Genomic DNA, 115,343 nt, shown 5'->3' on the forward strand with positions numbered 1-115,343 from the left:
CACGAGAGTTGCGCTGGAACTTTTTAAAAAATTGTACACGCGCCGAATGAGATTAAGATTAATCGGTGTAAAATTTACCGGATTAGTTCATGGAAATCATCAGATGAACCTTTTTGAAGACACAGAAGAACTCATGAATCTGTACCAAACGATGGATAAAATTAAAGATAGATTTGGCGAAAATGCGGTCGGAAAAGCCTTGGGTTTTAAATATAATATTTCCGTTTAACATTTTTAAATATTTTTTTGGGCGCCTGTTTCCGTCTTCCGTTCCCGCTCTTTTGTTCGGCGTTCCGCCGTACAAAAGGAGCTTCACTCAAGCCGGGGCGCAGTGATTGCCAGTAATTAAGTTTTAAATAATTTAGAAAATAATTTTAAGAATGAAAAAAATGAAAAATAAACAGCGCTAAAATTCATTTTATTAAACCGCTTCAAAAATGACCTTGGAAAAGGAGCCGTTAAGAAAATTAAATTTTTGACCGTTCAAAAATTTTCGGTGTTTGAGTGGCGGTAAAAAATATACAACTCAGAAACTAATAAAACTTTCCGCCTGAGTTTGGAAATTTTAGGTCAAAAGTTTAATTTTTAGGTGAGTTTCCAGTCTTGATTTTTTGATTCTTTTTTATCATGAAAAAAGAATAATAATGAAATAGTAATATTTTTCTTTTAAATAGCCAACAAAAAAGTGTTTGCTTTTAATAATTTTTTCCAGAATAGAACCATGTACCTCAATTGTCACACGTTTCACAGTCTCAGATATGGCACTATTTCTATTGAAAATTTGGTGCAGCAAGCTGTAGAAAATAATATTAAAACTTTAGCATTAACGGATATCAATACAATCACGGGAATTTATGATTTTACCAAACTTTGTCATCAAAATGAAATAAAACCAGTTGTTGGCGTAGAAATTCGATCAGAAAATGAATTGTATTACATCACTTTAGCGAAAAATGCAAAAGGAATTGCGGAAATCAACAGAATGCTGACGGCGCATAATTGTAAGGGTAAAATTTTACCTAAAACCAATCCGGATTTTAAAGAAGTTTTCGTTGTTTATCCTTTAGAAAATATCCCCGAAACACTTTTAGATAATGAATTTATCGGCGTAAAAGCCGAACAGCTAAATCTGATTTTTAATTCGATGTTAAAAAGACTGGTGCATAAAATGGTTATTTTGCAACCGGTTACTTTTAAAACCAAACAGGAATTTAATCTGCACAAAATTTTGCGTGCTATAGATTTAAACACGTTGATCAGTAAATTAAATAAAGAAGATTATTGTAAAGAAACCGAGATTTTAAAACCTGAAAATGAAATTTTAGCCGCTTTTAAAAACTATCCGCAGATCATAAAAAATACTAAGAATCTTTTAGAAAACTGCAATTTTGACTATGAATTTGGCATAGCCAGAAATAAAAAACATTTTACAGAATCTAAAGATGAAGATGAAAAACTTCTGCGAAAACTAGCTTATGAAGGTTTTAAAATAAAATATCCCGCGCAGGAAGAAAATGCACTTTTAAGAATAGAAAAGGAACTGAAAGTAATTGACCAACTCAATTTTAGCGGCTATTTCTTGATCACTTGGGATATTGTAAGATACAGTAATAGTCAAGGTTTTATGCATGTTGGGAGAGGAAGCGGCGCAAACAGTATTGTGAGTTTTTGTCTTGGGATCACAGATATTTGTCCCATAGAACTAGATCTTTATTTTGAGCGTTTTTTAAATTTAAATAGAAAAAGTCCGCCAGATTTTGATATTGACTGGAGTTGGCAAAACCGCGATGCTATTTTAGACTATATTTTTAAAAAATATGGCAAAGACCATGTGGCTTTTTGTGGTACAAATGTCGAGTTTAAATACCGTTCTATTTTTCGGGAATTGGGGAAAGTTTTTGGTTTGCCAAAAGAAGAATTGGATGCTTTGGCAACTAAACCGCAAAATGAACACGAGGAAAATTCGGTCGTAAAGCTTGTTCATAAATACGGTAAATTATTAGAAAAATTTCCGAACCAAAGAAGTATGCATTCCTGTGGAATTATTATTTCTGAAGAACCAATCACCAATTACACTGCTTTAGAAATGCCGCCAAAAGGTTTCCCAATCGTGCAGTTTGATATGCATGTAGCGGAATATATTGGTTTTGAAAAGTTTGATATTCTTTCCCAGCGCGGTTTGGGAAGTATAAAAGATGCACAGGATTTAATTAAAAAGAATCGGAATATTTCCGTAGATATTAAAGACACTTCGATTTCAAAAGATGAAAAGATCTGTAATGAATTTTTAGCAAAAGGAAAAACCATCGGCTGTTTTTATATTGAAAGTCCCGCGATGAGAGGATTGTTACGACGATTAAGTTGCGATAACTTTAAAGTTTTAGTAGCCGCATCTTCAATTATTCGTCCCGGCGTGGCAAAAAGCGGAATGATGCGCGAGTACATTTTCCGGCACAATAATCCCGATAAATTTGAATATTTTCATCCTGTTTTTGAAAAACATTTAGGCGAAACTTACGGTATTATGGTTTATCAGGAAGACGTGATAAAAATTGCACTTCATTTTGGTGGACTTTCCGCAGCGAATGGCGATGTTTTGCGCCGTGCAATGAGTGGAAAAGGTCGTTCTTTAGACGCTTTACAAAAAGTAAAAAGTGATTTTTTTGAATCCTGTAAAAAACTAGGTCATTCCGAACAGTTGTCGCAGGAAGTGTATCGGCAGATAGAATCTTTCGCGGGATATTCTTTCTGCAAAGCCCATTCCGCGTCTTATGCGGTGGAAAGTTACCAGAGTTTATATCTAAAAGTTTATTACCCGATTGAGTTTATGGTTGCTGTAATTAATAATCAAGGTGGTTTTTACAGAACTGAAGTTTATGTGCACGAAGCCAAAATGTCGGGTGGAAAAATCAATAATCCGTGTGTGAATAAAAGTGAATTTAAGACGACAGTTTATGACGACGATGTTTTTTTAGGTTTAATGCACATTGAAAAGATTGAAGGCAGAATCGCGCAGTTTATTCCTGAAGAAAGAGAAAATAACGGCGATTACTTATCATTAGAGAATTTTATAAAACGCGTTCCTTTAGGAATTGAAAGTTTACAGATCTTAATTTTTATTGGGGCTTTCAGATTTACTAGAAAACAGAAAAATGAACTTTTAATCGAAGCACGTTTCATAATGTCGACTTATAAACCGGATTGCAAAATGCTTTCTCTTTTAGAAGAACCTGCGCAGGAATATCAACTTCCACAATTAAAAAGAAATTTTCTTGAAGATGCTTTTGATGAAATTGAGATTTTAGGATTCACCGTTTCCTGCAGTCCGTTTGATTTATTACAAACCAAATTTCGAGGTAAAGTGATGGCGAAAGATTTACTTAAATTTCATAAAAAAGAGGTGAAAATGATGGCTTATCTTATTTCCAGAAAGCACGTTCCAACCAAAAAAGGCACTATGTTTTTCGGCACCTGGATAGATTTTGAAGGCAACTTTTTTGATACGGCACATTTTCCTGATAATTTGCATCAATATCCGTTTCAAGGTGGCGGCTGTTATTTGCTTTTAGGTTTGGTAGAAGTTGATTTTCACTTTCCGACGATCACGGTTTTAAAAATGGCAAAAATGCCGTTCATTTCAGATCCGCGGTATTCCAGTGGTGATAAAAAATCTTTTGAAACCCAAAATAAATTAAAAGAAGATGTAAGTATGACCTCACGAAAACCTTATCCGCAGGAACATGAGATTGGTTTGCCTAGACAGAAAATGAGTTGATTAAATTAAAAAACTACTTTGATTTTTTTATTAATAAAACGAAGCGAAACGAAAATTAAATTCATAAAACATTTTTATGTAAACAATTGTGTTTCATTAGAAAGCATTTTAAATTCTAAAGGATTTCCGCTAAAGTCAAAAACGAACATGGTGGTTTGTTCGCCAACTTTTCCTGCGTATCTGATCTTTGGTTTAATTAAAAAATCAACACCAGTATTTTCTAATTTTTCCTGAATATCTTTAAAAGTGATCTCATCTAAAACGCAGCCGAAATGCGGAATTGGAACTAATATTCCATCAACTTTTCCGCAGAAATCTAAAGCGGGGAATTCGCTGCTAATATGCGCAGAAAGTTGATGACTAAAGAAATTAAAATCTACCCAGGTTTCTGTAGAACGGCCTTCTTCACAGCCCAAAATTTCGATGTAAAATTTACGGGTGGATTCTAAATCTTTTACTTTGAAAGCGAAATGGAAGGGAAATTTCATGATAATCGTTGTTAAAATAAACTTTCTTCAATTTAGGAAATATTAATTAAAAAAAGCACAACCAAAAAGTTATGCTTTAATATTTTAAATCGAAATATTTTTAATTAGAATACCTATAATCCAAATTGCACCGCAAATAAATCGGGATAAACGCCTAAACCGATAATTGCTGCGATGATGAAAATCGCCACGATATTATAAGTTAAACTTACTTTTTCTGTGGTATTGAACGTGCTTTCTTCGTAGAAAAACATGGCAATAATTAATCTTAAATAATAGGCAATTGATAAGGCTGAACCAATTACCGCAATAATTACTAAAATTGGTGCGGCTTGCATCGCCTGAGCAAATAAACTAAACTTCCCGACGAAACCTGCTGTTAAGGGAATTCCTGCCATTGAAAGTAATGATATTGAAGCAGTAACTGCTAAAATTGGTTCAGTCTTTCCCAAACCATTAAAGGCTTTAAATGAAGATTCTCTTTTTATTTTTTCAACATATATTAAACACATCATCACGCCAACTGACGCCAAAGAATAAGCGAAAAGGTAAAATGCTAAATTATAAGTGGAGAGATTGTTAATTCCGAAAAATATTAGAGCAATATATCCGGCGTGGGAAACGGAAGAGTAAGCCAACATTCTTTTCGCGTTGTTTTGAGCTAAACCCATAAAGTTAGCAAGAAGCAAAGTGATAATTACAAGAACGGCTAAAATATTAATCCATTCGCCGAAAACGCCGTAGAAACCAATTGTCATTAATCTGAAAAGTGCGACAAAACCAGAAATTTTTACAACCGTCATCATAAACGTCGTAATTAGCGAAGGCGATCCCTGGTAAACGTCTGGACTCCACATATGGAAAGGTGCGAGTGACACTTTAAATGCTAAAGCAGTCAACATTAAAACGCAACCCATTATGAACATTAAGTTTTTTGGGTGTTCAATTCCGAACGCATGAATGGCGTAGAGATCAAAACTTCCGGAACTTCCATAAATTAAAGCAACTCCAAAAAGTAAAAATCCTGTAGCAAAAGCGCCCATTAAGAAGTATTTTATAGAGGCTTCCGTAGATTTCAAATCGGTCTTTCTTGCGCCTGCCATTACATAAAGGGGGATAGATAAAATTTCAATCCCTAAAAATAAGGTGACTAAATTTTGAAAAGAAAATAAGATGATACCACCGATTAAGGAAAATAAAATCAAAGTATAAAGCTCTGACTGGTGGCTTCTGTGATTGCTGAGAGCGAAACCTCCCAGAAAAAATAAAAGCAACGTAATTACGATTGAAATTTTTGTGAAAAGCGCTTCATTATGACCAAATACAAACATGGAATTGTATTGTGCAAAGAAGTGATTTTCAGGTAAAAATGAAACGTAAAAAGCCACTACTAAACCAGCAATTCCAATATATCTCGCCCATTTCCCTTGCTCAAAAACGCCAGAAAATAAGGCTATCACTGCGGTAAGGAAAATAATAATTATAACACTCATACTTAATATTTGAAAATTTTATGCGCAGGTTTAAAAAAAATGCCTGACTTTTTTATCAATTTTATTTTAGAAAACTAAAGATCCGTAAATTAGTTTTAAAGAACTATTTGCCATATCTAATAGCGGCTGTGGAAAAATGCCTAGTAAAATTACAAATACTGCTAAACTGGCTAAAACTGTAAATTCTACACCAGAAATATCTTTTACAGAAGACAAAATCACTTTATCTCCCTCACCAAACATGGTTTTTCCATAAAATCTTAAAAGATAACCCGCAGCTAAAATCATGGTCAATCCTGACAAAATCCCGAGAATACTGTTGTAATCATACACTGATTTTATTAAAATAAATTCTCCAATAAAACCATTAGTTAAAGGCACACCAAGAGAACCAAATAAAATTACCATAAATAATACCGCAAATTTTGGCGCAACACTTGCCAGACCGCCCATTTGTCTAATATCTCTAGTTTTAAATTTTTTAAATAAAATATCGGCGCAATAAAATAAACCAACGACATTAATACCGTGCGCAAAAGCCTGAATAACTGCACCTTCGCCACCTTCAATAGTAAAGTTTCCTTTTAAAGTTAATAGAGCCGAAGCGAAAATACCAGCGGCAATTAAACCAATATGTGAAAGAGAAGAATAGGCGATAATTCGTTTTGAATCGTTTTGAATAAGCGCTACCAAACCACCAAAAACTACGGTAAAAACACATAACATCAAAACAATTCCACCAGAAGTTCCGGCGATAGCGTGTGGTGTAATTGGTAATAAATATCTTAATAAACCGAAAACGGCCATTTTTGCCATGATCCCGGACAGTAACATTGAGCCTTGTGTTGGCGAATAAGTATAAGTGTCTGCTTGCCAATTGTGGAAAGGAAATATTGGAAATTTCACTGCAAATGCTGCAAAAATGAACCAGAATACAAAAACTTCTTCTGTACCACTAAGACTTGCGTTATATAAATCTACTAAAGCAAAAGAGTTAGAATGAACATAAACAAAGATTAATCCGGCCAACATAAAGAGTGAACCAACAAAAGTGAAGATGAAAAATTTAGTGGTGAATTTTAATTTTTGATCTTCCTGACCCCAAAGGCCGCAAATGAACCAGATCGGAATTAAAGTGATTTCCCAGAAACCGTAAAAAACCAAACCGTCTAATGAAGTAAAAACTCCTAGTAAACCGAACTGCATTAATAAGATTAAGCCGTAAAATTTGTTACTGTAGCAGCGTTTTTCATTAAATGAAGACAAAATAATCAACGGTACTAAAATATTGGTCAAAATAACCATGATCATACTCAATCCGTCGATACCGAAATGCAATCTACTGTCTATTATTTGCGAAAAAGGAAAGTTAATTTCATATTGCATCGGCAGATCAATCCGTGCATCAAAATTGAAATAAGCCAATGCATAAAATGCCAATAACATTGAGATGATGGAAAAACCGAGTGCAACATCATTGCTAAACTTGTTATTCTTCCAGAAAAAAGTAAAAATTGAACCTATTAAAGGTAATAGCAATAACGCTAATAAAACTACAGACATTTATTGTAATATAAAGTTAACAATTAAAATTATTCCTATCGCTAAAGACATTATTAGCACATAATTTTCTACATTTCCATTTTGGAAACGCTTCATTGCGCGACCAGAATCTTCCGCACCAATACCAATAAAATCAGTAAATGGACCTAAGATTTCACGGTCAAACATTTTACCTGCTTTGCCTAAACCTTCGATTGGTTTTATAACGGTTGCTTGGTAAATTTCATCGATAAATAATTTTTTATTAGAAAGCCTTTCCCAACCAACATATTCTTTTTCTGGCAGGGCTTGTTTTCCTTTATTGACATACCTATTATAAACAATATACATGATTATTAGAACCATTGCAATGGTAATTCCCATTAAAGAAAGTTCTTTCCATAATGGCATTTCTGCGGCTAGAACGTCAAATAAATAAATGTTGTGTAGCCATTTATCTAATTTCTGAGAATAATCATGTCCTACAAAATGGGGTAAATTTAAAAATCCACCAACTAAAGATAGAACTGCTAAAACGACCAAAGGAATCGTCATTGTCGCCGGACTTTCATGAATGTGTTTTTCCTGTTCTTTGGTTCCTCTAAACTCGCCGTAAAAGGTCAAGAATAAAAGTCTGAACATATAAACAGCCGTTAATGCAGCACTGAATAAAGTTAAAAACCAAATGATTGGGCTTTTATTCCAAGTTGCGGCAAGAATTTCGTCTTTTGAAATCATCCCGGAAAAGAAAGGAATTCCTGAAATTGCTAAAGTTCCTATCAAAAATGTGATAAAAGTGAGTGGAATTTTTTTCCGTAAACCACCCATTTTGCGCATATCCTGTTCGTCGCTCATCGCGTGAATTACTGAACCTGCACCTAAAAATAATAATGCTTTGAAAAATGCGTGTGTCATTAAATGAAACATTGCAACGGTATAAGCGCCTGCGCCTAATGCAATAAACATAAATCCTAATTGAGAAACAGTAGAATACGCTAACACTTTTTTAATATCATTTTGACGTAAACCAATGAATGCGGCAACTAAAGAGGTTGCTAAACCAATAAATAAAATGATATCTAAAGTTGTAGGTGCTAGAGAAAACAAGAAATTACTTCTTACAACTAAATAAATACCAGCAGTTACCATTGTCGCGGCATGAATTAAAGCAGAAACTGGTGTTGGACCCGCCATCGCATCTGGAAGCCAGGTAAATAATGGAATTTGTGCAGATTTACCAATAGCACCGATAAATAGACTTAAAGTAATGAAAACAACAACAGGTGAATTCAATTCAAATTTTGTAGCGTTTTGAGCAACAGTCATATAATCGATGGCATTCATTTGCTGTGCAATCACAAAAATACCGATCAATAATCCTAAATCGCCGATTCTATTCATGATAAATGCTTTACGTGCAGCTTTACCATAATCTTCATTTTTATACCAAAATCCGATTAATAAATAAGAACAGACACCAACGCCTTCCCAACCAATGAATAATATTAAATAATTACTTCCCATTACTAAAAGTAACATTGAGAAAATAAATAAATTTAAATAAGTAAAAAATTTATAGAATCCTTTGTCATGGCTCATATAGCCAATAGAGTAGAGGTGAATTAATGAGCCAATTCCCGTGATAATCATAATCATCATCAAGGATAGCTGATCAATTTGAAAAGCAAAATTAATTTGCATGCCGTTCACCTTAAACCATTCGAAGGCTTTTACTACGACAGGCGAAGAGTTTTCATCAAAGCCTAAAAATATTTTAACAGCGATACAAAAAGAGGCGAAAACCACTAATGTCGCTAAAGAACCAACGAAGATTTTAGGTAATCTTTTACCAAAAAAACCATTAAATAAGAAACCCACGAGAGGCAAAAGTATGATTGCGTAAACTAAATTTTCCATCCTTTTCTTAACCTCTTAATTTATTAAAAATACTGATATCGACTGATTTTGAATTCCGGTACATCATCGCGATAATTGCTAAACCAACGGCAACTTCCGCCGCGGCAACTACCATGATAAAAAAAACTAAAATCTGTCCATTTCCATCGCCTTTGTAACTGGAAAATGCTGCTAATAAAAGGTTTACAGAATTTAACATTAATTCTACGCAACCTAAAATCACAATCGCATTTCTCCGAACTAAAACGCCTAAAACGCCTAAACAAAACAAAAATGTACTGAGCATAATAAAATACTCTAAAGGCACACTTTGTATAAAAGTATTGGTTTCTCCCATAATTTATAACTCTCTTTTACCGATTAAAACCGCACCTACAATTCCTGCTAAAATGAGAACAGAAGCAAATTCAAACGGTAAAACATATTCATTAAATAATAATCTGCCTAAGTCTTTTGTTAAACCTGCGGACTGATTTATCGTAGATCCCGCCACAGAATCCATGGACATTCCTTTGTAAGCACCGAGCATTGCAATAAATAAAAGTCCCGCAGAAAAAATTGCTATAAATTTTCCATAAGTTGGTTTTTTACTTTCGTCGGCTTCATTTAAATTTAACATCATCAGGATGTAAAGGAATAATACCATTATGGCGCCGGCGTAAACAATGATTTGAACTATGCCTAAAAACTGTGCATTTAATAAAACGTAAAGCCCGGCAATTGAGAAAAAGGTGACAATCAGTGATAAAATACTATAGAGTGGATTTTTCGCAAATACGAAATAGAGGGCACTAATAATGGTAATAAAAGCAACGATAAAGAAAAGTATTTGCGCCATTTTTAAACTAATTTTTTTTGTTCTTCAGATTGTCTTGCAGAAACATCAATTCTAGTTTCCATTGTTTCCACTAATTTATCTTTGCCATAAATGAAAGAACCGCGGTTGGTTTCTACATCTACTAATCTGTCTGTCAAATAAATAGCAGATTTTGGACAAGCTTCTTCACACATACCACAAAAGATGCAACGTAACATATCTATTTCATAAATTTCGGCATATTTTTCTTCTCTGTAAAGATCTTTTTGTTCTTTTGTTCTTTCTCCCGAAGTCATTGTTATTGCTTCTGCGGGGCAAGCGACTGCGCATAATCCGCAAGCGGTACAACGCTCTCGGCCTTCTTCGTCTATTTTTAAAACGTGAAGTCCACGCCAAATTTTTGCACGCGGTTTTACTTCTTCAGGGTATTGAATTGTTTGGGAACCATTCACCACGGTGTTTATACCGTGTTTCATAGAAATCGCCATCCCTTTCAAAATCGCCGGTAAATATAGTTTTTCGCTAAGAGTCATCTTTTTATTAGAAACGACCTTAGACCTGTTTGTTAATTTCATTCTTCTTAATGTAACAATTTAATAGTGTAACAATTTAACAATATTAAAATTAATTTAATTCTATTTTTTTAATTTGGGTACCACTGAAGTTCGTCCGTCAATTTCGATAAAGCATTTGCTTTTACTCATTTATGCCTTCCGTTCCCATCTTTTTACCCGAAATTCCTCGTCGAAAAAAGGTTTTACACTCAAAGCGGGCTGCAAATATATTGCGTTTTATATGATATTCCCTTTTTAATTATTTAAAAAAGTGTTCGTACGTTAAAATAATTGCACCGGTTAAAACTAAATTTACCAAAGCAATTGGGATTAATTTTTTCCAGCCAAGGTGCATTAGTTGGTCATATCTAAATCTTGGTAAAGTCCATCTTACCCACATAAATATTAAAATACCAATAAAGGTTTTTAGTAAAAATGATAAGATTGATAAAATCCCCACAGTATTTTCACTCCAATGTTCCATGGCCCAATGAATCCCTGGGAAATTATAACCGCCTAAAAATAAAGTCACAATTAACGCATTAGAAATAAACATATTCACGTATTCGCCGAACATGTAAAGTCCCAGTTTCATTGAAGAATATTCCGTGTGATATCCATTAATTAACTCAGATTCACATTCCGCTAAATCAAATGGATGTCTATTGCATTCTGCTAAAGCCGCAACAAAAAATATAATAAATGCGACCGGTTGATAAAAAATATTCCAGTTCATACCAGAAACCCAAGGGATAAATCCCCACAATTTACCAGAGGCTTGATTTTCAGTGATCACTTTTAAGTCTAAACTTCCTGTCATCATAATAATGGCAATTAAAGCCAACCCCATCGCGAGTTCGTAAGAAATCATTTGGGAAGAGGCGCGAATTGCACCAATCAAAGAATATTTATTATTTGAAGCCCAACCTCCGATCATAATTCCGTAAACACCAATGGAAACCATTCCAATTAAATATAAAACGCCAACGTCAATGTTCGCTACTTGTAATGAATAACTTTGCCCGCCAAAACTTAGAGATTTCCCCCAGGGAATCACGGCGCCCGTAATTAAGGAAATAAACATGACCAAAGAAGGCCCGATGACGAAGAGAAATTTTTCAGCATTTGCCGGTGTAAAATCTTCTTTAAAGAAAAATTTTCCTCCATCTGCTAAAGGTTGAAATAAACCAAAAGGTCCCGCGCGGCTTGGTCCCATTCTGTCCTGCATAACCGCGGCTAATTTTCTTTCAGCCCAAGTAGAATAGGCTGCGACGGTTAATGCCAATATGAAAAGGCCAACCACCAGTATTAATTTAAAAGTTAATAATCCCATGACTTATATTTCGTCTTTTTTACTAATTTCGTTTGCATCTGGATTTCCCAATATGCGACTTTCATCATTTGTTGCCACAAATATTTCATCTTTTTTGCTAATTTCTTTTGCGTCTGGGTTGTCCAGTAAACGAAGTTCATTTAGTGGTGTTTGATAATGATTTAAAGAAATAACCGAGTGTCTGTCGATGTGTCTTGGGCCTTCAATTACCCAATCTTTCGCTTCTTTTCTGCCAAATCTACAAGTATTGCAGATGTAATCTTCACTGGCAACTTCGTCGTACTGGTCTTTTCTGGCAGTGACTCTAATTACTTCGTCTCCTTTTAACCAAACTGTGGCTTTCCCAGAACATTTATCACAATCGCAATGAGCGTTCATTGGTTTTGTAAACCAAACACGACTCATAAAACGGGAAGTTCGATCAGTTAAGGCGCCAACTGGACAAACATCAACAACATTTCCAATAAAATCGTTATCTAAGGCTTTGTTTAAATAAGTAGAAATTTCAGCATGTTCACCGCGAAATAAAATGCCGTGTTCTCTGGTTTCCGTTAATTGATTGGCTAATAAAACACATCTCGCGCATAAAATGCAACGGTTCATGTTCAATTTTATATAAGGGCCAATATCTTCCGGCTCGAAAGTTCTACGTTCAAACTCTGTTCTCGTACTTTCTGCACCGTTTTCATAACTAAGATCTTGCAAATGACATTCGCCAGCTTGGTCACAAATTGGGCAATCCAGCGGATGGTTAATTAACAAAAATTCTGTAACTGCGTGTCTTGCTTCTTGGGTTTTTGGGGAAGTCAAGTTTTTCACTTCCATGCCATCCATTACGGCAGTTCTGCAGCTTGCCACTAATTTTGGCATTGGTCTTGGATCTTTTTCTGAACCTGCGCTCACTTCTACCAAACAAGTTCTGCAACGTCCGCCACTTGTTTCCAGGGAAGAATAATAACACATTGCTGGTGGAACCGAGCGACCGCCAATTTGACGTGCCGCATTTAAAATAGTGGTTCCAGGCTCAACTTCCGTAGTTTGCCCATCAATAGTTACTTTAAATTTTTTAATTTCTTCGCTCATATTTTTTAATTTGCTTTTCAGCAATATGATTTATAATTTTTTCTTTGTCTTAAAAGTATATCCAATTCCTGCCAAAACTTGTCCGAAAACAAAATCTTGCTGTGCATAATCTGGTTTATTATTTAACGTTGTTTTAATATCCCACATATTGATATATCCTGCTTTTGCTTCAACTCTCAACAGCCAATGTTTATTATAAATAAAATTAAGACTGGTTCTTAAGTCACTTCCCATTCCTGCAACATGAAAACGGTCACTTCTTTCGTTACCAAATAATTTTACATTACTTTTTGGAAACATTACTCCAATTCCGCCGCCATAAGACCAAACCAGATCAATTTTATCTTTATTAATTAAATTTTGATATTTTTCAATACCTAAGTTTTCATAATTAAGTCCGTCTGTGTGTTCAAAAGTAAGGAAATTAGCGTCAGCCAAATTAACTTGTCCATTTTGCACATACGCCGCATATTTTGGATCACTTATTTTTCCAGAGAAATTTACAGTTTGATTTTGATCCATTACGTATTTCATATGATCTATTCCCAACACTAATGCTAAATTATCTTTAATAAAGTAGGCTGCCCGAAAGTCATATTGCACGACCGTGAACCACTTGGGATTGATGTAATCAAAACTTAATGGCGAAGGTCGATCATGCGCAACGACATTATTTAATTGAAAATCATAACCATTTCCTACGAAATGGATATCAGAATTGCTGAAAGCACCTCTGTTCCACCCAAACATAAAAAACATGCTTCCTTTTTGGAAGGGTTGCGTCTGCGCTTTCAAACTAAATGTTGAAAATAATATAAGCGCAATTAGGATTACTTTATTTTTCAACTATTGATATTTTGAATTTCCGGCGTCGGTATTGGTTCTGCATAATTTGATAAACCGTAATTTCTGGTTTGAGATTCAGGGTTTTCGATATACCATTCAAATTCATCTCTAAAATGTCTGATTGCTGCGGCGACTGGCCAAGCGGCTGCATCACCTAACGGACAAATTGTATTACCTTCAATTTTTCTCTGGATATCCCAAAGTAGATCAATATCTTTCATTTCGCCTTTTCCAGAATGAATTTTTTGCAAAATTCTGTACATCCAGCCTGTTCCTTCGCGACAAGGAGTACATTGTCCACAACTCTCGTGGTTATAAAACCTTGCCAAAGTCATGGTATGTTCTACTACAGATTGGTCTTCATCTAAAACAATAAATCCACCGGAACCCATCATCGTTCCAGTTGCAAAACCACCGTCTGCAAGAGATTCATAATTCATTATTCTATTTTTTCCGTTAATAGTTTTTAATAATAAATTAGCGGGAACAATTGGCACTGAACTTCCTCCTGGAATACAGGCCTTTAGTTTTTTACCATTTGGAATACCACCACAATATTCCTCAGAATAAATGAATTCTTCGACGGAAATTGTCATATCAATTTCATAAACGCCTGGTTTATTTATATTTCCACAAGCAGAAATTAATTTTGTCCCTGTTGATTTCCCTACGCCAATTTTTGCATATTGTGCACCGGTGATACTTATGATCGGTACAACTGCTGCAATTGTTTCTACATTATTGACAACTGTTGGTCTTTCCCAAGCACCTTTCACAGCGGGGAATGGTGGTTTTAATCTTGGATTTCCACGTTTTCCTTCAAGCGATTCTAAAAGTGCAGTTTCTTCTCCACAAATATAAGCGCCAGCGCCTCGGTGAACGTAAATTTCTAAATCGTAACCAGAATTTAAAATATTTTTACCTAAAAATCCTGCTTTTTTAGCTTCGTCAATGGCTTCTTCTAAAATATCTGTGATCCACGCATATTCGCCGCGGATATAAATATACGAGTCATGAGCGCCTAGAGCGAAAGATGAAATTATCATTCCTTCAATTAGCAGGTGTGGCAAAAACTCCATTAGATACCGGTCTTTAAAAGTTCCGGGTTCAGATTCATCGGCATTTACAACCAAATGTCTGGGAACGCCTTCTGGTTTTGCCAGAAAACTCCATTTCAAACCCGTTGGAAATCCTGCGCCACCGCGACCTCGCAATCCAGAAGTTTTCACTTCTTCAGTTATTTCTTCGGGTGTCATTTTGAAGGCTTTTTCCATTGCTTCGTAACCACCGTGTTTCCGGTACGTTTCAAAGTAGCGAATGCCTTCTATATGTGCGTCTTTAAGTAAAAGCTTTTTACTCATTTTTTTTAAATTAATTTAAGGCCAACTGTCCTTCTCTGCAAAGTTGAAGGATTTCGTCGACTTTTTCTGTTGTTAAATTTTCGTGGTAAAATTTTCCCAACTGCATCATTGGGGCGTAACCACAAGCGCCCAGACATTCTGCAGGTTTTAAGGTAAATACTCCGTCGGCCGAAGTTTCACCGTCTTTAATATTTAATGTTGTTCGGATATGATTTAAGATTTTTTCACTACCGTTCAACATACAGGGTCCCGTTCTGCAAACTTCTAACACAAATTTGCCGACTGGTTTCATATTAAACATGCTGTAAAAAGTAGCCACTTCGTAAACTTCAATGGGCAATAAATTTAAAACTTCTGCCACATAATCCATTACGGGAATACTTAACCAGCCACCTAATTCTTTCTGTGCTAGAAGCAACACTGGAATTAAAGCCGATTTGCTTTTTCCTTGCGGATATCTTTTTATCATTTCCTGAACTTTATCTAAAGTCTCGGAACTAAAACTTATTTCACTCACTATTTAATCTTTTTGTAAAATGTAGATTGTACGATGTACAAAGTACTTTTTAATTTTTTAATTTTTACACATTTTACTTTGTACAGTGTACAAAATTACGCGTCCAACTCTCCAGCAATTACATTCATTGAACTTAATGTTACAACTGCATCAGAGATCATTGCCCCTTGTATCATTTCAGGATAAGCCTGATAATAAATAAAACATGGTCTTCTGAAATGCAATCTGTAAGGCGTTCTTCCGCCATCGCTTACCAAATAAAATCCTAGTTCTCCGTTTCCACCCTCTACACAATGGTAAACTTCACCTTTCGGAATTTCAGTTTCTGCCATTACAATTTTAAAGTGGTAAATTAAGGCTTCCATTTTAGTGTAAACATCTGCTTTTTCCGGTAAATAAAAGTCGGGAACGTCTGCATGAAATGGACCTTGAGGTAAATTTTCGTAAGCGTTTTTAATTAATTTTAAACTCTCCCAAACTTCAGTTTGTCTTACCATGAATCGATCGTAAGTGTCTCCTGCAGTTCCAATTGGAATGGTAAAATCAAAATCTCCGTAAGAAGAATAAGGTTGCGCCACGCGAACATCATAATCAACACCTGCGGCGCGAAGATTTGGTCCTGTAAAACCATAACTCAAAGCGCGTTCGGCTGATATTGAACCAGCGCCAATCGTGCGGTCCATAAATATTCTGTTTCTTTCTAAAAGCGTAACAAATTCGCCAAATCTTTTCGGAAAATTCTTAATAAAATCTTGAAGTAATTCATGAAATCTTGGTGTGAAGTCTCTTTCAAAACCGCCAACTCTTCCCATGTTTGTAGTCATTCTTGCACCACAAATTTCCTCATACATTTCGTAAATTCTTTCGCGGTCTTGGAATACGTACGTAAAACCCGTCAATGCACCGCAATCAACTCCAATTACACCATTACAAACCAAATGGTCAGCGATTCTAGCGAGTTCCATCATAATGATCCGCATATAATCTACACGCTTTCCAACTTCACAGCCAATCAGTTTTTCAACTGTCATATGCCATCCGATGTTGTTAATTGGTGATGAACAATAGTTCATTCTATCAGTAAGCGTAGTGATCTGTGCAAAATTACGTCTTTCAGAAATTTTTTCAAAAGCGCGGTGAATGTAACCAACGGTCTGCTCAGAATGCAAGATTCTTTCACCATCCATTGTGAGAATATTTTGAAAAATGCCGTGCGTTGCAGGATGCGTCGGACCAAGATTCAGGGTATATAATTGACCGTCAATCTGCTCTTTCGTTTCGTATTGGCTGAGTATATTAGATAATTCGTTGTCTTTCATAATTATAATTGATAATTAATTAGTGTAAATTGACATCATTAATCAATTAATATTCACCATTAAATGCTACCTACCGAACATTTTATCATCTTTATCCGTTCTTGTTCCGTCTTCTAATTTATATTCTTTCAACATGGGATGATAACCTAACTCGGGGTCATTTAAAATGACTCTAAGATCTGGATGTCCTTTAAATTTAATTCCATAAAAATCAAAAGTTTCCCTTTCCATCCAGTTTGCACCAGCGTAAAGTTTTGTTAAACTATCAACTTCTGCGTTCTCTCTCTTCATAAATACTTTTAGACGAATTCTAAAATTGGTCTGCATATTATGAAGATGATAAATCACACCCAATTCTTTGTCTGGAAATTCCGGATAATGAATGCCGCAAACGTCAGTTAAGAAATTAATTCCTAATGAAGAATCTTTTAGATAATGAACAATTTTTTTTAAATCTTCTTTTTTTAATTCAAGAGTTAAAAATCCATATGGTTCAGAGTTTTCGATTACAGAATCTGGAAATTCTCGGGTGATGGCTTCCAACACAAATTCATTCGTCATATCCATTAATTTATATCGTAAGACTCTAGTAAATGTTTGTATTCATCAGAATCACGTCTTCGTAAGCTTTCACTTTTTGCTAAAGCCTGTACCTGCATAAAACCTTCTAAAATTTGCTCTGGTCTTGGTGGGCAACCTGGAACATAAACATCCACTGGAATTACCTTATCAACGCCCTGTAGCACAGAATAAGTATCAAAAATACCACCAGAGCTCGCACATGCGCCAACAGCAATAACCCATTTGGGTTCTGCCATTTGTGTGTAAACTTCTTTTAAAATAGGACCTAGTTTCTTTGCAATCGTTCCACAGATCAAAAGTACATCTGCTTGGCGTGGTGAGAATGACATTCTTTCCCCTCCGAAACGAGCTAAATCATAAGTCGGCATCATCATCGCCATAAACTCTATTCCACAGCAAGAAGTGGCAAATGGTAAAGGCCAAAGTGAATTAGAGCGCGCCATGCCAATTAAACTATCTAATTTTGTGGCGAAAAAACCTTCACCGGAATGTCCAGGAGGCGCTGTTGCGTCTGTTTTTATAATATCTTTATTATCTGACATTTTCTTTTTTTTTAAAATTATTTATCCCAATCCAAAGCCCCTCTTTTTAGGACGTAGAAAAATCCTAAAAAGAATACACCTACAAACATGAGAACGGCAACAAATCCACCTAATCCAAATTCTCTGAAATTAACAGCGTAAGGATAGAAAAATACAATTTCGATATCAAAAAGAACAAATAAAATAGCTGTTAAAAAATATTTTACAGAAAAGGGAGTTCTTGCATTTCCTTCATTTTCTATACCACACTCAAAATTTTTATCCTTATTAACGCCTTTTAACTTTGGTCCCAAAAAATGTGCGCCTAAAATTGAAATTAAAACGAATCCAATTGCAACGGCAGCTTGAAATAAAATTGGAATGTAACTTTCCGGTGTACTCATTATAGTAGGTTATTTTGCAAATTTACTGAATAAAGTAGAGAGGATAAAATATCCTGACGTAAAATATCAATTTAAGTAATAGAAAAAAAATAATTTAGAACGATTAAAAATTACTGCTTATTTTTCATCTTTTTTAATACCGTATAGGCAAGAAAAGAAATATAACCAAATATAAGACTTGCGAAAAGTATATTTATGGCGGTGTTTATTTTTTCATCTGTAATTTTAAAAAAGAAATTGTAAACCAGATAAATGAGAATTAAGAAACCGTAAACTATTAATTGTTTTTTCACTTTAAATATCTTTAGAATATGTTCTTCTACGCTTATGATTAGTAGGATTATAATCCTGCCACAATACCTGCACGTTTACATTTTCTTCCAATTCCGGATTTGTTTCTGCATAATTAATGCCCATTTTTGTAAAACGGTCATAGATTTCTTTAAAAATAATTGCCGTCACACCGCGCCTTTGATATTCAGGTTGAATGCCTATTAAATAAAAGTTGGCACTATCATTCTTCCGCGTGGCTTGCCATAGATAATACCAACCAAAAGGCCACAGTTTTCCTTTTGCTTTCTGCAAAGCTTTACTGTAAGACGGCATTGTTACTGCAAATGCAACCAATTCATCTTTTTCATCTACTATACAAACGATAAAATTCTTATCAATAAAGGGAAAATATTTTTCTTTATAAGTGGTAATTTGCTCTTTGGTGATAGGCGTATAACTTGAAAGGGTATTATAAGTTTGATCCAAAAGTTTAAACATGGGGTCGATAAAAGGTTTTATCTCATCTTTACTTTTAAATTCAAGCGTTCTCAGTTTGTATTTTTGCTTAATTAATTCGTTAAATTTCTTTACTTTTTCAGATAAAATTTTAGGAAACACCATTTCAAATTCTACCCATTCTTTTTCTTTTTTTAAACCCAATTTTTCTAAATGTTCTGAGTAATATGGAAAATTATACAGACCGATCATGGTTGCTAATTTATCAAAACCCATTGTAAGCATTCCAGATTTATCAAGATTTGTAAATCCCATCGGTCCTTCTATCTTTGTAATTTGTTTTTGTTTAGCATATTCTATCACTTTGTTTATCAAAGATTTAGATACTTCAAAATCATCTATAAAATCTAACCATCCGAAACGAACTTTAGAAATACCAAGTTCTTCTGCCTCTTTGTAGTTGACTATTATTGCAATTCTCCCTACCACTTTACCTTCCTTTAAGGCTAGATATTTAACCGATTCACAATAAAGAAAAGCTGCGTTATTTTTCTCATCCCAAATCTTAATTTCATCACTAATTAAAGGTGGAACATAACATGAATTATTTTTATAAAGTTCCATAGGAAATTTCACGAATTTTCTTAACAATTCTGGGGAGTTTACTTCGATTAGAGTAGGTAAAGCCATTTAATTTTTTTAATAAAAACAAAGATAAAATTAAAAATTTAATTATGAGATTTGGCATAATTTTTACTTCTGTTTAGGTAGAGTTATTAAATAAGAAGAGAGTAAGATGGGTGGATATTACATCGTTTTGGGCGTAATTTTTTTGGTGAGTTTCATTGTCCAAAATCGTTTAAAATCTAAATTCACTTACTATTCCCAAATGCACCTGCAAAACGGAATGTCAGGGAAAGAAATCGCCGAAAAAATGCTTTCTGATAACGACATCGACGATGTTCAAGTAACTTCAGTCTCTGGCCAATTAACCGATCATTACAACCCTGGCGACAAAACAGTCAATTTATCTGAAGAAGTTTATATGCAAAGAAATGCTGCTTCTGCCGCAGTGGCAGCGCACGAATGTGGCCACGCAATTCAGCATAAAGTCGGTTATGCTGCCCTAAACCTGCGCTCAAAAATGGTTCCGCTCGTAAATTTGAGCTCGAGATTTTTGAATTTTATTTTAATCGGAGGAGTTTTGGTGATGGCTTCAAGCGGTAATAAAACGCTCTTAACTATTGGAATTTTACTTTTTGCTGTTACCACATTATTTGCATTTATTACTTTGCCTGTAGAATATGATGCAAGCAATCGGGCATTACTTTGGTTGGAAAAATCTGGAAAAGTAACTATGCAAGAGCAAACTGCTGCGAAAGACGCTTTAAAATGGGCTGCATTAACTTATGTTGTGGTAGTAATCGGATCATTAGGCCAACTTATTTATTTTGCCTCAATGCTTAATGGCGGCGGTGCTAGACGTAATTAGATTTCTAGTCTTTTAAAATTTCAAAACTGACATCATGTAATTCTGAAAGTTTTAATTTAAAACTTACTTTTTCTGAAGCTTTAATTTCAGTCTCTATACTGCAGTTTCCGGCTGAATCAAATTTTATGATTTTTCCATCAAATTTATTAATTAAAGAGAAAATGACATTTTGAAGTTCAAATTTAAATTGAATTCTAAAATTTACTTTTAAATCTTCAGTTATCACTTCTGCGATTTCTAAAGTTTCTTGCGCACAGTTTTTATAAGCTTTTACCAAACCCGAAACTCCCAGTTTTGTCCCGCCATAATATCTTACGACAATCAGGCATATATTTGTAATCTCTCGTCCTAAAATTTGATTATAGATAGGTAAACCAGCGCTCCCATTTGGTTCACCATCATCATTTGCACGAAAATTTTCACCATGCAAACCTAATCTAAATGCATAGCAATAATGAGTCGCTTTTGGATGAAGCTTTTTTATTTCTGCTAAAAAGTCCCTAAAATCTACTTCATTTGAAATGGGTGAAACAAAGCCGATGAATTTGCTTCCCTTCTCTTTTAAAAGAATATCAAAGACTGGTTCCTTTAGTGTTTTAAATGAAAATTGAGACATTTAAATGACGTGAGCGAAAATTAATAGTTTTTATAAAAAGATATAGAGTTATCTCTCAGATTTTCAATCTTAAAAGGTAATTTAGAAAAATTAGGGACAGGAGTTCCACTTTTTAAATTAAGATTTTCATTTTTAATAATAATGCATTCATCCCAAATATTTTCCTTGATAAATTGCTGCAAAGTGAAACTTCCACCTTCGATAATCACAGACTGTATTTGCATATCATATAATTTTGAAAGCATATTTTTAATAAAATTTTCTTTCTCAATTATTATAAAATTCAAATTTCCGTCCTGCGCATCATGAATAGAATTAAAAATAATCGTTTCAGCTTCTAAATTAAAAATTTTAAAATTTCTTGGAACTTTCAAATCAAAATCAATTAAAATACGCACAGGATTTCTGCCCGCAATTTCTCTCGTCGTCAAACTTGGATTATCAATCAAAGCAGTGTTTGTACCGACCAAAATAGAATGTTCTCCAGAACGTAGCTGATGCACAAATTGTTTACTTAATGAATTTCCAATTTGTGTAGGCTTAAAATTTTTATCTAAAAAACCATCTGCTGACTCTGCCCATTTAAGAATGATGAACGGTCTTTTTTTTCGATGATATCTAAAAAATCTTTTATTTAAATCTTCACATTCCTTTTCTAAAAATCCGGATTCCACAAAGATTCCAGCATCTTCTAAAATTTTTTTTCCTTTTCCATCCACCTTGTCGTGAGAATCCATTGCACCAATAATTACTTTTTTAAAACCGATTTCTTTTAATTTTAATGCACAAGGTGGCGTTTTCCCGAAATGAGCGCAAGGTTCTAAAGAAACGTAAATGGTAGAATCGGGGAGAAGTGCTTTATTTTCTACTGAATTTATAGCATTAATTTCAGCGTGATTTTCCCCCGCTTTATGATGATAGCCCTCGCCGATAATTTTATCTTTGTAGACGATCACTGCGCCTACTAAAGGATTTGGATATGTTTGTCCAAAAGCTTTTTGTGCTAGTTCAATGCAACGTTGCATGTAAAATTCGTCAGTCATATTTTTAAATAAAAGCACTTAGGTTAATAAGTGCTTTTTTAATTTATTTTTTTTCACTACTTCCTGTTCCCAGTGAAATTGGTGGAATAATAAAATTAATGGCGGCACCCATTAATTTATTCCTTTCCTTATCTAAAAATTTGGCGCTGGTTTTTAAATCTCCATAATTTCTTTTGATAAATGAGAAAATTAAAAATGACTTCTTACTTCCGTTTGTAATTGTTTTGAATCTGTAAATTCCATATTCTGCGTAAGGTGAGCCAGTTTTTGGAGTTTCTGTTAAAAGACCATCCACAATATATTCTGTTCCATCCGGACTTTCTGTTACCTGAACTTTAGAAAACCGATCTGTGTCTTTTCGTTTTTGAAAACTCTCTACTTTTTGCTTTACCGCATCGTCGATGTTGATTTCTTTTAGAAAATATGAAACATTTATCATCTTAGTAAAATCTGTAATTTTTTCCTCTTTTAACAAATATTGCTGTAAAAAAAGCGTGGCAGAGGCCTGTTTGCTCCACTCTAAAAAATATTCCGTGTCGTCTATCACTAATGGGTCTGGAATATTAAGATAGTTTGCAGTAGTTTGAGATTTTAAAGCAAAACTAAAAAGACATAAAAATAGAATTACAATATTTTTCATATTTTTAAATTATTCCCCGGTAATAATCTGATGTAAAGTGATTTTTAAGCTTTCAAGCTGTGTTTTTTTATCATCAATTTTAACGTAAGTTTCTTTTAAGAGCGGATTATTTCTAGAAGAATCTGCAAAAAAACCAAGGTTATTTCCAAGTTTGACAATCTCAGTTTCTAAATCAGAAATCTGGTTTTTAATTTTTCTGGCTTTATCGGAAAGCTGCGCCTCAGATAGACCTTCTTCTTTCAGATCAAACTCGTTTATTTTATTTAACTTTAATTTTTCCCGAAGCGTTTTATTGAATTCAGTATTGATAGAAAGGTTTTCACGTGGCACCTTTCCGACTTTATTCCACGTGTTTTTTAATTCCTCAATTTTTTCTACGCTTCCAGCCTCATCCGTAACATTCTTTAGCTGGCCAATAATTTCATTTTTTTGCTTTAAATTTTCTTTCCAATTATCTTCAGAAACATTGTTTTTTTCACGGAAATTATTAAAAAATGTATTGCATGATGCACGAAATTCTGTCCAAATTTTATCTGCCTGACTTCTAGGTACATGTCCAATTTTTTTCCATTCCTCTTGTAAGTTTTTGAAAAGTGGAACAATTGTTTCCCAGTCTTCACTATTCATATTGTCTGTTGCAGTTTGAATTAAGCTCAGTTTCTTGTCTAAGTTATCTTGCTGCGCATTTTTTAACCCCTTGTAGAAATCATTTTTTTTTGCATTAAACTGACGAAGCACTTCCTTAAAATCACCCCAGTTTTTAGTAGACATTTTTTTTGGAACACTTCCTAATTTTAAAAATTCCGTGCGCAGATCTTCAATTTTTTTTATTGACTGCTGCCAGTAATTATGATTTACTTCCTTGTCCGGCGTAGAAATAACTTTCATTTTAGAAATAATTTCTGTTTTCTTCACCAGATTTTCTGCCTGTTCAGCATCTATCTGCGTAAATAATTCTGCTTTACGATCATGGATTTTATTAGAAATTTCTTTAAATTCTAACCATGTTGATTCTCTAAATTCTTCCGCTACAGGTTCTGATTCTTCTTTCCAAAGTTTGTGTAAATATTGCAGTTCATTCAGTGCTTTTTGAACAGAAGGTTCTTCAATCAATTCTTTAGAACGGGCAATAATATGTTGTCTCTTTTCTAAATTGTGCGCATATTCTTGTCCAAGAAACTCTTTATTCATATCCAACATTTCATAAAACTGCTGAAGGTGGAAAAAATAATTATTGTTTAGAAGTTTGAATTCATTTTTAGCAACTTGACCCGCATTTCCCCAATCTTCTTTTACTTCGCGTATGGCTTTAAAAAGATTTGTTCCGGCTTCAGAATTGGTGTACAGATTTTTTAAACGATCTATAATTGCCTGGCGGTTATTTAAATTTTCAACTTGCTGCAGTTCTAAATTTTTGTGATAAGCATCTTGCTTTTCGCGGTATAAATGTAGTATTGTATTTAGTTTGGCAGTGGAATGATGAACATAATGTATAGCATCTTCTTCTGAAAGTTTGCTTTTAGAATCTGTAATTTCTTGTTGAATAATATTTTGAAGTTGGTCTCTTAAGTTGTTAAATTCTTTGTAGTGCGCACCTGAATCTTTTAAATTAACAATGCTTTCTAATTTACCTAAAATTTCAGTTTGTGAAAAATTTTCTGCGCCAGCTGGCACCTTTACTTCTGCTTTATCATCTTCAAGTTTTGATGCTGCAATTGTCGCATTTATTTCAGAATTATTTTCTACAGCTGAAGCATCTTCTTTTTTGCTTTCTTCGCTACTCTCTTTTTTAATTTCAGGTTTTGCAACTTCAGATTGTTCATGAAGTTTTTCTTCTTTTTCAGAAATATCTATCTGATCAACGGATGGCATATTTTGAGAAAGTTCAGCGTGTGGTGGCAAAGATTCTTCATTTTCAGAAGTTTCTGCGTTTAAATCGTGTTCTGCAATAACAGCGGTTTCCAGCAGGTTTTCATCCGTGTTTTCTTTTTCAGTGGATTCTTTTGAAGTTTGACCTTCTGAATTTTCTTTGTCTTCAATTTTATCCACCTGTATTTTTGTGGTTTCTGGATTAGAATTTGAATCTTTTTCTTCGTTGTCAGAAATATTATTTTCTGTAGTCATAGCAAATCTTTTTGGTTATAATAACGCCTGTTTTTTAAAAAAAATAAATTTATTAAAATTATTCCATTAAATAAGGGTTTTTTACTTAGAGTTCCAAATATCCCACGCTTTCTCCGCTTGCTGCTCGAGCATGTAATATCCATTTAAGGTTTTTGCATGATTTTCGGCGGCATTTTTTAAAAATTGAGTGTAACTTGGATTGTAAATTAAATCAATTACCAAATGCTTTTCCGTCAAGGCTTCGAACGGAAATCTCACACAGTCGGTTTCATTTGGAAAGGTTCCCACGGGAGTACATTGAATAATTAAATTGGAGTCAGAAACTAAATCCCTGGGGAGATTTTCAAAATTTAGATCTGCATTTCTGGCAACGGTTTTAAAGGAAATTTTATGTTTATTCAAAACAAACTTTACGGCTTTTGCAGCACCGCCATTTCCTAAAACAAGTGCATTTTTGTGATAATTCTTTAGATGAAGTAGAAGCGTTTTTTCGAAACCATAAGCATCGGTGTTGTGACCAGTTTTTTTTCCGTTTTTAATTGAGATGCAATTTACTGCGCCGATTTCTTCTGCTTCAGCACTCAAATTATCTAAAAAAGGAATAATTTTTTCTTTAAACGGAATGGTAACGTTAAAACCTTTAATATCAGTATTCTTAAATAAATCTTTGCTTTGGTCAATTTCCGTAAAATCAAAAATTTCATAATGATAATTTTGCAAATGCAACTTTTTAAACTTATCAGTAAAATATTTTTTTGAAAATGAATACGAGATATTTTTCCCAATCAACCCGAATACGTGTTTCTCAATCATAGTTCAAAAATAAAAAAAAGACCGGTAAAAACCGGTCTTTTATCTGTTAAAATTAATTTTAATATTACTTAACGATAAATTTTGCAGAACCTGTTCCCGCTTTTAGGATATACATCCCTTTTGTTAAATTATTTAATTTAATTTTTCTTGAAATTTTAAACGGTTGTGTAATTGTCTGAACTAATTTCCCAGTAAAATCAAAAATTTGAACCGTATTAATTTCGAATAAATTATTACCAGTAACATTTAATTCACCGTTGTTAACAGGATTTGGATAAATCCTCAAAATATCTTTTATCTTGCTTGTTTCGGTTGTTCCTGCGGTTGCATAGCACGTCCAAATCATATCATCAATTGCAACTCTATTTGTTGTTGAACTATTAATTAAACTGATATTAACAGGACCAGAAATATTTATTCCTGTGATTTTTGTTGTAGTATTAATACCTGTAGCGCCATAAGGAATAGTTTTTCCAGTGTCATTATCATTAACAAATATTTTTAATGTTCCGGCAGTACCGGTAAATTTTAATTGAGTAGTTACCGTTAAATCGCCAATTCCATTCGGTGCAGACAGAGCTGTAAGAGAACCGTTTCTAATGGTAATTGCTCTTCCATTAAGAGTTTGGTCTGTTCTAGAATCTACTGAGGTCCAAGAAATTCCGTTACTTGTCCAGTTATATGTAGAATATGAAGAGGTACTGGCGGGGATAGTTTCAAAATTTTCATTACCACAATTGGTTCCAACGGCTAAAGTTGTTGCATTTACAGAATTACTTTGAGGTGACACATTTTCTGCAGCATCTTTTGCAATAACGTAAATGGTGTAAGAAGTGCTCGGATTTAAATTAGCAATATTAGTATCACTAGATGAAGTGGAACCCATTAACGTGCCATTTGCATAAACATCATATGACGCAACACCAACATTATCTGTCGCTGCAGTCCATTGAACTGAAATATTATTAGATCCAACATTCACAATAGATAAACTAGTTGCAGCTGTTGGAGGTGTAGTATCTATCAATGTTGTACCAGAAGCGGTATTACTTTGGGGCGAAACATTTCCGGAAGCATCAACCGCTATTACGTAAAAGTTATAAGTCGTACCTTGGTGCAAACCAGAAACTGTTGCAGTATTGGTGGATGAATTAGTTTTGAATGTTCCATCCACAAAAATTTTGTAATAAGAAACCGCAACATTATCTGTAGAAGCTGTCCATGTTAAATTTGCAGAAGCCGTATTTGTTGAAGCTATTGCAAGATTGGTTGGCGTCGTTGGCGATTGCGTATCAGCTACTTGAGTTCCCCAAATTTGCTGCACCCATTCTGGATGATCTATATAAGGATTTCTATTTTTCTGAAAGACATAAACTGCATTATTTCTTTCGATTTCACTTGGTGAAACTGGATCTTGTGATGCCCATGTTAAAAGAATATCTCTTTCCCAAGTGGTCAATCCTGGGTAAGCTGTATTCCCCAACATTCCGCCGCTAGAAAATCCTGATAGTTTATCCTCATATCTCGTTACAAAATAAAAAATCATTCTTGCGATGTCTCCTTTAAATTCATCGATAGGTTCACAAACAGATCCACTGTATCCAGAAGTAGTATTAGGACCTACTTTTGTTCCGTTTTTAGATAAAAATGAAGGTGCTGAAACAATTCCGTATGGATAATTACTTCTCATACCATTTACTTTTCCATCTGTGGGACGGATAAAATTAATATCAGAAACCATCGGCGAAGCAGAATTAAAAAAACTCTGTGGCACCACGTGTTCGCGATTGTAGCAATCCCCTTCATTACTGTAAGAACCACATTTTTTTTGTCCGTGCTGATAATTATATGGATCTGGCCCAGTAGGATTTTCAGAATACATATCTAATACAGAACCGTCATTTTCGTAATAATGATCTGTGTCCGTTGTGGGATATCCATTGTAAAGTCCGGAATATCCGTTATCTATTGCGCCCGCACTAATGATCTGCATTAACTTTGTTTTTAAAGCTGCACCATTTAAGCCTGCCGTGCCATCATAATAATTTGCAGGAGCTTGCGCTGAAGCAAAACTTAACAGCAATGTTATAGTGAATAAAGTAAAGAGTTTTTTCATTTTAATTTTTTTTGGGCGATAAAGGTAAATAATTATTATTATAATCAATAAATAATTATTAAATTTAACATTGCAGCAACTTTTGAATAATAAATGAATGTTATTCAGAATAAATAACCAGAATTTTATAGAAATTTAATTAAGAATGAAAATGCTTTTTATTTATTTTTGAAAATACTAAGGAAACTAGAATTCCAAAAAAAGCTGCAATTGCTAAAACAATTAGATAATTGTCACCGACAATTTTCACGGGAAAAGGCAAAGTTGCGCTGGCTTTAAACAGGCCGGTCTCTATCTGCAAATAGGAGATTGCAGTTCCCAATAATAAACCCGCAATAATGCCGAATGTTACAATTAGTAAACCAGTATAAAAATAAACCATTCGAAGACTTTTCAAAGGAAAACCTAGTGATATTAATGATTTTGACTGTTCTTTTTTATCTAACTGAAGAATGATAATTGCACCAGCCAGATTAAAAGTGGTGATAAAAATAACGAGTGCAAAAATTAAATAAATGAAAAATTTCTCGGTATTAATCATTTTCCAGAAAGCCGCATTCTCTTCTTTTTGCGTTTTAATGACGACTTTATTTCCCAGAGATTTTTGTAAATCACTTTTGACCAAGTCAGGATTAGCTGAATCTTTTAACTTAATGACAATGCTGTAAGCGGCATCCTTTGGTAAATTTAAAAGCTGCTGTGATAATTCTAAAGGCGCAATAATATAATTATTCAGCAAATCATTTCCGGGGAAAACACCAGTTACATAAACATCTTTTTTATTGAAAATGTCTGCTTCTTTGCTGATCATGCCAACGCCGGGTTTTGGCATCATCAAAGTTGCAGTCGCGTTGTTTGAACCTACCGGAATTGCCAGACGATCGTTCAGCTGATTTTCCATCAGCACTTCATTTACATACTTAAAACTTGGATAAGTTCCGTAAAAAATTTTTTTGTTAATGGGATTTACAGACGTGTAAGCAGAATCGACACCACGCAAATAGCCAATTTCGCCGACATCATTATAATCAATATAAACTTTTTCCTCAATCAGATGTGATAAATGTGTAACCTTCTTATTCTCTTTAATTTTCTTTGTAAGATTTTTTACATCAGGAAGCGTCTTACCTACTTTGCTGGTGATTGTAAGATCGGCATGAAGATTAGAAATTAAATCCTGATTTAAAACTTCCAGACCAGAAAATACGGAAACAATAATAAACATAGACGCCACCGCCACCATCATTGCACAGGCAGAAAGCCAGGTAATGAAAGTTACTGCAGTACTTCCTTTTTTGGAAAGCAAATATCTGGATGCTATGTAGAACGCCGTATTTTTCAAACTATTTTACAAAACCGGGTTGTCGCCTTCGCCTTTCAGTTCTCGCTCGATGGCTTCTACATCGTCCATAGAAGTGTCTAAGAAAAAGGAAAGTTGCGGAATAATACGCACCTGTTTTCCCATTTTTTGTCCGACAAAATTTCTGTAGGTCGCTTTATTTTCATCAATTTCTTTCATGATGGCTTTTCTATTTTCCGCGGGAAAAATGCTGAGGTAGATTTTTGCCACGCCAAGATCGGCTGAGATTTTCACGTCAGAAACACTTACTAAAATCGTGTGTTTGCTTTCAGAAGCTTGTTTTCTAAAAAGTTCAGCAAAATCTTCCTGTAAAATCTGTGCTATTTTTCTTTGTCGGTTACTTTCCATAATGCTGCAAATTTACTAAATTAGTTGGACTATTTTGGGCGTGGCCCCAAGTTTCTAAAAAGGGGGCGCCGCGCCGCGGCGCCCCCTTTTTAGAAACTTGGGAACCGGTCTTCGGTTCCCACTTTTTTTCACAAATTTTTCGAACGAAAAATTTGTGAAAAAAGAGTTTCACCTACACCCTCACGCGGGCTTACGCATGAAACAATTGTTACCCAATCTATTTACGTTTGCCAATTTTCTTTATTTCTTTTATTACTTTTGTAATTCAATATTTTTGTATAATTATGAAATTAGAACATATCGGTATCGCTGTAAAATCTTTAGAAACTTCCGACGATTTATTTGCCAGACTTTTGGGAAATGACAATTACAAACAGGAATCTGTGGAAAGAGAAGGAGTGAAAACCAGTTTCTATGAAGTGGGCGAGAGTAAGATAGAATTGTTAGAAGCCACCAATTCTGAAAGTGCCATTGCAAAATATTTAGATAAAAATAGGGAAGGTGTTCATCATTTGGCTTTTAGTGTGGATAATATTTTAGTAGAGATTGAACGATTAGAATTAGCGGGATTTCAGTTTATTTCCACTGAACCAAAAGAAGGCGCAGATAATAAATTAGTTGTTTTTCTTCATCCAAAATCTACAAATGGCGTCTTGGTGGAAATTTGCCAGGAAAAAAATTAAAAACTGTTTGGGAATTTCTAAAAAAATATTACATTTGCACCTCAATAAAATACTTGGTTTTTCGCCAATATTTTAGGTCCTATAGCTCATTCGGTTAGAGCAACTGACTCATAATCAGTAGGTGCTTGGTTCGATTCCAAGTGGGACCACGTTATTTTGTCAAACACTTACAGAGATGTAAGTGTTTTTGTTTTTGTTAAAATTTGAAATAAAATTTTTCAATTTCTAAAAATAATTTTTTTACCAGTTGTAAAAAATAAGATAAATGTCTGATTCTTCCAATTTTAATATTGTTCAAAGAACTGTAATTCAAAAAATGATCAAATAATTTGGTTTATATTTTACTAAATATTTTGGAGACTTTGCTAGTTGGCGCTTTGTAAATCAAAGAATTGATTATAAAAAAATAACTTTTCTTCCTTTAAATTTTTTGAGTTTCATTTATTTAAATTGGCGATTTAATTTCGATAATCAACTATTACTATGATGATAGATAAAAACTTCTACCTGGAAAATCTTTCCGCTTTTTGATATTCTCATAAAAGATGAGCTGAGGAAGTAATTTTTAGAGTTTACTGTATTTTACAGCGTGATAAGATTTGACTTAATGAAGTCGCAACTGATGAAGAAATCACCGAGGAAGATTCTGAGCTTTTAACTGAAGTAGAAGAAGAACTCAATAGTTTCGATAATGAGTATGGATTTCGTTTTGCGGATTTTTATAATTTGATTCAGGAAAAATTTAAACAAAGTCAATCAATTTCAGATGAAAATCTTGAAAAATCTCCTATTAATTTTTCGGAAGAAGGTGGATTATTCCTACAATATCCGTGGTTGGATGACGGCTATTAATGATCCTAGCAATCTCGGCACCGACTTGTTTGCTTACAGAATTAATTATCAAAATCCACTACCAATATCTTCTACTAATCCTGTAAAGCCTACGGCAAAATATAATGGAAATATCTCACAGATAGATTGGGTTACTAGTGCTGAAGGTATACTTAAAAGATACAATTATGACTACGATAAACTTAACAGATTATTATCTGGTAAATACTTAGAGCCAAATACAGTTGTACCTGAGAAAAATTATTTTAATGAAAGTCTTACTTATGATCCAAATGGAAATATTATGTCGCTGGATCGTTTTTCTTTACCCGTACCAGGAGGTGGTACTTTGCCAGAGCATATTGACCAACTTTCCTATAACTATACTGGAAACCAATTGACGCTAGTTACTGATGCAAAGAATAATCCTAGTGGTTTTCCAGCGAGGTCTACGAGCAATAACGTTTATGATTCCAATGGAAATATGACCCAAAATCCGAGCGAAAATATATATGGGATAGTTTACAATTATTTGAATTTGCCAAATAAAGTAAGTATACAAGCCCCACAGATATTATATACTTACAGAGCAGATGGAACAAAAGTTAAAAAATTTAATGGCTACGTTACCACAGATTATTTAGATGGATTTCAATATACAACAGCAGTAAATACTAGTGTAGCAAATCTGCAATTTATCCCCACTGCAGAAGGCTATTATGATTTTACAAAAAATGCTTACATTTACAATTATATAGATCATTTGGGAAATGTAAGATTGAGTTATACCAAAAACTCTAGCACAGGTGTTCCTCTAACCGTTGATCAAAGTGATTATTATCCGTTTGGGTTAAAGCAGGCAAGCTCTGCTACTTCTTCTGCAAATACAGAGTACAACTACAAGTACAACGGCAAGGAACTGCAGGAGACCGGGATGTACGACTACGGGGCAAGGATCTATATGCCCGACATCGGGAGGTGGGGTGTCGTGGATCCACTGGCGGAACAATATCGAAGATGGTCGCCTTATAGCTACGCCGTAAATAATCCGATTAGATTTACGGATCCTGATGGTCGGGGAGTCCTGACTGATTTTTACAATTTAAAGGGTCAACTCACAAAACACGTTGAAGATGGTAAAACTGATAAAAAGATAGTTTTAACTACGAGTAAAAAAGAGGTTGATACGGATGCCGCAATAAGTAACGGTAATGTCGTTAATCAGATAAGCAATGATCAAGTAAAACAAATTGACGATATCTATACTTTTGGTAAAACAGATAAAACTGGTACTGAAAAAGGATTTTCGTTTGGACAAAATGGAAATTCCTCAAAAACTGTGACTGGAGCAAAGGCTGGAGAAGTAGGTTCTAAAGAATGGGCAGAATCTAGAAAGGATTTAAGAGAAAAAGGTGATAAAACGGCTTCTGATGCTCATTTACATCCTTTACAATATGATAGCGATGGTAATGTAACGAGTTACGGATTACCCACTCCTTCAGATACAGACAAAGACCCCAAGAATATGTCCAATAACACACAACCTTCTATGGTTTTAGGTTGGACTGAAAATACGGGATCCGTACCTTCTGGTCAAATAGGAGGAACTCCTCCTCCAAGCACATATTCTCCTACAGTAGGTTTTTATAATACGAGTGGTTCTATCATTACAGTTGATTATTCTGCATTTAAGAAAGCAATGGAAAAAGTAAACAAATAATTATGAAAAATCTAATCATTGTTTTATTAGTTCTAATGATGAACTCCTGTGCTTGTTATATAGATACACCAAAGAATAGCATAAATAATGATAATATGGTATTTGAATATGGCAGCAATGAAAATAAATTAAAATACATTAATAACGTTAATTCTTCAGCGGATCACGATATATATTATACAACACACTTTTCAATAATTTTACCGAAAGGAATTGTGAATTGGAGTAGAAATAGTAATAATTTTTTCTTTGAATATGATGATAAACAAATTTTTTTTATTTACTCTTCTTATAAAAATAAAGAACAAGAATCAGAAAATTGGGAATTACAAGATGTTGATTATAATGAAGTTTTAAAATATATCGAAGAGTACTGGGATACAAGAAATTATAACGAAAATTATTTGTACAAAACACATAATAAACGAATATCAAAAATTTATACAAATGGGAAATACAAAATTTTGCTCTATAATATAAAAATTGAAAATTTGCAAACATTTATTCAGAGTGCTACAACATTTAATATAAATGATACTAATGTTTCTAATTTCCACACACATCCAAAAACGCCCTGATAGTGAGGATTTGCAATCCGTGCCCAAAGAATAAAAACCAGCCTTCGGGTTGGTTTTTGATTTTATTACTTTTCAAACTGTTTATCCACGATGTCAAGAAAATCCTGATGACGCGGATATTGATCTCGCGGATTTGTAATCCGTGAGCAGTAAAACAAAAACCAACTTTTAGGAGTTGGTTTTTGTTTTACAGCACCGCTACATTTTATTAAAGAAATCTTTAGATTTTATTTTTCAACTGAAAAAATTTTTATCTTTGACAAGCGGGCAAGCGCAGAAGTTCACAGTGAAAAGCCCCGCACGAGAAAAATCCCAAAGTATACAAATCCTGAAAAGTAGAGCGGGGATATACAACTACAAGTACAACGGCAAGGAACTGCAGGAGGACGGGATTTACGACTACGGCGCAAGGATGTACATGCCCGACATAGGACGGTGGGGAGTCGTAGATCCACTGGCGGAATTCCAGAGAAAAATAAATCCTTACGCATACTGTTATAACAATCCTGTCAATTTCTACGACCCAACGGGAATGATCGGTGAAGGTGGGCCGGATGATCCAAGACCTGGAACAACCGGAACAAAAACCCTTGCAAACGGTGAGAAAGAAACGCAGATACAGGAAGTTGTTATTCAAGGGAAAGGAAAAAGTTCTGCAGTAAGTACCGTTTTAGATATTGCAGAATGGATTCCTGTTGCAGGAAATTTTGTAACGATTGGCAGAGGATTATATGACGGAAATTATACGCAGGTTGCCTTAGGTGTTGCATTTTTAGCAGTTGATATAGTTACTGCAGGAGAAGGAAGCACCGCAATTAAATTAGCGGAAAAAGCAGGAGAAGAAGCGGTAGAAATGTCTGCGAAAGAAGCGCTTAAAATAGGTGCTGAAGATGAAGTTAAGAATGCGTCTGAAAAGGCTTTAGAGAAAGCTACAAAAAAGACTATTACTAGTCAAAGAAAAAAAGCAGTAAGGGTAGCTTGGAAACAAGAAAGAGAATTAGCTAGACAAGGTAAAAGCACAAGAAACTGGACAAAAGCAGAATTAAAAGAATTAGAGGAAACAGGAAAAGTGAAAGGATACCAAGGTCATCATATCAATAATGTAAATCACTATCCTGAGCAAGCAGGTAATCCAAACAATATTGAATTTTTAACTCCATCTGAACATCTTGATGCACATGGTGGAAACTTTAGAAATGAAACTTCCGGAACGTTAATAAATAGATAATAATTGAAAAATTTTGAAAAAATAAAAAACCTAATTTACAAATTTGAAAGTTTAGGTATTAAAGAATCTAAATATGGTGCAGTTTTAATTGGTAAAGCTCCTCACATAGGAACTGATGCTTGGTTAAATGAAATTTATCCAATTTTAGACACAAATGATATCGTTGATATGGAAAATATGTTAAAAACAAATATTCCACTTGAATATAAAGATTTTCTTTTAAGTTTTTCTAACGGTTTAGGTATTTTAGTTTCGACATTTTCTTTGTATGGTTTAAGAAAATTATTAGGCAGGGATATTGAAACAAGTAGACAACCCTATTCGATAAAAACCCCAAATATCCCTGAGAGGCCAAAAAATGCCAATGAAAATTATTTTTTTATAGGAGGTTATAATTGGGATGGCTCTCATTTATTTATTGACAAACAAACAAACTTGGTACATTGTTGTGAAAGATGGGATGCAAACCCTAAATTCACATGGCAATCATTAGAAGATATGATAATATCTGAACTTGAAAGAATCTATAATTTATTTGATGAAAAAGGCGTAGAATTAGATGAAAATATACCTACAATACCATATTAATATTTTATGAATTTTTTTAAAGTATTGTTTTTCTTCTTTCCGTTTTTGATTTTCGGCCAAAGTCCTGTAACTCTCAAAAAAGATGCAGAAATAATGGGCAGAGCATTCATAGCAGGAGATTATGTAACGTTTGCGAAATACAACCATCCCAAGATTATAAAAATGATGGGCGGAGAAGTAAAAATGCAACAAACTTTACAGCAAATGTTGGCACAGTTTAAAGCACAAGGTATTAGTTTTTCGGGGATTAATTTCGGAGAAGCAGGAAAAATAACGAAACTAAAAAATGAATTGGTAGGAACGATTCCCCAAACGATGATAATGCAAACAGCACAAGGCAAAAAAACAAAGACATCAAAATTGTTAGCCTTTTCTTATGATGGAGGAAAACATTGGTATTTTTCAGACACATCCAATAAGGATTTAGCAACTATAAGAAAACTATTTCCAGAAATAACATCAAATATTCTAAAGAACTAAAATAAAAACCCCCGATATCTCGGATATCGATCTCGCGGATTTGCAATCCGTGGGCAGCAAATAAGAAACCCTGATGCAGATAGCCAAACAAGATTAATTGAAAATTCAACTATTAATAATCTTCCTTTGATTAACAGAAGCCCTCTTATTAAATCAAACAGCCCTTCGAATACTCAATTTAACCTTAATACTAGAGTTTTTACAATGCCAAATAGTGTTCAAATAATTTATAACCAAATAATGAATAGCAAAAAGTAATATTATGAAACAATATTTATTATTTACAATGATAATTTTATTTAGTTGTAACGCAAATTATAAACAATATCAGCATTTAAATAAAAATGCTCTTCATAACAAGTTATATTCTGAGCAACTAAAACTTGTTAAGGCTCTCTTATCTAAAGAAAAAGAACCAGTTATTTTAATAATTTCTTGGAAACAGGATATATTGTCAGACGAAAGCAATATTTATTACGAAAGTTTAATTTACAATCCTCAAAATAAAAAAATAAAAATTTTAAAAACGACTAAAAACAATCAGAACTATATTGTTGTAACTACTGATTTGGCTACTCAAAATTTTAAAGAATTGACTTATATATTGGACAACTACTTAAATGGTTATGAAGAACACCTTTTGTCTTTGCACGATTCTTTTAGTAACTCTGAAATGAACAGCCCGTTTTATATTTATGATTTTGTTAAAAATAAAAAAATAAAATTAAAATCTTTCTTTTTTGATAAAAACGGTATAATAATACAATAATGAAAACCCGATGTCGCGGATTTGCAATCCGTGAGCAGTAAATAAGAAAACCAACTTTTAGGAGTTGGTTTTTGTTTTACAGCACCGCTACATTTTATTAAAGAAATCTTTAAGTTTTATTTTTCAACTGAAAAATTTTTATCTTTGACAAGCGGGCAAGCGCAGAAGTTCACAGTGAAAAGCCCCGCACGAGAAAAATCCCAAAGTATACAAATCCTGAAAAAGTAGAGTGGGGATATACAACTACAAGTACAACGGCAAGGAACTGCAGGAGACCGGGATGTACGACTACGGCGCAAGGATGTACATGCCCGATATCGGGGTGTGGGGAGTCGTTGAACCGAGCCGGAAAATTACTATTTTAGTAGCGCAAGAAATTATGCAGATTTAGAAAGCGCGCTCAATGTGGAAGTTGTTTTTATGGAATGGGAAAACGATCATATTTAATGGAATAATGTTGGTCACGGATTGCAAATCCGCGCCATCGGGATCAAGGAAAAAATAAATTACATCCATCAAAACCCAGTTAAAGAAAAAATAGTAACCGAGCCGGAAAATTACTATTTTAGTAGCGCAAGAAATTATGCAGATTTAGAAAGCGCGCTCAATGTGGAAGTTGTTTTTATGGGATGGGAAAACGATCATATTTAATGGAATAATGTTGGTCACGGATTGCAAATCCGCGCCATCGGGGTATTAAAACTAATCAAGTAACAAATAGTGATGTTGCTCCATGGTCTACTATAGAAGAATCATCTTACACTTTATTAAAACCATATGGACAAGACAATCGAGTAACCGCAGAGTTTTATGATAATAAGATATCAGTAGAAAAACATGAGAATATTCTTGAATCTGCAAAAATATTTTTTGAATGGGCGGCTGATACTTTCTTAGAAAAACACTAGAAATTATTATTAAAATATAAATAAATTCAAAACATGAATATTACTAGCATATTTATAATTTCGCTATTTTTACTAAATAGTTGTACACAAAATAATTTTAATGACCCTAATTATAATAAAGATAAACAAAATTTTGATACGTTTTTAATTAGTCAATTTCCCAAAAATATCGAAACAGAAGAACATACGTTAACTTGTAAGTTAGATGTTGAAAAAAGCAATGTTGGTTTGCTTTTAAGAGAGTATAAGTTGCCTGATGAAAGATTATCACAACTAAATAAATTTCTAAATAAAAATCATATAGCAAAATACAATAGTTTAGACTCTTGTTTATTAAAGGTTAACATGTATGAAACATCTAAAACATTTGATAATTTTGAAGTTACGCCTATAAAAGATAGTTTGTTAATGCATAAAAGTTGTTACAGTAATAAATTCCCGATTCCAAATTTTGTTGAATATGATAATTCAGAGAATAACTTAAAACCAAGTAATATCTGGAAAGAAAATTTTGATATTTATGTTATTGATGCTAAATCAGGAAAACATTTTAAAAAATTTGATTTGCAACCCAATCCACAAATGCCTCAAAATTGGAAAAATGGTTATTCAAAAGGAGTCGCAATTGATAAAAAAAGAGGTACAGTAATATACTGGACGGTTATTTGGTGAAAAACGAAGTAGCATTCGATGGCTCGGATATTTATAGATTACCGATGTCGCCCCCGCTGGCGCGAGCGTCCCGCTCGTGCCAAAGTAAATAAGCAAAACCAACTTTTAGGAGTTGGTTTTTTTGTGTTTATAATGTTGCCAAATTTTTAATAAAGAAATCCTTAAATTTATTTTTCAACTGAAAAAATTTTTATCTTTGACAGGCTGGCAAGCGCAGAAGTTCACAGTGAAAAGCCTCGCACGAGAAAAACCTTGAGTAGGCAGATCTGAAAAAGTTGAGCGGGGATATTACAACGGCAAGGAATTACAGGAAACAGGAATGTACGACTACGGCGCAAGAATGTATATGCCCGACATCGGGAGGTGGGGAGTCGTTGAACCGAGCCGGAAAATTACTATTTTAGTAGCGCAAGAAATTATGCAGATTTAGAAAGCGCGCTCAATGTGGAAGTTGTTTTTATGGGATGGGAAAACTAATATATTTAATGGAATAATGTTGGTCACGGATTGCAAATCCGCGCCATCGGGTTTTTAACGGTGCAGTTGTCTTGGGAAGTCTGAATGGTGCGGTTTCAAGTGGCGTAGAGGCAATCTTTAATGGAGAAAACTTTTTTAAAGGATTATATAGCGGTGCGATAATGGGTGGTGCGATGGCTGGGATTGGTTGGGGTATAAGTTCTGTAATTACAATGTTAACAACACCTCACTATAGTTATTTAAATACTTCAGTGGAGGATTTAGAAAATTCAGACTTTTCAGGTAATTCTTCTCCTTTAGACCCATCAGCAAGCACAATGAGGGAAACTATGAAGAAAAAAGGGTGGGATAAATTAAATACAGGCGTTAAGCAATTTTATGCTGATCATCCCACTAAGAGATTTATTACCAGTGGTGAATGGTATTATGACACTGTTGAAAAGGAACAAGTAGCGGGATTTACAAGATTTAATAACTGGAATCATACCACATCAATTAATTTATCAAAGGGTGCTTTTGCTTCAAACTCAAGATTACAGTTTGTTATGATGCATGAACTTGCTCACTCAACAATTTTGATGAACCCGGCTCTGGCAAGTGCTATGTTATATAAAATCGAGATAGATGGTAAAGAATCTTATAAATCAGAAATGTTAAGTCCAATGTATTTACCAAATGGTACATATGCGCCTACAATTAGCATTGAGCATGGTGCAATATGGGGAATAGAGAGAGATTTTATAAATAAAAACGGTTCAAGTGGTTTATCTGGTGTGCTACATAATTCTTGGGGTGCATATTGGGACACCTATTTTAGTCCTGGTAAAGCATATAACTATGTATATGAAGCTATTAAGAATTTAGCAAAATAGAAAATTATGAAAAGAATCATACTAATCGTTTTATCTTTATTTTTTGTTCAGTCATGTAATAGAAAAGAAGAGGCAGAGGTACAAATTTCTGTTGCAAATAGACAGCAGCTTAATAATCATTGCCTGCAGATTAAGTTAATTATTAAAAACAATACCAAAGAAAATTATTTAATACCTATAGGTCCTAAATTTTATTTAGATAATGAAAAAATATTATATTCAGTTCCTTCGCAAATTATAACTTCAGATATTTCAAAAACTAATGATAAAAGGGATTTTGTATTACAAGAATTTACTGAAAAAAATATTTACAAATATTTAGCTCGAAATGTTTATAAAATGATGATATCTCAAAATTATGAAGAATATTCAAATTATCTCTTTTTTATTCCCAAAAACTCTAATAAAGAACTATACTTAGTTTTTAATAATTATCAGTATTGTAACGAAATGGATAATTGTAATGAAATTTTTAGTCATAAGTCAACAAAAATTAGGGTTGATAGTTATACAAAAAAAGATATTGATTATATAGATTCTTTGATTAAAATTAATAAATTAGATTTTACAATATATAAAAAACAACCTTATTTAGAAGATTCTTTATTCGTGAATAGATAAAATATTTTTAAATAAGAATGTATTTATAAAATCTGTGGTTACCGGAAGTTGGTCTTGGAACGGCTTTGCTAAAAGTTTATTAGTAGGGGCCATAACAGGCGGTCTCGGTGGCGTTTTTCTCGGGATCTATTCTGCTACAGGTTTTAATGGTGCAGTAGTTTTGGGAAGTATGTACGGAGCAATTGGTGGTGGCGTGGAAGCCATCTTTAGCGGACAAAATTTCTTTAAAGGACTTTACAGCGGTGCTGTCGTTGGTGCTGCTTTTGGAGGTATTGGTTTTGCTATAAATTATCTAGCATGTGGAGGCTACAAATCATATTATAGTATGGATAATAATGCAAATAGTGATTATAAATATGACCCTTCAATAAGTGATACAACAATGAATAAAAATATAAATACAACACGAACAGATAATTTTAATGGAGATGAGATAAATAAATTCGGAGTTGGAAATGAATATGTAGGACAACCAACTCTTGATGGACATTTACAAATAGGGAATGAAAAATCGGTGTTGGGTTGGACAAAACCAATGAACATTATTACTGGTAAATCAGACATCGTATATGCACCTTTGACGGCACAAAATAATGTTTTATTAGGAAAAGTAATGGTGCACGAAACTGCTCACGCATTTTCTCAAAAATCATTTTTATTTAGTGTTATCTTAAAATCTCAATATGATAATCGATTAAATTCCACAGATCACTTGGCTATCTATAATCTTGAGAATTTATATGGGGCGAAACAAGGATATTTTAAAAATGGTGTTGTAGATATTTTGAAAATAAAAGGTGTTTTTTTAGATGATATTAATGACACTTACGGAGTGTTAAATTCATTTCAAAAATTTTTCTACAAAAAAGCGTATGAAAAATTTTATCCCATATTTAATAGATTTATGATCCTCAAATAAATATAATTATGAAAATTTCTAGTTTAATTTTGATATTCTTTTTAATATCTTGTAAATCTCAAGAAAAACCATCAAATATTGAAATGAATTATCAAAGAGTAATATATAGTAATAATAGTTCCTATATTAAATTTAAGTTTAATAGTAAAGCAAATTATTTACTGGTAAGTAGCCCGTCTGCAAGTTTTAAAAAGGAAATTTATATTAAATTATCCCAAGTAGAAATAAAAAATATTTACAAAGACTATCAAAAATTTAATTTATCAAAAGGTTTTAATTGTATTTATAATGATGATGGTAATATTCAAAGTAAAGCATTTTTTAATTTTAATAGAACCGATGGAGAACCTATAGATGTTTGTTTAAAAACAAGTCAAGATAAGGAAAATTTTTTGATTATTGAAATGAAATTTTTAAAACTTATTAAATCGAAATCAGAATATAAAATTGCTTTTCCAGAGGAATTTGAAAAACTATAAATTTATTATGAAAAATAGTTTAAAAATATAAAAAAGATTGAGTTAAAAAAAAGACAAGAATGGCTTTTAATCGCAGTTGGTAATGCTATTCAGGTAAGCTTGTAGGAGTTGGAGTTGCAGCAGGTACATATTTAGTGAAATCTCTGATTACCGGCAGTTGGTCTTGGAACGGCTTTGCGAGGAGTTTATTGATCGGGGCTATCACAGGAGGTATTGGCGGTAGCTTTTTAGGGATTTATTCTGCAACAAGTTTTAACGGTGCTGTCGTTTTAGGAAGTTTGAATGGAGCAATCGGTGGTGGGGTTGATGCCATTTTTAGTGGTCAGAATTTCTTTAAGAGTCTTTACGATGGTGCTGTGGCGGGTGCCGCTTTTGGCGGGATTAGTTTTGCTATCAAGTATTTATTTACTGGTCAAGGCACGTTGACTGAAAAAAGACGTCAAAATTCTCCATATCAAGTGCAAGAAATGGTTGCGACAGATAGAAATACAATACAAGGCAATACCCGTGCAGATTTTAATATAAATACTGTAAAAAATTTAGATGGAACAGATCCATACAAAGGACAATTTATAAGAGGCTCATATCATATTGTAGATGAAACTAGCGATTTAAGCGAATTTTTACAAGGCGAAGGATATACATCAGACGGAAATTTTATAAGAAATGGTGACCGGAAAATTTTTGGATTAACCGAGCCTGTAACTCATAATGGTAAACTTGTTTATCAAAGAATTTATTTATCAAAAGCATCATTTTCTAGTTTACAACAACTAGACCTAACTATGGGTCATGAAATTCTTCATTCAATATATAATAATGCGAGATTAACATATTCGAGTACAGATGCGATGCAACAAAGTCATAATATTCAAGAGCACTTTAAAGCAAGATGGGAAGATGCATACATTAAATCACGAGGTTGGGGGAAATTGGATTTAAGTGTCGAGCTATATGATAATTATTTATTAGATCATATTCAGGTTAAAAATATGCTCCCTAGAATGAATCTGATTCTGAATAACTATATAAAAAGTACTACAAAATGAAAAGGTTATATTTTCTTTATTTTCTGATGCTCTTATTTATTTCATGTGAAAATAAATCTAGGGAAAATTGTGTTATTTTAACTTATAATAAAAGTGGAAACAATATAGAATTAAACTTTAAAAACAATTTCAATCAGGATGTAATTATGCTAGTTCCAAACCAATTAGAATTTGGTGATAGAAATTTTAAAGAACTTTCTACAATTGGCGGGAGTGAAGGTTTTTATCCGATAACAGTTTTTGCTAAAATAAAATCCAATATAAATTCTTTATTTTATCAAAATAAAATTGATAGTGTTCGTAATAAATATTTGTGTGAATATGGTTTTGATCCTAAATATACTAATTTTAAAGAAAAAGACAATACGGTTATTTTTATTAAAGCAAATAATAATTTACAAATCAACTTTAATTTAGTAATTAAACAAAGAATACCTGAAAAATATTCTTCAAGATTCAAACAAAATTATTATCCCTATAATGAAATTTTAAAAGGAAATTTTTCTAATTCAGAATATCTAAGAAGATTTTCAAAACTCAATTTTGGCGATGCCAAATTTGTAGTACAGCCTATAATTGAAGATAGTTTAATTTTAAAAATTTCTGATAAAGATGTTAATAATTAAAAATATTATTTTGAAATAGCTCTGCAAGAAGCCTATTGATTTGCTCCTCAAGTTTTAATGGTGCAATTTTTAGGTAGTCTCAATGGTGAGATTTGTGCGGTGTAGAAGCAATTTTTAGCGGACAAATTTCTTTAAAGGATTATATAGTGGTGGTGTCATGGGTGCTGCTTTTGGCGGTGTTGGTTTTGCTATAAATTATTTAGTTACTGGTGAAGGCACGTTTATTAATCATGAAAACCAAAATACTTCGTATGGAACTGAAAGTTCTAAATATGAATCATATGACGACACAAATGGAGGAACCCCACTATCTCAAAAAGAAATTAAAAACGAATTTAAAAACTGGAAAAAACCTTACGCAGCATATAAATTCAAGCAAAATGTTTATTTGGCTGGTAGAGGAGAAATTCCACCCACATATAATTTGAGTGAAGATGGTGCATCTTTTCAAGGCGCAGACCATGCGTGTGCTGTAACATTAACGAAATATCAAGGTGATACGGCAATAAGATCCACTATTTATGTTCCTAAAAATATATATTCCAAAGACCAATTGAATTATTGGTTTAATCATGAATTTGGTCATGCTGTAGTTAATCATAAATATGGATATAATAATGAGTATAATATTTTGGTAAAAGGCAATGATGTATTAATGGATAGTCCTGCCCATATCGCCATAGAGTTTACTGGTGCTGAATTCTTAAGAATAAATAATATTAGTTCCTCAATCATTAGGGGTGCATATCCAGGTGATTTTATTGGTAACTATTCTCCAGATTATGGATTGCTTTTATTTTTAAAAAAACTTATAATTAAAATTAAATGAAAATAATAATTTTTGCGGTTTTCGCTAACTTTTTACTTTTAATTATATCTTGTAAGGAGAATTCGACTATTTTTATTCAAAAAATTTGTCGGGTAGAAAACAATAATGAGATTGACATTTATCTAAGGAATAATACGGCAAAAAATTATTATATTCTTGGCTCTCAATGTATAATAAATGATGGCTCGTATTATCGGGCAGGTATTTTAAATTCTTCTAATTATAAAAATTTTGCCATAATAGACACAATTGCAAAAAATGTATACAATTTTATAGATAAAACACCATCTGGAAAGGAAAAGGCTATCCCGATTATCTTCTTAAAATCTAGAAAAACTGTAAGGTTAACATTTAAATTCAATCAAGAAATAAAAAAGTATCCTAATGTCAGTATAAGTTTTCCATTTAATGATCCGCCCGGTAAATTAAGTTTTCCAAAAAAAAGGAAATTAGAAATTAAACTACAGAATATTAAGTTGGAATCAGATTATAACTTTTATTCAAAAGAAATTAATAAACTCTAACATCCTTAAAACATGATTATTTATTTTTTTATAATTATGTTGTCGAAAACAGACTTTTAATAAACAGTAGACATAAAAATCAAAACAGCGTTATACAGCATTTTTGTTTGGTGGCAATAATCAGCTTTTTAGTCCAGGCTTTTGGGGAACCGTTCTACAGGGTGCAGCTATCGGTGCAGCAGGAGGGGCTATAGATGCTATTGTGAATGGCAATAATATTTTGCATGGTATTATAAGAGGCGCTGTGATTGGTGGTGCTGTAGCGGGGGTGACTTACACAGTACGTTACTTTGTAACGACAGCAAACATAAAGACACAAAATTATGTTTTAGATGATGGTCAAAATGTAAATGGAAATAATTTACCTTCTGATCCTAATGCAACATTAAAAGATTTAAGAAATGCAAATTATGGAACAGATTATGGAAATCCAAACGATTATTTAGATTTGGGGAAACCACTAAATCCTGATGGAACTTTTGCAGATACAAACGGTGACCACATTTTAGCGATAACAACAAAAATTGGTTTTTGGAGTGGAAGATCGAGCATAGCTTATTCTCCGGCAGCATTTAGCAATAAATATTTAGTAGGTGATGTAATGGCACATGAGACCGCACATGCTTACGGAAATTATTTATCCTATATTTCGTGGGGTACTTACAGAGATAAAATTATTTCTATAGATCCTAGATTGGATACTGTGGAACACGTCGTAATTAAAAAACTCGATACTGAATGGGTAAATTTAAATAATGTTCCTATCAATTCTTTAAGACAACCCAATACTATATATGTATATTTAAAAACTATCCAAGAAATCACAAGTAATTTTAGTCAACAACAAGTAAATCTATATAATAGTATATATGAAAAATACAAATCAATTTTTATTAGACAATTTATTTTTAAGTAACTATTTTTTAATATTTTTTTTAATATCGTGCGTAGGAAAAAATGAAGAATATTCAAAAAAAGAATTTAATTTCAATATTCAATACAATAATTTTGAGTATGATTCTAAAAGTGATATTTATAAAAAATTAATTGTTTTGCCAGCAAAAGACAGTATTCTAGAATACAAAGTTAATTTAAGAACAGAAGAAAAGTTAAAAATTCTCGAAACAATAAAGAAAAATAATTTTCTTTCACTTCCATCTGATTGCAAATGCAATACGATATTATCAGAACCTCGATTTTTTTGTACCATAAAATTTAAAAATGATTTTACTAGTAAAGAGGTAATATTTATATATAGTTCTAATTCTAAAGAAAATAATTGTAAAGAAGTAAAATCATTCAATAATATTCGTGACTATATTGTGTCCATATTAAAAAAAAGAAAAGAAATTGAACAAGTGCAGAATAATAAATTTATTTTAACTTATTAACATCTTATTATTGACATATGCTTGTCGCTTGTTTGCATTTGTAATGCAAACTGTAAGAAATAACGTAGCTCGTGCCAGTTACGAATAACTGACGGCGCGGATTGCAATCCGTGCCTGCATATAAAGTATTCTTATTTCCACATTTTTGTAGATTTACTTTATATACAAAATATAAAGCGACAGAAATAGAGCAAGCCAACAATAAGTAGATGAAGCAATATTCTAATGGATTGATATTTCAATCGACTGTTAGTTTTGTATGAGATAGCTGTTGCCTCTCTAATGAGCGGTAATTTCGTTAATTACTTCTTCCTCGAGTGCTTTTGTAATCAGTATTTTGGAAAGTTTTGTCTAACGCGACATTTAAATTACATTTGTAGTTATATTACAAAATTTATTATAAATCATATATTGATAACAATTTTAGATAGAATTTTGAAGAGAGTAGGATAGTAATTACCCAATTAAATTAATATAAATTTGCTTTTAAATTTATGAGTTAGAATGGATTATATACTGCTAAATAATTAGGGAAATAATTGCAAACTCTATACTTTAACAAAATGTCTCCTTAGGAATCATTTGGGAAAGTTAAAATTAATATGGAATTTTAATGTTTTATGGATAAACTTTTAAAAAATGCGTTTAAAATGCAAATTCAATCTAAAGAAGGATTTGAATTCGAACAGTTTATTGATGAACTATTTCTTCTGAAATATGGTGTTGATAATTATACTCCAAAGGTAGGTTATTAAATTATGTACAATCTTTCTGCTGGAATGACAAAGATTTAAATAGAAGCACAATTTTACAAAATTACAATAATGCGCTAAATTAAGCCCGTAAAATTGGAGATCAAGTGTTTTGCTCAGAAACAATGTATGATCCAGAAAATACAGATATAATTTTCCAATATATGTGGATTAATGGTTATCAATCTTACGAAGAATTAAAAGAACATTTTGAATGGCTAAGAGTTGATGATTTTCAGTTGTTGCAAACTATTTCTTATAGCCTAGGACAACCAACACCTAATTTTTCAAATGCTTGGGAAGATTTCGCAGAAGAATTTAATGAGGAAAATAAATCTTTAATAGGACTTAGGGATGATGATTGTTTAAATCCCTTCGTTTACGATAAAGACACATATGGAGAATTTCATTCAAGTTATGTGGCTACTTTTAATTTTGAAAGACAAAAAGCGCAATATAAATATTTTAAAAAATATTATAAACCTAGTTTAAAATTAGAAGGAGGACAAATAAAAAATTTAATTGATAAGAAGCTAGTAAATAAACAATTCGTTCGACTTGATCCTCCTCGAACCTCTACAGATGGCTTTCCTATTCATAGACAACAAATACATATCCACTTCAAAATAAAGAAAAATGTATGTGCATTAAATTTAGATGGAACATGGAAACATCCTCCTTCAAACCTAGAAAAAAATAGAATTCCGACTGAGATATGCTTAATCCTTTCTCAGTGAGGGTTTTTATTGCCAGAAGATTACTACTTATGATATTTCCTTCGCTGAATAAATCAATAATCTGGCACACAAGTGTATAGAAAACAGCCACCTTTTCAGCCACCCTTTAAAAAATAAAACGCTGCTAATCAAAAGATTAACAGCGTTTAAAGTACCCGGTGCCGGAATCGAACCGGCAAATCGTTGAGATTATAGAGTTTCAAACAAATAATTTTCCTTACTTGATCTCAAATACAATAAATTTCAATTTACTAAGAGATGTCTATTTCAAAAAAAAACACCCACTTTACATTTTTGGGTGTAAAACTGGGTGTAAAAAGTTTAAATTGCTGATTTTCAGCACTATTTGCGGAGAGCTAGGGATTCGAACCCCAGGACCTGTTACAGTCAATAGTTTTCAAGACTATCGCAATCGACCACTCTGCCAGCTCTCCTTCTGATTGATCTCTCATTTTCAGTGGTGCAAATATAAAAATATTTTGTGTTCCCACAAAATTATTTTTTGTAAAATTTTAAGGTGATTATTAGCTAGTTTTTAAACACCTGAAACCCAGCAAATACCGCAAATAATCCGATAGTTACACTTGCCAGAACATAGAAGATTAAAGTGAAATAACTTCCATTTTGCCAAAGCGAAAAATTCTCCGCAGAAAATGTCGAAAATGTGGTAAAACCGCCGCAAAATCCCGTAATTAAAAGAAATTTTAAATAATTATCAACTTTTAAAAAATATGCAGAAAGCAACCCAATCAGAAAGCATCCGATGATATTTACCGTAAAAGTTCCAAATGGAAATTCTCTAATATTCATTAATTTTTCGGTGTAATTAGAAACTAGAAAACGAAGAACGCTTCCCAATCCGCCACCTAAAAAAATATAAATAATCGCCCGAAATTCCATATATTCTCAATTTTATTTCAGCTCACCCAAATATTTCTCAGCATCCATCGCTGCCATACAACCACTTCCGGCGGCTGTAATCGCTTGTCTATAAAGATGATCTTGCACATCGCCCGCTGCAAAAACTCCATGAAGATTCGTTTTGGTTGATTTTGCATCTGTAATGATATAACCATTTGCATCTAAATTAATTTGGTCTTTAAAGATCTTAGTATTCGGCGTGTGACCAATCGCAATAAAAATACCATGAACATCAATAGTATATTGTTCATTGGATTGGTTATTAATCACTACAGCTCTCTCGACTAAACCATTTTCACCTTCAATTCCCACTAATTCATGGAAATATTTCACTTCAATATTAGGCGTATTTGCTACCCGATTTTCCATTGCTTTTGAGGCACGAAAATGATCTTTTCTTACCAACATTGTTACTTTACTACAAATATTAGACAGGTAAGTCGCTTCTTCTGCCGCTGTATCGCCGCCACCAACTACAATTACTTCTTGTCCTTTGTAGAAAAATCCGTCACAGGTTGCGCACGCGGAAACGCCGCCGCCCGCATATTTTTTCTCATCGTCTAAACCCAAATATCTTGCTGTTGCGCCCGTTGAAATAATTACTGTTTTTGCAGCTAATTCTTTATTTCCTGCCCACAGTTTGTGAATACCGCCCATTTCCGTAGAAAATTCAGTTTTGGTAATCATTTCGTAATGCACTTTGGTTTCAAATCTTTCGGCTTGTTTTTGTAAGTCCATCATCATTTCAGGGCCGGTAATTCCTGCAGGATAACCGGGAAAATTGTCAACTTCTGTTGTTGTTGTTAATTGTCCGCCTGGTTCTAAACCCGTGTAGAGTTCAGGTTTTAAGTCCGCTCTTGCTGCATAAATGGCGGCTGTAAATCCAGATGGGCCGGATCCTACAATGATACAATCTAAAATATTTTCCATAATTAATTTTTAATATTTAATTCCCAAAATTCGTGATAATATTTTTGTTTTGGGTCAAAAGTCAATATGATTTTTAAATAACAATAATTTGAGTGATTTTACTATAAAACTTTAATAGCATTTATATTTAAAATTTTAAAAACCAACTCATTTAAAAGCGCATCCTCACTCACATTTACAGCACCCAAACCTTTGCTTTTCAAGTCTGTCTCTCTTAAAAGTGAAATTATTCGGGTAGAACTTCTTAAATTATAATGTTTTGCAGCCGTCGTAAATTCTCCTAAAAAATAAGGACTAATTCCTAATTCTGCGGCAATTGCCTGTGGATTTTGTCCCGCCATGGCCTGATAAATGATTAAATTTGAGTAAAATTTATAAAGCATTCCAAGTGTTAAAACAATTGAATTCGCTTTACTTTTTCCCATAAAATGAGAAATTTTTGAGGCTTGATCGGCGTTGTTTTGTCCTAATGCTTTTATCAATTCAAACACATTATAATCCTTGGAAATCCCAATATGAAGTTCAACTAATTTTTCATCTAAAACTTCGTTTTCCTTTAAAACAATTTGAATTTTTTTCAATTCATTGGCAATTCTGGAAAGATCATCACCGAGATATTCTGCTAACAAATTTGGAATATTGGGAGTCGTTTTTATGTTTAATTCTTTGCATTCATCAGAGATCCATCTCACTAAATTGCCATCTTTCAGTTTTTCACTTAAAAAAGCATATTTTTTCTGATTTAGAACTTTACCAAATAATTTCCGACCGTCTAATTTTTTATTTTTATGTCCAAAAACCAGAATCGTACTTTCAACTGGATTTTCTAAATAAGCGAGAATTGATTTTACATCATCTTCACCACTTTTTAAATCCTGCGCTTCTTTTACAATAATAACTTGCTTATCGCCCATCATTGGAAACTGACGCGCTAACGAACAAATTTCTGCGTAAGAAGTGTCTTTACCGTATAGAATAATTTGATTAAAGGCTTTCTCATCTTCCGAAAGCACCTCATTTTCCAAGACTTTTACCGCGACATCAATAAAATAAGATTCTTCCCCGTGAAAAAAATAAACCGGTAAAAACGCTTTATTTTTAATACTTTTGAGAATTACATTTAAATCTTTCATAGACGATGGAACTTCTAAAACTCAACTTTCCGGCTGATTTTAACTTTGAATTTAAGCAGGACAAAGATAAGTTTTTTATTTATGATGAGGTCCGGAAATCCTGGCTTCTACTAACGCCCGAAGAGTGGGTGCGTCAACATTGGATTCAGTATTTTATCACAGAAAAATCAATTTCAACTTCCGCAATTATTTTAGAAAAAAAATTAGTAATTAATGGTTTAACCAAAAGAATAGATCTTTTAATTACTGAAAAAACAATATCAAAAATTTTAATAGAATGTAAAGCACCATCAATAAAATTGACAGAAAAAACATTTGAACAAACCGCACGTTACAATTCCATTTTAAAAGCCGAAAAAATTATTTTGAGTAATGGTTTGCAACATATTTCTGCGAAGTTTAGTGATAATGAATATAGTTTTGAGGAATTTTCTTTTTAGATAAGACAGATGAAAACAAAAATTGATACGCTACTTTTCTATGTAAAAAACATCAAATTATTAAGAGATTTTTATGAAGAAAATTTTGATCTAAAAGTTATTGAAGAAGATGAAATCTGGGTTTTAATGACAGATGGAACAATGAAAATTGCATTTCATAAAATAGGCGACCACTATTTAGAAAAAATTTCAGAAAATCATCAGTTTGATAATAATGTGAAAATTGTTTTTGAGATTGAAGAAGATTCAGAAGACGTTAGAAGTAAATTTTTAGCAAAAAAAATCCAAATGCGGGAACTAAAAACTTTTGACGATTATGATTTTTGGCTGTGTGACGGAATTGATCCGGAAGGAAATGTTTTTCAATTAAAGTGTCGAAAAACTAACCTAAATTTTTAATTTTATAATTATTCAAATACCACCATGAAGTTTAAAGCAATACTTTTTTTAATTATTATCTCCAATTTTTCATTCGCGCAGAAAGGAAAAATTATTAACAATGAAGCCACAAATTTTCAAATAAAAGATAAAGTTGACAATATTGATTTCATAGTTTTAGATACTAAATTAGATACCAAGAAGCCAATTTTTCTTTTTTGTCAAGGTTCGTTACCGTATCCACTTTTTGTGAATTCTAAAAAAGATGGAATTTGGATGATTGGTGGTGGAATTACCAATTTTGACGTGGAAAAAATTAAAAAATATTACCATCTGGTTGTGATTTCAGATCCTAAAACACCTTTGATTGCAGATGAAAATCAAATCAATGAGTCGTATTGGTATTTCGGGAATTCTAAAGATAAAAATACACCGACCGATGATTTTCAAAAAGCGGATTATCTTGAAAATTATGTTAACCGCGCTCTCAAAGTTTTAAAATTTTTAAGAAAACAAAAATGGGTTGATAACAAAAAATTAATTGTCGCGGGACATTCACAAGGTTCAAAAGTTGCCATAAAAATTGCAATAGAAGATAAATATGTTTCAAAATTGGGATTATTTGGTGCAAATCCGTTTGGGAGAATTGACCAAAATATTAGGGATGATCGCAAACAGGCGGAGCAAAAACAAATAACTTGGGAAGAAGCCGATAAGGATATTGAGGCGCAATATCAATTGTATCGGGATGCAAATAATCCAGAAAAACTGAAGAAAAATATTGGATTATTGGCTTGGAAGTCATTTTCTGTCCCTTTGATTCAAGATTGGCTTTCTTTTAATAAACCGATTTATTTGGCTTATGGCACAGGTGATATTGCAGCAGATTTGTGTGATTTAGTGCCCTTATATTTTATCCGAGAACATAAAAATAATTTAACGTATAAGAGATATTTAAACTTAGAACACAACTTTTTTGAAGTTGATAAAGACGGAAAAGTGAATCAGGAAAAACCACATTGGATTGAAGTGATGAATAATTTTGTGGATTGGACACTTAAATGAAAAATAGTTTCACTTTTCAGCCAAACTATTTTTAAAAAAACTTAACAAACTTTAATTCTAAGCGGCAAAACCTTCCATTTCGCGTAATGAAACCAGAGCTTTATCTACTGAAGCTTTTTGTTTTAATACAACATTTGCTACGTCTTCCGGCAAATTATGGTTTTTTAACATATCACCATATTCTTTTGAGAAGGCTTCTTCACCACGGATGCATTCTTCATAAATAGCTTTATCGCCGCTTGTAAAAGCATTTCTAATTGCAATCCAGGTTCTGTGTAGATCGCCAACAATACTTGTCCCTTTGATCACTTCACCGTCATATTTTGTAATTAATGGCTTTATTTGATGGCCGAAATCGTACCGATTTTGTGCTTGATTTTGAAAATAACCTTTCAGAGAAGTATTCTCAATTTTTTCAGCGGCTTCTTTATAGCCATTTTCAGCGTCGTAATTTTTTGTAATTAAATCGTTTAATAAACTTACTACTTTGTCATTTTCCATAATAATATATTTTTAATGTATTTTATAATTTTGTACATAAAACATTCCATTTAAATGAATATATTATGGTTTAACACAAATTAACTTTTTAGTTAAGCTAAGAACCTCCTTTTCTTAAATTTTTTAATCGTAATAAAACAGAGGTGCCATTTATTTATAAAAATTATTATCTTTAAAAAAATATTAACCTATGAATTTGCGAAGTGGTTTAATGATGATAAGTTTCGTAGCAATACTTTCAAGTTGTGCCGCGATCAATTATTCCTACGAGGGAAAACCTTTTAAAAATGCCTATTCTTCAATAAGAAGCGAAGATCTGAAGAAAAATCTCTACGTTATTGCAGCTGACGATATGGAGGGCAGAGATACGGGAAGTCCTGGGCAAAAACGCGCTGCAGATTATATTATTAATTACTATAAAAATTTAAGTATAGGACATCCGACGGGAATGACTTCTTATCTTCAAACAGTTCCAGCAGACTATATGAACAAGAAAAGCAGTCGAGAAACTTTTAATGATTCTGCTAATATTCTGGCTTTTATTAAAGGTTCAGAAAAACCTGAAGAAGTAGTTGTAGTTTCCGCGCATTACGATCACGTAGGGATGAAAGGCGGCGTGGTTTATAATGGTGCGGATGATGATGGAAGTGGAACAGTTGCGGTAATGCAAATTGCAGAAGCTTTTAACAGAGCTGTAAAAGAAGGATACGGACCAAAACGTTCAATCTTATTTTTACACGTAACGGGTGAAGAACATGGTTTATTTGGTTCGTCCTTTTACGCAGACAATCCAGTATTTTCGTTGGCGAATACAGTTGCAGATTTAAATATTGATATGATCGGGCGTGATGATATTGAGAATCGTGGTCAAAATTATGTTTATGTGATTGGATCAGAAATGCTTTCAAAGGAATTAAAAACTATAAATGAGGTGGCAAATGCAAGTACAAATCAGCTAAAATTAAATTACAAATACGATGATCCAAAAGATCCACAACGTTTATATTACCGGAGTGACCACTATAATTTTGCAAAAAAAGGAATTCCGGTCGCATTTTTCTTTGATGGTATTCACGAAGACTACCACAAACCAACCGATGATCCTGAAAAAATAAACTATATTTTGCTGGCGAAAAGAGCGCAACTTATTTTCGCAACCGCCTGGGAACTTGCAAACAGGAATGATAGAATTGTTGTTGATAAAAAATAAGTAAATAATTGAAAAGGATTTACTTTAATTTTCTTAGTCAGAAATGACAAAAAAAAACCTGCACTTTTACGATAAAAGTGCAGGTACACAAACAAAAATTAACACATATAAAAAACTAATTTATTTTATTGTTGAAAAACCACCATCAACGTGGATTATTTGGCCGGTGATCCAGGAGGATTTTTCTGATAGAAGAAAGGCTGCTATTTCTGCTATATCTTCCGGACTTCCAACTTTTTTCAAAGGATTATGTTCTGATTGAGCCGCTTTTTTTTCTGGTGTACTTAAAATTTTTCCCGCTAAAGGCGTATCAGTAAGAGATGGTGCAATTGCATTTACCCTAATTTTTGGTGCAAATTCTGCTGCCAGAGATTTTGTTAATCCTTCTATCGCACCTTTTGACATGGCAACTTGGGAATGAAAATTAAATCCCATCTGAACTGCGACAGTTGAAAATAAAACAATTGATGCGGTTCCACTTGATTTTAGGTTTGGTAATATCTCACGAATAATTTTCGTAGCTCCTAATACCTGAAGTTTAAAATCATTTAAAAAATCTTCTTCGGAAAAACGGTGAAAAGGTTTCAAATTTATAGTTCCTGGACAGTAAGCCAACCCGTGAATTTCTTCTGGTAAGCTTGCCAAATCTAAGCTGTTTTGCAAAACATCCAAATGGATATAGTTCACATTATTAAAATTTTCAGTTGGTTCAGTCTGGTTAAAAGTCGAGGTGGTTTTGCTATCCTCTTTTTGAAGAATATTTACCAGCGCTTTACCAATACCAGAAGAACCACCAATTATCAAATAATTTCTCATTATTGCCATTTATTTACTCAGCTAAATTAGTAAATATATTTTATAAAATCTAATATTTAGTATTATTTTTTACTTTATTTTTCTAAACCAAATTTTATGTTAAACTTTTAGATTTTCGTCTGCTTTACTTATTTATCTAAAGCTTTTTTCATAACTTTTTAAATTAAGTAAAATCAAAGAAAATTGATATGAATGATATTTTAGAATTAAGAAAGTACCTTCACAAAAATCCAGAACTTTCTGGGATTGAATTTGAAACTGTAAAAACTATTACAGCTTTTTTGAAGAATTACAATCCGGACGAATTATTAGAAAATTTAGGAAATGGAACTGGACTTATTGCGGTTTATAATCCGACAAATGACATAAAAAAAACGATTATGTTTCGCTGCGAATTAGACGCGTTGCCCATTCAGGAAATTAATGAATTTGAACATAAATCAATGGTTAAAAACGTTTCCCATAAATGTGGACATGATGGACATATGAGTGTGATGTGCCTTTTAGCGAAGAAATTATCATTAAACAAATTAAAAAACACGAAAGTGATTTTAATGTTTCAACCCTCAGAAGAAAATGGGAAAGGAGCTGTTGAGATTTGTAACGATGAGCGCTTTAGAAATCTAAATCCTGACAAAGTCTTTGCACTGCACAATCTTCCAGGGTATAAACTTCACGATATCGTGGTGAAAAATAACACTTTTACGTGCGCTGTAAATTCAATTATAATAAAACTTTACGGCAAAACCTCTCACGCTGCGGAGCCGCAAAATGGACTTAATCCAGCTTCGGCGATTGCAGAAATTATACAGGAATATGATGAAAAAAACCAAACCGATCGAGAAAAAGAAAAGTTTACGATTTTAACACCCATTTTTATAGAAATGGGAACAGCAGATTACGGAATTTCCGCAGGTTTTGGCGAAGTGCACTACACTTTTCGCCGTTTTAATAATAAAGAAATGAAAGAGTTGGAAATGGAATTAGAAAATATCGCTTTAAAAGTTGCTGAAAAATTTAATTTGAAAACAGATATTTCATGGACTCAAAAATTCACTGCTAATGAAAATAATCCTGCAGCAGTTGATTTTGTGAGAAAAGCGGTGGAAGATTGTAAATTTAATTTAGTCGAAAGAAAAACTCCGTTTGAGTTTGGTGAAGATTTTGGACTTTTTACAGAGCACTATGAAGGCGCCATGTTTGGATTGGGAAGTGGTGAAAATCAACCAAGTTTGCATAATCCAGATTATGATTGGCCTGATGAAATCACAGAGACGGGCGCGACAATATTTTATAAAATAAGTGAATTAGTAGATGCACAATAATTCTTATTTGGAACTTGATTCCCAAGCTTTTAAAACTAATATTAATTTTTTGCGGCAACATTTAAAGAAAAATGTAATTATTTCATCTGTTATAAAGGGCAATGCGTATGGTCATTCTATTGAAAAATTTGTGGAAATTGCTTTAAAGGAAAATATAAATCATTTTTCCGTTTTTGATTCCCATGAAGCCAGAAGGGTAAAATCTGTCGCACAAGAAAAAGCAACTGTTTTAATAATGGGTTGGCTTAATAATGAAGAAGATTTAGAATGGATCATTGAAAATAGAGTGGAATTTTTTGTCTTTGAAAAGCAACGGTTAATTTCTGCAGCCAAAACTGCTAAAAGACTCTCGAAAAAAGCCGTTGTTCATATTGAAATAGAAACTGGAATGAACCGGACTGGTTTTAATAATACCGAATTAAAATGGGTACATGATTTTCTGAAAAAAAATGCGGCTTCTATTGAATTTAAGGGACTTTGTACCCACTTTGCCGGCGCAGAAAGCATTGCCAATTTTTTTCGTGTTAAAAAGCAGATTGTTTCTTTTAATGAAATCTATGAGAAATTTTGTGAAGCCGGTTTAAAACCTTTGCAAAAACACGCTGCTTGTTCCGCTGCCGCAATGATGTATCCAGAAACGCAGATGGATCTGGTAAGAATCGGAATTATGCAATATGGGTTCTGGCCAAGTTCAGAAGTTTTGGTGAATTATTATAATACAAAAAAGAAAAATGTAGATCCTCTAAAACGCATTATTTCCTGGAAAAGTCAAGTAATGAGCGTAAAAAAAGTGAAACGTGGGGAATTTGTTGGTTATGGAACGAGTTTTATGGCAGACGCTAATATGAAAATCGCAACCGTTCCTGTTGGTTATGCGCACGGTTACAGCAGAAATTTAAGTAATGTCGGAAGGGTTTTGATCAATGGCGAGAGATGCGTGGTAATTGGCACCATTAACATGAATATGATGGTAGTAGAAGTGACTTTTTTAGAAAACATAAAAATATGCGATGAAGTTATTTTAATAGGGTGTCAGTCTGATAAAGTACTTTCCGTAGCGTCTTTTAGCGATTACAGCAATATGTTGAACTATGAATTATTAACGCGGATTTCAGCAGATATTCCCAGGGTCATAAAATAGTAGTTTACTGACAAAACATAATTTACAACATGATTTTTTACGGTTTTAAACAATTGAAATCTAAAATTTTGAAAATCCCGTATATTATAGCATACAAAACAAATTAAAAAACAAATATTATGTTTAATAAAACCAGTCATTATCTACTTTTAATTCTAACTTTTTTTACATTGAGTTGTAATAAAGCGCAAAGTAAAAATGGAAAAACCGTTGCAAAAAATACGCAAATTGCACAAGCTAAATATCCTATGAATCTCACTGATTCTGAATGGAAAAATAGATTAACAAAGGATCAATATACAATTCTTCGCAAACAAGGGACGGAAATGGCCTTCACAGGAAAATACGATCATTTTTATAAAAAAGGGACTTATTATTCTGCAGCGTCTTTGCAGCCAGTTTTCAGTTCTGATACAAAATTTGACTCTGGAACAGGATGGCCAAGCTTTTATCAACCAATCTCCAGCAATGCTGTAAAATTAGTAACTGATAATAGTGGTGGATATAGCCGCACTGAAGTTGTGGACAGTAAAAGTGGGTCTCACCTTGGCCATATTTTTGATGATGGACCAAATCCGACAGGTAAAAGATATTGCATGAATTCTGCAGCACTTATTTTTGTGCCGGAGGGTGGAAAAGCGCCGACTGCTTCCAAATAAATAAATTAAATTTTTCATTAGAAGTTGAGTAAACTAGTTTTGCTCAGCTTTTTTGTTTTAATTATTTTCATCTAAATTTATTTTAATTTCAGAACTTATATTAATCTTTAAATCATTAATTTTTGCAGTTGCGGTAAAGATTTTTATCTCCGCAATATTTTTTTGAAGAATCGGAATTCTTAGTTCGGCTGTCTCATTAAACATTCTCCCGTTTCTGAGGGACTTTTAGACTATTTAAAAATACACAAAGAACAAATCATTAATGATAAATTTGGATGGTGCGCTGAAAAATAAAATTAAATATTTTTAAAAAGTGAGATAGTAACCAATCGAGCAAAACTGTGGTTATCTTTGTAAAAAATTAAATATGTCCAGACTTATCTCAGATTTAGGAATTATTAAACAACTTCAAAACGCATTAAAAGATTTAGAAATAACTTTTGCGACAGATATTCAGGAAGAAGTGATCCCGATAATTTTAGATCAAAAGGAAGATGTCGTTGTACTTGCAAAAACTGGAACTGGTAAAACGGTCGCTTTTGGCTTGCCCCTTCTTCAACTAATAAATGTAGAAAATAAAAATATTCAGACCTTAATTTTAGCGCCAACCAGAGAATTAAGTCAGCAGATTTATAATAATCTTAAAGATTTCGCTAAATATATTCCAGAAATTTCAATTGTTCTACTAACTGGTGGAAAAACTGTAAAATCGCAAGTTGAAGAGTTAAAATTGGGTGCACAAATAATCGTCGCAACTCCAGGTCGATTTTTAGATTTATTAGAGAAAGAGGCTTTTGACATTAAATCTTTAAATAACTTAGTTTTAGACGAAGCTGATGAAATGTTTCAGGCTTTGAAAGATGATCTAATGCCAATTTTGAAAGCATTACCAAAAAGCCGTCGTACTTATCTATTTAGTGCAACGATGCCTGGCGAACTTAAAGATATCGTACATAATTCCATGTCTAAAACTGCAATTTCTGTGAATTCTGACATGGAAATCATTGGGAATGAAAGCATTGATCATGAATATATTGTAGTAGAACCGATTGAAAAACTAGATGTTCTTTTACATTTTTTAAATTCTCAGGATGGTGGAAGAGGGATTATTTTCTGCAAAACTAAAGCGGCAGTTAATAAATTAGCAAAAAACCTGGCAATCCGAAAAATTTCTTCTGGCGCTTTGCATGGAAGTTTAACACAGGGAATTCGGGACCGTATCATGGAACAGTTTCGCGAAGGTTATATTGATATTTTGGTTGCCACAGATTTAGTGGCGAGAGGAATTGACGTAAAAGAACTGGCTTATGTTGTCAATTATCATCTACCAGATACCCCTGAAGCCTATGTTCACCGAAGCGGAAGAACGGGTAGAGCAGGAGCGAAAGGACTTTCTATGACCATAATTCAGCAGGAAGAAGTCCCAGAAATTATTAATTTTGAAAAAGAATTAGGAATTCATTTTAAGGCAGTAAAAAAAGTTGACGCAGAATCTATCGAATGGAACAACACTTTGGTTTGGGCTAAAAAAGTATTTAAAACAAAACCTAACCGTGAAATCCCGGAAGAAATTAAACAACATATAAAAACTATTTTTCACCATTTAACGAAAGAGGAATTAGTTGATAAAGTGCTGGCAAATTATTTGGCTGAGCACGCCAAGTAATTTCAATAAGGTGTACAAAAAAAGCTGTTTCTGTGAGTTTTCCAGTAAATTTTATTTCTTTCCAAAATTATTTTTCGCCAACCATTCTACATATTTTTACTTAAGAAAATGATTACCATCTTTCATAAACTCTGGTGTCGCCAATGTAAAATGATCTCCGGGATAATAAGCAAACTGAAAATTTGAGTTTAATTCCTTCATTTGCTTATCCAGTAATTTTACGGCATAATTTAAAAGAAAATTATCCTGATTACCCACGGTAATTCGTCCTTTACCATCTAAATCGGCTTTTAAAGAATTCCAATTATTTTTTAAATTTGAGGCGACATCATATTTTTTCCAGTGTTCAAATGTGGAGCGATTAATTTCGCCAGTTTGTGCATTACAAATTCTTTCAGGATTGCCGTCACTTCCTTTTTTACTGAAAACAGCGTCAAAGGAATGCATCTGTTCCCCACGATAAATCACATTTTCCATTTGATAAGCCGTTTTCATCGTGTTCCAGGGGAAAAAACCAGCAACTGTTGCTACTAAATTTTGATGATCGTTTTTATCATAGAACATATTTTTAGCTTCATATAAATTTATTTTTTGGAAGCTAATAAAATCAACTGGATCTGGTGAACTGGACCAGCAGCCGTCAAATATTTTTGGATATTGCGTTTGAAGCCAAAGACTTGACCACCCATCGCTATTGTGACCAGTTATTAAACGTGCGCCATTGCACCTGTATTTTTTTTCAAGCTCAGGTATAAATTCTTTTGTTAAAGCATCTCCCCACAAACCGTTATTATCGCTATTTGCATAAACCGAATGACCTAAAGCACAATTGCCATCCAGGTAAACTTTAATTACTGGTATGTCCTCTAAATTATCGCTTGCAGAATTTGCGCCTGACCATCTGTGATAATCTCCGCCATAACCAAAAACATTGAATAAGACCAGGAATTTTCTATTTGGTTCCGTAAAATATTCTTTCGGTAAAACCGCCGCCGCATCTACGGTCATTGGTTTACCCGTGAAGTTAGTAAGTAATAAAGAAGGTGCTTTTAACTCTTTTATAAATTAACTTTCTTTAAAAGCAGCAACTGGAGGAACTATCTGTGTTGTAGAAATGGTAAAAAATTTATTATAATCTTTAGTAATAGTAATTTTCTCAGTTGGATTATAGAGATTGCCTAGACTTGAAGATATAGAGCGACCCCCAAGATTTCTGTCCCAAACAATCTGCACGAAATAGTCGCCACGTTCAATGTTTGAAAGTGTCGTAGGATAGGAAACCGCTTTGTAATCAATGACAATTTCCTGTCCGTGCTGTATATTATTTACAAAAACTGAAAAGCAGGGAAAGCTTTCTAAGCCAATAGCTCCATCTCTCGGCTCCTTATTTTCCTTTGACATAAAAACAATCACATTTCCGGTAAAAGGCTCTGCAAGTAAGGATTTTGGATAACTGACTTTAAATTGTTGCCCAAAAATTGTGGCAAAACTCATTAAGATAATGAATAGGCTGAAGCTAATTTTTTTCATTTATGAATTTTAATGTAATGTTTAGGATGACATGCTAGAAAATAATTTTAGTACTAAATTCTCAAAAAGCGAAGGTAAAAATTTAAAAAGGGTATTTTTCAGTTTCAAATTTATGATCTTTTCAAAACGGATTAATTTGTTTAAAATAAGGCTATCCTTGTAATCATAATTCAATTCATTTTCGAATAAATTAGCCAAATTATTTATTAGACCTGATTTTTAGAAAAATATATCTTTCCGTTGAATATAGTCTTATGAATCTAGCCTTTATTGTCATTTTGGATAATGTTTGTCTGATTTTCATTCCTTCACCATTTTATCCAACTATAAATATAAGCAACTTTAGAAAATTTTAAAATATAAAATTTACGTAAAATGATTTAAAGTTTACTCAAAAAATCCCCTGCATTTTTATGATGCAATTTCTTTTTTTCTGCATCCATTTTTTGGTAAGAATAATACATCATAGAAACGCGTTGGTTTCCTTTAAAAAAATCCTGATGTTCACCTACAAAACGCCAGAAAAGTCCGTCCCAAATTGCTTCCCAATCGCCTTTCGGATAGTCACTCATTTTTTTAATATAATTAGAACCGCTCAAATAGGGTTTCGTCGCGAAAGTTCCACCATCAGCAAACTGACTCATGCCGTAAACATTCGGAACCATTACCCAATCGTAAGCATCAATGAATAATTCCATGAACCATTGATAAACTGCATCAGGATGAATTTCACAGAGCAACATGAAATTCCCTAAAATCATTAATCTTTCAATGTGATTACAATAACCCGTTTTTAAAACTTTTTTAATCGTTTCATCTACCGCTGGAATTCCCGTTGTGCCATCGTAAAAACTTTTTGGTATTTCTCGGCTAAATCCAAAGAAATTTTTATTACGGGAATAAACGCCTTTAAATAAATACATACCATGCATAAACTCACGCCAACCGATGATCTGCCGGATAAAACCTTCCGTAGAATTTAGCGGAATTTCATGTTTATTAGCGAAATCCAGTGTTATTTCTACGACTTCAATGGGTGTCAATAAACCGGAATTAAGTAAAGGCGAGAGCACACTGTGATTTAAAATAATTTCTTTCTCAACTATGGCATCTTCATAAATACCAAAATCCTGAAAGCGATACTTCAAAAATTGTTCGAGCCAATCTTCTGCTTCCTTATGAGAAGTCGGATAAAAAACATTTTCTGAAACTTCCCCAAGATTATTCTGGAATTTTTCTTCAGTATATTTTACGGCTTCTTTCCAAAATTTAGATTTAACAGGAAAAAAAACCTCAGGCGGTATTTTTTCTTTGGGATATTTCTTTCTATTATCCACGTCATAAGTCCAGTTTCCACCCTCTGGATTTTTATTTTCATCCATTAGAATATTCAAGCGAAGACGTTCCTGTTTATAAAAAGTCGTCTGGAAATAGGATTTTTTATCAGGATTAAAAAATTGTGCTAAATCTTCTTTGTTATTAATGAATTGTGGCGAATCAAATATATTGAGTTTAATATCTTTTGCCACTTCTTTCAATCTTTTTTCCAGATAAAAATCCGATGGGTTTACCACGTTTATTTCTGTAATTTCTTGTGCTTTTATTTCTTCACCAAAATTTCGAATATCTGAAATAGGATGGTTGCTTTCAATATAATTTACAATTTTTCCATTTTCTTCCAAATACTTTTGAAAGTATTTCATGGATGCCCGGTGAAACGCAATTTTTTGCTTGTGAAATTTAAAATGTTTAAAATAGAGATATTCTTCAATTAAATAAAAATCACCTTCCAATTCTAGCAATGGGTGGTTTTTAAATAATTGATGCGGAAAAATTAGGTTGATAACTTTAGACATTTCGCTTATTTCTTTTACATTTTTCACTGCAATATATTACCTCGTCCCAATTCTTTTCCCATTTTTTTCGCCAGGAAAAAGGCCGCTTGCACACGGGACAAATTTTAAAGGGAAGATTTTCTTTCTTCATATACAGATATTTAAATTTTCAATGATCATATGTTATCGCCTATCTTCAATTGTATTTATTTCGCAAATTTATTTCTGGCGATTTCATCTAAAATCAGGGATTTCATTTTCGCGAACGTAGGGAAAAGTTTCCAGCTTTTCTAAAGAATAATAAGTATTTAGCCCAGAAATTCCGGTAGAATTACAAACTTCTAAATCAATTTGACCTAAATCATTTACCGCTTCATCAGACAAAATTAATTGCTGAACTATACCAATAATAAACTTACAATTATTTGGCAACTCAATAATATGATCCAATTTCATTCCCATTTTCACTGGGCTTTCCTTCACAAAAGGCGCGAAGAAATCGTTAAAATATTCTTGTTCAATTGCCATTTTTTCAAATTCTGATACTTCTGTCGGCAATTTCGCGGATGTATAATGTGCCTTTTCAATCAAACTTTTAGGAACGTGATTGATGGTATAAACTTCAGTTTCTGTGATATTTCTAAAAGTATCGGTTTCACGCTCTTCTTGTGGACGCAGCACAAAAGCCAATTGCGCGGGATTCGATCCCAAATGAACAACCGAGGAGAAAATAGCTAAATTTTCTTGTCCGCTTTTTGATTTCGTACCAATTAAATTTGCAGGTTTCACGCCGCTTATGGAATTAATGAGGTTTAACCGGTATGTTTTCTCCAGATTCTCTATTTCTGTTTTATTTAGATTCATAGTTTTAGTTTTTAAATTTTGTCTCACAAAATTCTCTTAAAATATTACTTTTAAAAACGTAATGCATGGATTTCGCAGATTTACACCGTTTTTTTTAAAGTAATTAATAATCTGCATCATCTGTAAAATATGTGAGAAAATAATTAGATTAATTTCAATTTTTTAGATTTAATTAGTAACATTAATCAATAGTTTCAAAATCCTTTTGTAAGCCTTTTTTAACTTTTTTCCAGTAGGAAAAAAAAGACGAACATTCAAATTCAATTTTAAATAAATTGGACGTTTTTTCTGAAGTTCCCTGGTAATATAAGTTTAATGGATGTTCTTTAAAAGTAATATTTTCAACGGAAATTTCTGAAATCAATTCTGAAAATTCGCCCACAAATAATTTAATATTGGGTATGTTTTCTGATAATTTTAGGGCAAAGTTCAAGCACTTTTCGGAAACTGGAAACTTTTCAAATTGCGACGGCTCGATTAAAAATATCTTTTGATAATCTTCGTTTTCGTGCCACTTATAATCCAGATTGTAATAATTAAAAATCAAAGTTTTGGTATTTTTAAACTCTGGTTTTGGAAGTTCAGGCAATTTAGTTTTTAAAGTTAATTGTTGACTTTCCTTTAAAACTTCGGGTACTTTCAACGTTTCAAATTCTGAATAGTCGATGTCTAAAAAGGTGTCTTTTTGATTACTTTTAAAATATTTATTTAAATTATCCTGGTTTGCAAAATATTTCTTACCCGAAAACGTGGCGGCAATCCATTGCCAGCTTAAATGATTGCTTGCCAAGTCGCCGTCTAATAAATTATAATACAGCCATTTTGCTGGTTCAGACCAATAATAATGCCCGATATTGCAGCAAACGGACGCCAAATACATTCGCAAATGATTATGAATGTAGCCTGAATTATACAATTCTTTTGCGGCATCATCTAAAACGTCAATTCCTGTATTCGCGTTAAAAACGGACGAAGGCATTCCAGAGTTTTCAGCATTAATTTGCGGATTTTTTAGGTCTGAAAATATTTTTTCGTTTTTATGAGTCCAAACATTTTGAAAAAATTCTCGCCACGCCAATTCTTGAACCAATCTTTCTACCTCAAACCATTTTAAATTTAAGGTTTTTACTTGCTTAAAAACGTCAAACGCCGAAATTACGCCGCGTGAAATGTATGGGCTTAATTTTGTGACAGCGCCGTTCTTAAAGTTACGCGTGGAAGAATATTTTACCGGATTTATCGCAGAAATTCTCGCCTCAATTTTTGATATGGAAGTTGGGAAGTCTATCGCTTTGAGATTTTATTGTGAGAAATAGTTTTTTGTCTCGAACATTTAAACCGTGAGATTTCATCACTTCTTTTCTTTAAATGTTTTTTGCTCACGCCAGAATTGACGCGTTTTCGCCATAGTTTAAAGGAACTTTCCTTTAATTCTGTGCGCATTAAAGTGATCACTTCCGCTTCGGAAAACCCGAATTGAAAAGTGATGGCTTCAAATGGCGTTCGGTCTTCCCAAGCCATTTCTATTATTCTGTCGGTGTCTCTTAATGTTAATTCTTTCATTAAATTTTTATTTAAAGTTCAAAAAATTAAAAGTTAAATGACTTCTAATTTTGTTTAATTTTCTATCAACTATCAACTAAATTTTTTCCGTTAAATATTTCCAGTATCTTTTTGGCACATGTTGATAATGCAGTTTCAAATTCTTTCTTTCCGGAATATTGGTTTTAAAAAAGTAGCGTTGCCATAACTTCTGATAACGGATTTCTTCCTCGTGCAAAAGATTTTCCATTTTTTTAAAGTTATAAAGTTGGTCAGTTTCCGGATAAAAAAAATCTACAGTTTGCAGATCATAAGTCACGCCATAATGCCTTTTTAAATCAAAGATCATCCATTTTTGGTCTTGGTAACGGTCTTTAAAATGTTTTACAATTAAAGGCAACACATTAAAATCTGGTTCTATTTTAGAAAAATAAACCTCGTCTTTTAGTTTTTCAAACCTTACAAAAGCGTGCATTCTGTGGATTTCGCGGTTAATTGATTTATTTATTTTAGCAATTTCCAGAATATTTTCATCGGCATAATTTTGTAAGATATTATTAACCAAGGAATTTTTTATTGATTTCTGAATCGCGTTTAAAATTAAAAATTCCAGATCTTCTCTTTCGGACAAGTAAACTTTAAGCAACTGCGAAATTCCTGATTTACATATATTCAATTCCAATTTATTTAAAACGCGCTCTGATTTTTCCTTTGAAGTAAAAACCTCATGAATTTCAGCAAACATATTTTCACTGGAATAATTTTCTTTTGATATAATTTTTGGTGACGACAATTTATATTCAAAAACCTCGAAAACTGCTGTTAATAAACCTTCAAAACTGCCATCGTAAATTAAAGTCGTCATTTAAAATAAACTTAACTGTTCTGAAAATGGATTTTGAAATTTCGATTTCATTCCTGTTAAAATAATTTTTCGGAAATTCTGTTCCTCAATATATTTGTTAAAAACATTATGTGAATCAAATTCTACAAAATATTTTGCACGGTTTAAAGCAACGCCCATTTTCTTTAAATTATCTAAATTTAATTTTTGAAAATGCCTCGCACTCAAAATTTTATTCACCGATTTTCCGCCAACTCCCGGAATTCTTAACAGCATTTCTTTGGTCGCAGAATTCACATTCACAGGAAATTTTTCACGATTTCGCAACGCCCACGCTAATTTTGGATCGACTTCTAAATCAAGAAAAGGATTGTCTTTTTCTAAAATTTCATCTGCTTTAAAACCATAAAACCGCATCAACCAATCGGCTTGATACAATCTGTTTTCGCGCAACATCGGGACTTGAGAATGAATGGAAGGCAATCTTGCATCTTCCAACATCGGGACGTAACCAGAATAATAAACCCGTTTTAGATTAAAATGTTGATAAAAATGATCCGCGACTTTTATAATTTTTAGATCTGTTTCGTCTGTCGCGCCGACGATCATTTGAGTGGATTGTCCGGCAGGCGCGAACTTCGGTACTTTTTTAAATAATTTCTTTTCTTCTTTATATAATATCAATTCGTTTTTCACAAAACCCATCGGTTTTATCATTTCGGAATGCGATTTATCGGGCGCTAATAATTTTAAACCTTTTTCGGTAGGAATTTCAATATTGATGGAAAGTCGGTCGGCGTAAAGTCCGGCTTCTTTCATCATTTCATCGCTTGCGCCGGGAATTGATTTTAAGTGAATATAACCGTTAAATTTATGTTCGGTGCGCAATTTTTTCGCCACACGAACAAGGCGTTCCATTGTTGTATCCGCGTCTTTAAAAATCCCGGAACTTAAAAATAAACCTTCAATATAATTTCTGCGGTAGAAATTCATGGTCAGATCCACGACTTCTTCCACGGTAAAAGCGGCGCGTTTAATATCGTTGGTTTTGCGGGAAACGCAATAGGCGCAATCGTAAATGCAGTGGTTTGTAAGAAGAATTTTTAAAAGCGAAACGCATCGGCCGTCTTCGGTGTAAGTATGGCAAATTCCCATACCGTGACTATCGCCCAAACTGCCGTTTTTATTTTTGCGGTTTCCGCCGCTGGAAGAGCAGGAAACATCGTACTTTGCAGCATCTGCAAGTATTTCCAGTTTCTCTTTTATACGCTCTAAATTCATTACTTAATTGTGATTTATAAAGAAGTAAAAATACGAAAAATTAGTAAAAGTATTTACTAATTTTTTAGGAATTGTGGAATATTGCTATGAATTTTAGCAAGAATAATATAAAGTTTAAAAAAGACTAAAAATAATTTAGGAATTTATACACTAAATATTGTGAGGAAGTTAAAATTTTTATAACGTCGCGCGGATTTGCGAAGTTTCATTTTTGTTTTAACGAAGTTAAATAAGAAAATGAAACTTCGCAAATCCGCAGATGTGTTGAAGGTTTTTGCGTAAGCGAAAACGCTTTGATACAGCTGCGGGATGTAATCCGCGCTCCGATGTGCAAAAGTTGTAGCGGAGCGGAAACTTTTGCACATCTCACAAATATACGCAAGTTTTTAAAAGTTTTATATAGTGTTATTATTTGTAAAGTACTAATAATCAATTTATTATATTTTAATACTGTGGATTTTTTTCTTTTCTTAAAAATTGGCTCTTCAAATTTTCTTATTTGATATCTCTAATCTTCATAGATCTAACTTTTCCACTTCTAGCGTCAATTCGAAAAATTTTGAATTTTCTTAGTTGGGACATAAGCCAATTTTTATTAGCAACAACATTATCATTATCATTACTTTCATAACTTAAAGTAATATTCCAATATAAGTCGTCATCAGTTATTTCAATTTCTTCCAATTGAATTTTATCAGCATCTGGAAAAAAACTTTTCAAATATTCAGCAGCAGTATCAGCGAGTTCTTTAATTGTCATATTTTTCTTACAAAATTATGGAATAAAATTAATTTTTGAGTAATTAATTTGTTAACTTCTTGAAAATTGAAAGTTATTTTTATATTAACTATAGAAGAAAATAATTTATCTTTTTTTATAAATTGTTAAATTATGGACTTAATGAATAAATTTTAATTTTAAAAATAATACGAATTTAATTTTAAATCTCCACCAAAACCGGGCAATGATCAGAATGAACGACCTGTGTTAAAATTTCTGCGGTTTTTAATCTTTCAATTAAAGGTGTTGTTAAAAAATGATAATCCAAACGCCAACCTAAATTTTTCCCTCGCGAACCGGCGCGATAACTCCACCAGGAAAATTTTTGCTGATCCGGATGCATGTGGCGAAAACTGTCTGTGAGATTGCATTCGGCTAAGAATTTGGTCATCCATTCTCTTTCCATCGGTAGAAAGCCGGACGTATTTTTTAATCCTTTGGGATTATGGATATCAATTTCTTCGTGGCAAATATTAAAGTCGCCGCAAATAATAAGATTCGGAATTTTAGTTTGCAGTTCTTTGATATAGTCCAAAAAATCGTGGCAAAACTGCATTTTAAATTCTAATCTGTCGATATTTGAAGCAGAGGGAACGTAAACGGAAATGACGGAAAAATCTTCAAAATCGGCGCGCATTATTCGGCCTTCGTTGTCGTAACTTTCTATGCCACAACCAATCTCAATGTGTTTGGGGGCGGTTTTAGAAGCAATCCCAACGCCACTGTAACCTTTCTTTTGCGCGGAATGCCAAGTGCTGAAATAGCCGGCTTTTTCTAAACTCTCCATATCGATCTGGTCGGTTCCAGCTTTGCTCTCCTGGATGCAAATGACATCGGGATTTTCTACATTCAGCCAGCCTAAAAAGTCTTTTGTAAAAGCAGCACGGATTCCGTTGACGTTATAAGAAATTATTTTCATTTTTGTTATTTCATTTTAATTGAAATCAAATTTACAAATATCTTTTATACCTATTTCTCACATTACTTGTTCTTTTTTCTTGATAAAAAAGTCAAAAAATAAATAAACGTCTTAATAGCCGCGGGTGAAACGACATCCTTTTTTCGGCGCGAGCGAAGCGAGCGCCGAAAAAGATAGAGTGGAAGACGGGAAGTATTTTCGGATAATATAAAATTGTCTTGCTCCACATTTTAAAAAATTATAGAACTATTAGAGTTTTTTAAAAAAATTATAACAATCTTTTTTTGCTGGTTTCCGTATATATATTATATTTAATTTATATTTATTCTAAAATTAGTTTATACCCAATGAAAGTCTTTCATTTCCTTTTTTTCTGCTTAATATTCTCGGCAACTTCTGCGCAAAAATCTAATCTTAATTTTAAAGAAATTAAAACTTCTTTGCAGGATCCCAACTCGAAATATTTCTATGAGAGATTGGTTTTTAGATTTCGGTATGACCCCACAATGCTGGATTCTCTCGAAATGAAACATCTTTATTACGGTAAATTTTATTCAAAATACAAAAGCGGTTCTCTAAATATGGACAAAATTAATTTTGTGAAAAATTTTAAAAGTAAAGAGGCTGCTGAAAATATAAAAATTGCAAATAATCTTTTATTTAAGGACCCAACAGATCTGGAAGTTTTGGCTATTTTGCTACAGGTTTATACGAATCAGAATGAAGATACTGTAGACTTTGGTTTACGTGCAATGCAGTTGCGAAAGCTGATTGAAACGATTTTAAAATCCGGATCTACTGAAGATCAAACGTTGGCTTTTACAGTGATGTCAATTTCAGATGAATATGTTTTAGCAGGTTTTTTAAAGATCGATCTAAACAGTTATAAACGGGCCTCCGAAATGTCAGATGATGCTAATTTTGACCAATGGAGGGATGGGAAAAAATATTTGATTTTTAAAGTAATGAACGATTTGGATCCAGTTAATTGAGTTATTTTTTGACTTTAAAACTCCACTTAAAACTTCACTTCGAAACTGTTTCACTGTTTTCATTGATTCCAATGGAAAATAAATTTAATTCTACACCTTCACTATTCTCAATCGCCTTCTGTAACACTTCATTTATATTAGTTCCGTGTTTTCTGTCACCAAATTGATTGGCAGACATTCTTTCTCCATTTGAAAGCGTTTTGCGATCATTTTTTAAATAGTATCCATAAATTATCCCAAGAAATCATACTAAAAATGCACTGAAGTAACCCAATACAATTTTCCAGCTTTTAATTTTCTTTTGCTGTATTTCTTGCTTAAATTTTTTTTAGTTTTTCCTTTTCAATATTATTATAATTAATCGAGACATTTCTTTGTTTTAGAATCTTATCTGCAAGGGCAACATCAAACTCGTTCCACTCATAATCTTTGTGAATAATTTCTAATAGTTCTTCATCGGAATAGGAAAAAATATAATAATCTTCTGATAGGTCCTCAATTAATTTTTCGTAAAAATCTTTTAAAATAACCTCCGCTTTACAAAATTCATTTGCTGGAATTTTCACCCGGTATTCCTTTAAAATTTCATTGTTAGCAAAACTTGGATCAAACTGTGTAGAGTTATTTTTCAAGTAACTTTTAATCTTATTTTCGGTTAAAGTTTTCGCGAAGTTGGTAGCTAAATATTCATCATTAAATTTATGATATGTCAAAAATTCTTCGTGATTAGGCATATTTTATTTTAATATTAAATCAAAAATACAAAAAAACCGCTCTGCAAATTTGCAGAGCGGTTTATATTTAAAGTTCAAAATTATTTTGTAAATCCCTTGTCTTTAAGCAAAGGCGTAATGCTTGGGTCTCTTTCAGCAAAGTCATGATAAGCGACATTTAAATCTTTAGAATTACCGACAGATAAAATATATTTTCTAAACCGATCTCCATTTGCACGCGTCATTCCACCATGTTTTGTGATGTAATCCCACGCGTCAGATTTTAATAGATCGCTCCACATATATGCATAATATCCTGCGGCATAACCTCCGCCCCAAATGTGTGCAAAATATGGTGTGTGGTATCTTGGGGGAACAGATTTTAAAGTAAAACCATATTTATCCAACACATTTTTTTCAAATTCCAGAGCCGGCTTAAATTGAGATTTATCTGTTACTGAATGCCACGCCATATCTAAAGTAGCCGCAGAAACTAATTCTGTGCTTGCATAACCTTCATTAAAAGTGGCTGCCTTTTTAATTTTATCAATTAAAGCTTGTGGAATTGGCTGTTTAGTTTGGTACTGCAAGGCGTAATTTTTTAAAATAGAAGGTTCTAAAGCAAAAAATTCATTGATCTGTGAAGGAAATTCAACAAAATCACGAGGCACAGAAGTCCCGGAAATCGTCTCGTATTTTTGACTTGCAAACATGCCGTGTAAACTGTGTCCAAACTCGTGAAACATAGTCGTTACATCATCAAAAGAAATTAATGAAGGTTTCCCGGGCGCTGGTTTTTGGAAATTAAAAACATTCACAATCACGGGTTTTGTGCCATTAGAATATGATTGATTCACAAAATTATTCATCCACGCGCCGCCACCTTTATTATTTCTGGTAAAGAAGTCTAAGTAATAGATCGCAATCGATTTTCCATCGTTATCAAAAACTTCATAGGCTTTTACATCCGGTTGGTAAACGGGAAGATCTTTTCTTTCTTTAAAAGTAATACCATAAAATTGTTTCGCCGCATAAAAAACACCTTTTTCTAAAACGGTATTAATCTCAAAATAAGGTTTAATTTCGCTGTTATCCAAGTCATATTTTGCTTTTCGGACCTGCTCTGCATAAAAATTCCAGTCCCAAGGTTCTACTTTAAAACCACCATTTTGAGAATCAATTAATTTTTGAATATCCGCTTCTTCTACTTTTGCCTGAGCAACAGCGGGCTTTCCTAGCTGTGACAAAAGACTTAATGCGTTTTCTGGTTTTTTAGCCATTTGATCTAAAAGGTTCAGTTCAGCAAATGATTTTTTACCCATCAGATGGGCTTTTTCCATTCTGAGTAGGGCAATTTTTTCTAAAGTGGTGCGTGTATCGTTTGCATCATCTTTTTGTGCTCTTGTCACAGAAGCCTTAAATAATTTTTCACGAGTCGCTCTAACTTTTAAACTTTGCAATAAGGGTTGTTGCGTCGTGTTTAATAAAGTTAACTGGTATTGACCTTCGTGTCCTGCATCAGTGGCATCTTTTTTAGCGGCTGCCAGTTCATCAGGCGATAACCCGTCCAGCTCTTTTACATCTGTAATTAAAACAGCACCATTTTTTCTTGCCTCTAATAATTTACTGGTAAAAGTGGTTGAAAGCGTTGCCAATTCAGCATTGATTTTTTTCATTTCCACTTTTTGAGCATCGGTCAAATTTGCACCAGCCAATTCAAAACGTTCTTTATAAACTTCCACTAAACGTAGGTCTTCTGCCTCTAATCCGCTCATTTTAATGGCTTTGATTCGATTAAAAATGGCAGAATTTAAATAAATTTTATCGTTATGTGCAGCGAAAATTGGTGCATAATCAGCTTCAATTTTTTGAAGCGTAGGATTTGTATTGGAACCCGATAAATTATAGAAAACGATCATCGCACGTTTCAATACCTTGCCGCTGTTTTCTAAGGCAATTATAGTATTTTCGAAAGTTGGAGTTGTTTTGTTATTTGCAATCGCATCAATTTCCTTTTCATTAACTCTTAAGCCGTAATCAAAAGCAGGTTTAAAATCTGAATCTTTTATCTTGTCAAATTCTGGCGCTTGATATTGGAGCGAACTTTCTTTAGCAAACGGATTGACAAAAACTGAATCTGCTCGCATTGCTGTAGGATCTTTCATAACGGGTTTCGGTGGAATTGGTTTCATTGTAGAACAAGAGATACTGAGTCCTAAAGATGAAATTAAAACAACTGATGTAATATTTTTCATTGTTAAATTGTTATATTTTTAATAGGTCTAAATATACTATTTTTATCTAAATTTAATAATGTAAAAAAACAGCTATGAAAACCAACTCAATTATTCTTTTACTTCCTTTAGCTTTAATTACTTCCTGCAGTAAAACGGTGAATGATAAAGGGCAAGACAGCGATGGCATCGGAAATCTATTTTCTACCTCCAAATCTATTAGCGGAAATGGTTCTATGCAGGACAAAACCTATAATTTAAGTTTTGATGCTATAAAAGTTTCCAGCGGCATTAGTGCAGAAATTGTAAAATCTGATGTAGAAAAGATCGTTATTTCCGCACCTTCGGATTTACTGAAAGAAGTTTGGGTAGAGCAAAAAGGTGATGAAGTACATATTCACTTTAAACCTAATTTAAATATTAGAAATTCTGACCGTATAAAAGCCACTATTTACGCTAAAGATTTTAGCAAATTGTCCGCAAGTTCAAGTGGTAAAATTGTGGTAAAAGATAAATTTACGCAAGATAAAATGGATGTCGATGTTTCCAGCTCCGGTAGTGTTGCGGGAAATTTAGAAGCAAATAATTTTCATTTACAGGTGACGAGTAGTGGGAATTTTACGGGAAAAGTTTGGGCTGTAGATTTTGCGGGGGATATTTCATCTTCGGGCGATGCTACAATTTCTGGTTCTTCTACCAATACTAATTTTGATGTTTCGTCTTCGGGCAAATTGGATGCAAGAAATTTCACGACTAAAAACGCGGATTTACAGGCCTCAAGTTCGGGCGATGTTTCAATAAAAGTTTCCAGCAGACTAAGTGCGTCGGCAAGTTCTAGCGGAGATGTCGAAGTGCAAAAAGTGGGATCTTTAGACATTCAAAATAGAAAAGAAAGCAGCGGAGGTTCTGTTACAATAAGATAATTTTGTAGAAATAGGACAAAAAATTTAAATTATCTATCAATTAGAACAGATTGATTATGAAATTTACTTTTGAGCTAATTTTTTTTTATTTAATGCGTAACATATTATATATACTTTCGACTATTTTAGTAAAATATACTCTTTCTATGAAAAATCTTAACATTGGTGTGCTTGCTTTCGTGGGTGTACTTTCATTTAGTAATTGCATGGCGCAAAAAACTAAGGTGATAAAAAAAACTTCACCAAAATCTGTTAATATGATGATGCAAACTTCAGAAGTTGGCTTAACGCTCGCTGATATGGATAAATCTGTACGGCCACAGGATGATTTTTACGATTATGTTAATGGTAACTGGATGAAAACTGCTACAATTCCTTCAGATAAAACAAGTTGGGGAAGTTTTAATAAACTGGCAGAAGACACCGATAATCATTCTATGTCGATTTTAAACTCTTTACTTACTGAAAAATTTGCAGCAAAAAGCGAAGGTCAGAAAATTCAGGATTTATATGCGTCCTACATGGACACTGCAAAAAGAAATGCAGACGGAATAAATCCCATTAAAGCAGATCTAACAAAAATTGATGCAATCCAAAACCTTGCAGATTTTCAGAAATATATCGACGAAGCCACAGCAAAAGGAGATAATCCTTTTTATGGTTGGGCTGTAGAAGCGGATTTGAAGGATTCTAAAATGAACGCAGTTTATTTAGGTGATGCAAGTTTGGGTCTTGGTAGAGACTATTACCAAAAAACCAGCCCAAGAAATACTGAAGTTATTGCAGAATACACTAAATATGTAGCAAACATGTTGGGTAAATTGGGTTACGCAAATGCTACAGAAACGGCAACAAAAATTGTCGCTTTTGAAAACAAAATGGCGCAGTCACTATTAACGAATGAAAAACTTCGGGATTCAAATTTACAGTACAACCCGAAAACTTTACCAGAACTTACTTCATTGGTTAAAAACGTAAATCTCCCATCTTATTTAAAAAGTGTTGGTGTAGATACTAATAGAGTTATCATTGGTGAATTGAAATATTACCAGGATTTGGATGGTTTTATCACTGCAGAAAATTTGCCGCTCCTAAAAGATTATATGAAATTTCATTTAGTTTCCGGCAGTGCACAATTTCTAAGTACTAATTTAGATGATGCTAAATTTGATTTTTACAATAAATATTTAAATGGTCAAAAAGAGCAGAGACCTTTAAATAAAAGAGGTTATCAATTAATCAATGGTGTTTTAGGCGAAGCATTCGGTAAATTGTATGTTGACAAATATTTTCCTGCCGCCGCGAAATCTCAAATGGTTGAATTAATTGGCTACTTGAAAAAAAGTTTTACCATGCACATCGACAATCTTAAATGGATGTCTTCTACCACAAAAGCAAAAGCTTTAGAAAAACTAAATAAATTTACTGTGAAAGTGGCTTATCCTGATAAGTGGAAAGATTATTCTAAATTAGATATCAAATCTGAAGCAAACGGAGGTTCACTTTACAGCAATTTAGCAAATGTTGCAGCGTGGCAAAACACTAAAAACTTAGCTAAAATTGGGAAACAAGTAGATAAGTCAGAATGGGGAATGACGCCGCAGACTGTAAATGCTTATTATAATCCCGTAAATAACGAAATCGTTTTCCCTGCAGCTATTTTACAGCCGCCATTTTTTAATCCAGAAGCAGATGCTGCAATTAATTTTGGTGGAATTGGCGCCGTTATCGGTCATGAAATGACACATGGTTTTGATGATGCTGGAGCACAATTTGACGGTGATGGTAATTTAAAAGACTGGTGGACGCCAGCCGATAAAACCAATTTTGAAAAAGTAACCAAAGCTTTGGCTGGTCAGTATAATATGTATGAGCCGGTAAAAGGGACTTTCGTAAACGGAACATTTACTAATGGTGAAAATATTGCCGATCTAGGAGGTGTAAACATCGCTTTTGATGCCCTTCAAATGTATCTTAAAGACCATGGAACGCCGGGTAAAATTAGCGGTTACACGCAAGATCAAAGATTTTTCCTTTCTTGGGGGACGGTCTGGAGAACTTTGGCAACTGACCAAAGTAAAATGAATGCAGCGAAAACAGATCCACACTCTCCAGGATATTACAGATCTTTTGGACCATTGGTAAACACCGATGCTTTCTACAAAGCATTTGATTTGAAAACAGGTGATAAACTTTATAAAACGCCACAACAGAGAATTAAGATCTGGTAGATTTACATTAAATTAAATTTTTCAAACCACTTTCATTTATTTGGAGGTGGTTTTCTTTATTTTTTTTGGCAGACATTTGACTACGTCGAAAGCAGTAGTTTGTATTTTTTTTAATGGCAGACATTTCCGCCTTCCGTTCCCGCTTTTTTCCACTTCGCTGCGCTTCGTGCAAAAAGAGCTTCACTCAAGTCGGGCTGCAACTTTCGCTGAAAATAGAATTTATTTTTTTAAATTTGGTAAAATTACTTATTACTAATTACCCACTAGCCATTACCCATTAAAATATGCAAGCAGAGGAAATCCAGGACTATTGTTTACAAAAGAATGGTGTGACGGAATCATTTCCTTTTGACCAAGAAACTTTAGTTTTTAAAGTCGGTGGAAAAATATTTTTGTTAATGTCTTTAGAATCGCAACCTTTGAAATTTTCTTTAAAAAATAATCCTGAGAAAAATATTGAACTTCGAGCAAAATATTACCAAATTGAAGGCGCCTTTCACATGAACAAAACGCATTGGAATTCGGTAATTTGTGAAGGTTTAAAGCAAGATTTAATTAAAAAAATGATTGATGAATCTTACGATTTGGTTTTTAAATCTTTGACCAAGAAAATTAGAGATGAGATTTAAGTAATTAAAACTCAAACTTTTCCGTCAAAATTTTATCTTCATCCAACCTTTCAATTAATTTTTCAAGGTTTTCAAATTTTATTTCTTCGTGCAGAAAATCTCTGAAATTTATGGTTAAAGTTTCACCGTAAATATCTTGATTAAAATCTAAAATATAAACTTCAACTGTTTTAGTTTTTCCTTCTACAGTTGGATTTGTGCCGATACTCAACATGCCTTTGTAAAATTTATTATCTAAAAAAACTTCTACAATGTAAGCGCCGTTTTTTGGCAATAATTTTATAGCGTCAACTTCTAAATTTGCTGTCGGATAACCAATTGTTCGGCCAATTTTTTTTCCGTGAACCACTTTTCCGGAAAGTGAATAACTGTAACTCAACATTTCATTAGCTTCAAATATATTTCCGTCGGATAATGCATTTCTAATTTGTGTAGAACTGATGTGTTTATGGTGAAAATCTACTGCAGGAAGTTGTGAAACTTCAAAATCTAATTCGGGTGCTAATTTTTGCAAAAGTTGAAAATTTCCAGATTTATCTTTGCCAAAAGTGTGGTCGTAACCGATGATTAAATATTTTACATTTAATTTTTCAACTAATATTTTCCGGACAAATTCTTCACCGGTAAGATTCCGAAAATCGTCATCAAATTTTTGTAAAAATAAATATTGAATGTTGTTTTCCTCTAGTAAATTTTGCTTTTCTTCTAAGATGTTTAATAATTTCAGATCACAATCTGGATCAAAAAAAGTTCTGGGATGCGGCCAGAAAGTAAAGATTGCAGAATCTAAATTTAAACTTTTCGCTACTTTATTGAGATGTGAAATGATGAACTGATGACCTTTATGTACGCCATCAAACATGCCTATAGAAAGCGCAAGCGGTTTTTTAGAGGAATAAAGATCAAGATTTTTGTTAGTATGCAAGACATGTTTTTTCTGTTTGCAAATATGATAAAAATCTTCTTTCAAAGCAATTGCAGATTTCGTAGGTTTTCTTATATTTGCACCAAGAAAAAAATTAGCAATGGCAAACCAAATAGTAGGTAAAATTTCTCAAATTATCGGTCCAGTTTTAGATGTTGTTTTTGCAGATGCACAAGAGCTTCCAAAGATTTATGACGCTTTAGAAATCACCAAGAAAAATGGGGATAAAGTGATTCTTGAGGTAGAGCAGCACATAGGTGAAGATACCGTAAGATGTATCGCAATGGATGCAACTGACGGACTTCAAAGAGGTTACGAAGTTGTAAGCCAAGGCCAGCAAATTACAATGCCAGTTGGTGAAGGTATCAACGGAAGATTGTTCAATGTTGTTGGAGATGCTATTGATGGCTTGCCACAAGTTTCTAAAGAAGGCGGTATGGCTATTCACAGAGACGCGCCAAAATTTGATCAACTTTCTACTTCAGCAGAAATTCTTTATACCGGAATTAAAGTAATTGACCTTGTTGAACCTTATTCAAAAGGGGGAAAAATTGGTTTATTCGGTGGAGCAGGAGTTGGTAAAACAGTCTTGATTCAGGAATTAATTAATAATATCGCGAAAGGACACGGTGGACTTTCGGTTTTCGCCGGAGTTGGTGAAAGAACGAGAGAAGGCAATGACCTTTTGAGAGAAATGTTAGAATCCGGCATTATAAAATATGGCGATGAGTTCATGCATTCTATGGAAAATGGGGGATGGGATCTATCCAAAATTGACATGGAAGTAATGAAAGAATCCAAAGCGGCTTTCGTTTTTGGTCAAATGAATGAGCCTCCTGGAGCAAGAGCAAGAGTAGCACTTTCCGGATTGACTTTAGCAGAATATTACCGTGATGGTGGTGAATCTGGACAAGGTAGAGATATTTTATTTTTCGTAGATAATATTTTTAGATTTACACAAGCAGGTTCCGAAGTTTCTGCACTATTAGGCCGTATGCCTTCTGCAGTAGGTTATCAACCAACTTTAGCCTCAGAAATGGGTGCGATGCAGGAAAGAATTACTTCAACTAAAAATGGTTCAATTACATCTGTGCAAGCGGTTTACGTTCCTGCGGATGATTTAACGGATCCAGCGCCAGCAACAACATTTGCCCATTTAGATGCAACAACAGTTTTAGATAGAAAAATTGCTTCTTTAGGAATTTATCCTGCAGTTGATCCATTGGCTTCAACTTCCAGAATTTTAGCACCGGAAATTATCGGTGAAGAACATTACAAATGTGCACAAGACGTAAAAGAAATTTTACAACGTTATAAAGCTTTGCAAGATATTATTGCGATTCTTGGTATGGAAGAACTGTCTGAGGAAGATAAATTAGTAGTTTACAGAGCGAGAAAAGTTCAGAGATTCTTATCTCAACCTTTCCACGTTGCTGAGCAATTTACCGGTTTGAAAGGATCTTTGGTAGATATTAAAGATACGATCAAAGGATTTAACATGATCATGGATGGTGAATTAGACCACTTGCCAGAGTCTGCTTTTAACTTGAAAGGAACGATCGAAGAAGCCATTGAAGCGGGTGAAAAATTAATCGCTGAAAACGCTTAATCAGGAATTAGGTAAAGGTTTTTAGGTTGTAGTTTTCTAAATCTATCACCTAAAACCTATAAACTATAACCCAAAGAAAATGAATATAAAAATATTAACACCGGAGCACGTAATTTTTGAAGGCGAAATTAACTCAGTTTTAATTCCTGGTAAAAACGGTGATTTCCAAATTATGAACAATCACGTGGCCATTGTCTCTTCCTTAGTTGCTGGTAAAGTAAAACTTTACACTTCTGCAATTGCCGATGAATATTCCAAATTTTTTACTAAAGAAAAGGAAAATGAAAGTGTTTTTTCATTTCGTGTAAAAAGTGGTGTTATAGAATTTAATCATAACAAAGGAATTATTTTAGCAGAATAATTATCTTATTTAAATAAAAAAATCCCGTTGAGTTTTATACTTAGCGGGATTTTTGTTTTAAAAAAAATGAATCTTCGTTTTACTTAATAAACAGGTCTTGTAAATTTTTTATAAACTTAAAATCACACCATTTTCTTTAAGTTGTTGTATTGGTTTTGAAAACCAAAACAATTCAAAATCTTTAAAATTTTCTTCGTAGTCGATTTTCAACTGTTGAAGTGTTATTTTTTTTGGATTTTCAACGGGATTTTCAGAAAGAATTTTTTTTAACCATTCTGTTTTTTCTTTTTCCAGTTCTACCTTTAAAACATTGGTTTTAAGGTGAAAAGTGAGTTGAGAATAGTCGAACGAATTTCCTTTTTTAATCTTAGTGTAATTTTCAATCTGTGGATTTTTAACTAAAAATATTAGTTTAGAATTTCCATTAAAAGCAAAATTGTCACCTTCCAAAAGACAATCGTGAATGTAGTTTGGATCAATCGTGGTTTTTGGAATTTTAAAATCAAACCAGTCTTTTAGCGGTAATTCAAAATTAATTCCGTGCATATAATTTAGCAGAGATTTTTTTAAACCAAAACTAAATTTATCATGTTCAATTCCAGTTTCGTCCGTAAAATCAATATCATTATGAGCAAAATTAATTTCCTTTCTAATTGGTGTCACACCAAATTCCTCTGGATTTTTACCTATTGGTGAATGCGCCGTCATCGCAAATTGATGCCAAAAGCCACTTTGTAAAATTCCCATTTCAAAAAGTTGACGCACCATTTCTAAAGAATCTACCGTTTCCTGAATGGTTTGTGTGGGATAACCGTACATTAAATAAGCGTGAACCATAACGCCCGCTTCAGTGAAATTTCTTGTGACCTGTGCAACTTGTTCTACGGTAACACCTTTTTCGATCAACTTCAATAATCGGTCACTAGCCACTTCCAAGCCGCCAGAAACGGCGATGCAACCTGAAATTTTCAATAAAAAACACAAATCTCTGGTGAAGCTTTTTTCAAATCTAATATTCGCCCACCAGGTTACTATTAAGTTCCGGCGTATAATTTCTAGTGCAACTTCGCGCATTAAAGCCGGTGGTGCGGCTTCATCTACAAAATGAAATCCAGATTCACCAGTTTGTAAAATGAGTTCCTCCATTCTGTCCACTAAAATTTTGGCAGAAATAGGTTCGTAGATTTTTATATAATCTAAAGAAATATCGCAAAATGTACATTTTCCCCAATAGCAACCGTGTGCCATGGTGAGTTTATTCCAACGTCCGTCGCTCCATAAACTATGCATTGGATTTACTATTTCGATGACTGAAATATATTGGTCTAAAATTAAATCCGAATAATCAGGCGTGCCGACAAAGGCCTGTTTATAATCTGCGCGTTTAGAATTATTTTTATAAACAACTTCATTATTTTCTAGTAAAAAAGTTCTTTTAAAATCTGATTGTGAATTGTTTTTGGTAGAATTAACATGGTCGAAAAGTAATTCCAAAGGTAATTCTCCGTCATCTAAAGTAATAAAATCAAAAAACTCAAAAACTCTTTTGTCTTTTAGTTCCCGTAATTCTGTATTTGGAAAACCGCCGCCCATTGCGATTTTTATATTTGGAAAATTTAATTTAATAAATTGCGCACATTTAAAAGCGGCGTAAAGATTTCCCGGAAAAGGAACAGAAAAACAGATTAATTTTGGCTGAATATTTTTTATTTTATCATCTAATATTTTTAAAGTAAAATCATCTATAAAAGACTTTTCACCAGTCAATTTTAGATAAAGTCCATTAAAAGAATTGGCGCTTTGACCAATACGTTCGGCGTATCTGCTAAAGCCGAAATCAGCATCAATATTTTCTACGATGTAATCTGATAAATCTTCTAAATAAAGCGTGGCAAGGTGTTTCGCTTTATCTTGTAAACCCATATTTCCAAAAGAATATTCTAAGTCATCAAGTTGGTTAAACCGCGAAGCTTCGGGCAAAAAATTCATGCTGCAAATTTGCCGTGCTAATGTTGGATTTTTATTTTGTAAAAAAAGAATGACTTGATCAATAGTTGTGATGTAATCTTCTTTTAAAGCGAAAATTCGTTTAGAATTTTCTGAAATAGTTTGTAGATTTTTTGATTCTTTAAAAACTTTCTCGAGACCATTTTTAGAAAATAATTTTAATATTACTTCAATTCCTAAATCCATTTGGAAACTTGAAATCCCTTTAGTGTTGAGAAAGCCTTTAATATAAGCAGTTGCGGGGTACGGCGTATTTAGTTGCGTAAAAGGTGGGGTGATGATTAACAAATCTTTCAAGAGAAAATTTTTACAAATTTATTTTAAAATTATTAATTAAATAAAAAACCGTCTGAAAAGATTCAAACGGTTTTTCTGTTACTTTTTCAAAGTTGATTATGCTTCTTTGAAAGCTAAATTATTTTCAGTTAAAAAAGCTTCTGCTTGTACTTTATATTTACCAGAAACGAGTTTTTCGTGAATGGCATCAAATGCGTCTAGTGTCTCATTAATTTCTGCATCAGTGTGCGAAGCAGTTGGAATTAATCTCAACAAAATCATCCCTTTTGGAATTACGGGATAAACAACTACTGAAGTAAAAATACCGTAATTCTCACGTAGATCTCGCACTAAAATAGTCGCCTCTATTGTGTCACCTTTCATCATAACTGGCGTCACACATGTGTTTGTATCACCAATATTATAACCGCGTTCACGCAGACCGTCTTGTAGTTTCTTCACATTGTACCACAATTTGTCTTTTAGTCCCGGATTAGAACGTAATAGGTCTAACCTTTTCAATCCACCAATGACCATTGGCATCGTTAAAGATTTAGCAAAAATCTGCGAACGCATATTATATTTTAAAAATCTAATAATTTCCTTTTCGCCGGCAATAAATGCTCCAAATCCCGCCATAGATTTTGCGAAAGTAGAGAAATAAATATCAATTTTATTTTGACATTCTTGCTCTTCTCCAACTCCAGCACCAGTTTTACCTAAAGTACCAAATCCATGTGCATCGTCAACCAAAAGTCTGAAATTATATTTTGATTTCAAATCTGTAATTTCTTTCACTTTACCTTGTATTCCGCGCATTCCGAAAACACCTTCGGTAATGACAAGAATACCACCACCTGTCTGGCTGGTCACTTTTTCTGCTCGTTTCAAGTTTTTTTCTAAACTTTCTACATCATTGTGTTTATAAGTAAAGTTTTTACCAATATGTAAACGTACGCCATCAATAATACAGGCGTGAGCATCAGCATCATAAACAATTACGTCATGTCTCGTAACCAATGAGTCAATAGTAGACACCATTCCTTGGTAACCAAAATTCAGTAAATACGCCGCTTCTTCTTTTACGAATGCCGCCAATTCTCTTTCTAATTGTTGGTGCGCATCTGTTTCGCCAGACATTGCTCTTGCTCCCATCGGATAAAAAAGGCCGTATTGAGCAGCGGCTTTAGCATCTGCTTCTAAAACTTCTGGGTGATTACAAAGACCTAAATAATCATTAGCACTCCAGTAAATAACCTCTCTTCCTTGAAATATCATCCTGGGACCAATAGGACCTTCCAATTTTGGAAAGACAAAATAACCTTCTGCATAATCCGCAAATTGACCTAAAGGGCCAGGATTTTGTCTAATACGTTCAAATATATCCATTAAATTTTTTTCTATATAGTTTTCCGAATGCAAAGTTAATGAAATATACGACAAATAAAAAGCCTTTAATTTTCACAAAAGGCTGACTTATATTATCTAATAATTTTTATAATTCTGTCGCAGTCTTGGAAACTGCTTCATAACTACTGTAACCATTTTTGGAAAATCCCTGCTCTGACATCCAGTCGTCACTGTATACTTTAGAAATATATCTTGAGCCATGATCCGGAAAAATTAGAACGATAATATCATCCTGTGATAAAGTGCTATTCTGCGCATACTGAATTAAAGCCTGCACAACTGCGCCCGTAGTATATCCGCCCATTATAGCTTCTTTCAAAGCAATTTCTCTAGTACGGTAAGCGCTGTCTTCGTCATTAACGCGTACAAATTCGTCAATTTTGTCAAATAACAAAGCACCAGGAATTAAATTTTTACCTAATCCTTCAATCTGGTATGAATGTATTTCTGATTCATCTATTTTACCAGTTTCGTGAAAGGTTTTTAAAACTGATCCATCGGCATCAACGCCGATAACTTTTATGTTTGGATTTTTTTCCTTTAAAAATTTTGCAGAGCCTGAAAGCGTTCCGCCGGTTCCGGTACATCCAAAAATGTGCGTAATTTTTCCGTCGGTTTGTTCCCAAATTTCAGGACCTGTACTTTGATAATGCGCATCAATATTTAATTCATTAAAATACTGATTGATATAAATAGAATTTGGTGTTTCTCTTGCAATTCTTTTCGCAACTTCATAATAAGATCTCGGATCGTCAGCGGCAACAGCAGCTGGACAAACATTTACAGTAGCTCCCAAGGCTTTTAGATATGCAATCTTTTCCGGTTTTGTTTTATCGCTTACAGACAATATGCATTTATAACCTTTTATAATACTTACCATCGCCATAGAAAAACCCGTATTTCCCGAAGTGGTTTCAACTATTGTGCAACCTGGATATAATAATCCATTTTTTTCAGCGGCTTCTATAATATGAAGTGCAATTCTATCTTTTGTTGAGTGACCTGGATTTGAAGATTCAAGTTTTGCAAAAACTTTTCCTGGGATATTTTTAGTAACTTGGTTTAGTCTAACCATTGGTGTGTTGCCAATTAATCCTAGAATACTATCGTGTACATTAGTCATTTTTATTCATTTTGTCTCTAAAAAACTGAATGCAAAAATAACAAAAAAAATTCAATCAAAAAAAGTTGACCCCCCCAATTATGATATATAGCATAGTAATTTTAATCGTTATTAACTTAATCTTGCTTTTCAGCCGAAATAGTTTAATAGCTTCTTTAAAATTTGTTAAAATATTTTAGGTATGAACTAAAAACATTAATTTCGCTGCATTAGAAAAAAATTATGAAAAATTGGTCCTTTAAAAAGTGGAATAACCTCCTAGGTTGGCTCGTATTTGCAATTTCTTTTATCACATATTTATCTACGATTGAACCTAATTTTAGTTTTTGGGATTGTGGAGAATACATTTCATCCGCGGTGAAACTGCAAGTAACTCATGCTCCTGGCGCTGCATTATTTCAATTAGTCGGGGCTGTTTTTGCAATGTTTGCTTTAGGAAATCATGATCACTATTCTGTAGTTATCAATGCCATGTCTTCTATGTTCAGTGCTTTCACAATTCTATTTTTATTTTGGACCATCACGCATTTGGTGCGCAGAATGTTTCATAAAGAGTTTACAGAAGTGACTAGAGGCGAAGAAATCACCATTTTATTTGCAGGTTTAGTCGGCGCTTTGTGTTTTGCTTTTTCCGACAGTTTCTGGTTTTCCGCTGTTGAAGGTGAGGTTTACTCGATGGCTTCTCTTTTTATCGCACTTATGTTATGGCTAATTACAAAATGGGAAAATGAATATCAAGCTGCAGATAATGAGCGTTGGATCATTTTAATATTTTTTATACTTGGTTTATCTATAGGCGTTCACATGATGTGTATGCTAGTAATACCTGCAGTTTGTCTTATTTATTATGCAAGAAATTACACCTTCACCTGGAAGGGATTTTTAATAGGAAATTTAGTTACTTTAGTTATATTAATTTTAGTTTTTAAAGGAGTTTTTCCTTTTATCATGGCGATGTTCGGTAAATCCGAAATTTTCTTTGTTAATGGTTTAGGGCTTCCTTTCCATTCGGGAACTATATTTGGATTTATTATTTTGATAGGTCTTTCGTATTTTATTATAAGATTTGCCAGAAAATCTAAAAAAAGAGTTTACCAAACAATTTCGTTATCCTTGGTTTATATGGTTATTGGTTTCTCCTGTTGGATGGTAATTCCGATCAGAGCCACTGCAAATCCACCCATAAATTTAAATAATCCAGATAATGCACTTGGCATGTTAGATTATTATAATCGAGCACAATACGGCGACTGGCCTACCGCTTATGGACAAAATTATACGGCTTATTTAGATGTAAACGGAATTCAAAAAAATGAAGACGGTAGTTTTAAAACAAATAAAACTGGTGATGTCTATGAAAAAGACGAGACGACAGGAACTTATAGAAAAACCAGTGAGCGTTTTGATTATGTTTTTTCTAAAGATCAGGTAAGTTTTATGCCAAGAATGTTTGCGGAAGATAAAGACGTGATGGCAAATTATATCTCAATGTATGGTGCGCCAGATTTTACATTTAATACGGATGATTCTGATATTGCTGATAATCCGCAAGCCAAACAGGCCTTTGATGAAATGCATAAGAAATATGAAAATGGCACTATAAAAGTTTCTGATTATCTGCAGGCGAAATCTCATAATTTAGTTAACGTTCAGCGCCCGTCTTTAGGTCAAAATTTAGATTATTTTTTCACTTTTCAGAATGGTTATTATTTTGCGCGTTACTTAATGTGGAACTTTGTAGGACGTCAAAATGATTTAGAAGGTAACATGGAAAACACCAACGGAAACTGGATTTCCGGGATTCCGTTTATTGATAACGCGATGTGGGGTGATCAGGCAGATATGCCCGCGAAATTTAAAAATGAAAGTACAGTTTACTTTTTCTTTTTACCGTTTTTATTGGGTTTGATCGGTTTCTTTTTTCAGTTAAATAAAGATTTCGGTCGGTTTTATGCCATTCTTGCCTTATTTGTGATCACCAGTGTAGGCATTGTTTTTTATACAGGAATGAAACCTTTTGAGCCGCGTGAAAGAGATTATGCTTTGGTAGGAGCTTTTTATGCTTTTGCAATTTGGATCGGTTTGGGTGCCGCTGCAGTCATCTGGTTTTTAAATAAAAAAGTTAAAAATAATACCATAAATATTTTCGCAGGAGCGGTAATGTTGGGCGTTCCATTTATGATGGGTTTTCAAAATTATAATGTCCACGACAGAAGCAATCGTTATACAGCGTATGATTACGCTTACTCAAGTTTAAAATCTTTGCCAAAAGAAGATATTTTATTTGTTTATGGTGATAACGATACTTATCCAGTCTGGGCACTTCAGGAAACTTCAGAATTCAGATCTGATGTGAAAGTGGTTAATTTTACACTTCTCTCCACTCCTTGGGATATTGATCAGGTAAAACGCCGGACTTATAACTCGATGCCTGTCCCTTCGCAATTAAATCATGATGATTATCGCGACGGTACAAATGATCAGATTTACATCATGTCAAAGAAAGATTGGAAAAACATCTTTGCTAATTTAAAAGATTCTGGTGCGCCAGATACAGCAATGTCTGAATTTAGAAAATATTTAACACAGGATTCTATGACTTTTAAAGAAGCCATGAATTTCATTAAAAGTAAATCAGAAGACAAAAATCAGATTCTGAAAATGATTTTTGGCGATGAAAAGTTTGATAAATTTAATTTTATTCCGGTAAGTAAATTTATTTTACCTGTAAATAAAGTAAACGCTGTAAAATCTGGTATTCTGCTTCCGCAAGATGCCCCGAAAGCGGTTGATCAAATTATGATAAACTACAAAAGCAATAGTATGTTTAAAAATAATCTGATGATGATGGATATTTTGGCAAATTTTGATTGGAAACGACCAATTAATTTCTCATCCGGTGGAATTTACGATGATGAAAATATATTTTACATGCAAGATTTCCTACAGTTTGATGGCTTTAGTTATCGCTTAACACCGATAGAAACTAAGCAAACAGAATCTGGTGATATGGGAAGAGTTGATGGAAATAGCTTGTATAATATTGTGAAAAGTTACCGTTGGGGGAATTTTAAGGATTTAAATGCTCATTTTGATGAAACTTGTACTCAAAATATTATCAGTTACAGAAATTCTGCAAGTCGTGCCGCAGAAGCTCTAGCTCTAAATGGAGAAAAGCAAAAAGCTTTAGAAATTTTAGATTTAGCTGCGAAAGAAATTCCTGTTCAGAAATACAACGATCCGCGTTCTTTGAGCGCAATCGTTTATGGCTACATTGTTTCCGGACAAGAGCAAAAGGGCTTAAAATTAGCCGATCAGCTTAAAAAAGGTATTTTCACAGAATATGATTACTATGCATCATTGAGTCCAAGAGAACAGAAGTTTTTAGGACGTCAAATGCGCACAAAACCGATGGAATATTCTATAGTTGTTGGCGCCGTTGCAGATGCTTACAAAAAAACGGGAAATCCAACAAAAGCGTATGATTATTTAGTTAAATCTATTCAACCCATTGATAAAAGATTTAATACTTTTATAAAAGATTTAAAGGAAATGGGTAAAGTAAAAGCGATGGATAAATCTGAGGAAGTGCAAAAAATTACACCATTTTATCAGTATCTATTTGAAATCATGAAACCGTATGATTCTACTTATACCAATGAGAAACTGGATCAAATAAGTAATGATTTAATCAAAGCGACGCAATAATTTTTTATTTTAAATTTTAATGATTCCATTTTTTAGTAAAGACATATTTCCCTATTTTTGACCAATGGAAAATTTCGTTGTTTCTGCAAGAAAATACCGTCCGCAAGAGTTTGATACTGTTGTTGGGCAATCTCATATTACAGATACTTTGGAACACGCCATTGAAAATAATCAACTTGCGCAGGCTTTGCTTTTTTGTGGTCCGCGAGGCGTTGGTAAAACCACTTGTGCAAGAATTTTAGCCAGAAAAATTAACGAAAAAGACGGTTCAACTTCCGAAGATAATTTTGCTTACAATATTTTTGAATTAGATGCGGCTTCCAATAATTCTGTAGATGATATTCGGAATTTAACGGATCAGGTTCGTTTTGCGCCGCAAGTCGGAAAGTATAAAATTTATATTATTGATGAGGTTCATATGTTGTCTTCCGCGGCTTTTAATGCATTTTTAAAAACTTTAGAAGAACCGCCGGAACACGCTATTTTCATTTTAGCAACCACAGAAAAGCATAAAATAATTCCGACAATTTTGTCGCGTTGTCAGATTTATGATTTTAAAAGAATTCAGATTGAAGATATTCAAAGTCATTTAAAAGAAATTGCTGAAAAAGAAAAAGTAAATTACGAAGAAGATGCTTTATTTTTGATTGCTCAGAAAGCAGACGGCGCTTTGCGTGACGCACTTTCTATTTTTGACAGAATGGTGACTTTTTCTCAGAATAATATTACTTTAGAAAAAACGGCTGAAGTTCTTAATATTTTAGATTACGATCAATATTTAAATATTGCAGATTTAGCGCAGGAAAATAAAATCCCGGAAGTACTTGGTGCGTTCAATGAAATTATAAAAAAAGGGTTTGATCCGCACATTTTTATTGCGGGTCTAGGAAGTCATTTCAGAGATTTGATGATGGCAAAAAATCCATTGACTTTAACTTTAATTGAAGTCGGAGATAAAAGTAAACAAAAGTATAGCGAGCAAAGTAAAAACTGGAGCGCGCAGGATTTAATTGATGCCGTTGAAATTTGTAATCACGCAGATATCAATTATAAAAATTCTAAAAATCCGCGTTTAACGGTAGAAATTGCGTTGATGCAATTGTCCAGTTTAAATCAACATCCGTTAGATTCTAAAAAAAAAAATTCTTAATTCTAGCGCCGTTTCTTAAAGAAGCTGTTGTTTTAAAAGGTCTTCCTGAAGTTTCCAAAACTGTTATTGAGAAAGAAATTAAGCCGATTACTTTGGTGCAAGAACCTGTGAATAAATTAGAATTACCTCAAAAAATTCAAATTCAAATTGCAGAAAAACCTTTAATTCAAAAAAAAGAAAAATCAAAATTTAGTATTTTTGATGCTTTAAAAGTTGAGGAAAAAAAGGAGGTTATAAATGAAATTGTGTTGGAAAAGGATAGACCACAAAACCACTTTTCTGAAACTGATTTGCAACAAGAATGGAATTTATTTTTAGAGGAAATTAAAATCGATAACTCTATGGTTTACAATGCTATAAATGGTTTTAAATTAATAAAAATTAACGAACACGACATAGAAATTTGTTATCCTTCAGAATCAGCGAGAGTGGAATTTAATACAGTAAATGCAAAATTTTTAAATCATTTTAAACACAAGGTTAATAATTTTCACATTACCCTCAATTTTAAAATGGATATTAAACTAAAAAAAGAAATACTGACAAAACGCAAAATTTTTGATAAATTTGCCGAGATTAATCCAGTTTTAAATGATTTAAATGATCTAATGAAATTTGATTTTTCTTAATTAATGATAAAAAATTGGCAAAGCCAAAACGTAAATGGAATTAAAAGAACTGAAAAATGAATGGGTAAATGAATTCCCAACACCTTTAATTATTGCCGGACCTTGCAGCGCAGAAAGTGAATCTCAGATGCTTCAAACGGCTAAAGAAATCAGAGAATCAAATGCAGAAATTCCAGTTTTCCGTGCAGGAATATGGAAACCGAGAACGAAGCCAAATGGTTTTGAAGGAGTTGGAGTAATTGGTTTAAACTGGCTAAAAAAAGTAAAAGAAGAATATGGTTTTAAAACCGCTACAGAAGTTGCAAATGCGCACCACGTTTTTGCCGCTTTAGAAGCTGATGTAGACATATTGTGGATTGGCGCACGTTCCACTGTAAATCCCTTTACTGTGCAGGAAATTGCCGTCGCACTTCGCGGCACCAATAAACCGGTTTTTGTAAAAAATCCTGTAAACCCAGATTTGGCTTTATGGATTGGCGCAATGGAAAGACTTTTAGGTCAAGGCGTAGAAAATTTAGGTGCAATCCACCGCGGTTTTTCAACGTATCAAAAAACGAAATATAGAAATATTCCAAACTGGCAAATCGCTTTAGATTTCCGGCATCAGTTTCCAAATATCCCGATGATCGTTGATCCGTCGCATATTTGTGGTAACAGAACAGGATTAGCTGGGATTACACAAGAAGCGTTAAATGTTGGTTACCAAGGTGCAATGATTGAAACTCATTATTCGCCAGACGAAGCGTGGAGTGATGCTGCACAGCAAATTACGCCAGCTGTTTTGGGTGAATTAATTTCAAATTTAAAAATCAGGAATTCTGATATTTCAAAATGGGATGATGAAATGACGCGTCACAGAACTTTAATCAGCGACATTGATTTTCAATTAATCGATATTTTATCCCAAAGAATGAAAGTTTCTGAGAAAATCGGAACTTTAAAAAAAGAAAATAATATTGCGATTTTTCAGCCAGATCGATGGAGAATTATTACAGAATATGCGTCTCAAAAAGCCGAAGAAACTGGCATGAGCAGTGAATTTATTGAAAAAGTTTTTAAAGCGATTCACGAAGAATCTATTGAAGTGCAAAATAGTATTATGATCAATAAATAATTTTATAATTATCAAGCAAAATTTAATGATTTGAAAGGCCTCGTTATAAAATCTACCGGAAGCTGGTACCAAGTGATGGAAGAAAAAACCGGAACGGTTTTCGAGGCACGAATTCGCGGTAAATTTAAATTAATAAAAAGTCGGTTAACAAATCCTTTGGCGGTTGGAGATAACGTAGAATTCCAACTTGAAATAGATGATGTCGCATGGATTACTAGAATTGAACCCCGAAGAAATTATTTAATCAGAAAAGCCGTTAATCTTTCAAAAGAATCGCATATTATTGCGTCGAATGTTGATGTTGCGTGTTTTATTTTTACTTTAAAACAGCCGGAAACGTCTTTTGGATTTCTTGATCGCTTTTTGGCGTGTTGTGAAGCTTATAATATTTTACCATTAATATTATTTAGCAAAATTGATCTTTTATCTGAACCAGAAATCGAGTTTGTAGAGCAAATTCAAACGATGTATCAAAATATTGGATATCAAGGTTTAATGATTTCTTCTGTTTCAGAATTAAATTTAAACCTATTGACAGAGAATATTAAAAATAAAACCTCAGTTTTCTTTGGACATTCAGGAAGCGGAAAATCAACGTTGGTAAACGCTTTGCAACCTGGTTTGGATATAAAAACAGGTTTAATTTCTGAAATTCATCAAAAGGGAAAACATACAACAACTTTTGCACAGATGCATTTCTGGAAATTTGGTGGGAGCGTTATTGATACTCCCGGAGTACGTGAGTTTGCGATGATAGATGTTGAAAAAGAAGATATTCAACACTATTTTCCAGAAATTTTTAAATTGGGCAGAAGTTGTAAATTTTACAATTGTCTTCATATCAACGAACCAAAATGTGCAGTTTTAGAAGGTTTAGAGAATGATACAATTCAAGATTCTCGCTATATTACGTATTTAAAATTAATGGAAGAAGCGGAACAACTTCAGAAAAACTAGTTTAAAAAAACAAAACCCCAACAGAAGCTGGGGTAAAAACTAATAACCATGAAAACTCAATTAAACATGAGAATCGGATGGGCTATTTCAAATCTTGTGCCAAGTTTTTAGATTTCAATAAAAGTTTTTATATTAATAGAAATTCATTACTTTTGCGGCAAATTAAAACAGAAAAATGTCAGGAGAAATTACATTCACAATGATTAAACCAGATGCAGTTGCAGACGGTCACATCGGTGCAATCTTAGGAAAAATAGCAGGTGCTGGATTCAAAATCAAAGCCTTGAAATTAACGCAACTTACGGTTGCAGATGCTCAAAAATTTTACGAAGTTCACGCGGAAAGACCTTTTTACGGTGAATTAGTAGATTTTATGTCTTCCGGACCAATCGTTGCGGCAGTTTTAGAAAATGAAAACGCGGTAGAAAGTTTCAGAACTTTAATCGGTGCCACAAATCCTGCGGATGCAGCGGAAGGAACAATTAGAAAAATGTTTGCAAAATCAATCGGTGAAAACGCAGTTCATGGATCAGATTCAGATGAAAATGCGCATATAGAAGCGGCATTTCATTTTGCCGGTAAAGAAATTTTCTAATTTTTTTAAAAATTAAAGATAGACTCCGTTTGAAATTAAATTTTGAAGCGGTTTTTTATTTATTGCTACGTAAAATTTTGATTTTAAATAACTATTAAATTATCAGTTATTATTTAAATAAATTGTAATTTCATAGTCTAAATTCTATATTTAAAACTATGCAAAATATAATTACTAAAAATCATTTATTTGATACGTTTTTATCAGTTAATTCCAAAGAGATACCGCAGATTTATCAAGAAGAATACTTGGTAAATGGGGAATTTAAACCTTGGAATGGACCATTTAAAGAAGTAAATGCAGCAATCTGTCGTCAAACCAGTGAGGGCAAATTAGAACGTATTTCCATTGGGAAAATTCCTAAAACGGGATTGTCAGAAGCATTTGAATGTTTAGAAAGTTCAGAAATGGCTTATGATAATGGTTTTGGGGAATGGCCAATGTTTTCTGTTGAGCAAAGAATTTTCCACGTGGAAAAGTTTGTTGGTGAAATGATTAATTTGAGATCCGAAGTGGTCAATTTATTAATGTGGGAAATTGGAAAATCTCAAAATGATTCGGAAAAAGAATTTGACAGAACTATAAAATATATTTATGATACGATTGAATCATTAAAAAAATTAGAACGTAAATCTTCTACATTTGTCATTGAAGAGGGCGTTATTGGGCAAGTTCGTCGCTCATCTTTAGGTATTACTTTGTGTATCGGTCCGTATAATTATCCTTTAAACGAAACTTATACTTTGATGATTCCAGCTTTAATAATGGGCAATGTTGTTCTATTTAAACCACCAAAAAATGGGTGTTTGTTGCATTATTCTTTATCAAAAGCCATAGAAAAAAGTTTCCCAAAAGGTGTCGTGAATTATTTGTACGGCAAGGGAAGCGAGATCATAGAACCTTTGATGCATACGGGGAAAATTAATGTTTTAACTTTAATTGGATCATCCAAAGTTGCGTCAGATATAAAAAAAGCACACCCTAAAGTAAATCGTTTGCGGGCAATTTTAGGTTTAGATGCGAAAAATCCGGCGATTGTTTTAGAAAACGCTAATTTAGAAAATGCAGTTGAAGAGTGTGTTTTAGGAAGTTTGTCTTTTAATGGTCAGCGTTGTACCGCGTTGAAAATTTTGTACGTTCATGAAAATATAAAAGATGAATTTATAAAAAAATTCTGTGAAAAAGTGGATGCCTTAAAATTCGGAATGCCGTGGGACGAAAAAGTTCAAATTACACCGTTGCCGGAAGAAGAAAAATTTAAATATTTAAATGATTGCATTTCAGATGCAAAAGCAAAAGGCGCTTCGATCATGAATGAAAATGGCGGTGTTCAAAATGGAACATTGTTTTTCCCTGCGGTAATATATCCCGTAAAAGAGGGAATGAAATTGTACCGCGAGGAACAATTTGGACCCATCGTTCCGATTGTTTCATTTACAGATATGCAGGAACCAATTGATTATATGATCACTTCAAACTACGGACAACAGGTGAGTATCTTTGGGACTGATACCAAAGAAATTTCACATTTAATTGATGGTTTGGTAAATCAGGTTTCCCGCGTAAACATTAATGTTCAATGCCAAAGAGGGCCTGATACATTTCCTTTTACCGGTAGAAAAGATTCTGCGGAAGGAACGCTTTCTGTTTATGATGCACTGCGTTCGTTTTCGATCAGAACGGTTGTTGCAACGAAAGAAACGAAAGAGAATAAAGCAATTATCAATAAAATTGTTACCGAAGACGAATCGAGTTTTCTCTCGACAAAATTTATATTTTAATTTAAAAGTTTCAGTTTCAGTTGCAGTTTGATTTTTTTGAACTGCGACTGAACTTTAATTAATTTTCTCTTTGTACTTTAAATTTTCAAAAGTTCAATTGTTTTTGCTGGATCTTCTGAGGAGAAAACCGCGTTCCCAGCAACTAAAACATCTGCACCTGCGTCGAATAGTTTTGTGGCATTTTCAAGATTTACCCCGCCATCAACTTCTATCAAGGCTCTGGAATTATTACTCAAAATTAAATCTTTCGTTTCAGCGATTTTTTTATAGGTATTTTTAATGAATTTTTGTCCGCCAAAACCTGGATTTACGCTCATTAATAAAACCAGATCTACATCTTCAATAATATCTTCCAACATCAAAACTGGTGTAGAAGGATTTAAAACAACACCTGCTTTTGCGCCCAAACTTTGAATTAAATTAATAGTTCTATTTAAGTGAACGCAGGCTTCATAATGCACAGAAACGAGATCTGCACCTAGATTGATGAATTCTTCCACATATTTTTCTGGTTCTAAGATCATTAAATGAACATCTACAAATTTTTTAGAATGTTGCTGCACGGTTTTCATCACCGGAAAGCCGAAAGAAATATTAGGAACGAATCTTCCGTCCATCACATCGACGTGAAGCCAGTCTGCCTGGGAATCATTGAGCATATTGATGTCGCGTTCCAAATTACCGAAATCTGCGGAAAGTAGGGAAGGTGAGATTAGTTTTGTTTTCATGGTTTTAGGAAAAGTCGATTTTTTATGAATTTTTTTTAATCTTTCTATTTGCCAAATAGCTCGTGTAAGTTATTTTCATATAATGCGCCACCCTCGATTTTGGTGATTTCATTAGTGGATAATATAAGCATTTTTCTGTCAAGCGAAGTGAATGTGCCATATTCCTCTATTATGATATGATCACCGTCGATTTCTTTGATTTCTCCAATAATACAAATTCCAGTATCAATATCTTGAATATAAATTGTCACGTATCCAAATAATTTTTCTACAGAATTTAATATATTGTAAATACTATCGATATTAATATTAAAGATATCTTGGTTTCTTTTTTCTTTGAGTGCAAATTTTGAAGTTGTTTTGATATCGTTTCCTGACCATTTAATTCTGGTAATGTTTTCTCTTTTTATTACTGAAATGCCGTCAGGTTTTCCAACATTTGTGAATTTTTCTAAAAGAATAAATTCTTCATTGAAGTCTAGGATGTAGCAATAGGTCGATTCCTGAAACCTGTCCGTGTAAATATCAGTAAAGGTTTGGTCATTTCGAAGTTTTTGTAAATATTTTGTTTGAATATTCATTTTGTTATAAAATTATGTTTGATACACAAATATAAGTAAGTTTCTAAATTATTTTTCCAATTAAACAAAATACTTACGCAGCCCGACTTGAGTGGAAATCCTTTTTTTTTGCATTTGAAAAAAAAGATTGAGAACGGAAGGCGGAAATTGCTGCCCAAAAAAATTTTTAAAGTCTATCATCTTTAATCTTTTCGTCTTTAATCTAATTTTAATGGTATTTCAAATTCATTTCTGGTGTAATTTTCAGTAAAGTTTCATAAATTAATTTGATCACATTTCCGACATCTTCTTTGGAAACCATTTCTACCGTTGTGTGCATATATCTTAAAGGCAAAGAAATTAAAGCACTCGGAACGCCGCCGTTTGAATGTGCAAAAGCGTCGGTGTCAGTTCCTGTAACGCGGCTTGAAGCGGCTCTTTGAATGGGAATTTTCTTAGTTTTTGCCGTTTCAACAATCAATTCACGAATTTTGTGGTGAACAGTTGGCGCAAAAAATACAACCGGTCCATCGCCACATTTTTGGTCGCCTTCTTTTTTCTTTTCAATCATTGGTGTAGTTGTGTCGTGGGTGACATCCGTAATAATCGCAATATTTGGTTTAATAGAATCTGCAATCATATCTGCGCCGTAAAGTCCAACCTCTTCCTGCACAGAATTTACGATGTATAAGCCAAAAGGTAATTTCTTTTTATTTTCTTTTAAAAGTCGGGCAACTTCTGCAATCATAAAACCGCCCATTCTATTATCTAAAGCACGGCAAACGAAATAACGGTCATTTAAATCAAAAAAAGTATCGGGATAAGTAATCATACAACCGACAAAAATGCCTAGATCTTCAACTTCTTTTTTAGTGATGGCGCCGCAATCAATAAAAATATTTTCAATTTTTGGCGTCACTTCTTTTTCCACGCCCATTCTGGTATGAATGGCTGGCCAGCCGAAAACGCCTTTTATAACGCCTTTTTCACCGTGGATATTGACTATTTTTGAAGGTGCAATTAACTGATCAGAACCACCGTTTCTAATGACATAGATTAAACCGTCATCTGTAATATAATTGACGTACCAAGATATTTCGTCTGCGTGCGCTTCTATCACTACTTTGAACGCAGCTTCTGGATTGATGACGCCGTAAACTGTGCCATAATTATCAATCTCAACTTTGTCCACATAATGTTTAATATAATTCTTCCAAATTTTCTGTCCTTCGTGCTCGTAGCCGGTGGGTGAGGCCACATTTAAATAACTTTCTAAAAACTTTAATGATTCTTTTTGAAACTTCATCTTGAGGAATGATTTTTGCTAAATTAATTCGTTTTAATAGTGGTAAAAGTAATGAAATTATATAGATTTTTTTTAATAATTTTCTTTTTTGGAGGGCTAAACGTGATTTTTTCGCAAGATACTTTAGCAACTAAATCACTTAGCCAATATCCTCCGGAAATGATAAAAGTAGACGAGTTTGGTGACAAATATGTCTATGATGAAGCACAGAAAGCCAAAATTTATTTTATAAATGGCGAAACAGTTGTGGTTATGGATGAGCTAATTTTAGCAGGAAAGCCACATTTTAATAATCAATTAGATCAAAATTATTACTATTTCCTTAATAAAAAATTGAATAGAGTTTACCCACTTTTTGTAACAGCATTAGATCAGTATCAAGATATTCAACAGGAAGTCAGAACCATTGATGTTAATAAGAGGCGGGATTATATAAAGGACCGTCAAAATAAATTGGCGGATGAATATGAGTCCAAATTAAAAGATCTAACTACTTCTGAAGGACAGATATTTACTAAATTAATGTATCGCGCGACTGGGAAAACCGTTTTTGAAATTATCAAAGAGCTTCGTGGAGGCTGGAGTTCCTTCTGGTGGAGTGTAAAAGGAAATATTGCCGACGTCGATATTAAAGAACCATATGATCCTCATAAAAATAGGGTTGATGAATTTGTTGAAAGTCTTTTGCAGTCTAATTGGAATGCAGGACTTTTGCAGCCTTATCCAGGATCTCAAAATTTTAAAATAAAGAAATAATTAGAATTTTTTTTTGTAATTAATTTTTTATTTTAAAAATTGATACATTTGACCTCTTATAAAAAACAATTTTACTTATGAAACACTTTAAACTCTTATTAGTTTTATCATTTATCTTGGTCTATAATTTTGGATATTCTTGGGGAACGACGGGTCACAGGGTAGTTGCAGAAATTGCGCAACACCACTTAACAAATAAAGCGAAACGTAATTTAAAGAAAATTTTAGGCGATGAGCCAATGGCTTATTGGGCAAACTGGCCAGATTTTATAAAATCTGACACAACTGAAGTTTGGAAGTCTTCTTCAGCATGGCATTATATTAATATTGATAAGCAGGACAATATGAAGGATTTTGATTCTGCTATTAAGGCTCAAAAAGCGCCAAATTTATACACTCAAATACAGATTTTATCCGCTCAACTTAAAGATCCAAAAACTTCTTTAAAGGATAAAAGAATAGCGCTTTATTTTATAATTCATTTGGTTGGAGACTTGTCGCAGCCAATGCACACAGGTCGTTTAGGGGATTTGGGCGGCAATAAAATTAAACTGCAGTTTTTTGGACAGGATACTAACTTACACAGTCTTTGGGATTCAAAATTAATAGATTTCACGCAGTATAGCTATACGGAATTTGCCCGCGTTTTAGATATTAAAACTCCGGAGGAGGTAAAAGAGATACAATCCGGAACTTTGGAAGACTGGCTGTATGACAGTCATCAAAAAGCAAATTATATCTATGCCAACACTGTTGCCGGAAAAAATTACAGTTATGATTATGACTATAAATTTGAGGCGATTTTAGAACGTCAGCTGCTTTATGGCGGTCTAAGATTAGCAAAAATTTTAAACGATATTTTATAAAAATTTTTTCTGAAGTTTTTTAAAAACTATTTTGTCTACAGGCAGATTTAATGGCTCTCCTTCGGTTTGAAGTGTGAGCCATTCTGCTTTTTCAATACAGTTATCCATAATTAAAAACTCACTTTCATCCAGAATTTCTGCTAAATAGTATAAGGTCAAGAGTTGCTCATCAGGTCTAAATTTTGAAATTACAAAGTCTTCCTGCGTGTAAAAATGTGAGATATTTTCTATTTTAACATTTAGTTCTTCCAAAAACTCACGGTGCAAACAGTCAATTACACTCTCTCCGTATTCCAAACCGCCTCCTGGGAATTTCACTAGAAAATCGCCGGCATATTCTTCATGTAAAACTAAAACCTTACCGTCTTTAATGACACAAGCATAAACTCTGATATTAAAATTATTAATCATAATCTATTTCTTAAAATTCTTAAAATTATTTTGTTTGTAAAACTGCATTGATCATTTCTCGTTTTCCTGGCGGACCCTGTAGTTTTTCGACTTCGAAATCAAGTTCCTTCAATGCGCGCCTAAAACTGCCTTTGGATGAATAAGTTGTTAATAATCCACCGGAAGTCATCTTATTTTTTATTTTTTTTAAAAGATCAATTTCCCATAGATCGGGTTGCACTCTGGAACCAAAGCAATCGAAATAAACGAGATTAATTGGTGGTAATTTTATCCTTTCTAAATTATGAAAATCATCTTTTATTTTTTTAAAGAAAAAATTTGGAATTAATTCTATTTTTTCGTTCCACTCGCAACTGTGAATTCTATTAAAAATAGATTCCAGTTTAACTTCAAAAAGATTGAAATACGCTAATTCTAATATTTCATTAGTATTCACGGGATATTTTTCTAAAGTATGATAATTTATCCTATGATTTTTGTCAGTTTTCAAAAAATCATTAATCGTTGCTAAAAGATTGAGACCTGTACCAAAACCTAGTTCTAAAATATTAATATCATAACTATTTATCTTCTTTAATCCATTTTCAATAAAGACATGTTTAGCTTCCTGAAGTGCACCATGTGTAGAATGATAACTTTCATTTAGTTCTCTGATATATAACGTTTTAGCGCCGTCATTTGTAACAATAATTTCTCTTTCCATCGTCTTTTTTTCAAATTTAAACTTAAATTTTGAATTAAAAAAAATTATATTATATTTGTATGACAACGAAAAAATAATTAAAATGATAATTCAAAAATCTACTAATCCAAGAATAGCTTCGTTCGATCCGAATAATTTTTCTTTTGGAGATACATTTATTGATCACATGCTAATCTGTGAATATGAGGAGGGGAAATGGGGCGAACCAAAGATTGTTCCATATGGTCCGATAGGTTTTTCACCAGCAATGATGGGAGTTAATTATGGGCAGGCATGCTTTGAAGGCATGAAAGCATACAAAGATGAAAATGACAATGTTTTCTTATTTCGTCCCGAGAAAAATGCAGCGAGAATTAATAAATCTGCTAGGAGATTGGCTATGCCGGAAGTTCCAGAGGATGTTTTTTTAAATGGTTTGAAAACATTAATTGACTTAGACAGAGCATGGATCCCCAAAGGAGAAGGAATGTCCTTATACATTAGACCGTTGATTTTTGCTACTGAAGAAGTATTAAAAGCCAGAATTTCTAACAAATACATGTTTGCAATTGTTGCAACACCTGCGAAAAGTTATTATTCTGCGCCAGTTTCTGTTAAAATTTCCGATCATTATTCCCGTGCCGCAAATGGTGGTGTTGGTTCTGCTAAGGCTGCAGGAAATTACGCTGCCGCTTTTTATCCTACGAAATTAGCAAATGATGAAGGTTTTGATCAAGTGATTTGGACTGATGATACGTCACACGAGTATTTTGAAGAAAGTGGTACGATGAACGTTTTTGTAAGAATTAATGATATTATTTATACTCCTAAGACTTCAGAAAAGATTTTAGATGGTGTTACACGTGACAGCTTTTTAAAGTTAGCTGAAAAGAGAAATATTAAAGTGGTTGTGGGTGATGTAAAAGTAAAAGATGTTGTAGAAGCTTTTAGCAATGGAACTTTAAAAGAAGTTTGGGGTGTAGGAACTGCTGTTGTAACAAGTGTGTTCAAATCACTTGGATACAAAGACAGACTTTTAACTTTACCAGTTTTATCTGATGAAGAGAGTTTCGCCTTAACATTGAAAAATGATCTTACTGACATTCAGACTAATAAAGCGGAAGATCCTTTTAACTGGAGATTTAAAGTGGAGCAAAATATTATGGAAAATGCATAATATTTAATTTTAAGATTTTATAAACCGGGGACAACTTCTCGGTTTTTTGGTTTTTAAAATTGAACTAAAATGCTTAATTTCGCAGAAGTTTTTATGAAAAATTTGTTTGTTCTTTTGATTTTCTTTCTACTTTCCTGTTCAAAAAACACACAGGTTCATCCGCCCGTAGGTGGACTTTTAAGTCAAAAAGATTTAGAAAACTCTCGTAATAGAAGCAAAGATTTAAATCAAACGGAACGCACTCAGATTCAAGATTGGATTAATAATCAGGACGTAAAATATTATCCGATGGCGATGAATTATTGGGTGGATAAAGAAAATCTAGATTCTGAACTAAAAAAATCAGATGGAAAATTAGTTAGTTATCAATATGATATTTATGACTTTGATGAAGCTAAAATTTACTCAAATCCTATCATAAAAAAAGAGGTTAAATTGGGGAAATATGAAGATTTAAAAGCAGTAGAAAACGTAGTACGTTATTTAAAATCTGGCGAAGAAGCAACGCTTTTGGTACCTTCAGTTTTGGCCTTTGGTAGTTACGGAGACAACAAGAAAATTGCGAATGATGTACCGCTTATCATAAAAATAAAAGTTTTTTAATTATTCAAAATTAAATCGAAGATTCGAAAATACCGAAATAAAGATAATCACAGATGCATAAAAAATTATTAACTTATTCAATCTTATTATTAACTCTTATAAATTGTAAAACATTGAGCATAGACAAAGACACTTACAACGGACTTCAAGATGGTATTTATGCCAATCTCAAAACTTCTAAAGGCGAAATGCTTGTGAAATTAGAAGATAAAAAATCACCTGTGACAGTGGCTAATTTCGTAGGATTAGCAGAAGGTAAAATTGAAAACAAAGCCAAAAAGAAAGGTGAGCCTTTTTATGACGGTACTATTTTTCACCGCGTGATAAAAGATTTTATGATTCAAGGCGGTGATCCGCAGGGAACGGGAATGGGGGATCCAGGTTATAAATTCGATGACGAAAAAAATGATCTTACATTCACAGGAAAAGGAATACTTGCAATGGCGAATTCTGGTCCGAACACAAATGGCTCGCAGTTTTTCATTACTGAAGTTGCAACCCCGCATTTAAACGGCAAACACACTATTTTTGGGCATTTAGTAAAAGGTGAAGAAGTGATTGATACTATTGCGAATGTGCAAAAAGGACCGCAAGATAAACCGGTAGTTCCTGTTGTTTTAGAAAAAGTTTCTATTATTACAAAAGGTGACGGATATAAGCATTATGATGCACAGAAAATTTTTAATGAAGGAAAATCTAAAATTCAGGAAAATAATAAAGCTTATTTAGCCAAAGCTGAGGCAGAAATAAAGAAAAAAGAAGAAGAATTTAAAGTAAATCAAGGAAAAATGGTAGAAGATTTCAAAGCAGGAATGCAAAAAACAGACTCTGGTCTTTATTATAAAATCACAAAGACCACGCAAGGAAAAGCTCCAAAATCTGGTGATAAAATTTCGGTTCATTATGCTGGCAAATTAGTAGACGGGACTGAGTTTGATTCTTCTTTTAAAAGAGGTGAACCAATAGAGTTTAATGTGGGTGTCGGTCAAGTAATTAAAGGTTGGGATGAAGGTATTTTATTATTAAAAGAGGGGGAAACTGCCACTTTATTGATTCCTTCAGATTTGGGTTATGGTGCGAGAGGCGCAGGCGGCGTAATTCCGCCAAACGCGTGGTTGGTTTTTGACGTTGAACTTGTAAAAGTTCCTTAAAAACACTTAAAACATTTATTTTAAAATCACTTTCAAACAATTTTGAAAGTGATTTTTTTATTTAAAAAACAAATTAATACCTTCGTGAAAATTTGTAAAGTAAGATGAACGTAAAAGAAGTTACTGCAGAATTAGGACATTTATTTCCCTTACAAGAGGCGGAAGATTTTGATAATGTGGGCTTATTGTGTGGAAATCCTGAACGCCAAGTTTCGGGGATATTAATCTGTCATGATGCTTTAGAAAGCATTGTGGAGGAAGCCATTTCAAAGAATGTGAATTTCATTGTTTCTTTTCATCCGATTATTTTTTCTGGTTTAAAATCAATTACGGGGAAAAATTATGTTGAAAAAGCGGTCTTAAAAGCGTTAGAAAATAAAATAGCCATTTACGCTATTCACACGAGTTTTGACAACGATTATTTTGGTGTTAATTTTAAAATTTGTGAAAAATTAGGTTTAAAAAACCAACATATTTTGATGCCTAAAAAGAATGCTTTAAAACAACTTCAGGTTTATGTTCCAAAACAATATTCTGAATCTGTAAAAAAATCTCTATTTAAGGCTGGCGCGGGAAATATAGGCTTTTATGATGAATGTAGTTTTAAAATTTCAGGTGAAGGCACTTTCCGGCCAATTGAAGGTTCAAACCCTTTTTCAGGCACCTTAAATAAGAGAGAAAATGCTGAGGAAGATGTAATTTCTGTCATTTTTGAAAGTTATAAATTGAATAAAATTTTAGAGGCCGTGAAATCTGTGCATCCTTATGAAGAAGTCGCGCATCAAATCATTAACCTTGACAATGAAAATCATTATTCTGGTTTAGGTCGTTTTGGCGAATTAGAAGATGATTTAGATATTGAAGATTTTTTAAAATTAGTAAAAGAAAAATTTAATTTAAAAGTAATTAAATACAGCGAAAATTTAAATAAAAAAATAAAAAAAGTCGGCGTTCTCGGCGGAAGTGGCGCTTCAGGAATTTCTGCCGCAATGAAAAATAATTGTGATGCTTACTTAACTGGCGATCTAAAATACCACGATTTTTTCTCAGTTGAAGATAAAATGCTTCTGTGTGATATTGGTCATTTTGAATCTGAGCAATTTATTGTTAGTCAATTATTTGAAAAATTATCACAAATATTCACTACCTTTGCAGTCTTAAAATCTGAGGAGAAAACAAATCCTATTAAATATTTCTTTTAAAACATGGCTAAAAAAATTATTGAAATTTCAGTAGAAGAAAAACTAAGAGCGCTTTATGATTTACAAATTATAGACTCTAGACTTGATGAAATAAGAAATACGAGAGGTGAATTGCCGATTGAAGTTGAAGATTTAGAAATAGAAATAGAAGGTCTCGAAAAAAGATCCGATAAATTTGAAACTGAAATCAAAGAGCAAAATGACGAAGTTAATAACAAAAAGGAATTAATGAGTCATGCTGAATCTTTGATCGGAAAATACAAAACACAGCAAGACAACGTTCGTAACAATAAAGAATTTGAATCTTTATCTAAAGAAATTGAATTTCAAGAGCTTGAGATCCAATTGGCAGAGAAAAAGATGAAAGAATTCGGTGCTAAAATTTCTCACAAAGAAGAGACTTTAGATGAACTGAAAACTAAAATTACCGAACTGAAATCTCATCTTGGACACAAAAAAGAAGAATTAGAAAATTTAGTGTCAGAAACTCAAAAAGAGGAAGACTTCCTTTTAAAAAAATCTGAAGATTTTGCTCAAAAAATTGACGAAAGATTATTAGCATCTTACCACAGAATCCGTAACGGTTCTAAAACTGGTTTAGCTGTTGTAGGTTTAGAAAGAGGTGCGCCAAAAGGTTCTTTTTTTACTTTGCCACCACAAAAGCAAATGGAAATTGCACAGCGTAAAAAAATTATTATTGATGAGCATTCCGGTAAAATTTTAGTGGACGATGAAATGGTTAACGAAGAAAATGAAAAAATGAAAAGTATTATTAAATTTTAATTTACTTCAAAATTTTATAAAAAAAATGTCCCGATTATTTCGGGACATTTTTATTTTCTAAGGAAAATTATTTTAAATACTTTCTCAATTTCCAAGCCATTTTTTCGTGATCTTGGATCAATCCTGTTAAGAAATCTGCCGTTCCTACATCTTTGAATTTATCTTCACATTGATCAATGAAATCACGTAATGATTTAATGATGCTTTCATGATCACCAACTAATTCTTTCAGCATATTTTGGTTATCAGGGATTTTGCCAGGGTTTTCTTTTAATTGAGACATTTCAGAAAATTCTTTGGTAGTGCCAATTGCAATTCCGCCCAAAGTACTTATTCTTTCTGCAACCAAATCTACGGCTTCACCAACTTTTTTATATTGTGCTTCAAAAAGTTCGTGTAATTCCAAGAAGTTGTCCCCAGATAAATTCCAGTGAAATTTTCTCAGTTTGATATAAAGAACATTTCCATCTGCTAAAACTTTATTGAGTAATTTGTTTACGCCATCAAGATTTTTTTGCGTAATTCCTAAGTCGGGTTTTATATTTTTCATAATATTTATTTTTTAGTTTACATTAATTTTACCTTCTACACCATCAGAATTATCGGTTTTTTTACCAGAAATTGCAGCTCCTACAAAACTTAGCATAGTTATCAATTTTCCAGCTTTCGTATCCCAATAATAAGTTTCATCTGGTGTCACTCGGATGATGCTTACATTTGGATCCTCTTTTCCATCAAACCAAGCATTGGCCAGCGGTGACCATTTGTCTTCAATTGTCGATTTGTCTTTATAGATAAATGCTTTTCCAAATACCGATAAATATTCAGAATTACCGTTGTTCATAAAAAAAAGTTGAACTTTATTGTCTTCTTTTATTTCGAAATTTTTATTGCTATTGTCCCCGCTGATGAACCAAAGATTTCCTTCCTTGTCCGTTTCTTGCAAACTCATTGGTCGGGATGCAATTGGTAATTTTTCCAGTTCTGTGCAAAATATACATATTCTTGCGCTTTCTGATAATTCTTTCAATTTTTCTATTGCTTTCTGCTGGTCTAAATTTTCTGTTGACATAATATTTTATTTTTTAATTAATCGTTTTGATTTCCATTCGCACACCAGTAAATTGCATTATCTATATTAGCAACGTCGAAAGTTTCATATTCGCCTGGCATCACCACACTAAAAGCAGCAATTGAATTTTGTACGGCAACACTATTTGTAACTATTGCTACACGATTCCAGTTTGCAAAGTTTTTTAATGCCATTATTGCATCTTCGTACCATGCTCCCAAGGTAAAATTACTAACATCGGTATCCAAAAGTAGAAGGCAGTTCAGTTCTCCGAATTGATTTAATTTCACTTCAATTTGCGGCAAAACACAATTTTCGTAATCTTCTTTTGTAATTTCGCCAGTCGCCTTTAGCGCAACGATGTTGTCAGGAGTTTCTGGAATGGTAATGATCATAATTTAATTTTTTTAAATGTTTTTAGAAGCAAAAGTTTTTCTTTATTATTAAAATTTCGGTTCCGTTTTTCATTGTAATTTTTTTTGCAATTACAGTTTACACGAAGTAATTTGCTGAACAACTCGTTAATCTCCCTAAGTAAATAAGGATTTTTACTGCATTCCGTGCTATGTTGACATTTATTTTCACCTTTTACTATTCAAGAATTAAACCATAGAAGTAATTTTAGCTCGTATTAATGTTAAATTTTTTTTAACACTTATTTTAAGTAAAGAACCATTTTAAAAGGCGCAATAATTGCTAGCGTAGTCTAGTTAATTTTCCGCAAACCACATCTTTCCAATTTATAGATTTTTGTGACTTTATTAGTAAAAATCACTAATAATTATTTCAGCAGAAAGAGTTTAAAGTTTATTAAAGAGAATTTATGAATCTTATTAAATTCACGTCAAAAGGCATTTATTGTATTCCTGGAAAATTTTATCTGGATCCGTGGCGACCGGTTGACCTTGCTGTGATTACTCACGGTCACGGCGATCATGCGAAATGGGGAATGAAAAAATATTTGTGTCATCATTTTACAAAACCTATTTTAAAAATTAGGATCGGTGAAGATATCACTTGCGATAGCGTCGGTTATAATGAACCAATTATGATCAACGGTGTTAAAGTTAGTTTTCATCCCGCCGGTCATATTGTTGGTTCTTCCCAAATACGTATGGAATATAAAGGTTACGTCACCGTTTTCACTGGCGATTATAAAATGCAGGACGACGGAATTTCAACACCTTTTGAGTTGGTTAAATGCAATGAATTTATCACCGAAAGTACTTTTGGATTACCTATTTATAATTGGTTGACGCCGCAACAATACGCAGATCAAATGCAATCTTGGGTGGCATTAAATAAAAGTCAAGACAAAACTTCAGTTTTTATTGGTTACTCTTTAGGCAAAGCGCAGCGGATTTTAAAATCTGTGGAAGGTGCTGGAAAAATTTACGTTCATAGTTCCATTGGTAGATTAAATGAAGCCATTGAAAGTTGCGGCATTAAACTTCCGGAATACGAAGTTTTGGATTTTCATGATGATATTAAAAAGGTAAAAGGCGATATCGTTATTGTTCCGCCAGCTCTGTCAGATTCAAACATGATCCGTAAAATTCCCAATCGTGCTACCGCTGTTTGTTCCGGTTGGATGCAGGTTCGCGGTTCGCGCCGTTGGAAATCTGCCGATGCGGGTTTCGCAATCTCAGATCACGCCGATTGGAATGGTTTAATTGATACCATAAAAGCCACAGGCGCCGAAAAAGTGCATGTAACACATGGACAAATCGCAGTTTTTACCAAATATTTAAATGAAATCGGCATCAATGCTTTTGAAGTTAAAACTCTTTTTGGCGATGAAGAAGAAAGTTCAACAGAAATTACTAAAGCAGAAGAGATATGAAACATTTTGCTGAACTCATCAATGCTGTAGAAAGTAGTAATAAAACGACCGCAAAAGTGGATGCCATTGTTCATTACTTACAAATTGCAGATGAAAAGGACAAACTTTGGTTTCTGGCTTTATTTACCGGAAAACGTCCAAAAAGACCAGTTAATTCAAATTTTTTGAAAGAATGGGCTTACGAAATTACAGGAATTCCGGAATGGCTTTTTATGGAAAGTTATTCCTCTGTTGGCGATTTAGGTGAGACTTTATCTTTAATTTTACCTGCACCACAAGAATTAATTGAAAAACCTTTGCATCAATGGATGTCGGAATTATTAGATTTAAAAACTAAATCTGATGAAGAAAAAAAAGAATATGTTTTAGAAAGTTGGAACGGTTTGGATTATACTGAACGTTTTATTTTTAATAAATTAATTGGCGGCAGTTTCCGGATTGGCGTTTCTAAAAAGTTATTAATAAATGCTTTGGCAAAATATTCTGGAATTGAAAGTAGCACTTTAATGCACAGCATTATGGGGAAATGGGAAGTTGCTACCACTAATTTTTCAGAATTAATTTCCGGTGAAAATATAAATCCCGATAATTCTAAACCTTATCCTTTTTGCCTCGCTTATCCTTTAGAGAAAACAGTTGAAGATTTGGGCGATATAGAAAATTGGCAGGCAGAATATAAATGGGACGGCATTCGTGGACAATTCATCAAAAGAAATGATGAAGTTTTTATCTGGTCGCGTGGCGAAGAACTGGTTAATGATCAGTTTCCAGAATTGATTTCAGCCTTTTTAGAAATGCCCGGCGATTTTGTTCTGGATGGTGAAATTTTAGCAGTTTTGGATGATCAAGTTTTAAACTTCAATGTTTTGCAGCAACGACTTAATCGAAAAACAATTTCTGCTAAAATGATGAGGGAAATCCCGATTCAGACTTTTGTTTATGATATTTTGGAATTGGACGGCAAGGATTTACGCGATTTAGATCTGGTTGAAAGACGGTTAATTCTAGAAAATTTGATTGAAAATACCATTGTTGAAAATATTAAAATTCCAGATTTAGTTATTTGCAAAGATTGGGAAGAATTAGCAAAAGCGCGCGAATCATCTCGCGATAATAATTCTGAAGGTTTGATGCTTAAGCAAAAATCTTCAAAATACCATTCTGGACGTAAAAAAGGTGATTGGTGGAAATGGAAAGTCGATCCATTGACTATTGATGCGGTTTTAATTTATGCCCAAAAAGGAAGTGGACGAAGAAGTGGTTTTTACACAGATTATACTTTTGCGGTAAAAAAAGACGACCAATTAGTGACGATTGCAAAAGCGTACTCTGGTTTAACAGACAAAGAAATTATGGAAGTCAGCCGTTTCGTAACTAAAAATTCTCTAGAAAAATTTGGTCCAGTCCGAACCGTAAAAGCAGAACTCGTTTTTGAAATTGCTTTTGAAGGTATTGGTTTTAGCAAAAGACATAAAAGTGGCGTTGCGCTGCGTTTTCCTCGCATCGTTAGATGGCGGCGGGACAAAAAAGTGGATGAAATTGACGATATAGAAGAAGTAAAAAAACTGATTACTTAATGAGTGATTTTCAAAATTCTGAAGGTTACCAAATTATCAAAAATTGGTTAGAGGAAAAGTCTTTTTCACCTTTTGATTTCCAGTTAAAAACTTGGGAAAAATATAACCGGGGTTTTAGCGGAATGGTCATTGCGCCCACAGGTTTTGGAAAAACGTTTTCTGTTTTTCTAGCAGTTGTAACAGATTTTTTAAATCATCCGGAACAGTATAAAGATGGTTTAAAATTACTTTGGGTTTCACCACTTCGCGCGCTTGCAAAAGATATCGCAAAAGCCATGACAGAAGTGATTGCGGAAATTGGTTTGGATTGGACGGTTGGCGTTAGAAACGGTGACACGAAACTTTCAGAAAAAGCCAGACAAGTCAAAAAGATGCCCGATATTCTTTTAGTGACGCCGGAAACTCTGCACTTACTTTTAGCCCAAAAAAATCACCAGCGTTATTTTAAAAATTTAAAATGTGTCGCCGTTGATGAGTGGCATGAACTTCTTGGAAGCAAACGCGGCGTTCTGGTTGAGTTGGGAATAAGCAGATTATTAAGTTATCAAAAAAAAATAAAAATTTGGGGAATTACAGCAACCATCGGTAATTTAGATGAAGCCCTCGAAGTTTTAATTCCTTATGATTTAAAGAAAACTAAAATTGTCGCTAAAGAAAAAAAGAAAATAGATATTATTCCGGTTTTTCCAGATGAGGTTGAAATTTTGCCGTGGGCGGGACACCTCGGTGGAAAATTGGTGGATAAAGTTGTTCCTATAATTTTACAAAGTAAAACAACAATTGTTTTTACAAATACCCGAAGTCAGGCCGAAATGTGGTATCAATTATTGCTCAGTTATTATCCTGATTTTGCCGGACAGATCGCTATTCACCATAGTTCGATTGATAAAGATTTACGAATTTGGATTGAAGAAAATCTCAGTTCAGGTTATTTAAAAGCCGTCGTTTCAACGTCTTCTTTAGATTTGGGCGTCGATTTTAAACCTGTCGACACCGTGATTCAAGTTGGTTCTGCGAAAGGCGTTGCAAGATTTTTGCAGCGTGCGGGTAGAAGCGGGCATTCCCCGTTTGAAACCTCAAAAGTTTATTTTGTTCCGACGCATTCTCTGGAATTAATAGAGGTCGCTGCTTTAAAAGAGGCTGTTAAACAAAACGTGATTGAACCGAGAATTCCAATGGTAATGACTTTCGATGTCTTAGTGCAATATCTTGTGACTTTGGCTGTCGGTGAAGGTTTTGAACCGTTCGACACTTTTAAACAAATTAAAAAAACCTTTGCTTTCAGTTTAATTACTGAAGAAGAATGGACTTCACTTTTACAGTTTATAACCGTCGGCGGTGGCGCTTTTAAAAATTATGAAGAATTTCATAAAGTGGTTATTGAAGACGGGATTTATAAAGTGACGAGCCGCAGAATCGCAATGTTGCACCGCATGAATATTGGTGTTATTGTAAGTGATGCCATGTTAAAAGTTCGTTTTATTAGCGGCGGTTATATCGGAATGATCGAGGAATATTTTATTACAAAACTGAATAAAGACGATAAATTTATTTTAGCTGGTCGTGTTTTAGAAGTCGTTCAGATTAAAGAAATGACGGTTTACGTGAAAGGTGCGAAAGGAAAAGCGCGCGTTCCAAGTTATTTGGGCGGAAGATTACCGATGAGTTCTTATCTTGGTCAGTTTTTGCGTTTAAAATTATCAGATTCTTTGACGGCAAAAACATCAGAAAAAGAATTAACGTTTTTGCATCCGCTTTTGGCAAGTCAAAGCGAACGTTCCGTGATTCCTAAAAAAGACGAATTTTTGGTGGAATCTATTCACACGCGGGAAGGTTATCACATATTCATGTATCCGTTTGAAGGACGCTTAATTCACGAAGTGATGTCTGCTTTGATGGCGTTTCGCTTAAGTAAATTTGAGCAGTTATCGTTTTCAATGGCGATGAATGATTATGGATTTGAATTATTTTCCGCGAAAGAAATCCCGATTGATGACGGCATTTTAGCCGAAATTTTAAGTAAAGACAATTTAATTCAGAATGTTTTAAGTTCTATTAATGCAACTGAAATGGCGCGTCGGAAATTTCGTGATATTGCTGTGATTTCCGGAATGGTCATTCAAACTTATCCTGGACAACAGAAAAATAACAAGAGTTTGCAGTCTTCTGCGGGTTTGGCTTTCAATGTTTTGGAAGAATATAACCCAGAAAATTTGCTTTATAAACAGGCTTTCACGGAAGTTTTTAATCAACAGATTGATGAGACGAGATTGTATGAGGCTTTTGAAAGAATAGAAAATTCAAAAATTATCCTCAAATTTGCAAACGCTTTTACGCCGTTAAGTTTCCCGATAAAAGTGGATAGTTTGCGACAATCGATGAGCAATGAAGATTTGGGGGACAGAATACGCAGACTACAGGAAGCATCAATGAAAAAGAAATTTAAGAAAGGAAAATGATCGAGGTTTTAGAAAAAGAAATTCACGGCGAAATAGTAACATTTACAAATTTACGGGCACTTTTTTGGAAGCGTAAAAACGCTTTAATAATCAGCGATCTGCACGTCGGAAAAGCAGCGCATTTCAGAAAAAATGGTATCGCAATGCCGACCGATATTTTGCAAAAAGATCTTAAAAATTTAGAACAACTTTTAGAACACTTTGAAGTTCATCATATCATCATTGTCGGCGATCTTTTTCACGCCGGAAAAAACACAGATCTGGATTTGTTTTGCGATTGGCGAAAACAATTTTCAGATTTAAAAATCACTTTAATAAAAGGCAATCACGATAGAATTAAAAAAGAATTTTATTGCGATAACTGCATTGATTTAATTGAAAATAAACTAGAAATTTCACCTTTTACTTTCGTTCACGAACCAGTAATTCAGGAAGATCAATTTACCATTTCTGGACATATTCACCCTGGCGTAATTGTCGGAAACCGTAAAGAAAGTGTAAAATTACCGTGTTTTTCATATTCAAAAAATCAACTGATTTTACCCGCGTTCAGTGAGTTTACAGGTTTGGATACCAAAACTTTAAATAAGAATTTTAAAGCCATCGCCTTTACAAAAGGTCTGATTTTTGAAGTTTAATTTGAAAATAAAAAGTATGAAAAACTTCAATAAAATAGCGCTGGGTTTGGGTTTAAGCGCCGCTGCAGTGTTCTTGTTAAATTCCTGCGCAATTGGTTTGCCGAAAGGCGCAGCGGCAGTTCAAAACTTTAAAGCCGACAAATATTTAGGAAAATGGTACGAAATTGCGCGTTTCGATTACGTTTTTGAAAAAAATATGAATCAGGTGACGGCGACTTATTTCAAAAAAGAAAATGGCAATTTAAAAGTCGAAAACCGTGGCTACGATTACATAAAAAATAAATGGAAAGAATCTGTGGGCGAAGCAAAATTTGTAAAAAACCCAACAATTGGCGAATTAAAAGTGTCTTTCTTTAAACCAATTTGGGAGTCTTATAACGTGATCGATATTGATGAAGATTACAAATACGCTTTGGTCGTTGGTAATAATTTAGATTACCTCTGGATCTTGTCCCGCGAAAAAACTTTGCCGGAATCTTACAAACAGCGGTTTTTAGCGAAAGCAAAATCTTTAGGTTTTAAAACTGATGATTTAATTTGGGTGAAACATACTGAGAAGAAGTAAATAAAAAATGATATCCAATTTTGGAAATCTTTTTTTAAAAGATAATAATTATTTTTATAGACCTAATTGGGAAATCAAATCTTCCTTATCTTGATTTGAAAGCCAAATAATAAATCCTTTATCTACTATATTTAATTTTAAATTGCTACTATCGTAATCAATAATAAGTGGAATTGTATTTTTTTTAACCTGTAGAGATGCTATTGACTTTAATGCTTGCGTTAAGTTTCCTGGGTTTAAATCCTGCTTGCGAGGGTGTTCGGCTTGAAGCAAAGCATTAATTTCACTTCTTTTTAAACCTTTTTCTAATCTCTCAATATCACATTTCAAAATTGCATACATTATCCATTTGTGCATTTCTAATTCTGTACTTTGGAAGCCTTCGGAAATATTAGTTATTAAGTTGTAATACCTTCCGGAGTGCTGATTAATAACTTGAGAAATTATCTCATCTAAACTCGAACAATCTAAAATCTGATTTGTCTCTTGAGTTTCTTCGATATTATTATTTTTACAGACATGATAACATACTTCTTGAACAATATAAACATTATTTAAACTTTTCTCAATCAGTTCATTCTTGGATTCTTCAGGCATTGAAATATTTAATAAATTTTCCCCATCATTAATTAGTGAAAGTAAATTTTCATCAGTCCACACATCTGCATTAACAGATTTTATTCTTCCTGATAAATCACCATTTAATGCAATAAGTCTATTTTCTTCCAACCAAACGCCAACCACGATAAAAGTTAATTTAGAGTTTTCATGAAATGCTTTTAGTTCAATTGCAAAATCAACCTGTGTTTCATCTTTTAAGTAATGAAAATCTTCAATAATTATATATTTATTAAATTCTTGGCTTTTAAGCGCTTTTATAATGTCGTTGACGTCATCAGGGTCAAGTTCTAAAGGTTCATATACTTTTTGATTTGTTTTTTCACCTTCCGCTTCTGCGCCTAAGTTTCCAAATAAATGAAAATTAAAGCCAACCTTTATTTTTGCTCTGCCAGAAAGTGTTTTTGTTTCAGAGACTTGAACTGTAAAACCTGCTTGTTTCAGAATATTTACATTTAAATTGTATAAATCCATCTTATTGTCACAATGAACAACAATGTAATCTTCTATAGCAATATTTCTTTTTCTCAAGCAAGTTTTTCCTTGTTTTGAACTTCCAAAAATCACAACATGATGTTTACGATCTAATGCATCTTTAAAAACTTCATCGGCTTCTCTATTAATATAGTTTAATGGCAAATCTCTTTGGATACCAAAAACATCTTTTGTGTGACTCATAGGAATAATATAAAAATTTGTTAAAGCAATATTTTCAAATTTAGGCAATTTTTTTTAACGTATCAAAACTAATAAATTTAAAACAAAATTGAAGAATATCAATTATTGCACAGATTTGTTTTTTGCAGAATTTGTTCCAATCTCACTACCTTTACACAAACTTTTAAAATAAATGAAAGCAGCGCTCATAACAATAGGTGATGAAATTTTATCCGGAAATACAGTCGATACCAATTCCACTTTTATTGCGGAACAACTGAAAAATATCGGCATCAAAACAGTGCAGATCTTTACTATTTCCGATGAAATTGACACCATTAAAAAAACCTTGAAACTGGCTTTTGAACTGGCAGATTTGGTGATCACAACGGGCGGCTTAGGTCCAACAAAAGATGATAAAACCAAAATTGCTTTTAAAGATTATTTTAATGACAAATTGGTTTTAGATGAAGCCACTTTTGAGCATTTAAAGCAATTATTTATAAAACGAGGCCGCGAGCATTTATTAGAAATCAATAAAGACCAAGCCGTGGTTTTGTCTAAAGCCTTTGTTTTTCAGAATTTTAACGGCACTGCGCCTTGTCAAATGGTGGCAGAGAATGGCAATATCGCGATTTGTCTGCCCGGCGTTCCGTATGAAGTAAAACCTTTTATTAGAAACCAAATTATTCCTTTCCTGCAGCAGAAATTTAAACTTCCTTTTATAGAAAGCCGTTTTATTTCTGTGGTTAATTATCCGGAAAGTTTATTGGCAAATGATATTGAAAGTTGGGAAGACAATTTGCCAGAGCATATGACGCTTTCTTATTTGCCGGTAGGAAACCGCGTGAAACTTCGTTTAACTGCAAATGGCGAAAACTTGAGAGATTTACAGAATGATTTAGAAAAGCAAATTAAAAAGGTCGTGGTAATTATTGGCGACCGCGTCATTGCGACTACTGAAGATAAAATTGAG

The 115,343-nt window shown here is 33.2% G+C and carries 114 protein-coding genes, 2 tRNA genes and 2 pseudogenes (1 of these 118 running past the window's edge); 60 read left to right on the plus strand and 58 right to left on the minus strand.

All coding sequences use genetic code 11. From position 1 onward, the window contains the following. Positions 1–229: DinB/UmuC family translesion DNA polymerase (locus tag ACVBED_RS06315; protein WP_473094706.1), on the plus strand; the 229-nt coding region annotated here is incomplete at its 5' end. A 492-nt stretch (positions 230–721) separates the two neighbouring features. Then, entirely contained in the window at positions 722–3,775 is a 3,054-nt protein-coding gene (locus ACVBED_RS06320; protein WP_473094707.1) for a DNA polymerase III subunit alpha, read from the plus strand. 74 nt (positions 3,776–3,849) lie between these two features. Here the strand turns inward: ACVBED_RS06320 and ACVBED_RS06325 are convergent, their stop codons facing one another. From ACVBED_RS06325 to ACVBED_RS06405, 17 genes are all read right to left on the minus strand, one after another. Continuing rightward, positions 3,850–4,263 (minus strand): VOC family protein, encoded by a 414-nt coding sequence (locus ACVBED_RS06325; protein WP_447119803.1) that lies wholly within the window; start codon positions 4,261–4,263, stop codon positions 3,850–3,852. 113 nt (positions 4,264–4,376) lie between these two features. Then, positions 4,377–5,756 (minus strand): NADH-quinone oxidoreductase subunit N, encoded by a 1,380-nt coding sequence (locus ACVBED_RS06330; protein WP_447119804.1) that lies wholly within the window; start codon positions 5,754–5,756, stop codon positions 4,377–4,379. A 66-nt stretch (positions 5,757–5,822) separates the two neighbouring features. Beyond that, positions 5,823–7,319, minus strand: a complete 1,497-nt coding sequence (locus ACVBED_RS06335) for a complex I subunit 4 family protein (RefSeq protein ID WP_473094708.1) — start codon at positions 7,317–7,319, stop codon at positions 5,823–5,825. Beyond that, the gene (gene nuoL / locus ACVBED_RS06340) at positions 7,320–9,215 is read right to left on the minus strand and encodes an NADH-quinone oxidoreductase subunit L (RefSeq protein ID WP_473094709.1); all 1,896 of its coding nucleotides are present in this window, start codon (positions 9,213–9,215) and stop codon (positions 7,320–7,322) included. Between the two features lie 7 nt (positions 9,216–9,222). Further along, a complete protein-coding gene (gene nuoK / locus ACVBED_RS06345) occupies positions 9,223–9,552 on the minus strand; it encodes an NADH-quinone oxidoreductase subunit NuoK (RefSeq protein ID WP_447119806.1) in 330 nt (109 codons plus the stop codon). Positions 9,553–9,555: 3 nt separating this feature from the next. After that, complete coding sequence (locus tag ACVBED_RS06350) at positions 9,556–10,053, minus strand: NADH-quinone oxidoreductase subunit J family protein (protein ID WP_447119807.1); 498 nt, start codon at positions 10,051–10,053, stop codon at positions 9,556–9,558. A gap of 2 nt (positions 10,054–10,055) precedes the next feature. Further along, a complete protein-coding gene (locus ACVBED_RS06355) occupies positions 10,056–10,607 on the minus strand; it encodes a NuoI/complex I 23 kDa subunit family protein (protein WP_447119808.1) in 552 nt (183 codons plus the stop codon). A gap of 238 nt (positions 10,608–10,845) precedes the next feature. Then, positions 10,846–11,919, minus strand: a complete 1,074-nt coding sequence (gene nuoH / locus ACVBED_RS06360) for an NADH-quinone oxidoreductase subunit NuoH (RefSeq protein ID WP_447119809.1) — start codon at positions 11,917–11,919, stop codon at positions 10,846–10,848. Between the two features lie 3 nt (positions 11,920–11,922). Next, complete coding sequence (locus ACVBED_RS06365) at positions 11,923–13,002, minus strand: NADH-quinone oxidoreductase subunit G (protein ID WP_447119810.1); 1,080 nt, start codon at positions 13,000–13,002, stop codon at positions 11,923–11,925. 30 nt (positions 13,003–13,032) lie between these two features. Then, positions 13,033–13,797: a hypothetical protein gene (locus ACVBED_RS06370; protein ID WP_447119922.1), complete on the minus strand. Its 765-nt coding sequence runs from the start codon at positions 13,795–13,797 to the stop codon at positions 13,033–13,035. A gap of 47 nt (positions 13,798–13,844) precedes the next feature. Continuing rightward, positions 13,845–15,209, minus strand: coding sequence for an NADH-quinone oxidoreductase subunit NuoF (gene nuoF, locus ACVBED_RS06375; protein WP_447119811.1), 1,365 nt, complete (start codon positions 15,207–15,209; stop codon positions 13,845–13,847). A 10-nt stretch (positions 15,210–15,219) separates the two neighbouring features. Further along, positions 15,220–15,726 (minus strand): NADH-quinone oxidoreductase subunit NuoE family protein, encoded by a 507-nt coding sequence (locus ACVBED_RS06380; protein WP_447119812.1) that lies wholly within the window; start codon positions 15,724–15,726, stop codon positions 15,220–15,222. A 95-nt stretch (positions 15,727–15,821) separates the two neighbouring features. Continuing rightward, positions 15,822–17,045, minus strand: coding sequence for an NADH-quinone oxidoreductase subunit D (locus ACVBED_RS06385; RefSeq protein ID WP_447119813.1), 1,224 nt, complete (start codon positions 17,043–17,045; stop codon positions 15,822–15,824). A gap of 66 nt (positions 17,046–17,111) precedes the next feature. After that, a complete protein-coding gene (locus tag ACVBED_RS06390) occupies positions 17,112–17,606 on the minus strand; it encodes an NADH-quinone oxidoreductase subunit C (RefSeq protein ID WP_447119814.1) in 495 nt (164 codons plus the stop codon). Between the two features lie 5 nt (positions 17,607–17,611). Continuing rightward, complete coding sequence (locus ACVBED_RS06395) at positions 17,612–18,169, minus strand: NADH-quinone oxidoreductase subunit B (protein WP_447119815.1); 558 nt, start codon at positions 18,167–18,169, stop codon at positions 17,612–17,614. Between the two features lie 17 nt (positions 18,170–18,186). Further along, the gene (locus tag ACVBED_RS06400) at positions 18,187–18,552 is read right to left on the minus strand and encodes an NADH-quinone oxidoreductase subunit A (RefSeq protein ID WP_447119816.1); all 366 of its coding nucleotides are present in this window, start codon (positions 18,550–18,552) and stop codon (positions 18,187–18,189) included. Positions 18,553–18,846: 294 nt separating this feature from the next. Further along, positions 18,847–19,971 carry a GTP cyclohydrolase gene (locus tag ACVBED_RS06405; RefSeq protein ID WP_473094710.1) on the minus strand — a complete coding sequence of 375 codons (1,125 nt, stop codon included), beginning with the start codon at positions 19,969–19,971 and terminating at the stop codon, positions 18,847–18,849. A 106-nt stretch (positions 19,972–20,077) separates the two neighbouring features. Between ACVBED_RS06405 and ACVBED_RS06410 the strand changes: the two genes are divergently transcribed. Next, positions 20,078–20,773 (plus strand): zinc metallopeptidase, encoded by a 696-nt coding sequence (locus tag ACVBED_RS06410; RefSeq protein ID WP_473094711.1) that lies wholly within the window; start codon positions 20,078–20,080, stop codon positions 20,771–20,773. A 4-nt stretch (positions 20,774–20,777) separates the two neighbouring features. On the opposite strand, the gene ACVBED_RS06415 is transcribed toward ACVBED_RS06410, so the two are convergent. From ACVBED_RS06415 to rbfA, 8 genes are all read right to left on the minus strand, one after another. Beyond that, on the minus strand, positions 20,778–21,389 hold the full coding sequence (locus ACVBED_RS06415; protein WP_447119818.1) for an IMPACT family protein: 612 nt from the start codon (positions 21,387–21,389) through the stop codon (positions 20,778–20,780). Between the two features lie 20 nt (positions 21,390–21,409). Beyond that, positions 21,410–22,432 carry a bifunctional diaminohydroxyphosphoribosylaminopyrimidine deaminase/5-amino-6-(5-phosphoribosylamino)uracil reductase RibD gene (ribD, locus tag ACVBED_RS06420; RefSeq protein WP_447119819.1) on the minus strand — a complete coding sequence of 341 codons (1,023 nt, stop codon included), beginning with the start codon at positions 22,430–22,432 and terminating at the stop codon, positions 21,410–21,412. Positions 22,433–22,475: 43 nt separating this feature from the next. Continuing rightward, positions 22,476–23,072: a hypothetical protein gene (locus tag ACVBED_RS06425; protein ID WP_447119820.1), complete on the minus strand. Its 597-nt coding sequence runs from the start codon at positions 23,070–23,072 to the stop codon at positions 22,476–22,478. A gap of 9 nt (positions 23,073–23,081) precedes the next feature. After that, positions 23,082–25,196: a DUF349 domain-containing protein gene (locus tag ACVBED_RS06430; RefSeq protein WP_447119821.1), complete on the minus strand. Its 2,115-nt coding sequence runs from the start codon at positions 25,194–25,196 to the stop codon at positions 23,082–23,084. Positions 25,197–25,277: 81 nt separating this feature from the next. Then, positions 25,278–26,009 (minus strand): shikimate dehydrogenase family protein, encoded by a 732-nt coding sequence (locus ACVBED_RS06435; RefSeq protein ID WP_447119822.1) that lies wholly within the window; start codon positions 26,007–26,009, stop codon positions 25,278–25,280. Between the two features lie 64 nt (positions 26,010–26,073). Then, entirely contained in the window at positions 26,074–28,125 is a 2,052-nt protein-coding gene (locus ACVBED_RS06440; protein WP_447119823.1) for an endonuclease, read from the minus strand. A 139-nt stretch (positions 28,126–28,264) separates the two neighbouring features. Beyond that, a complete protein-coding gene (locus ACVBED_RS06445; protein WP_447119824.1) occupies positions 28,265–29,467 on the minus strand; it encodes an ABC transporter permease in 1,203 nt (400 codons plus the stop codon). A gap of 6 nt (positions 29,468–29,473) precedes the next feature. After that, the gene (gene rbfA / locus ACVBED_RS06450; protein ID WP_473094712.1) at positions 29,474–29,833 is read right to left on the minus strand and encodes a 30S ribosome-binding factor RbfA; all 360 of its coding nucleotides are present in this window, start codon (positions 29,831–29,833) and stop codon (positions 29,474–29,476) included. Positions 29,834–30,117: 284 nt separating this feature from the next. On the opposite strand from rbfA, the gene mce reads away from it, so the two are divergent. The 23 genes and pseudogenes from mce to ACVBED_RS06565 all read left to right on the plus strand — a co-directional run bounded on the left by mce (position 30,118) and on the right by ACVBED_RS06565 (position 47,566). Further along, complete coding sequence (gene mce / locus ACVBED_RS06455) at positions 30,118–30,516, plus strand: methylmalonyl-CoA epimerase (RefSeq protein ID WP_447119825.1); 399 nt, start codon at positions 30,118–30,120, stop codon at positions 30,514–30,516. Between the two features lie 75 nt (positions 30,517–30,591). Beyond that, positions 30,592–30,665 (plus strand) — tRNA-Ile (locus ACVBED_RS06460). Between the two features lie 626 nt (positions 30,666–31,291). Next, positions 31,292–33,067 carry an RHS repeat-associated core domain-containing protein gene (locus ACVBED_RS06465; RefSeq protein ID WP_473094713.1) on the plus strand — a complete coding sequence of 592 codons (1,776 nt, stop codon included), beginning with the start codon at positions 31,292–31,294 and terminating at the stop codon, positions 33,065–33,067. Positions 33,068–33,069: 2 nt separating this feature from the next. Next, positions 33,070–33,645, plus strand: a complete 576-nt coding sequence (locus ACVBED_RS06470; RefSeq protein ID WP_447119828.1) for a hypothetical protein — start codon at positions 33,070–33,072, stop codon at positions 33,643–33,645. 349 nt (positions 33,646–33,994) lie between these two features. Continuing rightward, positions 33,995–34,177, plus strand: a pseudogene (locus ACVBED_RS06475) (RHS repeat-associated core domain-containing protein); the annotation flags it as partial. Then, the gene (locus tag ACVBED_RS06480; RefSeq protein WP_473094747.1) at positions 34,178–34,873 is read left to right on the plus strand and encodes a hypothetical protein; all 696 of its coding nucleotides are present in this window, start codon (positions 34,178–34,180) and stop codon (positions 34,871–34,873) included. It begins immediately after the preceding pseudogene. A gap of 3 nt (positions 34,874–34,876) precedes the next feature. Next, a complete protein-coding gene (locus ACVBED_RS06485) occupies positions 34,877–35,461 on the plus strand; it encodes an SMI1/KNR4 family protein (protein WP_473094714.1) in 585 nt (194 codons plus the stop codon). Positions 35,462–35,467: 6 nt separating this feature from the next. After that, positions 35,468–35,941: a hypothetical protein gene (locus tag ACVBED_RS06490; protein ID WP_473094715.1), complete on the plus strand. Its 474-nt coding sequence runs from the start codon at positions 35,468–35,470 to the stop codon at positions 35,939–35,941. A 262-nt stretch (positions 35,942–36,203) separates the two neighbouring features. Then, on the plus strand, positions 36,204–36,710 hold the full coding sequence (locus ACVBED_RS06495) for a hypothetical protein (RefSeq protein ID WP_447119833.1): 507 nt from the start codon (positions 36,204–36,206) through the stop codon (positions 36,708–36,710). 238 nt (positions 36,711–36,948) lie between these two features. Then, positions 36,949–37,053, plus strand: a pseudogene (locus ACVBED_RS06500) (RHS repeat-associated core domain-containing protein); the annotation flags it as partial. A gap of 125 nt (positions 37,054–37,178) precedes the next feature. Then, on the plus strand, positions 37,179–37,361 hold the full coding sequence (locus tag ACVBED_RS06505; RefSeq protein WP_447119834.1) for a hypothetical protein: 183 nt from the start codon (positions 37,179–37,181) through the stop codon (positions 37,359–37,361). A gap of 290 nt (positions 37,362–37,651) precedes the next feature. Beyond that, on the plus strand, positions 37,652–38,290 hold the full coding sequence (locus ACVBED_RS06510; RefSeq protein ID WP_447119835.1) for a hypothetical protein: 639 nt from the start codon (positions 37,652–37,654) through the stop codon (positions 38,288–38,290). A gap of 548 nt (positions 38,291–38,838) precedes the next feature. Continuing rightward, on the plus strand, positions 38,839–39,639 hold the full coding sequence (locus ACVBED_RS06515; RefSeq protein WP_447119836.1) for a hypothetical protein: 801 nt from the start codon (positions 38,839–38,841) through the stop codon (positions 39,637–39,639). 6 nt (positions 39,640–39,645) lie between these two features. Continuing rightward, entirely contained in the window at positions 39,646–40,260 is a 615-nt protein-coding gene (locus ACVBED_RS06520) for a hypothetical protein (RefSeq protein WP_447119837.1), read from the plus strand. 34 nt (positions 40,261–40,294) lie between these two features. Continuing rightward, a complete protein-coding gene (locus ACVBED_RS06525; RefSeq protein WP_447119838.1) occupies positions 40,295–41,179 on the plus strand; it encodes a hypothetical protein in 885 nt (294 codons plus the stop codon). Between the two features lie 8 nt (positions 41,180–41,187). Next, on the plus strand, positions 41,188–41,658 hold the full coding sequence (locus ACVBED_RS06530) for a hypothetical protein (protein ID WP_447119839.1): 471 nt from the start codon (positions 41,188–41,190) through the stop codon (positions 41,656–41,658). A 134-nt stretch (positions 41,659–41,792) separates the two neighbouring features. Next, complete coding sequence (locus tag ACVBED_RS06535; protein WP_447119840.1) at positions 41,793–42,707, plus strand: PH domain-containing protein; 915 nt, start codon at positions 41,793–41,795, stop codon at positions 42,705–42,707. Next, positions 42,704–43,333 (plus strand): hypothetical protein, encoded by a 630-nt coding sequence (locus ACVBED_RS06540; protein WP_447119841.1) that lies wholly within the window; start codon positions 42,704–42,706, stop codon positions 43,331–43,333. Before ACVBED_RS06535 ends, ACVBED_RS06540 begins: the two co-directional genes overlap by 4 nt. A 157-nt stretch (positions 43,334–43,490) precedes the next feature. Beyond that, positions 43,491–44,162 (plus strand): hypothetical protein, encoded by a 672-nt coding sequence (locus ACVBED_RS06545; protein ID WP_447119842.1) that lies wholly within the window; start codon positions 43,491–43,493, stop codon positions 44,160–44,162. Continuing rightward, a complete protein-coding gene (locus ACVBED_RS06550) occupies positions 44,159–44,686 on the plus strand; it encodes a hypothetical protein (protein WP_447119843.1) in 528 nt (175 codons plus the stop codon). The genes ACVBED_RS06545 and ACVBED_RS06550 overlap by 4 nt, the downstream gene beginning before the upstream one ends. A 103-nt stretch (positions 44,687–44,789) precedes the next feature. Continuing rightward, the gene (locus ACVBED_RS06555; protein ID WP_447119844.1) at positions 44,790–45,602 is read left to right on the plus strand and encodes a hypothetical protein; all 813 of its coding nucleotides are present in this window, start codon (positions 44,790–44,792) and stop codon (positions 45,600–45,602) included. Continuing rightward, positions 45,556–46,077: a hypothetical protein gene (locus ACVBED_RS06560; RefSeq protein ID WP_447119845.1), complete on the plus strand. Its 522-nt coding sequence runs from the start codon at positions 45,556–45,558 to the stop codon at positions 46,075–46,077. The genes ACVBED_RS06555 and ACVBED_RS06560 overlap by 47 nt, the downstream gene beginning before the upstream one ends. A gap of 877 nt (positions 46,078–46,954) precedes the next feature. Then, positions 46,955–47,566 carry a hypothetical protein gene (locus ACVBED_RS06565; RefSeq protein ID WP_447119846.1) on the plus strand — a complete coding sequence of 204 codons (612 nt, stop codon included), beginning with the start codon at positions 46,955–46,957 and terminating at the stop codon, positions 47,564–47,566. A gap of 349 nt (positions 47,567–47,915) precedes the next feature. Here the strand turns inward: ACVBED_RS06565 and ACVBED_RS06570 are convergent. From ACVBED_RS06570 to holA, 4 genes are all read right to left on the minus strand, one after another. Next, positions 47,916–48,000 (minus strand) — tRNA-Ser (locus ACVBED_RS06570). Positions 48,001–48,094: 94 nt separating this feature from the next. Further along, positions 48,095–48,466, minus strand: coding sequence for a fluoride efflux transporter CrcB (gene crcB, locus ACVBED_RS06575; protein ID WP_447119847.1), 372 nt, complete (start codon positions 48,464–48,466; stop codon positions 48,095–48,097). Between the two features lie 12 nt (positions 48,467–48,478). Next, positions 48,479–49,417 (minus strand): thioredoxin-disulfide reductase, encoded by a 939-nt coding sequence (gene trxB, locus ACVBED_RS06580; RefSeq protein WP_447119848.1) that lies wholly within the window; start codon positions 49,415–49,417, stop codon positions 48,479–48,481. Positions 49,418–49,518: 101 nt separating this feature from the next. Then, on the minus strand, positions 49,519–50,550 hold the full coding sequence (gene holA / locus ACVBED_RS06585) for a DNA polymerase III subunit delta (protein WP_447119849.1): 1,032 nt from the start codon (positions 50,548–50,550) through the stop codon (positions 49,519–49,521). Between the two features lie 5 nt (positions 50,551–50,555). Between holA and ACVBED_RS06590 the strand changes: the two genes are divergently transcribed. Genes ACVBED_RS06590 through ACVBED_RS06600 form a run of 3 tightly spaced genes read left to right on the plus strand, consistent with a single transcriptional unit; the run spans position 50,556 to position 52,433 of the window. Then, a complete protein-coding gene (locus ACVBED_RS06590; protein ID WP_447119850.1) occupies positions 50,556–50,990 on the plus strand; it encodes a type I restriction enzyme HsdR N-terminal domain-containing protein in 435 nt (144 codons plus the stop codon). A gap of 9 nt (positions 50,991–50,999) precedes the next feature. Continuing rightward, complete coding sequence (locus ACVBED_RS06595; RefSeq protein WP_447119851.1) at positions 51,000–51,389, plus strand: VOC family protein; 390 nt, start codon at positions 51,000–51,002, stop codon at positions 51,387–51,389. Positions 51,390–51,413: 24 nt separating this feature from the next. Continuing rightward, the gene (locus ACVBED_RS06600; protein WP_447119852.1) at positions 51,414–52,433 is read left to right on the plus strand and encodes a hypothetical protein; all 1,020 of its coding nucleotides are present in this window, start codon (positions 51,414–51,416) and stop codon (positions 52,431–52,433) included. Positions 52,434–52,490: 57 nt separating this feature from the next. On the opposite strand, the gene ACVBED_RS06605 is transcribed toward ACVBED_RS06600, so the two are convergent. Beyond that, on the minus strand, positions 52,491–52,934 hold the full coding sequence (locus ACVBED_RS06605; RefSeq protein ID WP_447119853.1) for a ferritin-like domain-containing protein: 444 nt from the start codon (positions 52,932–52,934) through the stop codon (positions 52,491–52,493). Positions 52,935–53,130: 196 nt separating this feature from the next. Here ACVBED_RS06605 and ACVBED_RS06610 point away from each other — a divergent pair, with 196 nt between their 5' ends. Next, complete coding sequence (locus tag ACVBED_RS06610; protein ID WP_447119923.1) at positions 53,131–54,144, plus strand: M28 family metallopeptidase; 1,014 nt, start codon at positions 53,131–53,133, stop codon at positions 54,142–54,144. Between the two features lie 120 nt (positions 54,145–54,264). Here ACVBED_RS06610 and ACVBED_RS06615 read toward each other — a convergent pair whose 3' ends face one another. Continuing rightward, positions 54,265–54,960, minus strand: a complete 696-nt coding sequence (locus tag ACVBED_RS06615; RefSeq protein ID WP_447119854.1) for an SDR family NAD(P)-dependent oxidoreductase — start codon at positions 54,958–54,960, stop codon at positions 54,265–54,267. A 188-nt stretch (positions 54,961–55,148) separates the two neighbouring features. Between ACVBED_RS06615 and ACVBED_RS06620 the strand changes: the two genes are divergently transcribed. From ACVBED_RS06620 to ACVBED_RS06635, 4 genes are all read left to right on the plus strand, one after another. After that, entirely contained in the window at positions 55,149–56,285 is a 1,137-nt protein-coding gene (locus tag ACVBED_RS06620) for an amidohydrolase (protein WP_473094716.1), read from the plus strand. After that, positions 56,275–57,426 (plus strand): alanine racemase, encoded by a 1,152-nt coding sequence (gene alr, locus ACVBED_RS06625; RefSeq protein WP_447119857.1) that lies wholly within the window; start codon positions 56,275–56,277, stop codon positions 57,424–57,426. The genes ACVBED_RS06620 and alr overlap by 11 nt, the downstream gene beginning before the upstream one ends. A gap of 119 nt (positions 57,427–57,545) precedes the next feature. Further along, positions 57,546–58,085: a peptide-methionine (R)-S-oxide reductase MsrB gene (msrB, locus tag ACVBED_RS06630; RefSeq protein WP_447119858.1), complete on the plus strand. Its 540-nt coding sequence runs from the start codon at positions 57,546–57,548 to the stop codon at positions 58,083–58,085. A 367-nt stretch (positions 58,086–58,452) separates the two neighbouring features. Continuing rightward, positions 58,453–59,751 carry a DEAD/DEAH box helicase gene (locus ACVBED_RS06635; RefSeq protein WP_447119860.1) on the plus strand — a complete coding sequence of 433 codons (1,299 nt, stop codon included), beginning with the start codon at positions 58,453–58,455 and terminating at the stop codon, positions 59,749–59,751. Positions 59,752–59,847: 96 nt separating this feature from the next. Here ACVBED_RS06635 and ACVBED_RS06640 read toward each other — a convergent pair whose 3' ends face one another. The 11 genes from ACVBED_RS06640 to ACVBED_RS06690 all read right to left on the minus strand — a co-directional run bounded on the left by ACVBED_RS06640 (position 59,848) and on the right by ACVBED_RS06690 (position 69,346). Next, positions 59,848–60,759: an alpha/beta hydrolase-fold protein gene (locus ACVBED_RS06640; protein WP_447119861.1), complete on the minus strand. Its 912-nt coding sequence runs from the start codon at positions 60,757–60,759 to the stop codon at positions 59,848–59,850. Positions 60,760–60,816: 57 nt separating this feature from the next. After that, complete coding sequence (locus tag ACVBED_RS06645) at positions 60,817–61,281, minus strand: hypothetical protein (protein WP_447119862.1); 465 nt, start codon at positions 61,279–61,281, stop codon at positions 60,817–60,819. Between the two features lie 380 nt (positions 61,282–61,661). After that, on the minus strand, positions 61,662–63,137 hold the full coding sequence (locus ACVBED_RS06650) for a cryptochrome/photolyase family protein (protein ID WP_447119863.1): 1,476 nt from the start codon (positions 63,135–63,137) through the stop codon (positions 61,662–61,664). Further along, positions 63,130–63,267, minus strand: a complete 138-nt coding sequence (locus tag ACVBED_RS06655; RefSeq protein WP_447119864.1) for a DUF2256 domain-containing protein — start codon at positions 63,265–63,267, stop codon at positions 63,130–63,132. The genes ACVBED_RS06650 and ACVBED_RS06655 overlap by 8 nt, the downstream gene beginning before the upstream one ends. A gap of 83 nt (positions 63,268–63,350) precedes the next feature. Then, entirely contained in the window at positions 63,351–63,980 is a 630-nt protein-coding gene (locus ACVBED_RS06660) for a flavin reductase family protein (RefSeq protein WP_473094717.1), read from the minus strand. Between the two features lie 181 nt (positions 63,981–64,161). After that, a complete protein-coding gene (locus ACVBED_RS06665; RefSeq protein WP_473094718.1) occupies positions 64,162–65,070 on the minus strand; it encodes an FAD-binding domain-containing protein in 909 nt (302 codons plus the stop codon). Positions 65,071–65,264: 194 nt separating this feature from the next. Further along, positions 65,265–65,543, minus strand: coding sequence for a TIGR03643 family protein (locus ACVBED_RS06670; RefSeq protein WP_447119867.1), 279 nt, complete (start codon positions 65,541–65,543; stop codon positions 65,265–65,267). 76 nt (positions 65,544–65,619) lie between these two features. After that, positions 65,620–66,387 carry a TIGR03915 family putative DNA repair protein gene (locus ACVBED_RS06675; protein ID WP_447119868.1) on the minus strand — a complete coding sequence of 256 codons (768 nt, stop codon included), beginning with the start codon at positions 66,385–66,387 and terminating at the stop codon, positions 65,620–65,622. Continuing rightward, on the minus strand, positions 66,388–67,647 hold the full coding sequence (locus ACVBED_RS06680) for a putative DNA modification/repair radical SAM protein (RefSeq protein ID WP_447119869.1): 1,260 nt from the start codon (positions 67,645–67,647) through the stop codon (positions 66,388–66,390). Between the two features lie 495 nt (positions 67,648–68,142). Then, positions 68,143–68,406, minus strand: coding sequence for a hypothetical protein (locus ACVBED_RS06685; RefSeq protein WP_447119870.1), 264 nt, complete (start codon positions 68,404–68,406; stop codon positions 68,143–68,145). Positions 68,407–68,587: 181 nt separating this feature from the next. Continuing rightward, positions 68,588–69,346 (minus strand): exodeoxyribonuclease III, encoded by a 759-nt coding sequence (locus ACVBED_RS06690; RefSeq protein ID WP_447119871.1) that lies wholly within the window; start codon positions 69,344–69,346, stop codon positions 68,588–68,590. A 347-nt stretch (positions 69,347–69,693) separates the two neighbouring features. On the opposite strand from ACVBED_RS06690, the gene ACVBED_RS06695 reads away from it, so the two are divergent. Continuing rightward, entirely contained in the window at positions 69,694–70,338 is a 645-nt protein-coding gene (locus ACVBED_RS06695) for a DUF4919 domain-containing protein (RefSeq protein WP_473094719.1), read from the plus strand. Positions 70,339–70,372: 34 nt separating this feature from the next. Here ACVBED_RS06695 and ACVBED_RS06700 read toward each other — a convergent pair whose 3' ends face one another. From ACVBED_RS06700 to ACVBED_RS06710, 3 genes are all read right to left on the minus strand, one after another. Continuing rightward, positions 70,373–70,516 (minus strand): hypothetical protein, encoded by a 144-nt coding sequence (locus ACVBED_RS06700; RefSeq protein WP_447119874.1) that lies wholly within the window; start codon positions 70,514–70,516, stop codon positions 70,373–70,375. Positions 70,517–70,655: 139 nt separating this feature from the next. Further along, positions 70,656–71,072 carry a hypothetical protein gene (locus tag ACVBED_RS06705; protein WP_447119875.1) on the minus strand — a complete coding sequence of 139 codons (417 nt, stop codon included), beginning with the start codon at positions 71,070–71,072 and terminating at the stop codon, positions 70,656–70,658. A gap of 80 nt (positions 71,073–71,152) precedes the next feature. After that, a complete protein-coding gene (locus ACVBED_RS06710; protein WP_473094720.1) occupies positions 71,153–73,306 on the minus strand; it encodes a M3 family metallopeptidase in 2,154 nt (717 codons plus the stop codon). A gap of 74 nt (positions 73,307–73,380) precedes the next feature. Between ACVBED_RS06710 and ACVBED_RS06715 the strand changes: the two genes are divergently transcribed. From ACVBED_RS06715 to ACVBED_RS06725, 3 genes are all read left to right on the plus strand, one after another. Next, on the plus strand, positions 73,381–74,208 hold the full coding sequence (locus tag ACVBED_RS06715; RefSeq protein ID WP_447119877.1) for a head GIN domain-containing protein: 828 nt from the start codon (positions 73,381–73,383) through the stop codon (positions 74,206–74,208). A gap of 146 nt (positions 74,209–74,354) precedes the next feature. After that, positions 74,355–76,439 carry a M13 family metallopeptidase gene (locus tag ACVBED_RS06720; protein WP_473094721.1) on the plus strand — a complete coding sequence of 695 codons (2,085 nt, stop codon included), beginning with the start codon at positions 74,355–74,357 and terminating at the stop codon, positions 76,437–76,439. A 284-nt stretch (positions 76,440–76,723) separates the two neighbouring features. Further along, positions 76,724–77,068: an MmcQ/YjbR family DNA-binding protein gene (locus ACVBED_RS06725; RefSeq protein WP_473094722.1), complete on the plus strand. Its 345-nt coding sequence runs from the start codon at positions 76,724–76,726 to the stop codon at positions 77,066–77,068. A gap of 4 nt (positions 77,069–77,072) precedes the next feature. Here the strand turns inward: ACVBED_RS06725 and ACVBED_RS06730 are convergent, their stop codons facing one another. Next, the gene (locus tag ACVBED_RS06730; protein WP_473094723.1) at positions 77,073–77,993 is read right to left on the minus strand and encodes a bifunctional riboflavin kinase/FAD synthetase; all 921 of its coding nucleotides are present in this window, start codon (positions 77,991–77,993) and stop codon (positions 77,073–77,075) included. Positions 77,994–78,093: 100 nt separating this feature from the next. Between ACVBED_RS06730 and atpD the strand changes: the two genes are divergently transcribed. Next, positions 78,094–79,602 (plus strand): F0F1 ATP synthase subunit beta, encoded by a 1,509-nt coding sequence (gene atpD / locus ACVBED_RS06735; RefSeq protein ID WP_473094724.1) that lies wholly within the window; start codon positions 78,094–78,096, stop codon positions 79,600–79,602. Between the two features lie 79 nt (positions 79,603–79,681). Continuing rightward, positions 79,682–79,963 (plus strand): FoF1 ATP synthase subunit delta/epsilon, encoded by a 282-nt coding sequence (locus tag ACVBED_RS06740; RefSeq protein WP_473094725.1) that lies wholly within the window; start codon positions 79,682–79,684, stop codon positions 79,961–79,963. Positions 79,964–80,071: 108 nt separating this feature from the next. On the opposite strand, the gene ACVBED_RS06745 is transcribed toward ACVBED_RS06740, so the two are convergent. The 3 genes from ACVBED_RS06745 to ACVBED_RS06755 all read right to left on the minus strand — a co-directional run bounded on the left by ACVBED_RS06745 (position 80,072) and on the right by ACVBED_RS06755 (position 84,779). Next, complete coding sequence (locus ACVBED_RS06745) at positions 80,072–82,267, minus strand: B12-binding domain-containing radical SAM protein (protein ID WP_473094726.1); 2,196 nt, start codon at positions 82,265–82,267, stop codon at positions 80,072–80,074. Between the two features lie 96 nt (positions 82,268–82,363). Further along, entirely contained in the window at positions 82,364–83,635 is a 1,272-nt protein-coding gene (locus ACVBED_RS06750) for an aminotransferase class I/II-fold pyridoxal phosphate-dependent enzyme (RefSeq protein ID WP_447119879.1), read from the minus strand. 106 nt (positions 83,636–83,741) lie between these two features. Further along, complete coding sequence (locus ACVBED_RS06755) at positions 83,742–84,779, minus strand: PLP-dependent cysteine synthase family protein (RefSeq protein WP_473094727.1); 1,038 nt, start codon at positions 84,777–84,779, stop codon at positions 83,742–83,744. A 222-nt stretch (positions 84,780–85,001) separates the two neighbouring features. On the opposite strand from ACVBED_RS06755, the gene ACVBED_RS06760 reads away from it, so the two are divergent. The 7 genes from ACVBED_RS06760 (at position 85,002) to ACVBED_RS06790 (ending at position 94,713) form a co-directional block, all read left to right on the plus strand. Further along, a complete protein-coding gene (locus ACVBED_RS06760; protein ID WP_473094728.1) occupies positions 85,002–88,487 on the plus strand; it encodes a glycosyltransferase family 117 protein in 3,486 nt (1,161 codons plus the stop codon). Positions 88,488–88,551: 64 nt separating this feature from the next. After that, complete coding sequence (dnaX, locus tag ACVBED_RS06765) at positions 88,552–89,637, plus strand: DNA polymerase III subunit gamma/tau (RefSeq protein WP_473094729.1); 1,086 nt, start codon at positions 88,552–88,554, stop codon at positions 89,635–89,637. Between the two features lie 107 nt (positions 89,638–89,744). Continuing rightward, positions 89,745–90,266 (plus strand): hypothetical protein, encoded by a 522-nt coding sequence (locus tag ACVBED_RS06770; RefSeq protein WP_473094730.1) that lies wholly within the window; start codon positions 89,745–89,747, stop codon positions 90,264–90,266. Positions 90,267–90,300: 34 nt separating this feature from the next. Further along, positions 90,301–91,380 (plus strand): chorismate mutase, encoded by a 1,080-nt coding sequence (locus ACVBED_RS06775; RefSeq protein ID WP_473094731.1) that lies wholly within the window; start codon positions 90,301–90,303, stop codon positions 91,378–91,380. A gap of 30 nt (positions 91,381–91,410) precedes the next feature. Continuing rightward, positions 91,411–92,337 carry a ribosome small subunit-dependent GTPase A gene (gene rsgA, locus ACVBED_RS06780; protein WP_447119881.1) on the plus strand — a complete coding sequence of 309 codons (927 nt, stop codon included), beginning with the start codon at positions 91,411–91,413 and terminating at the stop codon, positions 92,335–92,337. Between the two features lie 175 nt (positions 92,338–92,512). Continuing rightward, positions 92,513–92,932, plus strand: coding sequence for a nucleoside-diphosphate kinase (locus tag ACVBED_RS06785; protein WP_473094732.1), 420 nt, complete (start codon positions 92,513–92,515; stop codon positions 92,930–92,932). Between the two features lie 158 nt (positions 92,933–93,090). After that, the gene (locus ACVBED_RS06790) at positions 93,091–94,713 is read left to right on the plus strand and encodes an NADP-dependent glyceraldehyde-3-phosphate dehydrogenase (RefSeq protein ID WP_447119882.1); all 1,623 of its coding nucleotides are present in this window, start codon (positions 93,091–93,093) and stop codon (positions 94,711–94,713) included. Between the two features lie 77 nt (positions 94,714–94,790). Here ACVBED_RS06790 and rpe read toward each other — a convergent pair whose 3' ends face one another. The 3 genes from rpe to ACVBED_RS06805 all read right to left on the minus strand — a co-directional run bounded on the left by rpe (position 94,791) and on the right by ACVBED_RS06805 (position 97,307). Further along, a complete protein-coding gene (gene rpe, locus ACVBED_RS06795; protein ID WP_447119883.1) occupies positions 94,791–95,441 on the minus strand; it encodes a ribulose-phosphate 3-epimerase in 651 nt (216 codons plus the stop codon). A 44-nt stretch (positions 95,442–95,485) separates the two neighbouring features. Then, entirely contained in the window at positions 95,486–96,022 is a 537-nt protein-coding gene (locus ACVBED_RS06800) for a hypothetical protein (RefSeq protein ID WP_447119884.1), read from the minus strand. Between the two features lie 208 nt (positions 96,023–96,230). Beyond that, entirely contained in the window at positions 96,231–97,307 is a 1,077-nt protein-coding gene (locus tag ACVBED_RS06805) for a M42 family metallopeptidase (protein ID WP_447119885.1), read from the minus strand. 51 nt (positions 97,308–97,358) lie between these two features. Between ACVBED_RS06805 and ACVBED_RS06810 the strand changes: the two genes are divergently transcribed. Continuing rightward, positions 97,359–98,063, plus strand: a complete 705-nt coding sequence (locus tag ACVBED_RS06810) for a DUF4294 domain-containing protein (RefSeq protein WP_447119886.1) — start codon at positions 97,359–97,361, stop codon at positions 98,061–98,063. 77 nt (positions 98,064–98,140) lie between these two features. Continuing rightward, positions 98,141–98,929, plus strand: a complete 789-nt coding sequence (locus tag ACVBED_RS06815; RefSeq protein ID WP_447119887.1) for a S1/P1 nuclease — start codon at positions 98,141–98,143, stop codon at positions 98,927–98,929. Here ACVBED_RS06815 and ACVBED_RS06820 read toward each other — a convergent pair. Beyond that, a complete protein-coding gene (locus ACVBED_RS06820; protein ID WP_447119888.1) occupies positions 98,924–99,340 on the minus strand; it encodes an NUDIX domain-containing protein in 417 nt (138 codons plus the stop codon). The genes ACVBED_RS06815 and ACVBED_RS06820 overlap by 6 nt on opposite strands. 25 nt (positions 99,341–99,365) lie before the next feature. After that, the gene (gene mnmC2, locus ACVBED_RS06825) at positions 99,366–100,043 is read right to left on the minus strand and encodes a tRNA (5-methylaminomethyl-2-thiouridine)(34)-methyltransferase MnmC2 (protein WP_447119889.1); all 678 of its coding nucleotides are present in this window, start codon (positions 100,041–100,043) and stop codon (positions 99,366–99,368) included. Between the two features lie 82 nt (positions 100,044–100,125). Here mnmC2 and ACVBED_RS06830 point away from each other — a divergent pair, with 82 nt between their 5' ends. From ACVBED_RS06830 to ACVBED_RS06850, 5 genes are all read left to right on the plus strand, one after another. Beyond that, complete coding sequence (locus tag ACVBED_RS06830) at positions 100,126–101,199, plus strand: branched-chain amino acid aminotransferase (protein WP_447119890.1); 1,074 nt, start codon at positions 100,126–100,128, stop codon at positions 101,197–101,199. A 69-nt stretch (positions 101,200–101,268) separates the two neighbouring features. After that, positions 101,269–101,802 (plus strand): FKBP-type peptidyl-prolyl cis-trans isomerase, encoded by a 534-nt coding sequence (locus ACVBED_RS06835; protein WP_447119891.1) that lies wholly within the window; start codon positions 101,269–101,271, stop codon positions 101,800–101,802. 53 nt (positions 101,803–101,855) lie between these two features. Then, positions 101,856–102,953 carry a peptidylprolyl isomerase gene (locus ACVBED_RS06840; RefSeq protein ID WP_447119892.1) on the plus strand — a complete coding sequence of 366 codons (1,098 nt, stop codon included), beginning with the start codon at positions 101,856–101,858 and terminating at the stop codon, positions 102,951–102,953. Between the two features lie 104 nt (positions 102,954–103,057). Beyond that, complete coding sequence (locus ACVBED_RS06845) at positions 103,058–104,155, plus strand: Nif3-like dinuclear metal center hexameric protein (protein ID WP_447119893.1); 1,098 nt, start codon at positions 103,058–103,060, stop codon at positions 104,153–104,155. 3 nt (positions 104,156–104,158) lie between these two features. Continuing rightward, entirely contained in the window at positions 104,159–104,938 is a 780-nt protein-coding gene (locus ACVBED_RS06850; protein WP_447119894.1) for a zinc ribbon domain-containing protein, read from the plus strand. Between the two features lie 67 nt (positions 104,939–105,005). Here ACVBED_RS06850 and ACVBED_RS06855 read toward each other — a convergent pair whose 3' ends face one another. Genes ACVBED_RS06855 through ACVBED_RS06865 form a run of 3 tightly spaced genes read right to left on the minus strand, consistent with a single transcriptional unit; the run spans position 105,006 to position 106,405 of the window. Beyond that, positions 105,006–105,488 (minus strand): Dps family protein, encoded by a 483-nt coding sequence (locus tag ACVBED_RS06855; RefSeq protein WP_447119895.1) that lies wholly within the window; start codon positions 105,486–105,488, stop codon positions 105,006–105,008. Between the two features lie 12 nt (positions 105,489–105,500). Further along, on the minus strand, positions 105,501–106,010 hold the full coding sequence (locus ACVBED_RS06860) for a pyridoxamine 5'-phosphate oxidase family protein (protein WP_447119896.1): 510 nt from the start codon (positions 106,008–106,010) through the stop codon (positions 105,501–105,503). Between the two features lie 17 nt (positions 106,011–106,027). Beyond that, complete coding sequence (locus ACVBED_RS06865) at positions 106,028–106,405, minus strand: SpoIIAA family protein (RefSeq protein ID WP_447119897.1); 378 nt, start codon at positions 106,403–106,405, stop codon at positions 106,028–106,030. Between the two features lie 428 nt (positions 106,406–106,833). Between ACVBED_RS06865 and ACVBED_RS06870 the strand changes: the two genes are divergently transcribed. Genes ACVBED_RS06870 through ACVBED_RS06890 form a run of 5 tightly spaced genes read left to right on the plus strand, consistent with a single transcriptional unit; the run spans position 106,834 to position 113,092 of the window. Further along, entirely contained in the window at positions 106,834–107,853 is a 1,020-nt protein-coding gene (locus ACVBED_RS06870; RefSeq protein ID WP_473094733.1) for a ligase-associated DNA damage response exonuclease, read from the plus strand. Further along, positions 107,850–109,430 (plus strand): ATP-dependent DNA ligase, encoded by a 1,581-nt coding sequence (locus tag ACVBED_RS06875; RefSeq protein WP_447119900.1) that lies wholly within the window; start codon positions 107,850–107,852, stop codon positions 109,428–109,430. The genes ACVBED_RS06870 and ACVBED_RS06875 overlap by 4 nt, the downstream gene beginning before the upstream one ends. After that, positions 109,430–111,889: a ligase-associated DNA damage response DEXH box helicase gene (locus ACVBED_RS06880; protein WP_447119901.1), complete on the plus strand. Its 2,460-nt coding sequence runs from the start codon at positions 109,430–109,432 to the stop codon at positions 111,887–111,889. The genes ACVBED_RS06875 and ACVBED_RS06880 overlap by 1 nt, the downstream gene beginning before the upstream one ends. Next, on the plus strand, positions 111,886–112,527 hold the full coding sequence (gene pdeM / locus ACVBED_RS06885; RefSeq protein ID WP_447119902.1) for a ligase-associated DNA damage response endonuclease PdeM: 642 nt from the start codon (positions 111,886–111,888) through the stop codon (positions 112,525–112,527). Before ACVBED_RS06880 ends, pdeM begins: the two co-directional genes overlap by 4 nt. A 16-nt stretch (positions 112,528–112,543) precedes the next feature. Further along, positions 112,544–113,092 (plus strand): lipocalin family protein, encoded by a 549-nt coding sequence (locus ACVBED_RS06890; protein ID WP_447119903.1) that lies wholly within the window; start codon positions 112,544–112,546, stop codon positions 113,090–113,092. Between the two features lie 54 nt (positions 113,093–113,146). On the opposite strand, the gene ACVBED_RS06895 is transcribed toward ACVBED_RS06890, so the two are convergent. After that, positions 113,147–114,436, minus strand: a complete 1,290-nt coding sequence (locus ACVBED_RS06895) for a hypothetical protein (RefSeq protein ID WP_473094734.1) — start codon at positions 114,434–114,436, stop codon at positions 113,147–113,149. Positions 114,437–114,560: 124 nt separating this feature from the next. Here ACVBED_RS06895 and ACVBED_RS06900 point away from each other — a divergent pair, with 124 nt between their 5' ends. Then, on the plus strand, positions 114,561–115,343 hold the 5' portion of the coding sequence (locus ACVBED_RS06900) for a CinA family nicotinamide mononucleotide deamidase-related protein (RefSeq protein WP_447119906.1). Its footprint extends 468 nt past the window's final position; the window shows 783 of its 1,251 coding nt (coding positions 1–783); its start codon is at positions 114,561–114,563; its stop codon lies off the right edge, out of view.

This window comes from Halpernia sp. GG3 (assembly GCF_052976925.2).

What these genes read in the sequence shown, in the direction of transcription:
- ACVBED_RS06720 (WP_473094721.1), top strand. Translation starts at nt 74,355, where the DNA reads ATGAAAAATCTTAACATTGGTGTGCTTGCTTTCGTGGGTGTACTTTCA.
- ACVBED_RS06415 (WP_447119818.1), bottom strand. Translation starts at nt 21,389, where the DNA reads ATGTCTCAATTTTCATTTAAAACACTAAAGGAACCAGTCTTTGATATT.
- ACVBED_RS06785 (WP_473094732.1), top strand. Translation starts at nt 92,513, where the DNA reads ATGTCAGGAGAAATTACATTCACAATGATTAAACCAGATGCAGTTGCA.
- ACVBED_RS06520 (WP_447119837.1), top strand. Translation starts at nt 39,646, where the DNA reads ATGAAAAGAATCATACTAATCGTTTTATCTTTATTTTTTGTTCAGTCA.
- alr (WP_447119857.1), top strand. Translation starts at nt 56,275, where the DNA reads ATGCACAATAATTCTTATTTGGAACTTGATTCCCAAGCTTTTAAAACT.
- pdeM (WP_447119902.1), top strand. Translation starts at nt 111,886, where the DNA reads ATGATCGAGGTTTTAGAAAAAGAAATTCACGGCGAAATAGTAACATTT.
- ACVBED_RS06830 (WP_447119890.1), top strand. Translation starts at nt 100,126, where the DNA reads ATGATAATTCAAAAATCTACTAATCCAAGAATAGCTTCGTTCGATCCG.
- rpe (WP_447119883.1), bottom strand. Translation starts at nt 95,441, where the DNA reads ATGAAAACAAAACTAATCTCACCTTCCCTACTTTCCGCAGATTTCGGT.
- ACVBED_RS06815 (WP_447119887.1), top strand. Translation starts at nt 98,141, where the DNA reads ATGAAACACTTTAAACTCTTATTAGTTTTATCATTTATCTTGGTCTAT.
- ACVBED_RS06395 (WP_447119815.1), bottom strand. Translation starts at nt 18,169, where the DNA reads ATGTCAGATAATAAAGATATTATAAAAACAGACGCAACAGCGCCTCCT.
- ACVBED_RS06855 (WP_447119895.1), bottom strand. Translation starts at nt 105,488, where the DNA reads ATGAAAAATATAAAACCCGACTTAGGAATTACGCAAAAAAATCTTGAT.
- mnmC2 (WP_447119889.1), bottom strand. Translation starts at nt 100,043, where the DNA reads ATGGAAAGAGAAATTATTGTTACAAATGACGGCGCTAAAACGTTATAT.
- ACVBED_RS06390 (WP_447119814.1), bottom strand. Translation starts at nt 17,606, where the DNA reads ATGACGAATGAATTTGTGTTGGAAGCCATCACCCGAGAATTTCCAGAT.
- ACVBED_RS06860 (WP_447119896.1), bottom strand. Translation starts at nt 106,010, where the DNA reads ATGTCAACAGAAAATTTAGACCAGCAGAAAGCAATAGAAAAATTGAAA.
- ACVBED_RS06470 (WP_447119828.1), top strand. Translation starts at nt 33,070, where the DNA reads ATGAAAAATCTAATCATTGTTTTATTAGTTCTAATGATGAACTCCTGT.
- ACVBED_RS06355 (WP_447119808.1), bottom strand. Translation starts at nt 10,607, where the DNA reads ATGAAATTAACAAACAGGTCTAAGGTCGTTTCTAATAAAAAGATGACT.
- ACVBED_RS06690 (WP_447119871.1), bottom strand. Translation starts at nt 69,346, where the DNA reads ATGAAAATAATTTCTTATAACGTCAACGGAATCCGTGCTGCTTTTACA.
- crcB (WP_447119847.1), bottom strand. Translation starts at nt 48,466, where the DNA reads ATGGAATTTCGGGCGATTATTTATATTTTTTTAGGTGGCGGATTGGGA.
- nuoK (WP_447119806.1), bottom strand. Translation starts at nt 9,552, where the DNA reads ATGGGAGAAACCAATACTTTTATACAAAGTGTGCCTTTAGAGTATTTT.
- ACVBED_RS06330 (WP_447119804.1), bottom strand. Translation starts at nt 5,756, where the DNA reads ATGAGTGTTATAATTATTATTTTCCTTACCGCAGTGATAGCCTTATTT.
- nuoF (WP_447119811.1), bottom strand. Translation starts at nt 15,209, where the DNA reads ATGAGTAAAAAGCTTTTACTTAAAGACGCACATATAGAAGGCATTCGC.
- ACVBED_RS06880 (WP_447119901.1), top strand. Translation starts at nt 109,430, where the DNA reads ATGAGTGATTTTCAAAATTCTGAAGGTTACCAAATTATCAAAAATTGG.
- ACVBED_RS06715 (WP_447119877.1), top strand. Translation starts at nt 73,381, where the DNA reads ATGAAAACCAACTCAATTATTCTTTTACTTCCTTTAGCTTTAATTACT.
- ACVBED_RS06425 (WP_447119820.1), bottom strand. Translation starts at nt 23,072, where the DNA reads ATGAAAAATATTGTAATTCTATTTTTATGTCTTTTTAGTTTTGCTTTA.
- ACVBED_RS06810 (WP_447119886.1), top strand. Translation starts at nt 97,359, where the DNA reads ATGAAATTATATAGATTTTTTTTAATAATTTTCTTTTTTGGAGGGCTA.
- ACVBED_RS06440 (WP_447119823.1), bottom strand. Translation starts at nt 28,125, where the DNA reads ATGAAAAAACTCTTTACTTTATTCACTATAACATTGCTGTTAAGTTTT.
- trxB (WP_447119848.1), bottom strand. Translation starts at nt 49,417, where the DNA reads ATGGAAAATATTTTAGATTGTATCATTGTAGGATCCGGCCCATCTGGA.
- ACVBED_RS06510 (WP_447119835.1), top strand. Translation starts at nt 37,652, where the DNA reads ATGAATATTACTAGCATATTTATAATTTCGCTATTTTTACTAAATAGT.
- holA (WP_447119849.1), bottom strand. Translation starts at nt 50,550, where the DNA reads ATGAAAGATTTAAATGTAATTCTCAAAAGTATTAAAAATAAAGCGTTT.
- ACVBED_RS06400 (WP_447119816.1), bottom strand. Translation starts at nt 18,552, where the DNA reads ATGAGTACACCGGAAAGTTACATTCCAATTTTATTTCAAGCTGCCGTT.
- ACVBED_RS06755 (WP_473094727.1), bottom strand. Translation starts at nt 84,779, where the DNA reads ATGACTAATGTACACGATAGTATTCTAGGATTAATTGGCAACACACCA.
- ACVBED_RS06335 (WP_473094708.1), bottom strand. Translation starts at nt 7,319, where the DNA reads ATGTCTGTAGTTTTATTAGCGTTATTGCTATTACCTTTAATAGGTTCA.
- ACVBED_RS06565 (WP_447119846.1), top strand. Translation starts at nt 46,955, where the DNA reads ATGTATGATCCAGAAAATACAGATATAATTTTCCAATATATGTGGATT.
- ACVBED_RS06750 (WP_447119879.1), bottom strand. Translation starts at nt 83,635, where the DNA reads ATGGATATATTTGAACGTATTAGACAAAATCCTGGCCCTTTAGGTCAA.
- nuoH (WP_447119809.1), bottom strand. Translation starts at nt 11,919, where the DNA reads ATGGGATTATTAACTTTTAAATTAATACTGGTGGTTGGCCTTTTCATA.
- ACVBED_RS06685 (WP_447119870.1), bottom strand. Translation starts at nt 68,406, where the DNA reads ATGACAATTAAAGAACTCGCTGATACTGCTGCTGAATATTTGAAAAGT.
- ACVBED_RS06875 (WP_447119900.1), top strand. Translation starts at nt 107,850, where the DNA reads ATGAAACATTTTGCTGAACTCATCAATGCTGTAGAAAGTAGTAATAAA.
- ACVBED_RS06325 (WP_447119803.1), bottom strand. Translation starts at nt 4,263, where the DNA reads ATGAAATTTCCCTTCCATTTCGCTTTCAAAGTAAAAGATTTAGAATCC.
- ACVBED_RS06800 (WP_447119884.1), bottom strand. Translation starts at nt 96,022, where the DNA reads ATGAATATTCAAACAAAATATTTACAAAAACTTCGAAATGACCAAACC.
- ACVBED_RS06710 (WP_473094720.1), bottom strand. Translation starts at nt 73,306, where the DNA reads ATGAAAAATATTACATCAGTTGTTTTAATTTCATCTTTAGGACTCAGT.
- ACVBED_RS06670 (WP_447119867.1), bottom strand. Translation starts at nt 65,543, where the DNA reads ATGAAAGAATTAACATTAAGAGACACCGACAGAATAATAGAAATGGCT.
- ACVBED_RS06560 (WP_447119845.1), top strand. Translation starts at nt 45,556, where the DNA reads ATGAAAAATACAAATCAATTTTTATTAGACAATTTATTTTTAAGTAAC.
- ACVBED_RS06620 (WP_473094716.1), top strand. Translation starts at nt 55,149, where the DNA reads ATGAATGATATTTTAGAATTAAGAAAGTACCTTCACAAAAATCCAGAA.
- ACVBED_RS06655 (WP_447119864.1), bottom strand. Translation starts at nt 63,267, where the DNA reads ATGAAGAAAGAAAATCTTCCCTTTAAAATTTGTCCCGTGTGCAAGCGG.
- ACVBED_RS06600 (WP_447119852.1), top strand. Translation starts at nt 51,414, where the DNA reads ATGAAGTTTAAAGCAATACTTTTTTTAATTATTATCTCCAATTTTTCA.
- ACVBED_RS06635 (WP_447119860.1), top strand. Translation starts at nt 58,453, where the DNA reads ATGTCCAGACTTATCTCAGATTTAGGAATTATTAAACAACTTCAAAAC.
- ACVBED_RS06840 (WP_447119892.1), top strand. Translation starts at nt 101,856, where the DNA reads ATGCATAAAAAATTATTAACTTATTCAATCTTATTATTAACTCTTATA.
- ACVBED_RS06350 (WP_447119807.1), bottom strand. Translation starts at nt 10,053, where the DNA reads ATGGCGCAAATACTTTTCTTTATCGTTGCTTTTATTACCATTATTAGT.
- ACVBED_RS06835 (WP_447119891.1), top strand. Translation starts at nt 101,269, where the DNA reads ATGCTTAATTTCGCAGAAGTTTTTATGAAAAATTTGTTTGTTCTTTTG.
- ACVBED_RS06595 (WP_447119851.1), top strand. Translation starts at nt 51,000, where the DNA reads ATGAAAACAAAAATTGATACGCTACTTTTCTATGTAAAAAACATCAAA.
- ACVBED_RS06615 (WP_447119854.1), bottom strand. Translation starts at nt 54,960, where the DNA reads ATGAGAAATTATTTGATAATTGGTGGTTCTTCTGGTATTGGTAAAGCG.
- ACVBED_RS06870 (WP_473094733.1), top strand. Translation starts at nt 106,834, where the DNA reads ATGAATCTTATTAAATTCACGTCAAAAGGCATTTATTGTATTCCTGGA.
- ACVBED_RS06700 (WP_447119874.1), bottom strand. Translation starts at nt 70,516, where the DNA reads ATGTCTGCCAATCAATTTGGTGACAGAAAACACGGAACTAATATAAAT.
- ACVBED_RS06680 (WP_447119869.1), bottom strand. Translation starts at nt 67,647, where the DNA reads ATGAATTTAGAGCGTATAAAAGAGAAACTGGAAATACTTGCAGATGCT.
- ACVBED_RS06740 (WP_473094725.1), top strand. Translation starts at nt 79,682, where the DNA reads ATGAATATAAAAATATTAACACCGGAGCACGTAATTTTTGAAGGCGAA.
- ACVBED_RS06435 (WP_447119822.1), bottom strand. Translation starts at nt 26,009, where the DNA reads ATGATTGAGAAACACGTATTCGGGTTGATTGGGAAAAATATCTCGTAT.
- ACVBED_RS06540 (WP_447119841.1), top strand. Translation starts at nt 42,704, where the DNA reads ATGAAAAGGTTATATTTTCTTTATTTTCTGATGCTCTTATTTATTTCA.
- ACVBED_RS06605 (WP_447119853.1), bottom strand. Translation starts at nt 52,934, where the DNA reads ATGGAAAATGACAAAGTAGTAAGTTTATTAAACGATTTAATTACAAAA.
- ACVBED_RS06430 (WP_447119821.1), bottom strand. Translation starts at nt 25,196, where the DNA reads ATGACTACAGAAAATAATATTTCTGACAACGAAGAAAAAGATTCAAAT.
- ACVBED_RS06775 (WP_473094731.1), top strand. Translation starts at nt 90,301, where the DNA reads ATGGAATTAAAAGAACTGAAAAATGAATGGGTAAATGAATTCCCAACA.
- ACVBED_RS06890 (WP_447119903.1), top strand. Translation starts at nt 112,544, where the DNA reads ATGAAAAACTTCAATAAAATAGCGCTGGGTTTGGGTTTAAGCGCCGCT.
- ACVBED_RS06365 (WP_447119810.1), bottom strand. Translation starts at nt 13,002, where the DNA reads ATGAGCGAAGAAATTAAAAAATTTAAAGTAACTATTGATGGGCAAACT.
- dnaX (WP_473094729.1), top strand. Translation starts at nt 88,552, where the DNA reads ATGGAAAATTTCGTTGTTTCTGCAAGAAAATACCGTCCGCAAGAGTTT.
- ACVBED_RS06530 (WP_447119839.1), top strand. Translation starts at nt 41,188, where the DNA reads ATGAAAATTTCTAGTTTAATTTTGATATTCTTTTTAATATCTTGTAAA.
- ACVBED_RS06790 (WP_447119882.1), top strand. Translation starts at nt 93,091, where the DNA reads ATGCAAAATATAATTACTAAAAATCATTTATTTGATACGTTTTTATCA.
- ACVBED_RS06675 (WP_447119868.1), bottom strand. Translation starts at nt 66,387, where the DNA reads ATGACGACTTTAATTTACGATGGCAGTTTTGAAGGTTTATTAACAGCA.
- ACVBED_RS06650 (WP_447119863.1), bottom strand. Translation starts at nt 63,137, where the DNA reads ATGTCTAAAGTTATCAACCTAATTTTTCCGCATCAATTATTTAAAAAC.
- rbfA (WP_473094712.1), bottom strand. Translation starts at nt 29,833, where the DNA reads ATGGAAAGTAACCGACAAAGAAAAATAGCACAGATTTTACAGGAAGAT.
- ACVBED_RS06660 (WP_473094717.1), bottom strand. Translation starts at nt 63,980, where the DNA reads ATGAATCTAAATAAAACAGAAATAGAGAATCTGGAGAAAACATACCGG.
- ACVBED_RS06405 (WP_473094710.1), bottom strand. Translation starts at nt 19,971, where the DNA reads ATGGCTTTACCTACTCTAATCGAAGTAAACTCCCCAGAATTGTTAAGA.
- ribD (WP_447119819.1), bottom strand. Translation starts at nt 22,432, where the DNA reads ATGACTGACGAATTTTACATGCAACGTTGCATTGAACTAGCACAAAAA.
- ACVBED_RS06695 (WP_473094719.1), top strand. Translation starts at nt 69,694, where the DNA reads ATGAAAGTCTTTCATTTCCTTTTTTTCTGCTTAATATTCTCGGCAACT.
- ACVBED_RS06725 (WP_473094722.1), top strand. Translation starts at nt 76,724, where the DNA reads ATGCAAGCAGAGGAAATCCAGGACTATTGTTTACAAAAGAATGGTGTG.
- ACVBED_RS06545 (WP_447119842.1), top strand. Translation starts at nt 43,491, where the DNA reads ATGGGTGCTGCTTTTGGCGGTGTTGGTTTTGCTATAAATTATTTAGTT.
- ACVBED_RS06845 (WP_447119893.1), top strand. Translation starts at nt 103,058, where the DNA reads ATGAACGTAAAAGAAGTTACTGCAGAATTAGGACATTTATTTCCCTTA.
- ACVBED_RS06850 (WP_447119894.1), top strand. Translation starts at nt 104,159, where the DNA reads ATGGCTAAAAAAATTATTGAAATTTCAGTAGAAGAAAAACTAAGAGCG.
- nuoL (WP_473094709.1), bottom strand. Translation starts at nt 9,215, where the DNA reads ATGGAAAATTTAGTTTACGCAATCATACTTTTGCCTCTCGTGGGTTTC.
- mce (WP_447119825.1), top strand. Translation starts at nt 30,118, where the DNA reads ATGAAATTAGAACATATCGGTATCGCTGTAAAATCTTTAGAAACTTCC.
- ACVBED_RS06410 (WP_473094711.1), top strand. Translation starts at nt 20,078, where the DNA reads ATGGGTGGATATTACATCGTTTTGGGCGTAATTTTTTTGGTGAGTTTC.
- msrB (WP_447119858.1), top strand. Translation starts at nt 57,546, where the DNA reads ATGTTTAATAAAACCAGTCATTATCTACTTTTAATTCTAACTTTTTTT.
- ACVBED_RS06480 (WP_473094747.1), top strand. Translation starts at nt 34,178, where the DNA reads ATGATCGGTGAAGGTGGGCCGGATGATCCAAGACCTGGAACAACCGGA.
- atpD (WP_473094724.1), top strand. Translation starts at nt 78,094, where the DNA reads ATGGCAAACCAAATAGTAGGTAAAATTTCTCAAATTATCGGTCCAGTT.
- ACVBED_RS06645 (WP_447119862.1), bottom strand. Translation starts at nt 61,281, where the DNA reads ATGAAAAAAATTAGCTTCAGCCTATTCATTATCTTAATGAGTTTTGCC.
- ACVBED_RS06820 (WP_447119888.1), bottom strand. Translation starts at nt 99,340, where the DNA reads ATGATTAATAATTTTAATATCAGAGTTTATGCTTGTGTCATTAAAGAC.
- ACVBED_RS06640 (WP_447119861.1), bottom strand. Translation starts at nt 60,759, where the DNA reads ATGACCGTAGATGCGGCGGCGGTTTTACCGAAAGAATATTTTACGGAA.
- ACVBED_RS06865 (WP_447119897.1), bottom strand. Translation starts at nt 106,405, where the DNA reads ATGATCATTACCATTCCAGAAACTCCTGACAACATCGTTGCGCTAAAG.
- ACVBED_RS06385 (WP_447119813.1), bottom strand. Translation starts at nt 17,045, where the DNA reads ATGAAAGACAACGAATTATCTAATATACTCAGCCAATACGAAACGAAA.
- ACVBED_RS06320 (WP_473094707.1), top strand. Translation starts at nt 722, where the DNA reads ATGTACCTCAATTGTCACACGTTTCACAGTCTCAGATATGGCACTATT.
- ACVBED_RS06760 (WP_473094728.1), top strand. Translation starts at nt 85,002, where the DNA reads ATGAAAAATTGGTCCTTTAAAAAGTGGAATAACCTCCTAGGTTGGCTC.
- ACVBED_RS06490 (WP_473094715.1), top strand. Translation starts at nt 35,468, where the DNA reads ATGAATTTTTTTAAAGTATTGTTTTTCTTCTTTCCGTTTTTGATTTTC.
- ACVBED_RS06705 (WP_447119875.1), bottom strand. Translation starts at nt 71,072, where the DNA reads ATGCCTAATCACGAAGAATTTTTGACATATCATAAATTTAATGATGAA.
- ACVBED_RS06550 (WP_447119843.1), top strand. Translation starts at nt 44,159, where the DNA reads ATGAAAATAATAATTTTTGCGGTTTTCGCTAACTTTTTACTTTTAATT.
- ACVBED_RS06495 (WP_447119833.1), top strand. Translation starts at nt 36,204, where the DNA reads ATGAAACAATATTTATTATTTACAATGATAATTTTATTTAGTTGTAAC.
- ACVBED_RS06590 (WP_447119850.1), top strand. Translation starts at nt 50,556, where the DNA reads ATGGAACTTCTAAAACTCAACTTTCCGGCTGATTTTAACTTTGAATTT.
- ACVBED_RS06805 (WP_447119885.1), bottom strand. Translation starts at nt 97,307, where the DNA reads ATGAAGTTTCAAAAAGAATCATTAAAGTTTTTAGAAAGTTATTTAAAT.